The 115,343-nt window shown below is 70.2% G+C and carries 91 protein-coding genes and 1 tRNA gene (2 of these 92 cut by a window edge); 37 read left to right on the top strand and 55 right to left on the bottom strand.

Annotated elements, in window-relative coordinates; genetic code table 11:
- A protein-coding gene (locus FHT38_RS24765; protein ID WP_183493540.1) for a M13 family metallopeptidase crosses the window boundary here: on the top strand, positions 1–649 show its 3' portion. 1,373 nt of this gene lie to the left of the window's left edge; only the last 649 of its 2,022 coding nucleotides appear in the window; its start codon lies beyond the left edge, outside the window; it ends in the stop codon at positions 647–649.
- 201 nt (positions 650–850) lie between these two features.
- Here FHT38_RS24765 and glk read toward each other — a convergent pair whose 3' ends face one another.
- The 6 genes from glk to FHT38_RS24735 all read right to left on the bottom strand — a co-directional run bounded on the left by glk (position 851) and on the right by FHT38_RS24735 (position 9,225).
- Complete coding sequence (gene glk, locus FHT38_RS24760) at positions 851–1,846, bottom strand: glucokinase (RefSeq protein ID WP_183493539.1); 996 nt, start codon at positions 1,844–1,846, stop codon at positions 851–853.
- A 146-nt stretch (positions 1,847–1,992) separates the two neighbouring features.
- Entirely contained in the window at positions 1,993–3,369 is a 1,377-nt protein-coding gene (locus tag FHT38_RS24755) for a GH1 family beta-glucosidase (RefSeq protein ID WP_183493538.1), read from the bottom strand.
- A gap of 144 nt (positions 3,370–3,513) precedes the next feature.
- On the bottom strand, positions 3,514–4,392 hold the full coding sequence (locus tag FHT38_RS24750) for a carbohydrate ABC transporter permease (protein WP_255488916.1): 879 nt from the start codon (positions 4,390–4,392) through the stop codon (positions 3,514–3,516).
- Entirely contained in the window at positions 4,379–5,368 is a 990-nt protein-coding gene (locus FHT38_RS24745) for a carbohydrate ABC transporter permease (protein WP_183493537.1), read from the bottom strand. The genes FHT38_RS24750 and FHT38_RS24745 overlap by 14 nt, the downstream gene beginning before the upstream one ends.
- Before the next feature lie 10 nt (positions 5,369–5,378).
- Positions 5,379–6,710, bottom strand: coding sequence for an ABC transporter substrate-binding protein (locus FHT38_RS24740; RefSeq protein WP_221213886.1), 1,332 nt, complete (start codon positions 6,708–6,710; stop codon positions 5,379–5,381).
- A 70-nt stretch (positions 6,711–6,780) separates the two neighbouring features.
- Entirely contained in the window at positions 6,781–9,225 is a 2,445-nt protein-coding gene (locus tag FHT38_RS24735; RefSeq protein ID WP_183493536.1) for a TonB-dependent receptor, read from the bottom strand.
- Positions 9,226–9,453: 228 nt separating this feature from the next.
- Between FHT38_RS24735 and FHT38_RS24730 the strand changes: the two genes are divergently transcribed.
- Positions 9,454–11,007, top strand: coding sequence for a tryptophan halogenase family protein (locus FHT38_RS24730; protein ID WP_183493535.1), 1,554 nt, complete (start codon positions 9,454–9,456; stop codon positions 11,005–11,007).
- A 24-nt stretch (positions 11,008–11,031) separates the two neighbouring features.
- Here the strand turns inward: FHT38_RS24730 and FHT38_RS24725 are convergent, their stop codons facing one another.
- From FHT38_RS24725 to FHT38_RS24700, 6 genes are all read right to left on the bottom strand, one after another.
- Positions 11,032–12,099, bottom strand: a complete 1,068-nt coding sequence (locus tag FHT38_RS24725) for a LacI family DNA-binding transcriptional regulator (RefSeq protein ID WP_183493534.1) — start codon at positions 12,097–12,099, stop codon at positions 11,032–11,034.
- Positions 12,100–12,348: 249 nt separating this feature from the next.
- Positions 12,349–12,433, bottom strand: a tRNA-Leu gene (locus FHT38_RS24720).
- A gap of 79 nt (positions 12,434–12,512) precedes the next feature.
- Entirely contained in the window at positions 12,513–13,970 is a 1,458-nt protein-coding gene (locus FHT38_RS24715) for an FAD-binding oxidoreductase (RefSeq protein WP_183493533.1), read from the bottom strand.
- On the bottom strand, positions 13,964–14,932 hold the full coding sequence (locus tag FHT38_RS24710) for a 2-oxoadipate dioxygenase/decarboxylase family protein (RefSeq protein ID WP_404935749.1): 969 nt from the start codon (positions 14,930–14,932) through the stop codon (positions 13,964–13,966). The genes FHT38_RS24715 and FHT38_RS24710 overlap by 7 nt, the downstream gene beginning before the upstream one ends.
- A 127-nt stretch (positions 14,933–15,059) precedes the next feature.
- Positions 15,060–16,562, bottom strand: coding sequence for an aldehyde dehydrogenase family protein (locus FHT38_RS24705; protein WP_183493531.1), 1,503 nt, complete (start codon positions 16,560–16,562; stop codon positions 15,060–15,062).
- A gap of 14 nt (positions 16,563–16,576) precedes the next feature.
- Positions 16,577–17,671, bottom strand: coding sequence for a saccharopine dehydrogenase family protein (locus FHT38_RS24700; RefSeq protein WP_183493530.1), 1,095 nt, complete (start codon positions 17,669–17,671; stop codon positions 16,577–16,579).
- A gap of 213 nt (positions 17,672–17,884) precedes the next feature.
- Between FHT38_RS24700 and FHT38_RS24695 the strand changes: the two genes are divergently transcribed.
- From FHT38_RS24695 to FHT38_RS24685, 4 genes are all read left to right on the top strand, one after another.
- Entirely contained in the window at positions 17,885–18,370 is a 486-nt protein-coding gene (locus tag FHT38_RS24695) for an Lrp/AsnC family transcriptional regulator (protein WP_147239856.1), read from the top strand.
- A gap of 194 nt (positions 18,371–18,564) precedes the next feature.
- Entirely contained in the window at positions 18,565–18,699 is a 135-nt protein-coding gene (locus tag FHT38_RS25510) for a hypothetical protein (protein WP_255488915.1), read from the top strand.
- 31 nt (positions 18,700–18,730) lie between these two features.
- Positions 18,731–18,964, top strand: coding sequence for a hypothetical protein (locus tag FHT38_RS24690; RefSeq protein WP_183493529.1), 234 nt, complete (start codon positions 18,731–18,733; stop codon positions 18,962–18,964).
- 67 nt (positions 18,965–19,031) lie between these two features.
- The gene (locus FHT38_RS24685) at positions 19,032–19,610 is read left to right on the top strand and encodes an NnrU family protein (protein WP_183493528.1); all 579 of its coding nucleotides are present in this window, start codon (positions 19,032–19,034) and stop codon (positions 19,608–19,610) included.
- Between the two features lie 51 nt (positions 19,611–19,661).
- On the opposite strand, the gene FHT38_RS24680 is transcribed toward FHT38_RS24685, so the two are convergent.
- The 9 genes from FHT38_RS24680 to FHT38_RS24640 all read right to left on the bottom strand — a co-directional run bounded on the left by FHT38_RS24680 (position 19,662) and on the right by FHT38_RS24640 (position 27,682).
- On the bottom strand, positions 19,662–20,561 hold the full coding sequence (locus tag FHT38_RS24680; RefSeq protein WP_183493527.1) for a hypothetical protein: 900 nt from the start codon (positions 20,559–20,561) through the stop codon (positions 19,662–19,664).
- 27 nt (positions 20,562–20,588) lie between these two features.
- On the bottom strand, positions 20,589–21,470 hold the full coding sequence (locus tag FHT38_RS24675; RefSeq protein ID WP_183493526.1) for an ABC transporter ATP-binding protein: 882 nt from the start codon (positions 21,468–21,470) through the stop codon (positions 20,589–20,591).
- Complete coding sequence (locus FHT38_RS24670; protein WP_091731914.1) at positions 21,467–21,817, bottom strand: GntR family transcriptional regulator; 351 nt, start codon at positions 21,815–21,817, stop codon at positions 21,467–21,469. Before FHT38_RS24670 ends, FHT38_RS24675 begins: the two co-directional genes overlap by 4 nt.
- A 252-nt stretch (positions 21,818–22,069) precedes the next feature.
- Complete coding sequence (locus FHT38_RS24665; RefSeq protein WP_183493525.1) at positions 22,070–22,621, bottom strand: toxin-activating lysine-acyltransferase; 552 nt, start codon at positions 22,619–22,621, stop codon at positions 22,070–22,072.
- A 34-nt stretch (positions 22,622–22,655) separates the two neighbouring features.
- Positions 22,656–24,179 (bottom strand): hypothetical protein, encoded by a 1,524-nt coding sequence (locus FHT38_RS24660; protein WP_183493524.1) that lies wholly within the window; start codon positions 24,177–24,179, stop codon positions 22,656–22,658.
- A 59-nt stretch (positions 24,180–24,238) separates the two neighbouring features.
- Complete coding sequence (locus FHT38_RS24655; protein ID WP_183493523.1) at positions 24,239–25,078, bottom strand: CPBP family intramembrane glutamic endopeptidase; 840 nt, start codon at positions 25,076–25,078, stop codon at positions 24,239–24,241.
- A gap of 270 nt (positions 25,079–25,348) precedes the next feature.
- Positions 25,349–25,642 carry a hypothetical protein gene (locus tag FHT38_RS24650; protein ID WP_183493522.1) on the bottom strand — a complete coding sequence of 98 codons (294 nt, stop codon included), beginning with the start codon at positions 25,640–25,642 and terminating at the stop codon, positions 25,349–25,351.
- 416 nt (positions 25,643–26,058) lie between these two features.
- Positions 26,059–26,649 carry a hypothetical protein gene (locus FHT38_RS24645; RefSeq protein WP_183493521.1) on the bottom strand — a complete coding sequence of 197 codons (591 nt, stop codon included), beginning with the start codon at positions 26,647–26,649 and terminating at the stop codon, positions 26,059–26,061.
- Positions 26,650–26,929: 280 nt separating this feature from the next.
- On the bottom strand, positions 26,930–27,682 hold the full coding sequence (locus tag FHT38_RS24640; RefSeq protein ID WP_183493520.1) for a hypothetical protein: 753 nt from the start codon (positions 27,680–27,682) through the stop codon (positions 26,930–26,932).
- A gap of 243 nt (positions 27,683–27,925) precedes the next feature.
- On the opposite strand from FHT38_RS24640, the gene FHT38_RS24635 reads away from it, so the two are divergent.
- On the top strand, positions 27,926–28,930 hold the full coding sequence (locus FHT38_RS24635) for a PAS domain-containing protein (RefSeq protein ID WP_183493519.1): 1,005 nt from the start codon (positions 27,926–27,928) through the stop codon (positions 28,928–28,930).
- Positions 28,931–28,967: 37 nt separating this feature from the next.
- On the opposite strand, the gene FHT38_RS24630 is transcribed toward FHT38_RS24635, so the two are convergent.
- A complete protein-coding gene (locus tag FHT38_RS24630) occupies positions 28,968–32,078 on the bottom strand; it encodes a sensor histidine kinase (RefSeq protein WP_183493518.1) in 3,111 nt (1,036 codons plus the stop codon).
- 227 nt (positions 32,079–32,305) lie between these two features.
- Here FHT38_RS24630 and FHT38_RS24625 point away from each other — a divergent pair, with 227 nt between their 5' ends.
- Entirely contained in the window at positions 32,306–32,908 is a 603-nt protein-coding gene (locus FHT38_RS24625) for a response regulator transcription factor (RefSeq protein WP_183493659.1), read from the top strand.
- Between the two features lie 163 nt (positions 32,909–33,071).
- Here the strand turns inward: FHT38_RS24625 and FHT38_RS24620 are convergent, their stop codons facing one another.
- The 4 genes from FHT38_RS24620 to FHT38_RS24605 all read right to left on the bottom strand — a co-directional run bounded on the left by FHT38_RS24620 (position 33,072) and on the right by FHT38_RS24605 (position 36,694).
- A complete protein-coding gene (locus FHT38_RS24620) occupies positions 33,072–34,163 on the bottom strand; it encodes a hypothetical protein (RefSeq protein WP_183493517.1) in 1,092 nt (363 codons plus the stop codon).
- A 152-nt stretch (positions 34,164–34,315) separates the two neighbouring features.
- Positions 34,316–34,738: an organic hydroperoxide resistance protein gene (locus FHT38_RS24615; RefSeq protein WP_183493516.1), complete on the bottom strand. Its 423-nt coding sequence runs from the start codon at positions 34,736–34,738 to the stop codon at positions 34,316–34,318.
- A gap of 70 nt (positions 34,739–34,808) precedes the next feature.
- Positions 34,809–35,834 carry an alpha/beta fold hydrolase gene (locus FHT38_RS24610; RefSeq protein ID WP_091731088.1) on the bottom strand — a complete coding sequence of 342 codons (1,026 nt, stop codon included), beginning with the start codon at positions 35,832–35,834 and terminating at the stop codon, positions 34,809–34,811.
- A gap of 20 nt (positions 35,835–35,854) precedes the next feature.
- A complete protein-coding gene (locus FHT38_RS24605) occupies positions 35,855–36,694 on the bottom strand; it encodes an alpha/beta fold hydrolase (protein WP_183493515.1) in 840 nt (279 codons plus the stop codon).
- A 230-nt stretch (positions 36,695–36,924) separates the two neighbouring features.
- On the opposite strand from FHT38_RS24605, the gene FHT38_RS24600 reads away from it, so the two are divergent.
- The 5 genes from FHT38_RS24600 to FHT38_RS24580 all read left to right on the top strand — a co-directional run bounded on the left by FHT38_RS24600 (position 36,925) and on the right by FHT38_RS24580 (position 43,443).
- Positions 36,925–37,611: a TetR family transcriptional regulator gene (locus FHT38_RS24600; protein ID WP_183493514.1), complete on the top strand. Its 687-nt coding sequence runs from the start codon at positions 36,925–36,927 to the stop codon at positions 37,609–37,611.
- Positions 37,612–37,857: 246 nt separating this feature from the next.
- Positions 37,858–38,715: a xanthine dehydrogenase family protein subunit M gene (locus FHT38_RS24595; protein WP_183493513.1), complete on the top strand. Its 858-nt coding sequence runs from the start codon at positions 37,858–37,860 to the stop codon at positions 38,713–38,715.
- 37 nt (positions 38,716–38,752) lie between these two features.
- Positions 38,753–41,530: a molybdopterin cofactor-binding domain-containing protein gene (locus FHT38_RS24590; RefSeq protein WP_255488914.1), complete on the top strand. Its 2,778-nt coding sequence runs from the start codon at positions 38,753–38,755 to the stop codon at positions 41,528–41,530.
- An 87-nt stretch (positions 41,531–41,617) separates the two neighbouring features.
- The gene (locus tag FHT38_RS24585; protein WP_183493511.1) at positions 41,618–41,959 is read left to right on the top strand and encodes a DUF3311 domain-containing protein; all 342 of its coding nucleotides are present in this window, start codon (positions 41,618–41,620) and stop codon (positions 41,957–41,959) included.
- Positions 41,956–43,443 carry a sodium:solute symporter gene (locus FHT38_RS24580; protein WP_183493510.1) on the top strand — a complete coding sequence of 496 codons (1,488 nt, stop codon included), beginning with the start codon at positions 41,956–41,958 and terminating at the stop codon, positions 43,441–43,443. The genes FHT38_RS24585 and FHT38_RS24580 overlap by 4 nt, the downstream gene beginning before the upstream one ends.
- On the opposite strand, the gene FHT38_RS24575 is transcribed toward FHT38_RS24580, so the two are convergent.
- The 8 genes from FHT38_RS24575 to glnE all read right to left on the bottom strand — a co-directional run bounded on the left by FHT38_RS24575 (position 43,373) and on the right by glnE (position 56,312).
- Positions 43,373–43,771 carry a response regulator transcription factor gene (locus tag FHT38_RS24575; protein WP_183493509.1) on the bottom strand — a complete coding sequence of 133 codons (399 nt, stop codon included), beginning with the start codon at positions 43,769–43,771 and terminating at the stop codon, positions 43,373–43,375. The genes FHT38_RS24580 and FHT38_RS24575 overlap by 71 nt on opposite strands.
- Positions 43,771–44,457 carry a response regulator transcription factor gene (locus FHT38_RS24570; protein WP_147241992.1) on the bottom strand — a complete coding sequence of 229 codons (687 nt, stop codon included), beginning with the start codon at positions 44,455–44,457 and terminating at the stop codon, positions 43,771–43,773. The genes FHT38_RS24575 and FHT38_RS24570 overlap by 1 nt, the downstream gene beginning before the upstream one ends.
- Positions 44,458–44,553: 96 nt before the next feature.
- Positions 44,554–45,729 carry a thioredoxin family protein gene (locus FHT38_RS24565; RefSeq protein ID WP_183493508.1) on the bottom strand — a complete coding sequence of 392 codons (1,176 nt, stop codon included), beginning with the start codon at positions 45,727–45,729 and terminating at the stop codon, positions 44,554–44,556.
- Between the two features lie 5 nt (positions 45,730–45,734).
- Entirely contained in the window at positions 45,735–46,385 is a 651-nt protein-coding gene (locus FHT38_RS24560; protein WP_175538429.1) for a DUF4148 domain-containing protein, read from the bottom strand.
- 335 nt (positions 46,386–46,720) lie between these two features.
- Positions 46,721–51,847, bottom strand: a complete 5,127-nt coding sequence (locus FHT38_RS24555) for an ATP-binding sensor histidine kinase (protein WP_183493507.1) — start codon at positions 51,845–51,847, stop codon at positions 46,721–46,723.
- A 175-nt stretch (positions 51,848–52,022) separates the two neighbouring features.
- Positions 52,023–52,907 carry a DMT family transporter gene (locus FHT38_RS24550; protein ID WP_183493506.1) on the bottom strand — a complete coding sequence of 295 codons (885 nt, stop codon included), beginning with the start codon at positions 52,905–52,907 and terminating at the stop codon, positions 52,023–52,025.
- Between the two features lie 9 nt (positions 52,908–52,916).
- Positions 52,917–53,519, bottom strand: a complete 603-nt coding sequence (locus FHT38_RS24545) for a rhomboid family intramembrane serine protease (RefSeq protein WP_183493505.1) — start codon at positions 53,517–53,519, stop codon at positions 52,917–52,919.
- Between the two features lie 21 nt (positions 53,520–53,540).
- The gene (gene glnE / locus FHT38_RS24540; protein WP_183493504.1) at positions 53,541–56,312 is read right to left on the bottom strand and encodes a bifunctional [glutamate--ammonia ligase]-adenylyl-L-tyrosine phosphorylase/[glutamate--ammonia-ligase] adenylyltransferase; all 2,772 of its coding nucleotides are present in this window, start codon (positions 56,310–56,312) and stop codon (positions 53,541–53,543) included.
- Between the two features lie 74 nt (positions 56,313–56,386).
- Here glnE and FHT38_RS24535 point away from each other — a divergent pair, with 74 nt between their 5' ends.
- The 9 genes from FHT38_RS24535 to FHT38_RS24495 all read left to right on the top strand — a co-directional run bounded on the left by FHT38_RS24535 (position 56,387) and on the right by FHT38_RS24495 (position 70,538).
- A complete protein-coding gene (locus FHT38_RS24535) occupies positions 56,387–60,574 on the top strand; it encodes a YhdP family protein (RefSeq protein WP_183493503.1) in 4,188 nt (1,395 codons plus the stop codon).
- The gene (locus FHT38_RS24530) at positions 60,571–61,446 is read left to right on the top strand and encodes a carbon-nitrogen hydrolase family protein (protein WP_183493502.1); all 876 of its coding nucleotides are present in this window, start codon (positions 60,571–60,573) and stop codon (positions 61,444–61,446) included. The genes FHT38_RS24535 and FHT38_RS24530 overlap by 4 nt, the downstream gene beginning before the upstream one ends.
- Positions 61,447–61,588: 142 nt before the next feature.
- Positions 61,589–62,173: a hypothetical protein gene (locus tag FHT38_RS24525; RefSeq protein ID WP_175538427.1), complete on the top strand. Its 585-nt coding sequence runs from the start codon at positions 61,589–61,591 to the stop codon at positions 62,171–62,173.
- A gap of 191 nt (positions 62,174–62,364) precedes the next feature.
- A complete protein-coding gene (locus FHT38_RS24520; protein WP_183493501.1) occupies positions 62,365–63,372 on the top strand; it encodes a methionine ABC transporter ATP-binding protein in 1,008 nt (335 codons plus the stop codon).
- Positions 63,369–64,052: a methionine ABC transporter permease gene (locus FHT38_RS24515; protein WP_183493500.1), complete on the top strand. Its 684-nt coding sequence runs from the start codon at positions 63,369–63,371 to the stop codon at positions 64,050–64,052. The genes FHT38_RS24520 and FHT38_RS24515 overlap by 4 nt, the downstream gene beginning before the upstream one ends.
- 95 nt (positions 64,053–64,147) lie before the next feature.
- Positions 64,148–64,930, top strand: coding sequence for a MetQ/NlpA family ABC transporter substrate-binding protein (locus FHT38_RS24510; protein WP_091731006.1), 783 nt, complete (start codon positions 64,148–64,150; stop codon positions 64,928–64,930).
- Positions 64,931–65,107: 177 nt separating this feature from the next.
- Positions 65,108–68,194 carry an MHYT domain-containing protein gene (locus tag FHT38_RS24505; RefSeq protein ID WP_310737424.1) on the top strand — a complete coding sequence of 1,029 codons (3,087 nt, stop codon included), beginning with the start codon at positions 65,108–65,110 and terminating at the stop codon, positions 68,192–68,194.
- The gene (locus tag FHT38_RS24500) at positions 68,191–69,183 is read left to right on the top strand and encodes an HD-GYP domain-containing protein (RefSeq protein ID WP_091730997.1); all 993 of its coding nucleotides are present in this window, start codon (positions 68,191–68,193) and stop codon (positions 69,181–69,183) included. The genes FHT38_RS24505 and FHT38_RS24500 overlap by 4 nt, the downstream gene beginning before the upstream one ends.
- 107 nt (positions 69,184–69,290) lie before the next feature.
- Positions 69,291–70,538 (top strand): nucleoside recognition domain-containing protein, encoded by a 1,248-nt coding sequence (locus FHT38_RS24495; protein WP_183493499.1) that lies wholly within the window; start codon positions 69,291–69,293, stop codon positions 70,536–70,538.
- 19 nt (positions 70,539–70,557) lie between these two features.
- On the opposite strand, the gene FHT38_RS24490 is transcribed toward FHT38_RS24495, so the two are convergent.
- The 3 genes from FHT38_RS24490 to FHT38_RS24480 all read right to left on the bottom strand — a co-directional run bounded on the left by FHT38_RS24490 (position 70,558) and on the right by FHT38_RS24480 (position 73,768).
- The gene (locus FHT38_RS24490; protein ID WP_183493498.1) at positions 70,558–71,691 is read right to left on the bottom strand and encodes a GGDEF domain-containing protein; all 1,134 of its coding nucleotides are present in this window, start codon (positions 71,689–71,691) and stop codon (positions 70,558–70,560) included.
- A 78-nt stretch (positions 71,692–71,769) separates the two neighbouring features.
- Entirely contained in the window at positions 71,770–72,555 is a 786-nt protein-coding gene (locus FHT38_RS24485; protein WP_183484032.1) for a LytTR family DNA-binding domain-containing protein, read from the bottom strand.
- Positions 72,556–72,628: 73 nt separating this feature from the next.
- Positions 72,629–73,768 carry a sensor histidine kinase gene (locus tag FHT38_RS24480; RefSeq protein ID WP_183493497.1) on the bottom strand — a complete coding sequence of 380 codons (1,140 nt, stop codon included), beginning with the start codon at positions 73,766–73,768 and terminating at the stop codon, positions 72,629–72,631.
- A 208-nt stretch (positions 73,769–73,976) separates the two neighbouring features.
- Here FHT38_RS24480 and FHT38_RS24475 point away from each other — a divergent pair, with 208 nt between their 5' ends.
- The 3 genes from FHT38_RS24475 to FHT38_RS24465 all read left to right on the top strand — a co-directional run bounded on the left by FHT38_RS24475 (position 73,977) and on the right by FHT38_RS24465 (position 76,371).
- Positions 73,977–74,342 (top strand): YciI family protein, encoded by a 366-nt coding sequence (locus tag FHT38_RS24475; protein WP_183493496.1) that lies wholly within the window; start codon positions 73,977–73,979, stop codon positions 74,340–74,342.
- A gap of 193 nt (positions 74,343–74,535) precedes the next feature.
- Positions 74,536–74,946 (top strand): VOC family protein, encoded by a 411-nt coding sequence (locus FHT38_RS24470; protein ID WP_091730975.1) that lies wholly within the window; start codon positions 74,536–74,538, stop codon positions 74,944–74,946.
- Positions 74,947–75,066: 120 nt separating this feature from the next.
- Positions 75,067–76,371, top strand: a complete 1,305-nt coding sequence (locus FHT38_RS24465; protein ID WP_183493495.1) for an RNA polymerase sigma factor — start codon at positions 75,067–75,069, stop codon at positions 76,369–76,371.
- Positions 76,372–76,383: 12 nt separating this feature from the next.
- Here FHT38_RS24465 and FHT38_RS24460 read toward each other — a convergent pair whose 3' ends face one another.
- The 4 genes from FHT38_RS24460 to FHT38_RS24445 form a co-directional block, all read right to left on the bottom strand.
- Positions 76,384–76,806 carry a PIN domain-containing protein gene (locus tag FHT38_RS24460; RefSeq protein WP_147240850.1) on the bottom strand — a complete coding sequence of 141 codons (423 nt, stop codon included), beginning with the start codon at positions 76,804–76,806 and terminating at the stop codon, positions 76,384–76,386.
- Complete coding sequence (locus tag FHT38_RS24455; RefSeq protein ID WP_141225407.1) at positions 76,787–77,092, bottom strand: hypothetical protein; 306 nt, start codon at positions 77,090–77,092, stop codon at positions 76,787–76,789. Before FHT38_RS24455 ends, FHT38_RS24460 begins: the two co-directional genes overlap by 20 nt.
- Before the next feature lie 170 nt (positions 77,093–77,262).
- A complete protein-coding gene (locus FHT38_RS24450; protein ID WP_091730962.1) occupies positions 77,263–78,885 on the bottom strand; it encodes a GGDEF domain-containing protein in 1,623 nt (540 codons plus the stop codon).
- A gap of 6 nt (positions 78,886–78,891) precedes the next feature.
- Positions 78,892–79,863, bottom strand: coding sequence for a LysR family transcriptional regulator (locus tag FHT38_RS24445; protein WP_183493494.1), 972 nt, complete (start codon positions 79,861–79,863; stop codon positions 78,892–78,894).
- Between the two features lie 107 nt (positions 79,864–79,970).
- Here FHT38_RS24445 and FHT38_RS24440 point away from each other — a divergent pair, with 107 nt between their 5' ends.
- Positions 79,971–80,768 (top strand): SDR family NAD(P)-dependent oxidoreductase, encoded by a 798-nt coding sequence (locus tag FHT38_RS24440; protein WP_183493493.1) that lies wholly within the window; start codon positions 79,971–79,973, stop codon positions 80,766–80,768.
- A gap of 6 nt (positions 80,769–80,774) precedes the next feature.
- Here FHT38_RS24440 and FHT38_RS24435 read toward each other — a convergent pair whose 3' ends face one another.
- The 5 genes from FHT38_RS24435 to FHT38_RS24415 all read right to left on the bottom strand — a co-directional run bounded on the left by FHT38_RS24435 (position 80,775) and on the right by FHT38_RS24415 (position 86,868).
- A complete protein-coding gene (locus FHT38_RS24435) occupies positions 80,775–81,842 on the bottom strand; it encodes a histidine kinase (protein WP_183493492.1) in 1,068 nt (355 codons plus the stop codon).
- A gap of 179 nt (positions 81,843–82,021) precedes the next feature.
- Positions 82,022–82,744, bottom strand: a complete 723-nt coding sequence (locus FHT38_RS24430; protein WP_183493491.1) for an ABC transporter ATP-binding protein — start codon at positions 82,742–82,744, stop codon at positions 82,022–82,024.
- 18 nt (positions 82,745–82,762) lie between these two features.
- Positions 82,763–84,694, bottom strand: a complete 1,932-nt coding sequence (locus FHT38_RS24425) for an ABC transporter permease subunit (protein ID WP_183493490.1) — start codon at positions 84,692–84,694, stop codon at positions 82,763–82,765.
- Between the two features lie 6 nt (positions 84,695–84,700).
- Positions 84,701–85,576 carry a branched-chain amino acid ABC transporter permease gene (locus FHT38_RS24420; protein ID WP_091730939.1) on the bottom strand — a complete coding sequence of 292 codons (876 nt, stop codon included), beginning with the start codon at positions 85,574–85,576 and terminating at the stop codon, positions 84,701–84,703.
- 59 nt (positions 85,577–85,635) lie between these two features.
- On the bottom strand, positions 85,636–86,868 hold the full coding sequence (locus tag FHT38_RS24415) for an ABC transporter substrate-binding protein (RefSeq protein ID WP_091730935.1): 1,233 nt from the start codon (positions 86,866–86,868) through the stop codon (positions 85,636–85,638).
- A 299-nt stretch (positions 86,869–87,167) separates the two neighbouring features.
- On the opposite strand from FHT38_RS24415, the gene FHT38_RS24410 reads away from it, so the two are divergent.
- Positions 87,168–88,802, top strand: coding sequence for an ATP-binding protein (locus tag FHT38_RS24410; RefSeq protein WP_183493489.1), 1,635 nt, complete (start codon positions 87,168–87,170; stop codon positions 88,800–88,802).
- Positions 88,803–88,956: 154 nt separating this feature from the next.
- On the opposite strand, the gene FHT38_RS24405 is transcribed toward FHT38_RS24410, so the two are convergent.
- From FHT38_RS24405 to FHT38_RS24395, 3 genes are all read right to left on the bottom strand, one after another.
- Positions 88,957–90,216, bottom strand: a complete 1,260-nt coding sequence (locus FHT38_RS24405) for an MFS transporter (RefSeq protein WP_183493488.1) — start codon at positions 90,214–90,216, stop codon at positions 88,957–88,959.
- 25 nt (positions 90,217–90,241) lie between these two features.
- Positions 90,242–91,519: an FAD-dependent monooxygenase gene (locus FHT38_RS24400; RefSeq protein WP_091730927.1), complete on the bottom strand. Its 1,278-nt coding sequence runs from the start codon at positions 91,517–91,519 to the stop codon at positions 90,242–90,244.
- Positions 91,520–91,674: 155 nt separating this feature from the next.
- On the bottom strand, positions 91,675–93,465 hold the full coding sequence (locus FHT38_RS24395) for an alkaline phosphatase (protein ID WP_183493487.1): 1,791 nt from the start codon (positions 93,463–93,465) through the stop codon (positions 91,675–91,677).
- A 124-nt stretch (positions 93,466–93,589) separates the two neighbouring features.
- Between FHT38_RS24395 and FHT38_RS24390 the strand changes: the two genes are divergently transcribed.
- The 4 genes from FHT38_RS24390 (at position 93,590) to FHT38_RS24375 (ending at position 100,721) form a co-directional block, all read left to right on the top strand.
- A complete protein-coding gene (locus tag FHT38_RS24390; RefSeq protein ID WP_091730919.1) occupies positions 93,590–94,570 on the top strand; it encodes an aldo/keto reductase in 981 nt (326 codons plus the stop codon).
- A 153-nt stretch (positions 94,571–94,723) separates the two neighbouring features.
- Entirely contained in the window at positions 94,724–98,092 is a 3,369-nt protein-coding gene (locus FHT38_RS24385; RefSeq protein WP_183493486.1) for a ligand-binding sensor domain-containing diguanylate cyclase, read from the top strand.
- A gap of 254 nt (positions 98,093–98,346) precedes the next feature.
- Positions 98,347–99,588 (top strand): cation:proton antiporter, encoded by a 1,242-nt coding sequence (locus FHT38_RS24380; RefSeq protein WP_255488912.1) that lies wholly within the window; start codon positions 98,347–98,349, stop codon positions 99,586–99,588.
- Entirely contained in the window at positions 99,585–100,721 is a 1,137-nt protein-coding gene (locus FHT38_RS24375) for a YbdK family carboxylate-amine ligase (protein ID WP_183493484.1), read from the top strand. The genes FHT38_RS24380 and FHT38_RS24375 overlap by 4 nt, the downstream gene beginning before the upstream one ends.
- A 73-nt stretch (positions 100,722–100,794) precedes the next feature.
- On the opposite strand, the gene FHT38_RS24370 is transcribed toward FHT38_RS24375, so the two are convergent.
- Positions 100,795–101,307: a YcxB family protein gene (locus FHT38_RS24370; protein WP_183493483.1), complete on the bottom strand. Its 513-nt coding sequence runs from the start codon at positions 101,305–101,307 to the stop codon at positions 100,795–100,797.
- Entirely contained in the window at positions 101,297–101,977 is a 681-nt protein-coding gene (locus tag FHT38_RS24365) for a nucleotidyltransferase family protein (RefSeq protein WP_255488910.1), read from the bottom strand. The genes FHT38_RS24370 and FHT38_RS24365 overlap by 11 nt, the downstream gene beginning before the upstream one ends.
- 216 nt (positions 101,978–102,193) lie before the next feature.
- Here FHT38_RS24365 and tkt point away from each other — a divergent pair, with 216 nt between their 5' ends.
- The 4 genes from tkt (at position 102,194) to FHT38_RS24345 (ending at position 108,763) form a co-directional block, all read left to right on the top strand.
- Positions 102,194–104,257: a transketolase gene (gene tkt, locus FHT38_RS24360; protein WP_183493482.1), complete on the top strand. Its 2,064-nt coding sequence runs from the start codon at positions 102,194–102,196 to the stop codon at positions 104,255–104,257.
- Between the two features lie 218 nt (positions 104,258–104,475).
- Complete coding sequence (locus FHT38_RS24355; RefSeq protein WP_183493481.1) at positions 104,476–105,534, top strand: hypothetical protein; 1,059 nt, start codon at positions 104,476–104,478, stop codon at positions 105,532–105,534.
- Positions 105,535–105,751: 217 nt separating this feature from the next.
- Positions 105,752–106,750 (top strand): type I glyceraldehyde-3-phosphate dehydrogenase, encoded by a 999-nt coding sequence (gap, locus tag FHT38_RS24350; RefSeq protein WP_091730889.1) that lies wholly within the window; start codon positions 105,752–105,754, stop codon positions 106,748–106,750.
- Between the two features lie 225 nt (positions 106,751–106,975).
- Positions 106,976–108,763, top strand: a complete 1,788-nt coding sequence (locus FHT38_RS24345) for a S8 family peptidase (RefSeq protein ID WP_183493480.1) — start codon at positions 106,976–106,978, stop codon at positions 108,761–108,763.
- 23 nt (positions 108,764–108,786) lie between these two features.
- Here FHT38_RS24345 and FHT38_RS24340 read toward each other — a convergent pair whose 3' ends face one another.
- The 3 genes from FHT38_RS24340 to FHT38_RS24330 form a co-directional block, all read right to left on the bottom strand.
- A complete protein-coding gene (locus tag FHT38_RS24340; RefSeq protein ID WP_183493479.1) occupies positions 108,787–109,503 on the bottom strand; it encodes a hypothetical protein in 717 nt (238 codons plus the stop codon).
- A 6-nt stretch (positions 109,504–109,509) separates the two neighbouring features.
- Positions 109,510–110,385, bottom strand: a complete 876-nt coding sequence (locus FHT38_RS24335; RefSeq protein WP_091730879.1) for a biotin--[acetyl-CoA-carboxylase] ligase — start codon at positions 110,383–110,385, stop codon at positions 109,510–109,512.
- Between the two features lie 205 nt (positions 110,386–110,590).
- Positions 110,591–111,028, bottom strand: coding sequence for an SET domain-containing protein (locus FHT38_RS24330; protein WP_254783533.1), 438 nt, complete (start codon positions 111,026–111,028; stop codon positions 110,591–110,593).
- A 358-nt stretch (positions 111,029–111,386) separates the two neighbouring features.
- Between FHT38_RS24330 and FHT38_RS24325 the strand changes: the two genes are divergently transcribed.
- A complete protein-coding gene (locus tag FHT38_RS24325) occupies positions 111,387–114,017 on the top strand; it encodes a DNA topoisomerase III (RefSeq protein ID WP_183493477.1) in 2,631 nt (876 codons plus the stop codon).
- 143 nt (positions 114,018–114,160) lie between these two features.
- Here FHT38_RS24325 and FHT38_RS24320 read toward each other — a convergent pair whose 3' ends face one another.
- Positions 114,161–115,069 carry a LysR substrate-binding domain-containing protein gene (locus tag FHT38_RS24320; protein ID WP_183493476.1) on the bottom strand — a complete coding sequence of 303 codons (909 nt, stop codon included), beginning with the start codon at positions 115,067–115,069 and terminating at the stop codon, positions 114,161–114,163.
- Positions 115,070–115,251: 182 nt separating this feature from the next.
- On the opposite strand from FHT38_RS24320, the gene FHT38_RS24315 reads away from it, so the two are divergent.
- Positions 115,252–115,343, top strand: partial view of a glutathione S-transferase family protein gene (locus FHT38_RS24315; protein WP_183493475.1) — the start only. Its footprint extends 547 nt past the window's final position; only the first 92 of its 639 coding nucleotides appear in the window; its start codon is at positions 115,252–115,254; the stop codon falls past the right edge of the window.

Here is a 115,343-nt window from a genome sequence, read left to right as displayed (position 1 = left end):
CCGCGAGTGGCTGATGACGCCGCAGACGGTCAACGCCTACTACAACCCGACCCTCAACGAGATCGTCTTCCCCGCCGCCATCCTGCAGCCGCCCTTCTACAACACGAAGGCCGACGACGCGGTGAACTACGGCGCGATCGGCGCGGTCATCGGGCATGAGATCAGCCACGGCTTCGACGACCAGGGCAGCCAGTTCGATGGCGACGGCAAGCTGCGCAACTGGTGGACCGACGACGACCGCAAGGCCTTCGACGCCATCGGCGCCAAGCTGGTCGCGCAGTACGAGGGTTACGAGCCGATCCCGGGCAAGCACCTCAACGGCAAGCTGACGCTGGGCGAGAACATCGCCGACCTCTCGGGCCTGCAGATCGCCTACAAGGCCTACCTGCGCTCACTGGGCGGCAAGCCGGCGCCGGTGATCGACGGCTACACCGGCGAGCAGCGCTTCTTCATGGGCTGGTCGCAGGCCTGGCGAGAGAAGGCGCGCGAAGAGCGCAAGCTGCAGCTGCTGACCATCGACCCGCACTCGCCGCCGGAGTTCCGGGCCAACGGCGCCGCCGTCAACCACGACGGCTTCCACGAGGCCTTCAAGACCAAGCCGGGCGACAAGATGTTCAAGCCCAGCGAGGACCGCATCCGGATCTGGTAACCCGGACCTCCCGACAAAGCGGCCATCCCGGCCGCTTTTTTCGTTTCAGAGCCCAGCCCCCCGCCCGCCACCGCCCCAGCGCAGTGAGCCGGTGATCGGGGACGGCAGGGCGCGGGGTTCCGGCGCTTGCCGCGGGAATCCTGCGCCCTGGCGGCCAACGCGCTGGTCGGCGCAGGTAGGCGGTCTCAGCGCCAGCTGACCTCAGTGCGTCAGCACATCCCGATCCAGCGCCCGACTGGCCCCGAGCAACGGCGCCTGATCCGCCTCCTGCACGACGTAGGTCGGGATCGCCCGCAGGTAGGACGTCAGCCTGCCGCAGGACTCGAAGCGCGCCCTGAACGGGCTGCGGTCGAACCAGTCGCCCAGTCGCGGCACGATGCCGCCGCCGATGTAGAGCCCGCCGCGCGCGCCCAGCGTGAGCGCGACATGCCCCGCGATGTCGCCCAGCAACGCGCAGAACATGGTGACGACCTCGCTGCTGAAGGGCTCGCCCGCCAGCGCCGCCGCCGTGATTGCCGGCGCGGCGCGGCCTTCGCCGGGAGCGAGCTTGAGCCCGCGCAGCTCGGCCAGCGCCATGTAGAGGTTTTCCAGGCCGGGCCCCGACACCGCCCGCTCCGCCGACACATGCCCGAAACGCCGGTGCAGCAGGTCGAGCACGGCCCGCTCCTCGGGCTCGTAGGACGACAGCGTGGCGTGCCCGCCCTCCCCGCCGACCGCGACCTGCGTGTTGCCGTCGTCGGACCGCAGCAGCCCCGACACCCCCAGCCCGGTCCCGGGCCCGACCAGTCCCTTGGCCGCGCCGGCCACCGGCTCGCCGCCGCCGACCTTGCGCATCGACTGCGGTCCCAGCACCGGCAGCGCCAGCGCCAGCGCGGTGAAGTCGTTGATCACCAGGACCCGCTCCGCGCCCAGCGCCGATTGCAGCGCCCGCGTGGAGAAGCTCCAGTGGTGGTTGGTCATGCGGACATGGTCGCCGGTGACGGCGGTGGCGATGCCGATCGCGCAGCTGCGTGGCCGGGGCAGGCCCTCGCGATGCAGGTGATAGAAGATCGCGTCCGCGAGCGTGTCGAAGTCGCGGCACACGTAGCGCGCGACGTGTTGCAGCGGCTCCGCCGCACCGCCCTGGCTGGCGAAGCGCACATGCGTCGCGCCCACGTCCGCCAGCAACCGCATTGGCGCCGTTCCGCCCTGACTCATGCCTTCTGCTCCTTCACCGATGCCTCCGTTCCGCGACGCGGCAGGCGCCGTGCCCGCCCCGTGCGCGAAAGCCCCGGATGCTGCCACAGTCCGCCCCGGCGTCGGGCCGGACGGTGACGCCGCGCCCGAGGTTCAGTCCCTGGCGCTCAACGCCCGGCCTTGAAGGCGGCGATCGCGTCGCGGTACCAGTGGGCGCTGTCCTTGGCCAGGCGCTGCTGCGACGCGTAGTCGACGTGGAACAGGCCGAAGCGCTTCTGGTAGCCCGAGTTCCATTCGAAGTTGTCGAGCAGGCTCCAGTAGAAGTAGCCCCGCACGTCCGCGCCCAGCGCCACCGCCTGGGCCAGCGCCTCGAGGTGGCCGCGCAGGTAGGCGATGCGCGCTGCGTCGGGCACGCGGCCGTCGACGATGCTGTCGGCATTGGCCATGCCGTTCTCGGTGATGACCAGCGGCGGCGGCGTGTACTCGCGGGTGATGCGCAGCAGGTGCTGGGTCAGCGCCTGCGGATAGATCTCCCAGCCCATGTCGGTGAAGCCCAGTTCCCCGGGCGGCGTCACGAACTGCTGGCGGCCGTTGAGCACGCTGCGGGTGTAGAAGTTGATCCCCAGGAAGTCCAGCGGCTGCTGGATCAGCGCCAGGTCGCCGTCCTGCACGCGCGGCGCGTCGGCGCCGAGGTACTCGACGATGTCGGCCGGGTACTGGCCGCGGAACACCGGGTCCATGTACCAGCGCACGTTGGTGCCGTCGTCGATGCGCGCGGCGCGGCGGTCCTCCTCGCTGAGCGGGTCGGCCGGGAAGGACGGCGTGTGGTTGAGCACGATGCCCAGCTGCGCTTTCGAGCCTACCGCGCGCATGGCCTGCATCGCCGCGCCATGCATCATCAGCAGGTGGTGCGAGACCTGGTAGGCCTCCGCGCGGCTGGTGTGGCCGGGCGCGAACTGCGCGGTCTCGTAGCCCAGCGTCGCCGAGCACCACGGCTCGTTCAGCGTGGCGATCGTCGCCAGCCGGTCGCCGAAGCGGCGCGCGATCTCGCCGGCGTAGTCGGCGAACAGCGGCACCACCTCGCGCGACAGCAGCCCGCCGATCGAATCGTCCAGCGCCTGCGGCAGATCCCAGTGGTACAGGGTCGCGTTGGGCTTGATGCCGGCCTGGAGCAGTTCGTCGATCAGGCGGTCGTAGAAATCGAATCCGGCCTCGTTCCAGGCGCCGCGGCCCAGCGGCTGCACCCGCGGCCAGGAGAACGAGAAGCGGTAGGCGTCCAGGCCCAGCCATCGCATCAGCTTCACGTCCTCCGGATAGCGGCGGTAGTGGTCGCAGGCGACGTCGATGTTGGAGCCGTCCTTGATGCGGCCCGGCTGGGCGCAGAAGCGGTCCCAGATGGACTCGCCCTTGCCGTCCTCGCGGCCGGCGCCCTCGATCTGCGCGGCGCTGGTCGCGGAGCCCCACTGGAAGTCCGCGGGCAGCGACTGGATCAGGGAGCGGAAGGTGGCGGTGTCGGCGGCGGGGGTGGCGTCGTTCGCGTTCATGGTGTTCAGCGTCGTGGTCGTGGGAATCGTGGAAGGAGGGGCGCCGCGAGGGTCCCCGGACGGCGGGAGCGCCGGGGGCGTCGCGGGTCCGGTGGGTGTCGGGGCGGTGGTCATGGCGAGGGGGTCACTGGGCGGCGAGGCCGGTCAGCCGCGCACGGCGCCGGAGGTCAGCCCGGCGACCAGCCGCCGGGCGCTGAAGAGGTAGGCCACCAGCAGCGGCAGCATCGCGATGGCGCTGCCCATCATGAGCGCACCCCATTCGGTGTTGTTGGGGGCCTGCATCGAGCGCAGCGCCAGCGGCAGCGTGTAGTGCTCGGCCGAGCGCATCACGACCAGCGGCGCGACGAAGTTGTTCCAGCTCGCGATGAAGGTGATCAGGCCCAGCGTGCCCAGCGCGGGCGTGAGCAGCGGCAGCACGATGGACCAGAAGATGCGGAACTCGCCGCAGCCGTCGATGCGCGCGGCGTCGATCAGGTCCGGCGGGATGGCCGAGCCGATGTACTGCCGCATCAGGAAGATGCCCAGCGCGCTGGCGGCCGCCGGCACGTAGAGCGCGCGCGGCTCGTCGATCCAACCGAGCGCGTCCATGACCATGAAGCTCGGGATCATGTGCAGGAAGGCCGGCAGCATCATCGAGCCCAGCACGATCGCGAAGAGCGCGCGCTTGAAGCGGAACTCGTAGATCGCGAAGGCGTAGCCGGCCAGCGAGCACAGCAGCAGGTTCAGCGCCGTCGTCATCGACGCGACGTACAGGCTCATGCCCAGGTTGCGCCAGAACGGCAGCCGCTCCTGCAGCAGCCGCAGGTTGGACCCTGCCGCGTCGCCGAACCACAGCGGCGGCGGCGTGTCGAAGATGGCCGCGCGGTCCTGCGTCGCGAAGACGAAGGTGAAGTACAGCGGCGAGACCAGCACCAGCGCGCCCGCGATCACCAGGCCCCAGGCGAGCCAGGGCCGGCCCGCGCGCGTCGCGCGGCCGTCGCGGGTCGGGGCGGGCCGCATCGGCAGGCCGTCAGCGCGCGCCATGGCGGCCCCCCGGATCGCGGCCGAACAGCTTCGCGTTGAGCCAGGTCAGCGCGGCGATCAGCACGAACATCAGCCACGACATCGCCGAGGCGGTGCCGAAGTCGCCGTCGGAGAAGGCGGTGCGGTACATGAAGATCGCCGTCGTCATCACCGACGAGGCCACGCCCTTCTCGCCGTCCACGAGGATGAAGGGCTCCTCGAACAGCTGCAGGTTGCCGATGATCGTCAGCGTCACCGCGAAGAACATCATCGGCTTGAGCAGCGGCAGCGTGACATGGCGGAACTGCTGCCACTCGCTCGCGCCGTCCAGCGTCGCGGCCTCGTAGAGGTCCTTGTCGATGACCTGCAGCGCCGACAGGTAGAGCACCAGGTTCCAGCCCAGGTAGCGCCAGAACACGACGAAGGCGACGGCGGGGCGGGTGACGTCGGCGTCGCCGAGCCAGTCGATGCCGCCCTCCCGCAGCGCGGTCAACGAGGCCAGCGGGCTGCCGATGAACGGGATGCGCGTCAGCTCCGCCAGCGCCGCGTTGATCAGGCCGTAGTCCTTCGAATACAGCGTCGTGAAGATCAGCGCGATCGCGACGCTGGAGGTGATGTACGGGACGAAATAGGCGCCGACGACCAGGTCGCGGCCGCGCTTGAAGCGGCGGTGGATGAAGAAGGCCAGCGGCACCGCCACCAGGTGCTGCGGCAGCCCCGACACCAGCGCGAACCAGGCGGTGTTGTAGAGCGCATCCCAGAACCACGGGTCGGTGAGCGCGTAGCCGTAGTTCTCGAGTCCGACCCAGTGCATCGTGTGCAGGCCCTCGGCGGGGTTCCACTGCTGCAGCGACAGGTAGATCGAGAACAGCAGCGGGAACAGGCCGAACACCAGGAACAGCGCGAAGAACGGCGCGATGAACAGGTAGGGCGCGATCCGGCGCGAGCGCAGCCCCGGCAGGCGGCGCGGGCGGGAGTCGCGTGGTGGCGCGGACATGTGCGGCTCCTCAGCGGCGGCGCGCGCGGCGCTCGATCAGGCGGCGGGCGTCGGCCAGCGCCTCGGGAATCGCCTTGCCACGGGCGATGACGCGTTCGAACTCGTCGCGGATCACCGTCGTCGCGAGCGCGTCGAAGCGGTTGACCGGGATCGCGGGAATGCGCACCGCGGTCTCGCGCCACAGCTGGCGCGCGCGCTGCCCACCGAGGAACGCGATCGGCTCGTCCATCACCGGGTCGTCCAGCACCGCCCGCATCGCCGGGAAGCTGTCGAGCGCCTTCAGGCTCTCGCGCTGCACCTCGGCATCGGCCGTCATCAGCCGGATGAAGTCCCACGCGGCCGCCTTGTTGGCCGCCTTCTTCGGGATCGCATAGAAGGAGCCGCCGTAGGCCGCGCGCACGCCGCCGGGCAGCGGCGCCGAGCGCCACAGGCCCGAGGTCGCGGGCGCGATCCAGTTGCGCAGCTGGCCGACGAGCCAGGCGCCGATCATCTGGGTGGCGATGCGCCCCTGCTTGAAGCCCGCCGCCCAGTCGTTGGTCCAGGCGATCGCGCGGGCATCGAGGCCGGCGCGGCGCGCGGCGCGGCCGAGCTCGAAGGCCTGGCGGAAGCGCGCCGACTCGACCAGCACGCGGCCGTCGGCGTCGAAGTACAGGCCCTCGCTATCGCGCAGGCCCTGGCGCAGCGCGATGTCGCGCAGGTCGGCGGCGTCGGCCATCAGGTAGGCGCCGGTGGCCTTGCGCAGGCGCTCGCCGGCGGACAGGTAGGCGGACCAGTCGCGGGTGATCTCGGCCTCGCTGACGCCGGCGCGGTCGAGCAGGTCCTTGCGGTAGATCAGCGTGCCGGGGCCGATGTCGGCCGGAATCGCCACCTGCGTGCCGCCGGGTCCGGCGCCCTGCGCCATCGCGAAGCGGACGTAGTCATCCGCATGCGACGCGGCCAGGTACGGCGCCTGGTTGAGATCGACGAAACCACCCGAGCCGGCGAACTTGCCGATGTAGCGCAGGTCGATCGCCATCACGTCGGGCAGGCCGGAGCCGGTCGCCAGCGCCGTCGTCATCGACAGGTGGTGATCGGCGTACTGCATCGACAGCAGCTTGAGCTCGACCTCCGGATGGCGCGCGCGCCAACGCGGCGCCGCGGCGATCGCGGCCCGGTCGAGGTCGGGAAAGGTGGCGACGCGCAGCACCGAGGCCGGTGCGCGCGTCGCGGGGCTCTGCGCCGCCGCCGGCATGGCGGCGGACAGCCCGGCGGCCAGCAGCGCGCCGGCCGCCGAGCGCCGGGTCAGCGTGCCCGCCGGTCCCTCGGCCCTCGCGCGATCGTCGGTGGCATCGGGAGTGACCATCGACGGGACCTGCGCGGGAGACTCGGTGCGGCGGACGGCGCGGCGGACGGAAACAACCGGGCCCGAGGGCTCAGAAGTTGTAGCCCGCGTTCAGGCCGAAGGTGCGCGGTGCGGCGTACTGCGCGGTCCAGATCGGATTGGCGAAGCTGCCCGAGCTGCCGGCGCTGGTCTTGATCTTCTCGTCCGAGACGTTGCGCACGAAGGCGTCGACGTACCAGTTCTTCTTCGACGAGTAGCGCACCGCGATGTCGGCGGTCGAGTAGGCCTTCTGGCGATCGCCGTCGCCGAGGTTGAAGACCGACAGCCAGTTCGCCGATTGGTAGTGGTAGCTGATGCGCGGCGCGACCTGATCGCCATTGGCGAGCGGGAACACATGCTCGTACATCAGCTGGATCGCCACCTTGGGCGCATGCGGCAGCTCGTTGCCGGTGACGTTCAGGCAGTTGCCGGTCAGGTTCGGCTCGGTGCAGACCGGCAGCTGGTAGTCGTTGGACGCCGCCACCAGCTGGCCCAGCTTGGTCTTGGTGTACGAGGCCGACAGCTGCAGCTTGTCGTCGTTGGTGATCATCCAGGCGGTCTCGATCTCCAGGCCGGAGACCTTGGCGCCCTCGGCGTTGGAGTAGGCGAACTGGCGGTTGCCGTTGACGATCACCGGCGCGCTGAACTGGAAGTCCTTGAACTTCATGTGGTACGCGCTGATGTTGAAGGTCATGCGACCGTCCAGCAGCGAGGTCTTGTAGCCGACCTCGTAGTTGGTCAGCGTCTCCGGCCCGTAGGGCAGGCCGCCGTCGCCGGTGCCGCCCGACTTGTAGCCGGTCGACACGCTGGCGTAGGCCATCGCGTCCTTGCTCAGGTCGTAGGTCGCGCGCGCCAGCCAGGTGGTCTTGCTGCCCTTGTAATGGGCATCGTTGATGTTGCCGGCGCTGTAGCCGTTGGCCGGATCGGTCGGGTCGATCGTCGGATTCAGCGGGATCTGCGGCGCGGCGGCGTTGCCGGCCCAGAACCAGCCGCGACCGCCGATGTTCTTGCGGTCGTCATGCGTGTAGCGCAGGCCGCCGGTGAGGTGCAGCGCATCGGTCAGGTTCCAGGTCGCCTGGCCGAAGGCGGCCTTGGAATCGACGGTCTCCTTGGGCTGGATGAACGAGCCCTGCCAGTTGACGGTGCCCTGCTGGGTGCCGTTCATGATCGGGATGTCGAAGCGGATGCCGTTGTCCTCGGCCGCGTAGTACAGGCCCAGCACCCAGTCGATGGTCTGCTTCTGCGTGCTCTGCAGCGTCACTTCATGGCTCTGGCTGCGGTAGCGCGTCCAGACGGTGTTGTCTTCCTGGTGCGTCGCGCCGGTGGTGAAGCTGGTCGGCATGTTCACGCCGAAGTCCTGGTCGTAGGTGCCCGAGCCCTTGAAGCTGGTGTAGCCCGCGACGTAGGCCAGCGCCATGCCGCCCATGTCGTATTCCATGCGGCTGCGGATCGAGGTGGAGTCCCGCTTGAGCGAGGGCGCGGTGTCGATCAGCGCGGACCACAGCTTCTCGCCGGCGCGCGGCGTCTGCATCAGGCTCATCGCCGGCGTGCCGCGGTCGGCGAACTGCTCCAGCGACAGGTCCCAGCGGAAGGTCTTGATCGGCTGCCAGAGGAAGCTCAGGCGCGCGGCGGTCTGGTCCTGGGCGTTGTACTTCGGGCCGCCGGTGACGAACAGGTTGTAGTTGATCGGCTGGAAGGCCGGGAAGTTGCCGGCCGTGTTGCCCGCGTTGTAGGCCGCCTGCTGCTGCGCCAGCGTGTACTGGGTGGGCTTCTGGTAGTCGACGTAGCCGTCGTGCTGCTCGTGGATGAAGGCCACGCGCGCCGCGAGCGTGTCGCTCAGCGGGATGTTGACGGCGCCCTTGGCGCCCAGGCGGTTGTAGCTGCCCGTGCCGACCTCCAGGTAGCCGGAGCTGTCCTTCAGCACCGGCTTGGCCGTCTTCATGTTGATGGTGCCGACGGTGGAGTTGCGGCCCCACAGCGTGCCCTGCGGACCGCGCAGGACCTCGATGCCGTCGAGGTCGAACAGCATCGTGGCGGCGCCTTCGGGGCGCGGCGCGAAGACGCCGTCGACGAACAGCGCCACTTCGGGGTCGGCGTACTCGGTCTTGGCCGAGTCGTTGCCGATGCCGCGCAGCGTGATGCTGACGATGCCGTGGTCGCCCTGCCCGGTGCCCTGCATGCTGGGCACGAGGTTGAACACGTCGAGCATGCTCTTGACGTGGTTGTCCTCGATCGTCGAGGCGCTGATCGCTGTCACTGCAATCGGGGTCTTCTGCAGCGAGGTCGAGCGCTTGGTCGCGGTCACCACGACCTGCGGCAGCGCCTTGCTGTCCTTGCCGTCGGCGGACGCGGTCGCGGCGGTGGAAGAGGTCTCGGCCTGCGGCGCGGGCGCCTCGGCGGACTGGGCGTGCGCAGCGCTGGCGAGCAGGGCCAGCACGGCGATCTGAATGGGCGAAGCCAGGCCAAGGCGCGGCCGGCGGATGAGGCGGTCGGTCATGTTGTTGTCTCCAGTGGACTCTCGAGGTGAAGCTCTGATCCGGGGTTGTTCTTGTAGTTTCGATACATCGTAGGAGCGCCATGACAACGTTGTCAACGGGTCGGTTGACATCGTTGTCATCTTCGACCCTATCATTTACCCGTAGTCCGCCTACGAAGACCCGCGACGCCCAGGACCCCCATGGATACGGGGTTGTCGTCCACACGCCACAACGACCCGGAGACCTTCATGACCCCGATCCAGGACATCCTCATCGTCGGCGGCGGCACGGCCGGCTGGCTGACCGCCGCCTTCCTCGCGCGGCAGTTGGGCACCGCGCAGGGCGGGGTGCGCATCACGCTGGTCGAGTCCAGCGACATCGGCATCATCGGTGTCGGCGAGGGGACCTTCCCGTCGATCCGCGGGACGCTGTCGGCGATCGGCATCGGCGAGGCGGAGTTCCTCGACGCCTGCTCCGCCACCTACAAGCAGGGCATCCGCTTCGACCACTGGGTCCGGCCGCCCGGCACGCCCGGCGCCGATCACTACTTCCATCCGTTCAGCCAGCCCAGCCAGCGTCCCGGCGCGCCGGAGCTGCTGCCCTACTGGCTCGCCGGCGAGGCCGGTCCGACGCGTGCGTTCGCCGAGGCGGTGACGCTGCAGAAGGCCGTCGCCGACGCGCGGCATGGGCCGAAGCGGGCCGCCGACGGCGACTACCTCGGGCCGCTGAACCATGCGTATCACTTCGACGCGGGCCGCTTCGCGACCTTGCTCGCCACGCACGGCCAGGCCCTGAGCGTGCGGCGCGTGATCGCGACGGTGGATCGCGTCGACCTCGATGAACAGGGGGCGATCGCCGCGGTGCACACCCGCGAGGCCGGCACGCTGACAGCCGGGCTCTACATCGATTGCAGCGGCTTCCGCGCCCGGCTCATCGGCGAGGCGCTGGGCTCGCCGTTCCGCTCGATGCGCGACGTGCTCTTCGTCGACCGTGCGCTGGCGATGCAGGTGCCGTATGCGCGGCCCGAGGCGCCAATCGCCTCGTACACGATCGCGAGCGCTCAGGAGAGCGGCTGGATCTGGGACATCGGCCTGCAGGAGCGCCGCGGCATCGGGCATGTCTACAGCAGCCGCCATTGCGACGACGCCGATGCCGAGCGGGTGCTGCGCCGCTACATCGGCCCGGCGTCCGACGGACTGACGCCGCGGCGGCTCACGCTGGACATCGGTTATCGCGAGACGCACTGGGTGAAGAACTGCGTGGCGGTGGGCCTGGCGGGCGGGTTCCTGGAGCCGCTGGAATCGTCCGGCATCGGGCTGATCGAGACCGCCGCCTACCTGATCGGCCAGCTGTTCCCGTTCAACGGCGACACCGCGCCGGTCGCGCGCCACTTCAACGCCTTCATGAAGGCGCGGTATGAGCGCATCGTCGACTTCATCAAGCTGCATTACGGCCTGACGCAGCGCACCGATACCGCGTTCTGGCGCGACAACGCGGATCCGGCCTCGTTCACCGATTCGCTGAAGGAGAAGCTGGCGATGTGGCGCTGCCGGCCGCCGCAGCGGCTGGACTTCATCACCGACGTCGAGATGTACCTGCCGGCGAGCTGGCAGTACGTGCTCTACGGCATGGAATTCAAGACCCAGCCCGGCGCCTGGATGGCGCCGCTCCATCGCGGCGAGGAGGCGCGGCGGGAATTCGCGGCGATCGCGCAGCTGGGGGCGCATGCGCTCCGGGACCTGCCGCCGCATCGGACCTTGATCGAGCAGATCCTCGCTCGCGCCGATCGGCGAGCCGCCTGATCGGGCGGCGGGTCGTCCGGGCGCTCAGCCGGACTTCTTCGCGCGCGGCGCCGCCTTGGCGCCCAGCACGGCGGTGGAGTCGCGCACGACCAGCTCATGCGGCAGCACGTGGTGCTTGAGCTTGGCGGGCGTCGCGGCATCGGCGTCGCGCGGCGCGCCGATCAGCAGGTCGACCGCGGCGCGCGCCATGTCGTCCATCGGCTGGCGCACCGTGGTCAGCGGCGGCCAGACGCGCGCCGCCGCCGGCGTGTCGTCGAAGCCCGCGATCGAGAGGTCGCCCGGCACCGACAGGCCCAGCCGCTGCGCCGCGGCCAGCACGCCCAGCGCCATGTCGTCGTTGCTCGCGAACACGGCCGTCGGGCGCTGGCGGCGGCTCAGCAACTGGTAGGCGGCTTCGACGCCCGCGTCGAAGGTGAAGTCGCCCTGCACCACCAGGTCCTTGTCCAGCGCGATCCGGTGCGCCTTCAGCGCCGCCAGGTAGCCCTGGTAGCGGCGCTTGGACGCGACCTGGTCCTTCGCGCCCTTGATGATCGCGATCCGCGTGTGGCCGAGGCTGATCAGCAGGTTGGTGATCTCCTCGGCCGCGTGCACGTCGTCCATGCGGACGCTGGGATGGTCGGGCTCGTCGGCCGCGGGCGAGATCAGCACGCATGGCGTGTGGCTCTCGCGCAGCGCGGACAGCACCTGCGGGTTGTCGCACAGCGGCGGGGTCAGGATCATCCCGTCCGGCCGCAGCGCCGACACCATGCGGTCGACCTGCATCGCCAGGTCGGGGGCATCGTTGTGGAGGGATTCGACCACGAGGTGGTAGCCAGCCTCGCGGCAGCGCAGCGTCGCGCCCTGCTGAACACCGCCGACGAAGGCCGCCGAGGGGTCGTAGTACAACAGGCCGATCAGGAAGGAGCGCCCGCCCGCCAGGCTGCGGGCGGATTGCTTGGGACGGTACTTGAGGTCGGCCACGACCTTGAGCACCGCCTCGCGGGTTTCGGAGTGGACACCCGGCTCCTGGTTCAGCACCCGGGAAACCGTCTTGATGGAAACGCCAGCTTCGCGAGCGACGTCGATGATGGTGGCGGGTTTCGGTGGCGGCATGGCGGTGGGGAAAACTCGCCTGACTGTGCCATATCGGAGCGGACGCGGCGGGAAGGGTCAGCCCGCGATCCTGGGGGCCCGCATTCGGGCACGAGCAGCGCTCATCGCGGAGAGGACTCGGTCACGCTTCGCGCGACCCCGGTTTGGACCAACGGTCCAAACCATTCGAGTCCTCCCGTGATGTCCACCGGACATCACTTCCTGGGCGGAAGAATGAGAAAAGCCGGCTCGAGGCCGGCTTTTCAGATTTGGTGCCCAGGAGAGGACTCGAACCTCCACGGAGTTACCCGCTAGTACCTGAAACTAGTGCGTCTACCAATTCCGCCACCTGGGCTTTCAGGATTTGTCTTCGCGTCAACTGCGTTGCAACGAAGAATTGGACTGTAGCACGGTTTCGGAATCTGACAAGCAGTTCATCCGCCCCAATCCACTTTTCCCATTCGAGCGTGCGGATCCCACAACATCTGTACGCGCCGCGCCCAATCCAGCACACCGGGTTCCACCCGCATCCAATGCGCCCGGTACGCCGCCTGCAGCTGCGGCCCCACCCCGTGCTCCGCGCTGATCGAGCCCCCCAGCTCCGCCACCAGCGCATACAGCCCATCGCGCAGGGCCAGCTCTTGTTCAGCCGTCCACTCGCCAGCGTCCATCGGCCACACCATGTTGAAGTGCATGCCGCCGTCGCCCAGGTGACCGAAGTCCGCCAGGCGCAGCTGCGGGAAGCGCCGCGCCAGCCACTCCGCCCCACGCGCGCGAAAGCGCATGAAGTGCCGTCGCGGCAGCGAGAGATCCAGGCCGATCACCTTGCCCTGCGCGCGCAGTCCTTCACTGATGCGATGACGCAGGGCCCAGATCGCCTCGTCGGCGTCGAGCACGGCATCGCGCACCCGCCCGGTCTCGAACTCCTGCTCGAGCCAGCCCTGCAGCAACCCGCCCAGCGCGAGTTGCTCGGCCGGCAATTCGCTGCTGAGCTCGATCAGCATCGCGTAGTCCGGCAATTGGCCGTCGAACCAGCGCGCCACGTCCTGGCCGTGCAGGCCGGCCTCGAGCGCCGCGCGGCTGATGCCTTCGAAGGCCGATACCAGCCCGCCCCAGCGCTGCATGACCTCGGCGTACAGCGGGAACACCTCGTCGAGCGATGACGGGGCCACCAGCGCCACCGCGCGCTGACGCGGCAGCGGCGACAGCTTGATCGTGACCTCGCTCACCAGCCCCAGGCTGCCCGAGGACCCGATGAACAGCTGCCCCAGCGCGAGCGCCGAGTTGTCCTTCTGCAGGCCCTGTCCGAAGCGCACGACCTGCCCCGCCGGCTCCGCCAGCACCACCTCCAGCGCGAGCGTGTTCGCGCGCACGTCGCCGTAGCGCAGCATGCGCGTGCCGCCGGTGTTGTGCGCGACCATGCCGCCGATCGAGGGATCGGCGCTGAGGTCCACCGGGAACCACAACCCGTGCGGCTCCAGGCGCTCGTTGATCTCCGACAGCCGATACCCCGACGACACCCGCAGCGTGCGGTCCAGCAGGTCGAGCTCGAAGACCTCGCGCAGCCGCTCGGTGCTGAGCAGCACCTCGCCCTGCGCGTCATCCGGCGTGCCCGCGCGGACCAGGCCGGTATGCGCGCCCTGCACCACCACCCGCAGCCCGCAGGCCGCCGCCAGCGCGAGCACGCGCGCCGCCTCGTCCCGGTGGCCCGGGCGCACCAGCGCCGCCGCCTGCCCCGCCGCATAACGCGCCGGCTGCAGGTAGCGCGGCTCGATCGCCGCGCCGTCCTGCACGAAGGCCTCGCCGCAAACGGCGCGGGCTTCCGCGAGGAAGCCCGCCAGCTGGCCGCAGGCCCCGGCGGCTTGCGGCGAGTCCGGCGTTCCGCTCAGCACGAAGCCGCCTCGCCCGCGGTGTCCGCGTCGGTCGCCGCGCCGGCCGTCATCTTGAAGATGCCGGTCGCGTTGCCCGCGTCGAAGGCCAGGTCCAGCGCGCCGGACTCGTCCAGCGGCGCGCGCTGGATGAATTCATGGAAGCTGCCCGGCACCTCGAGCATCACGCGCTGCCCGCGGTCGAGGAACTCACGCATCACCCGCGCCGCCTTGAACGCGGTCTGGCGCACGCGCCCGGTCGCGGAGGTCTCGATCGTGTCCTTCACCGGTCGCTCCAGCGCACGCTGCGCCGCGACGACGGCGTCAATGTCGGTCACGCGATCGGTCGCATGGTTGAACGCGTTGCCCTCGGTCGCGATCCAGGCCATCTCGGCGGACTCGGCCAGCAGCGCCTGATAGTCGTCCGCCTCGAACAGCCCATGCTGGCGCGCGAAGCAGCCCACCAGCCGGGGCAGCAGCGCGCTCGCCGCCGCCATCGGCAGGTCGCCGTCACGCGCCAGTTGCTCCAGCGCCGCCAGGTCGGCGGGCGTCAAGGGATCCCGGGAGGTCGACAGCACGCGCGTCACCGCGCCCTGGAAGCTGCCGGAGAAGCGCTCCGGATGCAGCTCCGAGACGAAGAATTGCGCGATGTCCTCGGGGAAGTCGGCATGGCGCCAGGCGCGGCCGGTCATCTTCAGCCGCGGCAGCGGATAGGTCGCCGCCATCGTGAAGCCCAGCGGACGCAGCACGCGCGTGATGGCGGCCTCGCCGGGCGGCAGCGCGCCGCTCGGCCACGCCACTGTGCGCAGCGCGCCGTGGTCGAACACCAGTTGCTGCCCATCGCGCTGCAGGTCGGCGACATAGGCCGCCGCCATCGGCACGCGCCGGGTGACGTCGAGGAACAGCGCCATGTTCAGCGCCTGCGCCAGTTCCGCGCGGGAGACGCGCTCCCCTGCCGCCTTCAGCAGGCCCGGCACGACATGCAGCCGCTCGAAGGCGGCCTGCGCCGCGTCCAGGCCCAGCGCACCGCGCAGCAGCGCGAAGACGCCGCTGCCGGCGGCCTCGGCCACGCGCAGGCTCAGCGCGCTCTGCACCTTCAGTTCGCCTGCGCGCTCAGACATCGAACTTCACGCCCTGCGCCAGCGGCAGCTCGCGCGAGTAGTTGACGGTATTGGTGGTGCGGCGCATGTAGGCCTTCCACGCGTCCGAACCGGACTCGCGCCCGCCGCCGGTCTCCTTCTCGCCGCCGAAGGCGCCGCCGATCTCTGCGCCCGAGGTGCCGATGTTCACGTTGGCGATGCCGCAATCGGAGCCGCTAGCGCTGACGAAGGTCTCGGCCTCGCGGATGTCGTTCGTGAAGATGGCCGAGGACAGGCCCTGCGGCACGTCGTTCTGCAGCGCGATCGCTTCGTCCAGCGTCTTGTACTTCAGCGTGTACAGGATGGGCGCGAAGGTCTCGTGCTTGACGATGTCCGTCTGCGCCGGCATGCGGACCAGCGCCGGCACCGCGTAGAACGCCTCCGGGTACTGCGACGCCAGCGCGCGCTCGCCGCCGCTGACTTCGCCGCCCTGCTCGCGCGCGGCCTTCAGCGCGGACTGCATCGCGTCGAAGGCGCCCTGGTCGATCAGCGGGCCGATCAGGTTGCCGGGCTCGACCGGGCTGCCGATCTTGAGCTGCGCGCGGGCGCGGTCCAGGCGGGCGACGAGCTCGTCATGGATGGACTCGTGCGCGATGACGCGGCGCGTCGTCGTGCAGCGCTGGCCCGCCGTGCCGTAGGCGCCGAACAGGATGCCGCGCACGGCCAGGTCCAGGTCGGCGCTCGGGGTCACGATGATCGCGTTGTTGCCGCCCAGCTCGAGCAGGCAGCGGCCGAAGCGCGCCGCGACGCGCGGACCGACCGCGCGGCCCATGCGGGTCGAGCCGGTGGCGGAGACCAGCGCGACGCGCGTGTCGTCGACCAGCGCCTCGCCGACGGCCGCGCCGCCGATGAGGACCTGCGACAGATGCGCCGGCGCGCCCTGGTAGCGGGCGACGGCCTTCTCGAACAGCGCCTGCGTCGCGAGCGCCGTCAGCGGGGTCTTCTCGCTGGGCTTCCACACGCAGGTGTCGCCGCAGACCAGCGCGAGCGCCGAGTTCCACGCCCACACCGCGACCGGGAAGTTGAAGGCCGAGATGATGCCCACCACGCCCAGCGGCAGGTACTGCTCCATCATGCGGTGGCCGGGGCGCTCGCTGGCGATGGTCAGGCCATGCAGCTGGCGCGACAGGCCGACGGCGAAGTCGCAGATGTCGATCATCTCCTGCACTTCGCCTTCGCCCTCGCTGGTCACCTTGCCGGCTTCCAGCGACACCAGGCGGGCCAGCGCGGCCTTGTTGGCGCGCAGTTCCTCGCCGAACAGGCGGACCAGCTCGCCGCGCTTGGGCGCCGGCACGGTGCGCCAGGCCAGGAAAGCTTGCTGCGCGCGGGCGATCGCGGCGGTCATGTCGGCGGGCTTGGCCTCGTGGACCGCGCCGATCACCGCGCCGTCGATCGGGCTGCGGACGGTCATGGAGCCGCCGGTGAAGGCGGCGCTCGGCACGCCCAGGGCGGCCAGCAGGTCGGTGGTGGTAGTCATCGCGGGATTCTCCTTCAGCCGATCGATTCGACCTGGCGCGACTGCTGATAGGCCTTGCCGAAGCGGTTGGCGAGGAAGTCCGGCAGCGCGACCTCTTCCTGGCGGATGAATCCGGACTGCGGCAGCTTGCCTTCGCGGAACAGGTCGACCGCGGCGCAGATGCCGGCGGCGGTGGTGATCTGGATGGCCGACAGCGGCTGCTCGCTATCGCGCTCGGCAAAGATCTTGCGAGCGAAGACCTCCTGCATCAGCACGCCGTTCTTCATGCCCGAGACAGTCACGAACACCAGCACCACGTCCTGCATCGTGGCGGGCATGCTCTTGCGCATGATGTCCTTGAGCTTCTCCTGGTCGTTCTTCAGCGCCAGGTCGTCGAGCAGGAACATCATCAGGTCGCGGTGACCCGGATAGCGGACGGTCTTGTAGTCCAGGTTGCGGACCTTGTTCTCCCAGGTCTCGCACAGCGTGCCCAGGCCGCCGGAGGTGTTGAAGGCCTCGTACTCGACGCCGTCGAGCGAGAAGTGCTCCAGGCCCTCGAGCGGCAGCGCGGAGATCGCGGCGCCGTCGTGGATGGCCTCGCAGGGGTGGCAGTACTCGTTGATCAGGCCGTCGACCGACCAAGTCAGGTTGTACTTCAGCGCATTGGTCGGGAAGGCGGGCAGCGCGCCCACGCGCATCTTCACGTCCTGCAGCGAATCGAAGCGCTTGGCCAGGTGGTGCGCGACGATGCCGATGAAGCCGGGGGCGAGGCCGCATTGCGGCATGAAGGCGGTCTTGGCGCCTTGGGCGATGCGCTTGATCTCCTTGGTGGCGGCCACGTCCTCGGTCAGGTCGAAGTAGTGGCAGCCGGCTTCCAGCGCCATGTGCGCGGCGGTGATCGCCAGGTGGTACGGCAGCGCGTTGACGACGACGTCATGGCCGCGCAGCGCGGCGGCGAGCTGGCCTTTGTCCTCGGTGTCGACGGTCTTCGTCGACAGGCCCTGGCCGGCCAGGTGCTTGAGCGCGGCGGCGTTCTTGTCCATCACGGTGACCTGGTAGTCGCCGCTGCCCTGCAGCAGTCGCGCGATCGTCTGGCCGATGTGTCCGGCGCCCAGCAATGCCACTTTCATGTCGTGCTCCTTGTGATTCTGGAAGAAGAGGTCCCGGCGCGCGCAGCACGCCGGAGAGATGCGATGGCCGCAGTGTCGGAACCTCTGCTGACGAAAGAAAGCGCGACTTCGACGAAAAACGCCTCTATGCTGACGATTCGTCGGCAGGATCATTCATTCCGGCGAAAACAAGGGTTTATCCCGAGCACTCCATCACGATTCGCCGAGGCCCTCATGAACGCGAAGAAGAGCGCGCCCCAGCCCTCACCCGCCACGCCGGCGACGCTGCGCGACCAGACCGACCGCGAGCTGATCGCGCTGCTGCAGGCCAATGCCCGCGCGAGCACCGCCGACCTCGCCCGCCAATTGGGCGTGGCACGCACCACGGTGGTGGCGCGGCTGGCGCGGCTGGAGGCGGAGGGCCTGATCGCCGGCTACACCGTGCGGCTGGGCGGCGAGGCGGTGGAGCGCGGCGTGCAGGCCTTCGTGGGCATCACGGTGCAGCCACGCGCAGGCCGGGAAGTCGTGAAGCGGCTCTCCCGGCTGCCGGAGCTGCGCCAGCTGGCGTCCGTCAGCGGGGAGTTCGACTACATGGCGACGCTGCGCGCCGACAGCACGGCGCGGCTGGACGCGCTGCTGGACGAGATCGGCGAGATCGAAGGCGTGATCAAGACGCACACCTCCGTCCTGCTGGCGCTGCGCGTGGACCGGAGCGCCTGAGGGCCGACGCGGCCGCGGGACGGGCCACGTGACGGGCCACGTGAGGGGAGGTGACCACCGTGACGTCGATCACGGACGGGCATGTCCTGCTCGTCAAGCCCGCGTAACGCTGTGTTTTTGACGCATTCGACAGTCAACGGCGCAAGTTGGCACGCCGTTTGCACGATATGAGCTGACAGCTCCAGGAGCGCACCATGTCGAAGCCATCCGTCACCGCCAAGCATGTCCCGCCGATCTTCCTCGGCATGAAGGCCGTCGCGATCCTCGCGGTCGCCTGGGGCGCGGTCTACCCGGCGCTGCTGTGGGGCCTGGGCGCCGTGCTGCCCTGAGCCCGGCGGCAAGCCTCGCTGGAGTTCCGCCATGAAAGCCCCCGCCCGCCTCGGCGGCGCGCACGTGTCCGCGCCGCGCCCCGCGTCCGATCACCGCTGGCGCCGCGTCCTGCTGCGGGCGCTCGGCATCGCCGTCGCCCTGCTGGCGCTGCTGGCCGCGCTGGCCTGGCTCGACCATGCCGAAGGCGACCTGCGCCAGGTCCGAGCCTCGCCCACGGCCCCCGTCCCGCCCGCATTCGCCCCGTCACCGACAACGGTCTCTTGATCCGGACCGCACTGGTGAGCCGCTCCCGGCGCGGGCATAGTCCGCGCCGACAAGGAGCGACTTCACCATGTGGGCACTGATCCTCGGATTGATCCTGTTCCTCGGACCGCATTCGGTCCGCATCGTCGCGCCGGCTTGGCGCGACGCCCGCCTCGCCGCCTGGGGCGAGCGCCGCTGGAAGTTGAGCTACACCGCCGTTTCCCTCGTCGGCCTGCTGCTCATCCTCTGGGGTTATGGCCAGGCGCGACTCGATCCCCATCCACTCTGGGCGACGCCGCGCGGCATGAATCACCTGGCGGGGCTGCTGATGCTGGGGTCGTTGATCCTGCTGGCGGCCGCCTACGTGCCGCGCAACCACCTCAAGGCCAGGCTGGGGCACCCGATGGTGCTGGCGGTGAAGCTCTGGGCTTTGGGCCACCTGCTGGCCAACAACACCGTCGCGGACCTCGTGCTGTTCGGCGCCTTCCTGGTCTGGGCGGTCCTGGACTACCGCTCGGCGCGGCGTCGGCCCGAACCACGCCCGCCGGCCGGCACCGCGCGCGGGACCGCGATCGCGGTGGCGATCGGCGTCGTGGTCTGGATCGTATTCGTGGCTGGACTGCACCGCGCGCTCATCGGCGTCAGCCCGTTCCCGACCGTCGGATGAAGGAAGCCCCGCGCGCTGGCGGGGCCCCTCGAGCGCGCCCGGCGCCGCGGATCAGAGACTGCGCTTGCGCTGCAGCACCAGCAGCCAGAAGCACACGCCGGCCAGCGCCAGCCCGCCGAAGAACTGCGGATGCAGCGCCGCATGCAGGACCTGCGGCAGGCCGTCGCGGGCGAAGTCGGGGAAGCGGAACAGCATGTCGAAGAAGTCCTGCATGTCGAGCCGCCCGTCGCCGTTGGACTCGACGATCAGCCGGGTGCCGCTCTGCACCCAGGCGCTGGCGACGCCTTCCATCTGCGTCTTGAGCAGCTGCTTCAGCGTCTGGGCGACGGGCTCGTCCTTGTAGATCTTGAGGAAGGCGCCCACGCCGATCACCAGCAGCGGCGCCCCCCAGCGCCGGAGCCAGGCCGAGGCCGCCATCAGCGCCAGTGCGATCGGCGCGATCCACAGCGACGCCAGCACCACGCCGACGACCAGCCGCAGGCTCAGCCAGAGCGTGGCCTGGAACAGCGCGGCCCACTGCGTCTGCTGCAGCGCCGAGAGGCCGAACTCCTTGAACGCCATCGCCGAGCCGACGACCACGCCACCGGCGACGCCGAGCAGCACGGCGACCGCCGGCATCAGCACGCCGTGCGCGACGATCGGTGCGCCCAGGCTCGCCGCATGGCTGCCGGGCAGCGAGGACCAGAACTCGATCGAGCAGTCCTGCTGGTCGCGCCGGGCCAGGCCCAGCAGCTGGTAGCCGGAGACGGCCATGGCCAGGGTCAGCACCAGCGCGACCGTCAGCAGGCCGGCGATCAGCGCGACCGGCTCCGGGCTGGGCACGTCGATGCCGTCGACCTGGCTGAACGGCACCAGCGCCAGCAGCACCAGGATGGGCACCAGCACCAGGCCGAGCCAGGCGCGCTTGTATTGCAGCCACTCGCGCAGCAGCAGCGTGTTGAAGAGCGTCATGGGATGTCCTTGAGGAGGGGTCGCGGGTCAGGCCGATTCCGGCGTGCGCGCCTGGATCTCGGGCTTGCGGGTCAGGGCCATGAACAGGTCCACGAGGCTGGGGCGCACGCGCTGCCCCAGGTGAGCGACGGTGTCCGGCGCGACGCCGTCGAACAGCGCGGCCGGCCGGCCCTGCACGCGGTAGCGCAGCAGCGGGTGGTTGGCCGCGACGGCCTCGGCGGCCTCCGGATCGTGCGACAGCGCCACGAAGCGCTCGTCCATCTCCGCCAGCGAGATGTCCAGCACCAGCCGGCCCTCGTCCAGCATGATCACGTCCGACAGCAGCGACTCGACCTCCTCCACCTGATGGGTGGAGATCAGCACGGAGCGCTCGCCGTCGCACCACTCGTCGATGAGCATCTCGTAGAAGCTCTTGCGCGACATCACGTCCAGCCCGAGCGTGGGCTCGTCCAGGATCATGAGCTTCGCGTCGATGGCCGCGACCAGCGCCAGGTGCAGCTGGGTGACCATGCCCTTGGACAGGTGCTTGACCTTGTCGTTCTCGCCGACGGAGGTGCGGCGCAGCAGCTGGCGGGCGCGCTCCGTGGAGAAGCGCGGCTGCAGGCCGGCCATCAGGCGGATCAGCTCCGACACCCGCGCCCAGCTGGGCAGGACGGCGACGTCGGGGATGTAGCAGAGCGAGGTCAGCAGCCGGGCGCGGTCCGCATGCGGGTCCAGGCCCAGCACGCGGAGCTGGCCGGTGGGCTGCTTCAGGCCGACCAGCGTCTTCATCAGCGTGGTCTTGCCGGCGCCGTTGTGGCCGAGCAGGCCGACGACGCGGCCGGCGGGGATGGAGAAGGTCAGGTCCTGCAGGGCCGCCTTGCGGCCGTAGTGGAGGCTCAGGTGGCTGGCCTCGATGAGCGTCTTCATGCGTCCTCCCAATTCAGGTCCTGGGGGCGGAGGCCCAGGCGGCGAAGTTTCTCCCGCAGGCGGGGCCATTCCTCCTGGAGGAACTGCTCGCGCTCGCTGCGCAGCAGCCGGACGCGGGCGCCATCGCGGACATACATGCCCAGGCCGCGGCGGCTCTCGACCAGGCCCTCGTCCACGAGGGCCTGCAGCGCGCGGCTGACGGTCAACGGATTGATGAGGTACTGGCTGGCGAGCGCGCGCACGGATGGCAGCGCCTCGCCCTCGGGGGGATCGCCGTCCAGCAGCTGCGACGCGAGGCGGTCGGCGAGCTGCTGATAGATCGGCGCTTGATCGTTCCAGCTGTGCATGACGCGAGGCGCCGGGGCGCCGGTGTGTTGCTGATGTAGCACACCATATCAACCGCCCCCGGCCCGCCCCCAGCGGGGGGCGACAGACTGCAGAAATGGGGGGATGAAGCGGGGAACTGGGAGAACCCCGGCGCTCATAGGCGCCTTCTGGGGATTCGTTCCTCCGCCACGCCGGCGGCGTACGGGCAACTACCGCCGAAGCACGGTGAGCAGGTAGCGCAAGTCACCGGTTGGCGAGCGTCGCTGGCGAAACTATTTCCATATTCGCTTGCCTCGGGTTGGACAAGAGTGCGCAACCTCAAGTCCCTCCCTGCTGGGATCGCCGGCTGAAGACCAGAAAGCCGATTTGCTGTCACGGCCGGCTCTTTTGAAGACCAGTTCACCGTTCCGATTCCGGCCATAGCTCACTGTCCTGTAATCCTTAAAGAGTTCGTCCCGCATGTATTCCAGAGCCGGCCTAAGAGAGCCAGGCCTGATCAAAAAGTCGATGATCCAAAGACTGTCGCCTTCGTTCCATTCGAAGTCATGCAGTTCCAAGCGTTTGGTTCTTATAACTCGACGCTCCACATCGGGAACCAATAAGGCCCACACAACAAACCCCGTGCACTGCCCAAACCCGTTATAGAACACCTTCGTCTGACCCAGGCCATGCGCGAACGACAGCGCATGCGAAAAACGCGCCAAAGACGTTCCACCATGGCTGGGTCGAGCACCAGCGAACCGCACCATGGCACCTATATCTTCATTGGCGCGTCGATGATTGACATCGGCCTCGCCTTTCACGCCCGCTACGTCGTAGTACATTTCATCTGGAAAGAGCTTGACAGGACCAAGGATGTTAGTCAGAGAGGATATGAACGGCGTTTTTGATGATCGAATCTATAAAATCGCCGACCCCGGAAAGATCTTTCTCGAAATTTCGCAACCCATCGTAGATTGACTCGCGCACAAGAAAGCTGAGGGGCCCGTTCAATCTCAGACACCGTTGAAGTGCGGGAGTGCGTAGACTCCGCATATATTCGGCAGGTTGCTGCCCTCGGTAGGCGAAATACAGGGCATCCAGACAACGTGACAAGGTATCGGCCAGAACAGGATCGCCCAAACTTTCCCTTAAAGTTGTCGATCCGCCCAGCTCCCTCCCTGCATACGCGCGCAATGCTTCGTTGAGATCGTGCCAGCCTATCGATTGAAGCGGAGCTGCCGACGTATTGACGGTATCAAACCCTTCTTTCAATATATATCGTCGACTACCTCTCAATGCAATTTCCCGCATACACCGGTACGCATCATCAAGCAGCCTCCTCGGCATCAATAGAAGTGCATCCTCCGGAATCCCGGACAGCTTTGAGAACTCTATAGCCAAGCAAGCATCATGGTGACAGCGGAATTCCTGCAAGAGTTCCAGTGTCGGAACAATCTTGTAGTCTGATGGCCGGGGAAGATAGCGCTCCAGCTGCTGGCGCATGCTCAAGAGAATTCTTTCAATATATTCGCCCTGATTCCAAATATCAGCCCCGCTGGGCTTTGGCGCCCCGATGCGGCGCCGATAAGCCGGTACAGCCGTGCATGTGCCAAAGTCAAGGAAGCGGCCGTCCAGCGCGATGTTTGATGCACTCAGCCCTCCATGGAATATGCGCTTCGCGTGTGCTGCGGCAAGCTGCTTGGCAAAGCGTGCGGCGATGGCAAGCAGTCCTTCATTGATCTTGGTCCGCTCCACGCCGAGTTCGCGTTCAAAAATTTCCGGGAGCTTTTGCGCAGCAAATCGAACTCGAGCGCTATCGTTCGAGATTCCAAATTCCGGATGAGGGCGAAAATGTATGTTTCGCAGGAAGTGCGCAGGACGCCAGGCGAAACGGCGCAACAGGATGACGCGAGGTACTGATGGCGGACTTCCAGGTTTTGCAAAAGCGGCTCTGGCGAATGTTCCGGTGGACATTAGTGCCAGCGTCGGCACGGCGCCGTAGGGAAGCACCTCGCCACATATTGAACTCATTATGGCCTCGTGACCCGCATCCAGAAGATCGATGGTGCCGCCCGAATGCAATATCTCTGGTTCGCTACCCGGCCTTGCACCGTATAGCGGGGTCAACCCAACGCCCTTAATTTGGACGTCCGAACTCGTAGCGCAGCGGGCGCTTCCTCCGCAGAATCCGATGCCTTCGCCACCGTATCGATCGGAAAACAGCGAAACTGCGTCAGTTCTATGCGCGGCGTCTGGGAACTCCGGAATGACACAGCAATAGTCTTTCAGCTCAAGTTCCGTAAAATGATTTCCGCTCCACGTCCAATGCACCGTTGGTCGTGCACACCGCTCCAGCTTCACGGCGACGGAGAGAGGCGAATTTCCAAGAACAACCGTCATGAACTCATTCTGCTTGTGAGGCGATTCAACTGAAAAGTTGGGGACGCCAGGCTTTCACTTTATGTCAGCTTGCGCCCCGCCAAGCCTTTCCGATCCTGGAGGGATCGCAGCAGGAGTAGAACCGTCGCGACTACCGCAAACCGCTTCACCGCTGTGAAATAGTCAATTGTTTCATTGAATAGGAGCCCGGCGAACCATGAATCGCTGCCGCCGGTAAGCAGGCCGGACCAGATGTTTGACCACGAGTGAACTAAAACAGGAGCCCACAATACCTTGCTTGCCTGATAGACCAGCCCCAACAACAACCCCACGCAGAAGAATCCGAAGAAGTTCAACCACGACGCCCTTGCCGCTTCTCCATGAAACAGTGCAAACACGGCGGACTGAGAAATAAGACAGACCAGCGCCGGCGAATTCGAGTACTGCAACAGCATTCTCAACAGCATGCCCCTGAACAAAAACTCCTCTATCGCGGCGGCGACAATCACTATTGCCGCAGATATGGGAAGAAGCTCCCAGCGCATGATGCCGTTGATCGCGACGTCTTTCCGAGAGGCCCAGGCGAGCACGATTGAAATGACGGGGATTGCTATTACAGGAACAATTGCATGCATGAATCCCGATAGGCTGACTCCTCGCGAAAAGAAGAGGGCCTCCGTGCTCGACTTTGATATAAGAGGCGGGGCGCTTTTATATGCGAGGTAGATTGCGCCAGAGACAGCGAACTGCACGCCTAAAAAGAGAGAAGTCTTAAATAGGTAGCTCCCCTTCGCAGGCCCAACCATCCTCATGGAAGCGTCCGAAATGACGTGAGAGCACCCAACGACGAAAGTGACCGCAGCAAAAAAGACAATGATGCATGCGGCGATCCTCAATGCACTGGCAGCTATTATTTTCATGGCGAAATCATGAATAGTAGGTCGCTCATATCCAATGGTCGCCAAGAGCCAATCTCCGGGAAAGGCGGGGGCCGGAACTCTCGCCCTCCCAGACATTGGGCAGCGATCATGCGCATGACTTCGCTGGACGCGTCCAAACTTCCAACCAACAGTAAATATGGCCGCACTACGGCGGCCATATGAATGGCAACTTGTATTAAGCCGTCATTCAGAAAAGGCAAATCCAATGGGCTTCGATCCAATTGCTACCGTTAGCCCCGAGGCATCGAATCACGTCGTCGCGGCTGACAATTTCGCCGGTGTAGTGATAATTGTCACCCATGCCGGTTGCACCGACTTCACCACCGGAAATTGCATCAAATTCGGTCGCTTCAATAAGTCGCACAATAGTTTCCTCCAAAGAAATAGATCGAAAGCGGTCGATCCGTCCGAATCTTCGCGAGAAACAACCTCGCTCAGAATCTCTTTCCCTTCAAGGCCAACACCGGTTAGTGCATCCAAATTCATGCCAGTTGCCAGTTCCGTTTGTTTTCCGTAGGTGTGAACCCAGCCTCCCTTGCGCATGTGCCTTGTTAGTCCTTTTTCTTTCCACGCAAAAAAGTCTAAGAGAGGAGGGACAGGTTCAAATTCCCCCCAGAAGGAGGAGAAACTAGGCGAAAAGACGGATCCGTCAAAAAGCCCTTTTGTCTTTCGCTGAAGTTGTGGACCGTTCAGCGCGCTTGCTGTAGAGCCCGGACATTCACGAGCCGCGGTAGCGCTTCTTTCCTCACGCCCACGGCGTGTCTGCAAAGCGCTGGCCCACCTCGCCCTGTGCTGCGGACCATTGCTTTCTTGCCCGGTTTCTTGCTGCGCTTCCGAGCCAAGGGCTCGATGCCAACCGCGTGCGCACCCCCACAGCGCGCAACCCGAGCGGTTCCGGCAGCACCACGCGCACCGTTCGGGCGCCAGGATGCTGGAGCGGGTCTCCCAAGCCTCCCGGCTCAGTTCGCGCCACCCGCCTCCGTCCGCTCACGATGAATCCGAGCGCTCTGATGCTTCTCCGCCCGATTCACCGCGATCTGCTCGCCGCGCGCGATGTGCCCGTTGTGCGCCGCGACCGCTTCCTTGTGACTGACTTCCGCTTGTCCGCGCTCGAGCTGCCCCACCTCCCGGCGAGACAGTGAGCCGTCCTGCAGTCCCGACTCGATGCGGCGCTGCTGGTTGATGTTGTGCTGCACGTCGGCCTCCATGCGCTTGGCCGATCGGGAATTGGGAGAAGCCACCTGGCCATTGCTCTCGAGCCGGGTGATGTCGGCGCTGGCCCGGTTCTGCGCGGCTCGCAGGCGAGCGCGCTCCGCGTCCGACAGATGCCCATCCTTCAACTCCCGCGATTGCAGCTTGTCGATGCGGCCTTCCTCGCGTTCGAGCTTGCCGGCTTCCTGCACAGTCAACTCGCCGCTCTTCAATCCGTCTTCGATGCGGCGCTGTTGATTGACGTCGCGCTGCACGGTCGTGGCCGTGGACTGCGCGAAGCTGGCGCTGCACACCGCCATCAGCGCCGAGACCGCCAGCAGTCGAGCATTGAGCTTCATATCGATCCTTCCATTCCGATTCGTTGAGAAGAGAGGCCGATGGCCCCACGGCCAGTCAACGTCCCCTCCCGCGAACCAGCGGACAGGAATGCCGGTGGATACGGTCGCGAATGGGTAAAGAAGTCCGAAGTGATGAAGCCCGGGTCGACGAAGGATCAAGCGCGCGTGAAGACGCAATCGCAGCAGGCCAAGTCAGGCTCGCCACCAGCGGCGCCCGCGGCATGGCACCTGAGGCCTGGACTGCCCATTCGCCTCAGGTGCCGCCATCACGACGCCGCGCTCAGGGCTGCGCGGTGACAGCGTTCAGCGACGATTCCTCGACCACCTGGCCGGCGCTGTTGGTGTGCCGCACGCGGATCACGCCGAAGCCCTTCGCGAACCACAAGGTCGACGGACCGTCCTCGCCGGCCGCGGCGGCCTGGGTCTTGATCCGGCAGGTGTCGGCGAAGGTCTTGCCGGCCAGCGTCAGGGTTTCAAAGCCCTCGAAAGTCCAGGTTTCCTCCAGCGCTTCGGTGTCGGTCTGCCCGGCCTGCGGGCCGGTCAGCTGCTGCACCGTGTCGGTGTACTTCAGGACCGTCGATTGGCCGGCCTGCAAGGTCAGCGGCAGCAGGAAGGCCGCGGAATGGACGGTCCTGGCCTGCGCCGTGCCGGACTCGTCGTACTCGACGAGGCCCCAGAAGCGAATGCCGTTGGTCTCCGCTGACCAATAGCTCGCGGCGCTCCGGATGTCGGTGGCGCCCGCGAATTCCACGCTGCCACTGCGGGCGGCCCCGTCGAAGCTCTCGTTCACGACGAGGACCTTGCCGGAGGTGCTTCCCCCATCGGGGTCGGTCATGGTGTACGCCGTGCCGGGCGTCAGGTTGAAGCAAGCGGCCAAGGTCGGTCCGGCCGGTGCGACCGGGGCGTCCGGCACCGGCGGCGTGGCGGGAGAGGCGTCGTCATCGCCGCCGCCGCAGGCGGCCAGAACGGCGCAGAGGACGGTCGTGAGGAAAAGGTGCTTCGTGTGCGGGGCGTGGGAGCGTGCGGTCTGCATGGGCGTGCTTCGTTGAACGTGCGTTGGTACGGCGTGTTTCGGGGATGTCTGATGACGTCGCCCAGTTTGCGCAAGCGCCGCGCGGCCGTTCGAAAGGAACTCCAAAGCTTGAACAACCGATCCATCGCCCACTTCCAACCACGTCATCACCGAGTCACCACCCACGGCTCCAAGGCGACCTGAACGTGGCGACGGCGACAACGTTCGTTCGACAATCGCGCATCCCAACATCCGGCCACGTCCGTGAGCGGTGAGATCTTCGTCTTCGGACGCTGCGAGGTACGCGTGGCGCAGCGGCAAGTCCTGCTCGAGGGCCATCTCCGGCCGCTTGAGCCCTTGCCTTTCGACCTGCTGGTCTACCTGATTCGCCGGCGGCATCAAGTCGTCACGAAAGCCCGTCTGCTCGACGAGGTGTGGCGCAACCGGCACCTCGGCGAAGCCGTGATCTCGGTGGCGGTGCAGAAGGCGCGACTGGCGATCGGCGACAGCAGCAGGCGAGCGAGGCTGCTCGTCACCGTGCCACGACGAGGCTATCGCTTCGTCGGTGAGCCGGACGCGCCGCGGATGCTGGAGAACGTCCACCCGGGCACCGCGCCGCAGCAGCCTGCCTCCCTGCTCCTGGCCAATCGGCCACTGCTGCTTGCGCCGCAAGTCGACGGGTCGCTGATCGGATGGCTGGAGCGCCTGGCCCGCGCCGACGACGCCGCGGCGCTGACGGTCGCCACTCGACTGCTGGAGCAGGCGCATGCGGCGGGACTCGTCCCGATGGAAGCCGCGGTGCATCGCGTGCTGGCCCGCCTGCATGAGCGCCAGGGCGCCTCCTGCCTGGCGCGGCTGCACATCAACGAGGTCATGCGCCTGATGGCCTCCGAGGCACCGCCCTGGGAGGCTCGCGATGGTCGCCATCTCCTGTACCACGCCCTCGATCAATCGCCCGACCCGATCTTCATCAAGGACCAGGCGCATCGGTGGGTGTTCCTCAATCGGGCGTTCTGCCGCCTCATCGGCCATGCGCGCGAGGACCTCCTCGGCAAGTCCGACTACGACTTCTTCCCCGAGCGACAGGCCGACGTCTTCTGGCAGCAGGACGACGTGGTGCTGCGGTCCCGCGAGGAAAGCACCAACGAGGAAGTCATCACGCCCGCGCGGGGCGCGACCCACATCGCCACCACGACGAAGGCGATCCTGGTCGACGACAGCCGGGAGAGCTTCCTGATCGGCACGCTGCGGTGCCGGCAGCACGTGTAGGCGCTGGATCCCGAGGGCACGGGCGAGCGCGGCGATCTCACGCTCGATCGGCGTCTGCCTGTTCGTCCCCGTCAGCCGGTGAAGCCGGCGCCGCCTCATTGCCGTATGCCTTGGACGCCCGCATCACCAGCGCGACCACGGTCCCGCGGCCCGGCGCGCTCGTGATGCGCAGCCGCGCGCCCAGGCCCTTCGCCCGCTCGCGCATCGAGGCCAGCCCCAAGTGTCCGGGCCGTCCCTGCGCCGCCAGTGCGGGGAGCATGCCGGCGCCGTCGTCGCGCAGCGTCACCCGCAACCACCATCCGCCGAAGCGCCAGCTCATCGTGATGCGGTCCGCATGCGCATGCCGGAACGCGTTCAGCAGCGCCTCGCCGAGGATCAGCCGCAGCTCGTCCCTCACCTCCGGCCGCAGCGGTCGCTCCCGGCCCACCGTCACCAGATGGAACTCGCCGTCGTAGTCCCGCGCCAGTTGCGCGGCGATGTCCTCCAGCTCGCGCGGCAGGCTGCTCCCGGTCTCGCTGGCGCCGCGCAGCGCCATCACGCGGCGGCGGCTTTCGTCGAGCACCTCGTCGGCCATCACCAGGTCGGCGTCGATGGCCTCCCTCACCGGATGGGCCGTGGGCAGCTGCGCCGAGTGCGCCTCGACGCGCAGGATCAGCCCCTGCACGCCCTGCAGCAGCGTGTCGTGCAGTTCACGGGCGATGCGCTCGCGCTCGGCCATGCGGGTGCGCATCTGCTCGCGGGCGCGCCGTGCGGCCTGCCGCAGCCGCAGCCGGTGCAGCCCCCAGGCGAGCGCCGCCGCGGCCGCCACGCAGAGCGCGCGGAACCACAGGGTCTGGTGGAAGGCGGCGGGGATCTCGATCTCCTGCACCGCCTCCTCGCGCGCGGCCAGGCCGTCGTTGTTGAGCGCCAGCACGCGGAAGCGGTAACGCCCCGGGCTGAGGCTGGTGTAGACCGTCTCGCGCCGCCCGCCCGCTTCGCGCCAGCGCGCGTCCACGCCCTCGAGCCGATAACGGAAGCGCACCCGCTCGGGCACCGCCAGGCTCGCGGCGGAGAAGCGCAGCTCCATCATGTCCGTGAGCCGCGGTAGCACGAGCGGCGCGCCGACCGGGTACTCCGCGCCGCCCGCGCGCAGCCCGGTGATCCGCACCACCGGCGCCACCGTGTTGCGGCGTGGCTGCAGCGGGTCCAGCCAGGCGACGCCGGTCGTCCCGGCGAACCACAGGCGGCCGTCCCGGCCCTCGACCACGCTCGGCTGCGGCCAGAACGAGGTCGCGCTGCCGGGATAACCGTCGAGCGCGTCCAGCACCTCCAGCGCCAGCGGCTGACGCGGATCGGCGAGAAAGCGCTCGAGCGCCTCGCGGCGCACATGCACCGCGCCCTTGCGCGCGTTGAGCCACAGGTCGCCATTCGCCGTCTCGACGATGCCCGACACACCGGCCAGCGTCTCCTGCCCCTCGGCGACCAGCGGAATGAATCGATCGCCGCGCAGCAGGCTCACGCCGAAGTCCCCGGCGATCAACAAGCGCGTGCGCCCCGCGTGGACATGCCGCACGTCCCCGACGTCGACGCCCTCTTCCGGCCCGAAACGCCGGGCTTCGCCATCGCGCCAGCGCCACAGCTGGTTGCCCTGCAGGCCCAGCCAGAGCGTCCCGTCCGCGGAGGCGGCGACGGCCGCCTCGATCGGACCGGCCACGCCGGGCAACGTCAGCGGCGTCCAGCGGCCATCCTCCCAGCGCTGCACGCCGGCCCGCTGGAAAGCCACCAGCACCCCGTCCCCGCTCGGCACGATGCCGTTGATCCAGCGCTCCCCGAGCGCCGGCGGCCGCGGCACCTCCGTCCAGCGCGCGCCGTCGCGTCGCCACAGCCCGCTGGGCCCGCCCATCCACAGCCGCCCGGCGCAGTCGCGTCCCATCGCGGTGATCTGCCCCTGCGGCCCGGCGTCGCGCTGGCCCTCGCCCGCCGGGCCGGCCATGCGCCACAGCGTCGATGCCACCGGCGAATACGCCGACACCATCACCGCGCCGTCCGCCTCGGCCGACAACGCGTAGTTGCTGGTCGCGCGCGGCATCGGCGCCGGCACCAGCGGCGAGCGGCGGAAGCGGTCGAGCCCGCTCTTGGTCGCCACCCAGAGGCTACCCTCGGCGTCCTCCAGGATCATCATCCCGAAGTCGCCCGACAGCCCTTCCGGCGCGGCCATGCGCTCGGGCTCGCCGGTCAGCGGCACGCGGTCGCCCTCCAGCGGCCACGGCAGGCGACGGCGGCACAACCCGGCCGGGCAGTACACGGTCCACAGGTTGCCCTCGCGATCGGCGATGGTCGAGGACCCGCGCCGTGTCGCGAGCAAGGGATCGCGGGTGAGCGGCGCCTGCGACACGGCAGGTGCCTTGCGCATCTCCTGCGGGTGGACGAACCACATCTCGCCGCGGATCACCTGCAGGCTGACGGCGCCAGTGCAATCGCCGACCGGACGGAAGCGCGTCTCCCCCTGCGGCAGCGCCAGCAGCCGCTCGTCGTCGCACACCCACACCGTGCCGCGGCCATCGGCCACCACGCCATCGATCGCGCGCGTCGGCACGCCGTGCTCGGGGCCGATGCGGGTCCAGCTCGTCCCGTCGAAGCGGAACAAGCCGGTCGGGCTGCCCGCCCAGACCGTGCCGCCCGAGCCCTCGGCGATGAAGCGGATGCGCATTGCGGCGACGGCTTCGTCCTCCGGCACGCGCCACACCTGGCCGCCGCGAATCCGCACCAGGCCGCGCGGGAAGAAGGCCGCCCAGAGATCGCCGTTGGACATCGCCACCAGGCGCCCCACCGCCGCGGAGGGGAAGAGTTCCGGCGGGTTCGGCCGGAAGCGCTCGAAGCGCACGCCGTCGAAGGCGGTCAGCCCGTTCGGCCCGCCCATCCAGAGCAGGCCGTCGGGGGTCTGGGCCATCGCCCAGGTCTCCATCGGCACGCCGTCGGCGGCGGTCCAGGCGCGGTGATGGAACTGCTGCAGGTGCAGCGTGCGGTCCAGCGCCCAGGCCGGCCGGCCGGCAGCCAGCAACCAGGCCGCCAGCAGGGCGGGCAGCAGCCAGGCCATCCACGCCGGCACGGCACGCGCCGCACGCTCGGCGCGGCGGGTCGGAACGGGCTTCGGGCGGGGCGGCGTCATCGGGCCGGAACGCTATCAGAACTTGGCGGCGGCGCCGTCGGTCGGGTCCGGTCGGGCGATCAGCGCGCGTGACACCGGATCGCGCGCCGGGCGCTAACTCTTTCGAGGGAGGGCGCGGGACCTTGCGCAGGCGCGGGAGGGGCCGCTGCGGCTACGCTTCGGCCCTGACGCTTCCGACCCGAGCCCGCGTGATCGATCCCGCCCCCACTTCCCCGGCCATCACCGTGATGGCCGTCGATGACCATGCGCTGATGCGCAGCGGCATCGCGTCCGTCATCGATGCCGAGCCCGACATGCGCCTGGTGGCCGAGGCCTCGACCGGGCTGGAGGCGGTGGCGCGTTTCCGCCAGCACCAGCCCGACGTCACGCTGATGGACCTGCGCATGCGCGACATGGACGGCATCGAGGCGATGACGGCGATCCGCCGGGAGTTCCCGCAGGCGCGGGTGGTGATCCTGACCACCTTCCCGGGCGACTTCCAGGCGGTGCGGGCGATGAAGGCCGGCGCGAGCGGCTACCTGCTCAAGGGCCTGATGCGCACCGAGCTGATCGAGACCATCCGCGGCGTGCATGCGGGGCAGCTGATGGTGCCGGCGGTGATCGAGGCCGCCATCGCGGAGCACGCGGGCAGCCGCACACTCTCGCTGCGCGAGACGCAGGTGCTGCGCCTGGTGGCGCTGGGCCACGCCAACAAGGAAGTGGCCGAGAGCCTGTCGCTGACCGAGGAGACGGTGAAGGTCCACATGCGGACCATCCTCGGCAAGCTCTCCGCGAAGGACCGCACCCACGCGGTCACCATCGCGCTCAAGCGCGGGATCATCGAGCTCTGAATCAGAAGTACTTCACGCGGTTCAACAGATCGATCTCGATCCGGCGGTCGCGCGACGCCTCTTCAGCGGCTTGACTGACTCGCCCGGCCCGGAGCTGACCAGACGCAGAGGAGATGCCTCTGCCTGACCGCGCCCCCACTTCGCGAGCGACGCGCCCGGGGCTTCAGGTTGCAGCTCGGGGAACAACGGAATCTGTTGAGAGTCTTGATGCTTGCTCATGTCGAAGCTCGTTTCGAGAGGCGGCTGATGAACTCAGGCACATCAAGGTCCGGCGAGAAAACCCTCGGCCGTGCGCTTCATACAAGCCGCCGAAGGCCCGCGGGACGTCGTTCCAGCCGACGGCCAGGACGTTGCCATCGGCTGCGGTGATGGCGGCTCCGACCTGTCGGGAAAGACACGCGGAGTTCCTGGCTGCGGAGTGCGCCTCATACATCGCGCGTTCATTGGCCGACGGCGTGATGATCTTCACCCCCAGGAGCAGATCGAGATAGCGGCTCAGGCTGCCACGGATCTGATCGTCCGTGCCATCGCTGATCCGGAGGAAGAAATCCGCTTGGGGGAAGACGTCGCGCACGCTCTGTCCGTTGGCGAACTCTTCCCCGGAATCCCGGTCGATGAGCTTGAAGACCTCGCCCATGTCACCCAGCTTCTTCTGCAGGTGCTGCACCCGCGAGGCCAGCGGCGCGTGGACGCCGATCACATGAAGCAATCGCCCGTACACCGAGCGCAGGAGCTCCAGCTCATCGGTGTTCTTGATGGAGTCGATGATGTGGCAATGACGGACCACCGGCGTCGGCACCACCGCTGCCGGTGCGGGCTCCACGCCGCTCAAGGTCATCTGCGAGTGGTCGGGGGCTTCCTCCTGCCGCTTTCGAACCATCGCGATCTTCCGTATGGCCAACTGGGCAAGCACGGAGTTGCCGTACTTCAGCCGGAGGTCGTTGCCCGCGTCGATCAGGTTCTGGATCGAGCTGGCTGCGCCCAGCTGCGAACGCTCCTTGATGAAGTGACTGAGCCGGATCTCGTCGACCACCTTGTAGTCGTAGGACTTCTCGAGCAGCTCCTTCAACGTGGCTGACACCTGATGGAGCGGCGTCCCGAGCGGACCGCAGAGCGCGATCACCAGTTCGGGCGTGATCGCTTCGTCGATGCGTCGTTTGGCGTCGAAGCGCTTTCGGTCATGCCTGCTCGACGCCGACGCTGACGGCAGCAGCGACACATTGCTTCCCAATGCCATTTCGACCTCCTTGTCCAAGCGAAGAACTCTAGGAGGCCTTGGAGCCTTTCGGCCTTAGGCATCTGGGTATGCAATGAGCGCCGCACCCTCGATACAAGTCAGGCTCCGGCAGAACGCCGTCACGTTCGACCGGACTTGCAACCGTTGAGCCCCGACTGGGGCCCCGGCAATCACGCCACCGTGAACGTCACCTCGATGTTCCCCCGCGTCGCCAGCGAGTACGGGCAGATCTGATGCGCGCCGTCCACCAGCGCCCACTTCTGCGCCTCGTTCAGGCCGGGCAGCACCACGTGCAGCTTCGCCGCCAGCGCGAAGCCGCCGTCGGCGGTCGTGCCGAGCGAGATGTCGGCCTCGATGGAGGCGTCGTCGGGCACGCGGATCGGATCGGCCGTCTTCACGCGGCGCATCGCGCCCATGAAGCAGGCCGACCAGCCCACCGCCAGCAGCTGCTCGGGGTTGGTGCCCGGTCCGCCCGAGCCCGGCAGGCTCAGCCGGACATCGAGCGCGCCGTCGCTGGACTTGCCGGTCCCATCGCGGCCGCCGGTGGTCAGCGTGGAACCGGTGTAGAGGACCTTGTCGATCGTGCGGGTCATGGAGAAATCCTTCGAAGTCGGAAAGTGGAACGGAAAGCGGAGGCGTAGACGGCAGCGGCGGGCTCGGGGCTCACCACTGCGCCACGTCGATGACGGCCTTGGCGAAGTCGGCCGGCGCTTCCTGCGGCAGGTTGTGGCCGATGCCGCCGGTCAGCGCGCGGTGCTCGTACTTGCCGGTGAAGCGCGAACGGTAGGCGGCCGCCGGCGGGTGCGGCGCGCCGTTGGCATCGCCCTCCAGCGTGATCGTGGGCATCGCCACGGTCTTCACCTGCGCCAGGCGGATCTCGAGCGGCTCGTACTGCGGGTCGGTCTCGGCCGCGCCGATGCGCGAGCGGTAGTTGTGCACCACCAGCGCGACATGGTCCGGGTTCACCAGGTTCGCGGCGCTGCGCTCGAAGGTTGCGTCGTCGAAGTTCCACTTCGGCGAGGCCTGGTGCCAGATGAAGCGGGCGAAGGCCTTCAGGTTCTTCTCGTAGCCGATGCGGCCGCGCTCGGTGGCGAAGTAGTACTGGTACCACCACGTGAACTCGTCGGCCGGCGACAGCGGCGTCAGCGCGGTCGTCCGGTCCAGCACCAGGAAACCGCTCACCGACACCAGCGCCTGGCAACGCTCCGGCCACAGCGCGGCCATCACGCAGGCATTGCGCGCGCCCCAGTCGCAGCCGCCGAAGATGGCCTTGCGGATGCCCAGCGCGTCCATCAGCGCGATGCCGTCCGCCGCCAGCGCGGTCTGCTGCGCCGAGCGCATCGTGGCGTCCGAGAGGAAACGCGTCGTTCCATAGCCGCGCAGGTGCGGCACGATGACGCGGAAGCCCTGCGACGCCAGCATCGGCGCGACGTCCTCGTAGCCGTGGATGTCGTAGGGCCAGCCGTGGAACAGCATCACCGGCGTGCCGTTGCGCGGACCGAGGTCGATGTAGCCGATGTTCAGCGGGCCGGCGTCGATCTGGCGCACCGGGCCGAAGGCGGCGCGGCCGACGGCGGTCGGGGCGGCGGTGGCGGCGGTCGCCGGGCCGGTCAGCCCGCCGAGAGCCAGGCCGGCACCGGTCGCGGCGGCGAGCGACAGGAAGTCGCGTCGGTTCGTGTCTGCGGTCATGGGGGTCTCCTGTGGCCGGTTCAGTCGGCGGACTTCGCGGCGGTTTCGATCAGCGCGGCGACCTCGTGGGCATGGCTGACCATCGGCACGTGCGACGCGTTGGGGATCACGACGGTGCGGCGCGCATGCGCGCGCTCGGCCATCCAGGCCATCGCGGCGGGCGGGATGTTCTTGTCCGCGGCGCCGTAGACGAAATACACCGGGTGGTCCTTCCACGCGGTGCCCTGGCTGGGTTCCTTCAGCGCCGCCTCGGCCACCGGGCGCTGGCCGACGGCCATCAGGCGCGCGGCATCGGGCTTCACATCGGCGGCGAACTGGTTGCGGAACTTGTCCTGGTCGATGTACAGGTCCACGCCGCCCTCGGGCAGCGGCACCGGCGCGGCCAGCGCGTCGCCCAGCGTGCTGCCGGGAAACTTGCCGGCCAGCTCGACCACCGACTCGCCCTGCTCGGGCGCGAAGGCCGACACATACACCAGCGCCTTCACCCGGGCGTTGCCGGTGGCGGCATTGCTGATCACCGAGCCCCCGTAGGAGTGCCCGACCAGCACCACCGGCCCGGCGATCTTGTCGAGCAGGCTGGCGGTGTAGCGCGCGTCGCCGGAGACGCTGCGCAGCGGATTGGCGACCGCGACGACGGGATAGCCCTTGCCGCGCAGCTCGCCGGCCACGCCGTTCCAGCTGGAGGCGTCGGCGAAGGCGCCGTGGACCAGCACGATGGTGGGCTTGGCGGCGGCGGGCGCTGCGTCCTTGGCGAGCGCGGGGCCGGCGGCCGACAGCGCGACCGTGACGCCCAGCGCGGCGATGGCGCCCAGCGCGGCCGAAGCGCAGGAGCGGAGGGAACGGGACGAAGATGAAGACATGGTGGCTGCCTCTGCAGGATCGGGTGGAGGTCGGCGGAACCCCTGTCCCGCCGCTGTCCGCCATCAGAGCAGCGCCGCCCTGCGCGGCAAATTGAACCTGCGGGCGCGCCGCCCCCTACCTGCGTATGGTCCGCGGACCGTGGACAACCCGGTTGCCGCTGGCCGCCGCCCTGCGTATCATGAGGCGATTCATGTAGTGCCCGCTACATGAAATCGCATTCAGGACATTCATGGCTCAGAAGAAGCAGACCCAGGCGGTGCGCGGCACCGGCGTGCGCGAGGCCGCCGCGCAGGCCACCCGCGACAGCATCCTCAAGGCGGCGACCAAGGTGTTCGCGCGCTATGGTTACGACGGCGGCAGCATCGAGAAGATCTCCAGCTCGGCCAAGACGCACGACCGGATGATCTATTACTACTTCGGCAGCAAGGAGGGCCTGTTCATCGCGGTGCTCGAGGGCATCTACGACCGCATGGACCGCGCCGAGGCCACCTGCGCGCCGGACACCGCCGACCCGGTCGCGGCGCTGAAGACGGTGATCCGCTTCAAGATCGACTACTACCGCCGCCACCCCGAGTTCGTCACGCTGCTCAACACCGAGAACCTGCACAAGGGCAAGCATGTGGCCAAGTCGGAGAAGGCGGTGGAGTACTCGTCCACCGCGGTCGACCTGATCCGCGACATCCTCGATGCCGGCGCCGCGCAAGGCCTGTTCCGCGCCGACCTGCACCCGCGCGACGTCTACCTGCTGATCGTCTCGACGGCCTATTTCTTCACCTCCAACCGCCACACGCTGTCCGCCTTCCTGGGCGAATCGCTGGAGACGCCCGAGGCCGTCGCCGCCTGGGAGCGCTTCGTCACCGACAGCGTGCTGCGCGTCGTGCGCGCCGATGCGGCGTCGCTTCCGCTCACGGCCTGAACCGACGGCGCGATCGCGCCGCGCGTTCAGCGCAGCGCTCCATCGGCGTGGACGGGGATCGCGCTTTCCCGGATCGGGTACCCCGTTCGAGGTAGGGCGTCGCCGCTGCGGTGGACATCGATGCCGGCGGGCGTTCGCGAGGCGCATCGCGACTTGTAGGATGAATTCATCCGGTCCGGCACGTGGCCCGTGCCCCATGCGCGCGAGCGCCGCGCGTGCCAGGACGGGCCCCCGCCGACTGCCCCGATGACCTACTTCCGTCCCACCTCGCTGGAGGACGCGCTCGCCGCGCTGGCCGAGCCGCTGCCCTCGCCGCGCCGCGTCCTGTGCGGCGGCACCGATGCCTACGCCGATCCGGGCGCGCGGCCGCCCGCGGGCGGGTGGATCGACATCAGCCGACTGGACGCGCTGCACGGCATCGCGCCGCGCGACGGCGAGCTGCGCATCGGCGCCGCCACGAGCTGGGACGCGATCGAGCGCTGCGCGCTGCTGCCGGCCTCGCTGCGCGAAGCGGCGCACCAGGTGGGATCGCGCCAGATCCGCGTCGCGGGTAGCGTGGGCGGCAACCTCTGCCACGCGGCGCCGGCGGCGGATGGCGTGCCGCCGCTGCTGACGCTGGACGCCTGCGTCGAGCTGGCCAGCCTGCGCGGCGTGCGCCGCCTGCGGCTCGATGAATTCCTGCTCGGCCGCCGCCGCACCGCGCTCGCCGCCGACGAGCTGCTCACCGCCGTCCTCCTTCCCGCCGCCGCGACCACCGGCCGCACCGCCTTCCTGAAATGCGCCAACCGCGATGGCACCGCGCTGGCGGTGGTCTCGGCCGCGGTCCGCCTGCGCTGGTCCGGGCGCGGCGTCGTGGCGCAGGCTGCCGTGGCGGTCGGCGCGGCGTCCGAGGTGCCGGTCCGCCTGCGCGCGCTCGAGCAAGGCCTGGAAGGCGCCCGGCCCGAGTCCCTGTCGTCGCTGATCCGCGAGAGCCGGCTGCCCGAGCTCGCGCCGATCGACGACGTGCGGGGTTCCGCGAGCCTGCGCCGTCACCTGGCGCGCGTCGCCGTCGAACGCGCCTGCGCGCGCTGCCTGCAGGAGGCCATCGATGGCGCCCCCGCGTGATCCGACCTGCCCGCGTGCGGCGAGTCCGAGTCCGAGCTTGAGCGCGACGGCGCCGGGCTGGGTCGAGATCAACGGCCACCCACACCGCTTGCCGACCGATCTGTCGCGCACCGCGGTCGACTTCCTGCGCGAGGACCTGCGGCTGCGCGGGACCAAGGTCGGCTGCGGCCAGGGCGACTGCGGCAGCTGCACGATCGTCGTCGACGGCGAGCCGCGCTACGCCTGCGTGACGCCGGTCGCGCAGCTCGACGGCCGCCGCGTGACGACGGTCGAGGGCCTCGCCACGGCGAGCCCCTGCGGCGCGCGCCTGCAGCAGGCCTTCCTGGCGCACCAGGCGGTGCAATGCGGCTTCTGCATTCCCGGGATGCTGATGGCGGCCTCGGCGGCGATCGACGCCGGCGAGGTGCGCGACCGCGCCGGCGCCTGCGCCGCGATCGACGGCGTGCTGTGCCGCTGCACCGGCTATCGCAAGATCGTCGACGCGGTGACCGAGGTCGGCACCGGCGCGGCACCGCGCCCGCTCACGCCACCGCCCGGTGCCGGCGAGGGCGCGGCGGTCGGCCGTCCGCTGACGCGCCTGGACGGGCCCGAGAAGGTCGACGGCAGCCAATGCTTCGGCGCCGACGGCATTCCCGCCGACAGCCTCTACCTGCGCGCGGTGCGATGCCCCTTTCCGCGCGCGCGTTTCGTGCTCGGCGACCTCGACGCCTACCTGCGCGCCCACCCCGGCCTGCATCGCGTGCTGACGCATGCCGACGTGCCGGGCCGCAACCTGCATGGCATCGCGCCGGCGTATGCCGACCAGCCGGTGCTGCCCGCCAGCGAGGCGCGCCACCACCTCGAGGCGATCGCGCTGGTCGTCGGCGAGCGCGCGGCCGTCGCGGCGCTGGACCTCGCCGGCTTCCCGGTCGAGTGGGAGCCGCTGCCCGCCGTCTTCACCGTCGACGAGGCCGCCCGCCCCGACGCCCCGCTGCTGCATGCGAACCGCGCCGGCAACCTGCTGGTCGAGGGCCGCGTGCTGCGCGGCGACGCCGCCGCCGAGCTGCGCGAGGCCGCGCACGTGGTCACCGGCCGCTTCGCATCGAGCTTCGTCGAACACGCCTACCTCGAGCCCGAGGCCGGCTGGGCGCGCCGCGTCGGCGACACGATCGAACTGCATTCGCCGACGCAGGCGCCGCACCCGCACCGCGAGGACCTGGCCCGCGTGCTGGGCGTGCCGGAGCCGCGCGTGCGCGTCGTGCCGACCGCCGTGGGCGGCGGCTTCGGCGGCAAGCTGGACATGACGGTGCAGCCGCTGCTCGCGGTCGCCGCCTGGCACCTGGACCGGCCGGTCGCGATCGTGTTCAGCCGCGAGGAGTCGATGGCCTCGTCGACCAAGCGCCATCCGGCCCGCATCGTCTCGACGATGGCGGCCGGCAGCGATGGCCGGCTGCGGGCCGTCGAATTCGAGGGCGACTACAACACCGGCGCCTTCGCCTCCTGGGGCACGGCCGTCGCCAACCGCGTGCCGGTGCATGCGGGCGGTCCCTACCGCCTGCCGCATTACGCGGCCCGCGCGCGCGCCATCCACACGCATGTCACGCCGGCCGGTGCCTTCCGGGGTTTCGGTGTGCCGCAGACGACGATGTCGCAGGAACAGCTGATCGACGAACTGGCGCTGAAGGCCGGCTGGGATCCGCTCGAATTCCGCGCGCTCAACGCGCTGCGGCCCGGCGACACGCTGCCGACCGGTCAGCTGCTGGACGACAGCGTCGGTCTGGTCGAGTGCCTCGATGCGCTGCGACCGCGCTGGACCGAGGCGCTCGCGCGGATCGCCGCGCGCAACGCCGAGGCGCCGCCGCAGCGGCGTCATGGCGTCGGACTGGCCGCGTTCTTCTACGGCTGCGGCAACACCGGCACGCCCAATCCGTCGACGGTGCGCATCGGCGTGCGGCCCGACGGCACGCTGGTGCTGCACCAGGGCGCGGTCGACGCCGGCCAGGGCTCGAACACGGTGATCCCGCAGATCGCGGCCGACGCGCTCGGCGTGCCGGTGGGCCGGCTCCACATCATCGGGCCCGACACCCACCTGACGCCCGACTGTGGACGCACCTCGGCCTCGCGCCAGACCTTCGTGACCGGACGCGCGGCCTTCCTGGCCGGCACCGCGCTGCGGCGGCGCATCCGCGCGCTGCTGGACGCCGCCGAGGACGCGCCGGTCCACTTCGGCGAGGGCTGGGTCGGCGCGGGCGACGCCCGCCTGTCGCTGCGCGAGCTGCCGCTGGATGCCCATGGCTACGCGCTGTGCGCCGAGGAGCGCTTCGATCCGCCGACGCGCTCGCTGGACGCCACCGGCCAGGGCCGCCCCTATGCGACCTACGCCTTCGGCGCGCAGATGGCGGAGGTGGAGGTCGACCTCGAGACCGGACGCGTGCGGGTGCGCCGGGTGGTCGCGGCGCACGACGTCGGCCGGCGCGTCAACCCGACGCTGCTCGAGGGCCAGATCGAGGGCGCGGTGGCGCAGGGCGTCGGCCTGGCGCTGATGGAGCAGTACCTGCCCGGCCGCAACAACAACCTGCATGACTACCTGATCCCGACGGTGCACGACGTGCCCGAGGTCGAGGTGCTGTTCGTCGAGGCGCCGACGCCGATCGGGCCCTACGGCGCCAAGGGCATCGGCGAGCCGGCGCTGGTGCCGACCGCCGCCGCGATCCTGAACGCGATCCACCACGCCACCGGCGCGCGGGTGCGCGAGGCGCCGGCCACGCCGGACGTCGTGCTGCGCGCGCTGGCCGCCGCCGGCCGCGGCTTGCCGCTCGCTCCCGGTGCCCGGTGATGCGCTGCATGCTTCGATCTCCGTCGATCCGCCCCGCCTCGCGGGTGCCGGCGGCGATGCCCGCCTCCCGGAAGGAATGACCCGGTGATGTCCGACACCCACCTCGAGTCGCCGTCGCGGCGCCACCGTTGGCTGGCCCTGCTGCCGGTGCTGCACGCGCTGGCCGGCGTGACCGTCGCCAACCGCGTCCAGCCCTTCGTTCTGGGACTGCCGTTCTTCATGGCCTGGACCATCGCCGGCATGCTGCTGACCGCGCTGGTGATGGCGGCGATCTACCGCCTCGACCCCGCCAACCGCGGCGACGCGGAAGCGGCGCCAGACCTCGGCGACGACGTCAGCGGGAATATCGGCGGGAATATCAGCGAGCACATCGGCGAGCACCGCAGCGGCAATGGCAGCGCCAGCGCCCAAGCCGGGAGCGACGCATGAACGCGGCCACCGTCATCCTGCTGCTGACGCTGGCCTTCGCGCTCTGGACCGGCCTGCGCGCGCGGCGTGGCGTCACGATGGACCTGGCCCAGTGGAGCGTCGGCGGGCGCGGCTTCTCCGCGCTGCTCGTGTTCGTGCTGATGGCCGGCGAGCTCTACACCACCTTCACCTTCCTGGGCGCCAGCGGCTACGCCTACGGCCACGGCGGCGCGGCGCTCTACATCCTGGTCTACACCTGCCTGGCCTTCGTGATGTCGTACTGGCTGCTGCCGCCGATCTGGCGCTTCGCCAAGCGGCATGGCGCGATGACGCAGCCCGAGGTCTTCGCGCGGCTCTACGACAGTCCGGCGCTGGGCCTGCTGGTCGCCGTGGTCGCGCTGCTGGCGCTGGTGCCCTACCTGGTGGTGCAGATGAAGGGCCTGGGCCTGATCGTCGAGCTGACCTCCTACGGCACGCTGTCGCCGGCGACCGCGGTCTGGATCGGCGCCAGCGTCATGACGGTCTACGTGATGCTGTCGGGCATCCACGGCTCGGCGCTGACCGCGGTGGTGAAGGACGTGCTGGTGCTGCTGGTCTGCGTGTTCCTGGGGCTCTACCTGCCCTACCACCACCATGGCGGCCTCGGCCCGATGTTCGAGCGCATCGAAGCGGCGCGGCCCGGCTTCCTCGCGCTGCCCGCCGAGGGCCGCAACGCCGTGTGGTTCAGCTCGACCGTGGCGCTGTCGGCGCTGGGCATGTACCTCTGGCCGCATGCGTTCAGCGCCGTGTTCACCGCAAAGTCCGAGCGCAGTTTCCGCAAGAACGCGGTCGTCATGCCGCTGTATGCGCTGGTGATGCTGTTCTCGATGTTCGCCGGCTTCGCGGCGGTGCTGGAGGTGCCGGGCCTGAGCGGCGGCCAGATCGACCTGGCGCTGCTGAAGCTGTCGCTGAAGACCTTCGACCCCTGGTTCGTCGGCGCGATCGGCGCGGCCGGCATGCTCACCGCGCTGGTGCCGGGCTCGATCATGCTGATCTCGGCCTCGACGCTGCTGGCGCGCAACCTCTACCGGCCGCTGTTCCCGCGCAGCGACGATGCGCGGCTGGCCACGGTCTCGCGGCTGGCCGCGCCGCTGCTGACCCTGATCGCGGTGCTGCTGACGCTGGGCGGCGGATCCAGCATCGTCGCGCTGCTGCTGATGGGCTTCGGCATCGTCACGCAGCTGGCGCCCGCGCTGCTGGCGGCGCTGGTGGCACCGCGGCTCGCCAGCCGGCACGGCGCGATCGCGGGCCTGCTGGTCGGCGTCGGATTCGTCGCCTTCACCGTCGTCACCGGCGCGACCACGCGCACGCTGCTGCCCGCCGCGCCCGGCTGGGTGCACGACCTCAACATCGGCATCGTCGGGCTCGCGCTCAACCTGGTGGTGATGCTGGGCGTCAGCCGGCTGGCGCCAGCGCGCGGCGCACCCAGTCCTCGAGTTCCCCTGCGTCGACCGGTTTCTCGATGACGCACAGCGCGCCCTGCCCCATCGCGCGCTCGCGCACCGACGGCGAGGTCAGCGCGGTGATGAACACGGTGGGCACGGCCAGGCCGTCGCGCCGCAGCCGCGCCAGCAGCCCGATGCCATCGAGGCGGGTCATGTGGATGTCGCAGACCAGGCAGCCGACCCGCGGCGCCACCTCGTCCTCCAGGAACTCGATCGCCGACGCGTAGCTGCGCGCCTCCCAGCCGACCGCGCGCACCAGGCTGCTGGTGGCGGCGCGGACGAAGGGATCGTCGTCGACGATGGCCACGAGCGCGCGCGGCGGCGCCGACGGGTGGCCGATGCCGGGCATCAGGCGGCCTCGCGGATCACGCCGATGGCCTGCATCTTGCGCACCAGCTCCGCCACCGAGCGCGAGCGCATCTTGCGCATCGCCTGCCCGCGGTGGATCTTGGCGGTGATCTCGGCGATGCCCATCTCGCCGGCGATCTGCTTGTTCATGCGCCCCGAGGCGACATGCCCCAGCACCTCGCGCTCGCGCGGCGTGAGCGAGGCCCAGCAGCCGCGCACGTCGTCGAGCGCGCGCTCCACCGCCAGCCGGCGCGCATCCGCGTCCAGCGCGGCGACGACCGCATCGATCATGTCCTGGTCGCGGAACGGCTTCTCGAGGAAGTCGCGCGCGCCCGCCTTCATCGCCCGCACCGTCATCGACACGTCGCCGTGGCCGGTCATGAAGATCACCGGCATCGGCCCGAGCCCGCGGCCCGCCATCGACTGCTGGAAGGCCAGGCCGCTCTCGCCGCGCAGGCGCACGTCCAGCACCAGGCAGCCGGGCCCGGTGCCCTTGGGCGCGGCGAGGAAGGCGGCGGTGGTCGGGAAGTCGCGCACCTCCAGGCCCATCGAGCGCAGCAGGCTGGCGAGCGAGCCGCGGATCAGGTCCTCGTCATCGACGATGTAGACGGTGCGGCGGGCGGCCGCGTCCGCGGTCGCCACGGCGGGAGGGCCGGGTCGAATGGACGATGGGATCAGGGACTGCATGACGGACACCTCGATGCGCAGGCGCGCAAGGTAGCAGAAGCAATGGCGCCAGGGACGCCCGCGAGGGCGTCCCTATACGCATGTATGAGCGGGCGCTCAGCCGAAGGTGAAGGCATAGGCGCGCACGCCGGGGTCCAGGAAGCGGATCTCGAGGCGCCGGTCGCGCACCGCGCCGCGCTGGCGCACCAGCTGGTAGAGCCGGCTGGCGTTCACGCGCCCGCGACCCTGCGCGTCCACGTCCAGGCCGTGTTCCTCGCCGGGCGGCTGGCCGTCGATCGTCAGCACGAAACGCGCGCCGTCGGGTGGCCCGGCCATCACCAGGTGCAGGTCCCGCGCATGGAAGCGGATCGCGATCGCGCCGGCACCGCCAGCGCCGGCAGGGCCGCTCGCATCGGTGCCGGCCGTCATGCCGCCCAGCTGCGCGAACTCCGGCCCCACGGTCCAGATCCCCGACAGCGCCCATTCGTTCAGGCCCAGGCGGCCCGCCGAGTAGCGCCGCGGCTGGTCGCGCAGCAGCGGCTCCGGCGACGCCATCGCGTTGGCCTGCGCATACCCGAGGTAGCTTTCCGGCGAGCGCAGGTTGTCGAGGTCCGCGGGCATGCCGACGCCGCTCAGGTCGGTGCCGGCGCGCGCGGCCGATGGCGCGGTGGCCGCCGGCATGGCCTCGCGCAGCAGCGCCTGGATCACCTGCTCGGTGGCGTCCGCGCCGTCCTCGCCGAACTGGTGATGGCGCAGTCGCCCCTGCGCGTCGACCAGGTAGATCGCCGGCCAGAAGCGGTTGCGGTACGCGCGCCAGATCCGGTAGCCGTCGTCCAGCGCGATCGGGTAGTCGAGCTTCAGGTCCTTGGCCGCGCGCGCCACGTTGGCCGGGTCCTTCTCGAAGGCGAATTCCGGCGAGTGCACGCCGACCACCACCAGCCCCTGCCCGGCGTAGCGCTGCGCCCAGGCGCGGACGTGGGGCAGCGTGCGCAGACAGTTGATGCAGGAGTAGGTCCAGAAGCTGACGACAACGACCTTGCCGCGCAGCGCCTCGAGCGCCAGCGGCGGCGAGTTGAGCCAGCCGGTGGCGCCGGCGAAGCCGGGCGCGACGCCCTCGACGGGCGGCGCCGCGACCGGGCGGCCTTGTGCGACGGCGGGCACGCCGGTCGACAGGCCGGCGGCCATCGCGACCGCCGCGAACAGGCGCCGCGGCGGCGCGACGGCGCAGGCGCCGGCCGCGAGTCCGAGCGCCAGCGCGCAGGCGCCAACGGCGATCAGTGCCAGCGTCTCCATGGCCGTCAGCCCTGGCGGCTCAGCGCCGTCACCAGCGTCTGGTAGCGGCCATCGCGCTTGAGCGCCTCGTAGCGCGCGCGGGCGGCGGCGTAGGCGGCGGTGTTGGCGGACGGCTCGCCCTCGCTGCGATCGAACGCGGCCAGGCCGGATTCGCGGTAGACCTGCAGGTCGGCCAGCACCTCGGCGCGACTGAGCGGGCGCTCCATCATGTCCATCATCGTCAGCTCGTCGTAGCGCTCCCGCGCGGCCAGCAGCGCGGCGGAGGTGTTGGACTCCTCACCGTCGCGGCGCTCCGCGTCGGCCAAGCCGGAGTCACGGTAGGCCTTCAGGTCCTTGAGGACATCGGCGCGGCTCAGCGCCTGCATGCGGGACACCGGCAGGCCGCGCAGCGCCAGGTAGCGCCGGCGCGCCTCCCGCCAGGCCGCGGTGCCGACCTGCGACTGCGAGTCGTCGCGCTCCAGCGCGGCCAGGCCGGACTGCTGGTAGGCGGCCAGGTCCTGCTCCACCTGCGCGCGGGTCACCGGCGCGGCGGCGGCGGGTTCGCCGGCGAAGGCGACCGACATCAGACCGGCCAGCAAGGCGCCGCCGAAGGTGAGGGCCAGCACCAGGCGTTGCGGCTGGAAGCGCGGACGGAAAGTCATTGGGGACGGATTCATCTGGAACTCCTTGGATCGGGGTTGCCCGGCGGCACGGGCCCGCCACCCTGTGCGGCGGACCGCCGACGGGACGGCGGATCGCGGTGCGCCGGGTCCGGGGACACCGTCTCCGCGATGGGATCGATCGGACCAGAGCGCGGCCCGCCGGCCTATCCGACCGAGCGGCGGTCCTTCCCATACCTGGGTTTCATCCCTCCCCTTCCCAGGGCGACGCGTCCGAGACCCGCGCTCCGCCCTCCTCATCCCTTCGCACAGGATGTCCCGGCGCCGCGCCTGACCGGCCGCGCAGGCGCGGATCCGACCGCCCCGCCCATCGACGCGAGCCGAGGCCACGGTCAGGCGTCCGCCATCGCCGCGACGCCGGCGGGATGCGGCGCCGTCGGCGTGCTCCGTGCGCCGGCACTCGGCAGCTGCAAGGTGACCAGCGTGCCGCCCTCGCGGCCCGGCTCGAAGGCCAGCGTGCCGGCATGGGCGTCGACGATGGACTTGCAGATCGCCAGCCCCATCCCCATGCCGTGGGACTTGGTCGTGAAGAAGGGCTCGGTCAGCTGCGCCGCCGCATCGGGCGGGATGCCGGTGCCGCGATCCTCGATCTCGACGCGGATCAGGTCCGGCAGCGCCGCGCCCCAGCGCATCGTCAGGCGACGCTGTCCCTCGGGCACGTCGGCCATCGCCTCCGCGCCGTTCATCAGCAGGTTGATGGCGACCTGCTGCAGCTGCACCCGGTCGCCGCGCACGCGGCAGGGTTGCGCCGGGCCGAGCACCGAGAGCGTCACCCCGAGCTCCGCCATCGAGCCGGCCACCAGCGACACGCACTCGCGCAGCGCGTCGCACAGGTCGATGTCGGCGAACTGCGGCTCGGCCTTGCGCGCCATCGCGCGCAGGCCCTGGATGATGCTCTTGGCGCGCTTGGCGCTGAGCCGGACATGCGAGACCATCGCCAGCGCCTCGCCGATGTCGGGCTCGTCGCGCTCCAGCCAGCGCGAAGCGGCGCTGGCCGAGGTGTCGATGGCGCTCAGCGGCTGGCCGATCTCGTGGACGATGGAGGCCACCAGCTCGCCCATCGCCTTGAGCCGGCTCGCGCGGCCGAGCTCGGCCAGCGCCGCGCGCAGCCGCTCCTCGGCCTCGGCGCGCTGGCGGTTCTGGTCGACGAGCTCCTCGTACAGCCGCGTGTTCTCAAGCGAGAAGGCCGCCTGCGAGGCGATCACCTCCAGCAGCTCCGCCTTGGCCGGCGTGAACACGCGCGGCGCCAGGCTGTTCTCCAGGTACAGCACGCCGATCAGGCGCGCGTAGCGCATCATCGGCACGCACAGCAGCGAGCGCGGCCGCGCGCGCTTCACGTAGTCGTCCTGCGCCAGCGCCAGGGCTTCGCGCGCGTCGTCGTACTGGGTCGCATGCTGCGTGCGCGCGACCGCATGGGCGATGGTCACCGGCAGCTGCTCCGCGCTGAAGGCCGCCGGCGTCTGCGTCACCGCGATCTGCCCCGCGACCATGCGCGCGCTGGCCCGCACCGTCCATTCGCCGTCGCGCCACAACGCGAGCGCGCCGTAGTCGGCGCCCGCCGATTCGAGCGCGGTGCGCATGGTCGTCTCGACGATGCGCTCGGGCACGATGTCGCTGGCCAGCGCATGGGTGATGCGCAGCACGGCCTGGACATCGAGCTCGTGCAGGCGGCTGGTCGGCCCCGGCGCGTCGGCCTCCTGCAGCTCCGGATGGCGCTGCTGCAGCTGGCGCGCCTTGGCCGCCGCGCCCCAGCGCTGCCAGGCGGCCAGCGCATGGCGCAGGTAGGCGCGGCGCTCGATCTCGCGACCGAGGCCGGCGTGGAAGGCCGCGGCCAGCTCCGCCGCCAGCGCCTCCACCTGGGTGAAGCCGTGGCGCCGCGCCTGCGTCACCGCGGTGGAGAAGAGGTCCGCCGCCTCGGCCAGATGGCCCAGCGCGCGCGCCTGCTCGGCCAGCACCAGCGCGCGGCGCGCGCCGAAGTTCTCCGGACATTCCGCGGCCCAGCCGTCCAGCGACGCGAGGTGGTGGCGCAGCGCCGCCTCCTGCGTCTCGTCGCGCTCACGCAGCTGCAGCAGCGCGAGCGCGCCGTAGAAGGCCAGGTCGCCGCATTCGGCGAAGTTGCGGGCGACGGCCACGCAGGCCTGCGCGCGCCGGCGCGACTCGAGCGCCTCGGCCAGGTCGCCGAAGAGCAGCCCCGCCTGCAGCCGGTAGGTCCAGTAGGCCAGGTCCACCAGCGTGACCGGCGCGCCCTCGACCGGCTCGGCCATGCGCTCGCCGCGCGGCTCGCCGTCCTGCAGCACGCTCAGCAGCGTGCGCTGCGCCAGCACCGCGTCGACGACCAGCCGGAAGTTGGCGTCCTTGGCCCGCGCCAGCGCGGCCTCGACGGTCTGGCGCACGTCCTCGAGGAACTCGCCCGCGAAAAGCATGCCGGTGGCCTGGTTGCGGCCGCAGTACAGCGCGAAGGTGTGGTCGCCCTCGCGGGTGGCGATCTCGAAGGCGCGGCCGAAGACCTCCCGCGCGCCGCGCGCCGGCTGGGTCCAGGGCACGACGAAGGTCGCATAGGTGTGCAGCACGCGCGCCTGGTAGCGGCGCAGGCCGCGCTCGCCGATCAGGTGCAGCGCGAGCTCGCCGAAGGCACGCGAGCTGGCGAAGTCGCCATAACGCGCGCCGAGCACCTGGATCAGGCAGACGTAGGCGTTGGCGGAGGCGTCGCAATGGCCATGCGCGATCGCCAACCGGACCACGCGCAGCAGCATCAGGTCGACCAGCTGCTGGTCCGAATACATCGCCGGCGGGACCAGGTCGGCGAAGACGTTGACCAGCGCCCGGCGGCGCGGGTCCGGATCGACCGGCCAGTCGCGCAGCGCGTCGACGCCGTGTTCATCGAACCAGGCGCGCAGCGGCGCGTATTCCGCGTCGACCTGCGCCGGCGTCGGATGGCGCGGCAGCACGATGCCCGCCGCGCTGGCCAGGAAGGCCAGGCCGATGTCCAGCGCCAGGTCGTAGCGGCCCAGCGTCGTGTACAGGGCCACCCGCAGCCGGGCCACCTCGGCGCTGAACAGTCCGTCGCCGGCCAGGCCCTGCAGCGCCGCCAGGCGCATCTCGGCGGCCTCGAGCGCACCGGTCATGAACTCGGCCTCGCCGCAGAGCAGGCTGGCCTCCAGCGCCTCGGGACTGGTCTGCTCGTCGCCCAGCCAGGTCAGCGTCCAGCCGAAGAAATCCAGCGCCGCGTGATGCGCGGTGGCCGCCTTGGCGCGCTTGCCCGCTTCCAGGTTGATCAGCGCGAAGGCGCGATGCTCGATCGGATGCACCACCGCCGGCCGCGCGAGGTTGGCCTGCGTGGCGATCAGGAAGGCGGGGATGCGTTCGTCGTTGGCGGCGCGCAGCCGGCGCGTGATCGCCAGGTGCAGCGCGGCCCGCTCGGCCGGCGCGATCGCGCCGAGGACCGCCTCGCGGACATGGTCATGGGTGAAGGTCCAGTCGCCGCGGTCGAGCACGACAAAGCCCGCCTGCAGCGCGGGCGCCATCGCGGCCGCGAGCGGGCCCTCGGTGCTGTCGACGGCCACCGCGAGCAGCGCCGGCGCCGCGCGGTCGCCCAGGCTGGCCATCGCGCGCAGCAGGGCGAGCGCGGCATCGGGCAGCTCGTCGAGCTCGCGCGCGAGCAGCTCGCCGACGTCGTGGATGACCGGGCTGGCCGCGGTGCGCTCGGCATGCCAGGCCCAGCGCGTGGTCGCGGGGTCGTAGGCGAGCAGGCCCTTCGCGACCAGGCGACCCAGCAGACGGCGGATGAAGAAGGGGTTGTGGCCGGTCAGGTGCTGGACCAGGTCCAGCAGCGGCCCCAGCGCCGAGACGTCCTGGTGCAGCACCTGCGCGACCAGGGCCCGCACGGCGTCGTCGTCCAGCGGCCGCAGCGCCAGGTGGCAGGCGCCAGCGCGGCTGAACAGCGGCGCCGCGCGCAGCGGATGCGGCGCGTGCGTCTCGCCCGACCGCATGGAGCCCGCCAGCAGCAGCGGCGCATCGGCGTGGTCGATCAGCAGGCGCTCCAGCATCTTGAGCGTGTCGACATCCGCCCACTGCAGGTCGTCGATCAGCAGCACCAGCGGACGCTCCGGCCGCGCGAAGGCGGCGAACAGCCGGGCCATGGCGCGCAGGACGATCTCGCGCTCGAAGACCAGCGCCGCGTCGCCCGGCACCGGCGCGGCCGGCCCCTCCTGCGGACCGAGCACGGCGGCCAGGCCCGGCACCCAGCCGGCGAGCGTCGCGCCGACCGGTTGCGCGGCGCGGCGCAGGCGGTCCCGCCAGGTCTCGAAGTCGGCCTCGGCGCTGCCAAGCACGCCCTGCAGCAAGGGCTCCAGCGCCCGCGCCAGCGCGTCGAAGGGCACGCCGCTGCGCGCGGCGTCGCACTTGCCGGCGGCCACCAGCGGCGCGACGGGCTGCCGCATCCGCGCGACCGCTTCGCGCAGCAGCGCCGACTTGCCGATGCCCGGTCCGCCCCAGACCCAGGCGGTGCGGGCGCCTTCGCCCTCGGCCACCGCGCGATAGAGCGCGGCGAGCTGGGCGAGCTCGTCGTCGCGGCCGACCACCGGGCCGGGTTCGTGCGCGCCGGCCAGCGCGGCGCCGGCATCGAGCACGAAGTCGGGGATGGTGCCGTGGCGGCGCAGCAGTTCGTCGCAGCTGCGCAGGTCGGCCAGCAGCGCGCCGGCGTCGGCATAGCGGCGGTCCGGCGACTTCTGCAGCAGGCGCAGCACCAGGCGCGAGAGCTGCGCCGGGACCTCCGGCCGCAGCGCGTGCACCGGCGACGGCAGGCGGGTCGCATGGGCGTGGATGCGGGCGGCGGCGTTGTCGCCATCGAAGGGCGGCGCGCCGGTCAGCAGTTCGTGGAACAGGCAGCCCAGGGCGTAGAGATCGGCGCGCGCGTCGACCTCCACATTCATCCGCCCGCCCAGCTCCGGCGCCATGTAGTCGAAGCGGGCATCGTCCCAGGCCAGCGCTTCCTCGCCGCGGGCCTGGGGCTCGCCCTGGCGCAGCGCGAAGCCGAAGCCGGTCAGCGTCGCCCTGCCGGCGGCCTCGTCGACCAGGATGCAATCCGGGCCGAGCGCGCGATGGACGATGCCGGCGGCGTGCATGCCGGCCACCGCGGACACGATGGCCCGCGCCAGGCGCAGGAAGGCCGCCGGCGCCATCGGCGGCCGGGCCGTCTCGCCGAGCAGCCGGCCGCCCGGGTCCTGGAGCAGCAGCACGACGCCCTCGCCACTGGGCTGCAGCGCCTGCGGCACCGCGGCCCAGTCCGGCCGGAGCGCGCCGCGCAGCGCGTATTCACGCTGCAGCAGCGCCAGCGCGGCCGGCGCCTGATGGCCGCGTCCGGCCACGAGGACGGACGGACCGCGTTGCGGACTGGCCCGGTGCAGGCGAGTCCCGCGCGGGGTCAACTCGAGGAAGGGAAGGCGGGCAAGGTCGTTCATCGCTGGCTTCAATGTAGGGAACACTACATGAAATTCGATGATATGGGCCGACCTCGGCGACCGCAAGGCGACACCCGCGCGACAACTCCCTCGAAAGAGTTAGTCCGAGGGTTTATCGGGGGTTGGCGGAGGGATTGCGCCGTGACGGCGCGCGGCGCGGGCGCGAAGCCGGCGCTCAGCGATTGACCATCACGATGCCGGCCGCGAGCCCGGCCAGCGCGAGCATCAGCCGCGGCGTGATCGGCTCGCCGAGCAGCATCGCGCCCGCGAGCAGCCCGAACAGCGGCGTGCTCAGCGTGAAGCTGGACAGCCGGGTCGCCGGGTAATGGCGGATCAGCCAGAACCACAGCAGGTAGCTGGCGAAGGAGACGATCACCGCCTGGAAGCCGAAGAGCCCGACCAGCCGCCAGGACCAGGCCAGCGGCAGCACCTCGCCGGTGGCGAGCGCGCCCGCCGCCAGGGCCAGCGCCGACACGCCGAGCTGGTACAGCAGCGTCTTCTCCGCGCTCGCCGACGACAGCCGCGTCGCACGGATCGCCAGCGTCGTGCCACCCCACAGCAGCGCGGCCAGCACGCCCAGCGCGTCGCCGAGCCATTGCATCGCCTGCCCGGTGCCCTGCAGGCCCTCGCCGAACGCGAACGCCACCGCGCCGAAGGCGATCAGCAGGCCCACCGTCTGGCGCATCGTCAATCGCTCGGCGGGCGAGATCAGCGGCATGCCCAGCGCGACGACGAAGGGCGACAGGTAGAGGAACACCACCATCCGCGACGCCGTCGTGTACTGCAGCCCGACGAAGATGCAGGCGAACTCGGCCGCGAACAGCAGGCCGGCGAGCAGGCCGCCGGGCAGGCTGCCGTCAGGGCGGAAGAGCGCGATGCCGCGCGCCGCGGCGAAGCCCCACACCAGCAGGCCGGCCAAGCCCGAGCGCAGCGCGGCCTGCCACAGCGGGCCGATCTCCGCCAGCGCGGCCTTGGCCGCGACCTGGTTCAGGCCCCACAGCACGCAACATCCCAGCAGGATGACCACCGCCGCGCCGTCGAGTCGCTGTTTGCGTTCCATGGCGCCGGATCATGCCCGGCGGCGTGTCCAGGCCCGCGCGGCCAACGCACACAGCAGCGCCGCCGCGGTGCCCGCGACCAGGCCGGTGAAATGCGACAGCGGCGCGATCGCGATGTTCCAGCCGTCCCAATGCCGCAGCGGCGGGCCGGCCAAGGGGCGCTCCGCCGCGACCTTCGCGATCAGTCCCAGCCCGATCAGCAGGCCGATGACGCGCTCGCGCCCATGCGAGGCGCGCATCCGCATCATCCCGATCGCGGCGACGGCGACCCCCGCATGCAGCACGCCGGAGGCGCCGCCGAAGCGCTCGAGCGACGGTTCGATCAGCAGCCCAAGCTGCGTCAGCGGCCAAGCCAGCAACCAGGCGACCGCGTCCCGTGGCCCCAGGCGCGCGGCGACGCCCAGCAGGCCCACGACGGCACAGCCGGCGAGGTTGGCGATCAGGTGCTGGGGACTCCAATGCAGCCACGCGGCGCTGACCGCGCGCCACGGCTCGTTGGCGGCGAACCCCGGCCGCCACTCAAGCGCGGCCTGCACCGGCGCGGGCTGGACCCAGGCGACCAGCGAGCCGATTGCGAGCGCCATCGCCACCAGCAGCCACGCGCGTCCCGGCATCGGGGCCTCGTCCGCGACGCGTCAGCCGAAGACGGCCCGCCAGAGCGCCAGCACCGCGTCGCGCTGCGGCGCGAGCGCCTCGGCGGCCTCGCCGTCGAGCGCGGTGGACTGCTCGTTGAGCCGCGCCCGGTGCTGCACGCGGCGCAGCTCGCGATAGGCATCGGCGGCGTCGCGGCCGACGTTGGCGGGCAGCAGCCCGGCGGACTCGGCACGCTGCAGCAGCGCGATGTTGCCGGCATTGGCCAGCAGCTCAGGGTGTCGCGCCGAGTGCGCCAGGATCAGGTACTGCAGCGCGAATTCAGCGTCCACCATGCCACCCGGGCTGTGCTTCACGTCGAAGAAACCGGTCCGCACCGAGCGCGCGGCGCGCAGCTTCTCGCGCATCGCGACCACCTCGTCGCGCAGCGCCGCCGGATCGCGCGGCGCGGTCAGCACCGCGCGGCGGGTGGCCTCGAAGCGCTCGGCCAGCGATGCGTCGCCGGCGCAGAAGCGCGCCCGCGTGATCGCCTGGTGCTCCCAGGTCCACGCGGTGTTGCTGCCGCGGCCGCCCTGGTAGTTCTCGAACGAGGTGATCGAGGTCACCAGCAGCCCCGAGTTGCCGTTGGGGCGCAGCGCGGTGTCGATGTCGAAGAGCTCGCCCGCGGCGGTGCGGATCGTCAGCCAGGTGATCAGCTTGCGGATGAAAGCGCCGTAGATCTCGGCGGCGTTGTCGTCCTCGTCGTCGAAGAGGAAGACCAGGTCCAGGTCGCTGCCGTAGCCCAGTTCCTTGCCGCCGAGCTTGCCGTAGGCAATCACCGCCAGCCGCGGCGAGGGCCGGTGCTTCTGCTTGAGCCGGTCCCAGGCCCAGTCCAGCACGCATTGCACCGTCGCGTCGGCGAGCAGCGACAGCTCGTCCGCCACCTGCTCGACGCTGATCTGCCCTTCCACGTCGCGCACCAGCGTGCGGAAGACCTCGGCGTGATGCGCGCGGCGCACGCTGTCCAGCAGCGCGTCCTCGCTGGCCTCGCCATGCTCGGCCCAGGCGTCATGGCGCGCCTGCAGGTCCTGGATGAAGGCCGCGCCATCGAAGCGCTCGTGCAGCAGCCGTGCATCGGCGAGCTCGTCGATGACGCCGGGATGCTGCATCAGGTAGCGCATCGGCCAGCGCGCCAGACCCAGCAGCCGCAGCAGCCGGCCCTGCACCGCCGGCCGCTCGACCAGCAGCGCCAGGTAGCTCTCGCGGCGCAGCAGCGGCTCGATCCAGTCGACGAAGCGCTGCGCGGCGTCCAGCGTGCATTCGCCCTGGCGCACCGCCAGCGCCGCGCGCCCGACCAGCTTGGCCAGCCGCAGCCGGGAGTCCTCGCGCAGGTTCTGCACCCGCGCCTGCTGCGCCCAGCGCCGCACGTTGGCGGCCAACTCGGGCTGCAGCTTGTCGAGGAACTCCTCGCTGTCGATCGGCAGCGGCGGGCCGCCGCACATGCCGTTCTTGCAGTTGCCCTTGCCCGGCGCGACGCCGTCGTGCAGCAAGGCGTCGAACTCGGTCGCCACCAGCTCGCGCACCTCCATCAGCCGGTCCAGCAGCGGGCAGGCGTGGCTGTTGCAGCTCAGGCAGAGGCTGCGCGCGATCCAGCTGATGTCCTCGTCCGAGGCCGGCAGGCAGTGGGTCTGCTGGTCGTCCAGGTACTGGATGCGGTGCTCGACGCGACGCAGGAAGTCGTAGCCCTTGGCCAGCGCGGTGGCGGTCTCGGGCTTCATCAGGCCGCGCGCCGCCAGGCGCGTCAGCGCCTTCAGCGTCGAGCGGGTGCGGATCTCCGGGAACTGTCCGCCGCGCACCACCTGCAGCAGCTGGACGATGAACTCGATCTCGCGGATGCCGCCGCGCGAGAGCTTCACGTCGTTGGCGCGCTCGGGCCGGCCGGCGGCGCGGCGCTGGGCCTCGTCGCGGATCTTGCGATGCAGTTGCCTCAGGCCCTCGAAGACGCCGTAATCCAGATAGCGCCGATAGACGAAGGGCGTGACCAGGCTGCGCAGCTGCATCGCGCGACCGCTCTTGACGCTGGCGCGCGGCGCCACGACGCGGCTCTTCAGCCAGGCGAAGCGCTCCCACTCGCGGCCCTGGACGAGGAAGTACTCCTCCAGCATCGCCATGCTCACCGCGGGCGGACCGGAGTTGCCGTTGGGGCGCAGCGCGAGGTCGACGCGGAAGACCTGGCCGTCCTCGGTCACGTCGCCGATCAGCGTCGACAGCCGGCGCGAGAGCTGCGCGAAATATTCGTGCGCGGAGATCCGCTGGCGGCCCGTGCCGCTGTCCGGGCCCTCGGTCTGGCCGTCGTCCTCGTAGACGTAGATCAGGTCGATGTCGGACGAGACATTCAGCTCCCGCCCGCCGAGCTTGCCCATGCCCACGACCCAGAAGTCGATGTCCTGGCCGACCGCGTCGCGCGGCGGGCCGTACAGCGCGTCGAGTTCCGCGCGGCAGTGCGCGACGCCGATGTCCAGCGCCACCTCGGCCAGATGGGTCATCGCCTGCGTGACGTCGGTCATCGGCGCGCCCTGCTCGACGTCGAGCACCGCCAGCCGTTCCATCACCAGCTGGCGCATCACGCGCAGCGCGGCGGGCAGCGCACGACCGCCTTCGCACAGGCGGTCGACGACGGCGCGCATGACCGCGTCATCCGGCAGGCCGGGCGGCAGCAGGGGCAATTCGGCCGCGTAACGGCGGCGGATGCGCTGAACGAATCGGCTGTGGTCCGCGCTCGCGGCCGGCGTCGAAACGCCTGCCGGATCGGCGGTTGCCGGGGCAACTGAATCCATCGGTAAAGAAAGCTCTCGCTGGCTCATGGCCGGAAATGGCTGTGCTAGATTCGGCGACCGCCGTCCCCTCTTACATGTCTTCGTCCGCCGTCACCAGTTCTGACTCCGGTTCCGCGGTCGCGAAGCGACGCTGGTGGGCACGCTGCGCCCTCTGGCTCGGTCTGGCTTCGCTGGGCCTGTTCTCCCTGCTGATCGCGGCCTGGCTGGCATTGCACTGGGCGATTCTGCCGCACATCGACGACTGGCGGCCCCAGCTCGAAAAGCAAGCCACCCAGGCATTGGGGGTACCCGTGAAGATCGGCGCCATCAGCGCCCGATCGTCGGGCTGGATCCCCACGCTGGACCTGCGCGACGTGCGCATCGTCGAGGCCTCCGGCCGCGAAGCGCTGCACCTGCCCCGCGTCAGCGCCGCGCTGTCGCCGCGCTCGCTGCTGGCCTTCGAACTGCGCTTCTCCCAACTGCTGCTGGACAGCCCCGAGCTGCTGCTGCGCCGCGACGCGCAGGGCCGGGTCTTCGTGGCCGGCCTCAGCGTCGACGGCCCCTCGGACACGCAGGCCTCCGAAGCGGCCACCGACTGGTTCTTCGAGCAGCACGAGTTCGTCATCCTCCATGGCCGCATCCGCTGGGTCGACGACCTGCGCGCCGCGCCACCGCTGGAGCTCTTCGACCTCAACCTGGTGCTGCGCAACGGCCTGCGCCGCCACCGGCTGCGGCTGGACGCCACGCCGCCGGCCGGCTGGGGCGAGCGCTTCACGCTGCGCGGCGAGTTCACCCAGTCGCTGCTGGACCGGCCCGGCGCGGTGCAGCGCTGGAGCGGCCAGCTCTTCGCCCACCTGCCGCGCACCGACGTCAGCGAGCTGCGCCGCTACGTGGACCTGCCCTTCGAGCTCAACGAGGGCGACGGCGCCCTGCGCGCCTGGCTGGACGTGGACCGCGGCGAGCCGCGCAGCCTGACGCTGGACATGGGCCTGCGCGCGGTGAAGCTGCGCGTCGCGCCCGGCCTGCCGGAGCTGGCGCTGGCGCGGATCGGCGGGCGGCTGGTGCTGAAGCAGACGCCGCAATCGCTCTCGCTGGAAGCGAAGCAGCTGGGCTTCCAGGCGGGGGACGGGCTGGACTGGCCGCGCTCGGACTGGGCGCTCGAGGTCAAGCGCGACGCGCGGACCGGCACCATCACCGGCGGCGACTTCCAGGCGCAGCAGCTGAACCTGGCGCTGGGCGCGCAGATCCTGGCCCGACTGCCGCTCGCCGAGGCCCAGCGCCAGTTGATCGCCGACATGAAACCGGGCGGCCTGCTCAATGCGCTGCAGCTGCACTGGGACGGCCCGCTCGAAGCGCCGCGCAGCTATCGCGCCAAGGGCCGGTTGCAGGGCCTGCAGCTGGCGGCCGCGACGCCGGAGCCACCGTCGGATCCCGCCTCCTCGCCGCCGACCGGCCGACCCGGCGTGCGCGGCGCCGACCTGCAGTTCGAGGCCACCGACCAGGGCGGCAGCGCGACCCTGGCCGTGACCGACGGCGAGGTGACGCTGCCCGGCGTCTTCGAGGAAGCGGCGGTTCCGCTGAAGCAGGCGCAGGCCAGCGTGCAGTGGCGCGCGCAGCGCCCGGTGGCGCTCGGCGGCGCCAAGCGCGCGCCGGCGCCCAGTCCTTTGTCCCTCCCGGCGACGCGTCCGCTGGCCGCGGCCTCGGCGGTCGCCACCACCGCGTCGGCGCCGACCGAGCCCGCCACGCGCTGGACGGTGCAGTTCAACGACGTGCGCTTCAGCAACGACGACCTGCACGCCGAAGTCGACGGCAGCTGGCAGAGCGGCGACGGCAAGCGTCCGCATGACCACGGCCGGCTGGACCTGACCGGCCGCATCGACGAGATCCGCGCACCACGCGTGCTGCGTTACCTGCCGGCCTCGATGGGCCACGACGCACGGCGCTACGTGCGCGACGCCATCCGCGACGGCACGGTGCACCGCATCCAGGTGCGCCTGCAGGGCGACCTGATCGACTTCCCCTTCGACGCGCCGCGCAGCAAGGGGCAGTTCCGCGTGTCGGGGCAGGTCCGCGGCCTGACGCTGGCCTACGTGCCCAGCCATCCGGCCGAGGGCGAACTGCCCGCCTTCCAGTCGCCGTGGCCGGCGATGGAGCAGCTCGACGCCGAGTTGGTCTTCGACCGCGCCGCGATGAGCATCCGCAACGCCAAGGCCCGGCTGATGGGCGTGGACCTGGTCAACGTGCAAGGGTCCATCGCCGACCTGTACCACCACGCGCCGGTGCTGGAGATCGACGGCCAGGCGCGCGGGGCGCTCGCCGACGCGCTGCGCTACGTGAAGGCCTCGCCGGTGGCGGCGCTCACCAGCCACGTGCTGGACACGACCACCGCGACCGGTCCGATGGCGCTGAAGCTCAATCTGCGGCTGCCGCTGATGCATGTCGACGACACGACGGTCAAGGGCCTGGTCACCTTGACCGGCAATGACGTCCGCATCCGGCCCGACACGCCGCTGCTGGGCCAGGCCCGCGCACAGGTCAGCTTCGACCAGAAGGGCCTGCAGATCCGCGGCGGCCAGGCGCGCGTGCTAGGCGGCGACGCCAGCTTCGACGGCGGCAGCCTGCCCGACGGCACGATGCGTTTCGCCGCGCAGGGCACGGTCACGGCCGAGGCGCTGCGCAATGCGCCGGAGCTGGGGCTGCAGCAAGCGGCGTCGGTGATGACCGGCCAGGCCGCAGTGCGCTTCGAGCTGGGCGTGCTCAAGAACGGGCAGACCGAGGTCGCGGTGACGAGTCCGCTGCAGGGCATCGCGGTCAACCTGCCGGCGCCGATGCACAAGGCGGCCGAGGAGGCCTGGCCGATGCGCATCGCCACCAAGGCGCTGGCGCCTGCCGGCGCGGCCTTGCGCGATGAATTGCGCGTCGAGGCCGGCCCGCTGCTGGCGCTGTACCAGCGCGACGTGACCCACGAGGCCAAGGTGCTGCGCGGCGCCATCGCGGTGCGCGAGCGCGCGCCCGAGCTGCCGGCGCAGGGCGTGACGGCGCGCGCCAGCTTCGACCAGTTCAATGCCGACGCCTGGCAGACCGCCTTGCCGAGCCTGACCGGCGCGAAGGCCGGCGCGGAGCTCGAGGGCGCGACCGAGGGCGGCTACGCGCCGACGCAGCTGACGCTGAAGGCGCAGACGCTGCAGGTGGCGGGCCGCACGCTCAACGGCGTGACGGCGGGCATCTCCCACGACGCCGGCGCGGGCTGGCGCGTGTCGGTCGACGCGCAGCAGCTCAGCGGCCTGATCGAGGTCCGCGCGGCCAGGCCGGACCAGCCGGGCCGGGTCTTCGCCCGGCTCTCGCGGCTCTCGGTGCCCAAGAGCGATGCCGATTCCGTCGAGCAGCTGCTCGACAAGCAGCCGCGCTCGGTGCCGGCGCTGGACATCGTCGTCGAGGACTTCGAGCTGCGCGGCAAGCGCCTGGGCCGGCTCGAGATCGATGCCCAGCAGCAGAGCGAGGCCCGCGACTGGAAGCTCAACCGGCTGGTGCTCAAGAGCCCGGACGCGACGCTGAGCGCTTCCGGCAAGTGGGCGCCCGAGCCCGGCCAGGCGCTGCGCCGCACCGAACTCGACTGGAAGATGGACGTCGCCGACGCCGGCAAGCTGCTGGAGCGGCTCGGCCAGGGCCAGGTGCTGCGCGGCGGCAAGGGCGTGCTCACCGGCCAGGTCGCGTGGCAGGGCTCGCCGATGTCGCCGGACTACGCCAGCATGAGCGGCCAGCTCAATGTCTCGATGGAATCGGGGCAGTTCCTCAAGGCCGAGCCCGGCGTGGGCCGGCTGCTGGGCGTGCTCAGCCTGCAATCCATCCCGCGGCGCCTGATGCTGGACTTCCGCGACGTGTTCTCAGAAGGTTTCGCCTTCGACAACGTCACCGGCGACATCCGCATCGCCAAGGGCGTCGCGCGCAGCGACAACCTGCGCATGAAGGGCCTGCAGGCGGCGGTGCTGATGGAAGGCAGCGCCGACCTGGCCGCCGAGACGCAGGACCTGCATGTCCTGGTACTGCCCGAGATCAATGCCGGCGGCGCGGCACTCGCCTACGCGGCGGTGAATCCGGCCATCGGCCTGGGCGCCTTCCTGGCCCAGTGGCTGCTGCGCAAGCCGCTGGCGGCGGCCAACTCCGAGGAATTCCGCGTCACCGGCACCTGGTCCGATCCGCGCATCGAGCAGCTGCCGCGCCGCGCGCAGCCGCAGGGCAGCTACAACAACGCCACCACCGCGCAAGGAGAGTCCGTCCAATGAGCACCTCGACCCCGCAGGCGGCGCAGCCGATCACGATCGCCGCGATCCAGATGGTCTCCGGCCCGCGGCTGGAGGAGAACCTCGAGCGCGCCGCCCACTGGATCGGCGAGGCGGCGCGCCAGGGCGCGCGGCTGGTGTCGCTGCCCGAGTACTTCTGCCTCATGGGCCACAAGGACACCGACAAGCTGCCCTACGCCGAGCGGCCCGGCGACTTCGACGCGCCCATCCAGGGCGCGCTGCGCCGGGCGGCGCGCGCGCATGGCGTGTGGATCCTCGGCGGCACCTTGCCGATGGCGATCGACGGCGCGGCCCTGCCCGCCGAGCGGGTGCGCAACACCACCTGCGTGTTCGCGCCGGACGGCACGATGGCCGCGCGCTACGACAAGCTGCATCTCTTCTGCTACGACAACGGCCGCGAGCGCTACGACGAGGCCCGCGTGCTCCAGGCCGGCGAGGCGCCGGTGAGCTTCGACGCGCCGATCGGCGGCGGCCCCACGCTGCGCGTCGGCCTGTCCATCTGCTACGACCTGCGCTTCCCGGAGCTCTTCCGCGCGATGAGCTTCGGCGGCCCGCGGCCGCTGGACCTCATCAGCGTGCCGGCGGCCTTCACGTACACCACCGGCCAGGCGCATTGGGAGCTGCTGCTGCGGGCCCGCGCGGTCGAGAACCAGGCCTACGTCATCGCCTCGGCCCAGGGGGGCACGCACGAGAACGGGCGCCGCACCTGGGGCCACAGCCTCATCGTCGATCCCTGGGGCGAAGTGCTGGCCTGCCTGCCCGAGGGCGAGGGCCTGGCGATCGCCCGCCTCGATCCGGCGCGCATCGCACAGGTGCGCGAGCAGCTGCCGGCGCTGCAGCACCGTCGGCTCTGAGACGCGGCGGCGGCCGCGTTCCGTGAGCCGGTCCGCGAGCGCATCCGCGTTCCGGCCCTGCGATCCGGTCCTGCGATCCGGCGCCGGAATCCGGTTCAGATCGGGCGATCGGCGCCCGCTCCCTGGAGGCAAGATGCCCGGCATGATCGACCGCCGCCCTGCCCGTCCTCTTCGCTCCATGCCGGCGCTGCTGGCCGCCATGGCCTGCGCGCTGCTGGCGGGCTGCGGCACGCCGGCGCGGCCGCTGGAGTCCTCGCTGACCGACATGGAATCGCTGCAGCTGCGCTCCTGGCTGAGCCCGCAGTTGCGGCGCAACATCGACCTGCTGCCGGTGAGCGGCGGCCAGGAGACCTCGCGCTGGTGGGGCAGCCGCATCAACGCGATGACGCTGAACCAGACCTACCAGGAATCGCTGCGGCGCCTGGGTTTGATGCCGGACGTGCCGGACACCGGCCGCTACCAGCTGCAGGTCGAGGTGCTGGCGCTGGCGCAGCCGAATGTGCCGGTGCTGCCGGAGGTGGCGATCTCGGTCCGCTACACGCTGACGGAGCGCGCCGCCGGCGGCGGCAAGGTGCTGTACCAGCGCACGCTGCGCACGACGCAGAAGGCGGGCGTCGACGACAGCCTGAACCCCTCGGAGCAGTTGCGCATCGCCACCGAGGCCGCGCTGCGCAACAACATCGCAGACCTGATCCGCGACCTCGCGTCCCTTTCGCTCCCCGTCTGAGCAACCGGAAACCCCGCCTTCCCGATATAAGAATTCAGCGGAATTCCCACCCCGGCATATGCATATAAGCATTGATTGCTTGCCAACTGCCGGGTTATCCCTAAGCATCACGGCTTTCCGCCCCAAAAAGGCGCATGCCGGCAAAAGGTCCCGAACGGCGGCCAGCTGGCGCGAGCGTCCGTCTTTCGTCCGTGATCGAACTCCAACAGCTGCACAAATCCTATGAGGTCGAGGGTCGCCGCGTGCCGGCGCTCCAGGGCATCGACCTGCGAGTGGAACCGGGGGAAGTGTTCGGGATCATCGGCGCCTCGGGCGCCGGCAAGAGCACGCTGCTGCGGGTGATCAACCTGCTGGAGCGCCCGGACAGCGGTCGCGTGGTCGTGGCCGGGCAGCACCTGCAGGCGCTGGACGCGGCCGGCCTGCGCGCCGCCCGCCAGAAGATCGCGATGATCTTCCAGCACTTCAACCTGCTGAGCTCGCGCACCGTTGCGCAGAACGTCGCCTGGCCGCTGCGCATCGCCGGCTGGGAGGCCGCGCGCATCGCGCCGCGCGTGCAGCAGCTGCTCGCCCGCGTCGGCTTGTCCGACCAGGCGGACAAGTATCCGGCCCAGCTCTCCGGCGGCCAGAAGCAGCGCGTCGGCATCGCCCGCGCGCTGGCGCTGGACCCGCAGGTGCTGCTCTGCGACGAGGCCACCAGCGCCCTCGACCCCGAAACCACCCGCTCCATCCTGGACCTGCTCGCCGAGCTCAACGAGGAGCTGAAGCTGAGCATCGTGCTGATCACCCACGAGATGGACGTGGTGCGCCGCGTCTGCGACCGCGTCGCGGTGCTGGAAGGTGGCCGCATCGTCGAGCTCGGCCCCGTGGCGCAGGTCTTCCTGCATCCGCGCTCGGACACGGCGCGGCGTTTCGTGCTGGCGGCCGAGCATGTCGACGAAGGCGAGCAGCGCGACGACTACGCGCATGTCGCCGGTAGCCTGTGGCGCCTGACCTTCTTCGGCGAGCGCACCTACGAGCCGCTGCTGGGCGAGGTCGCCCGCCGCGCGAACCTGGATTTCGGCATCCTGGCCGGCCGCATCGACCGCATCAAGCGGCAGCCCTACGGCCAGCTGACCATCGCCGTCAGCGGCGGCGATCGCCAGGCCGCCCGCCAGCTGCTGGCCGAGCGCGGCGTGCAGGTCGAGGAGCTGCGCGCATGAGCCTCACGCCCTCCCTGATCGAGACCCTGCGGACCATCGACTGGCCCGAGATCGCCACCGCCGGCGGCGACACGCTGCTGATGCTGGGCGGTTCGCTGCTCTTCACCGCGCTGCTGGGCCTGCCGCTGGGCATCGCCCTGTACCTGTTCGACCGCGGCCGGCTGGTGTCCTCGCCCCGGCTGTACGCGCTGCTGTCGCTGGTGGTGAACGTGCTGCGCTCGCTGCCGTTCGTGATCCTGCTGATCGTGCTGATCCCGTTCACGCTGCTGGTGACCGGCACCTCGCTGGGCGTGGCCGGCGCGATCCCGCCGCTGGTCGTGGGCGCGACGCCCTTCCTGGCGCGGCTGGTGGAAACCGCGCTGCGCGGCGTCGACCGCGGCATCGTCGAGGCCGGCCTGGCCATGGGCGCCAGCCCCCGCCAGATCGTCGTCCAGGCGCTGCTGCCCGAGGCGCTGCCCGGCATCGTCTCGGCGCTCACCGTCACCGCGATCACGCTGGTCGGCTACACGGCCATGTCGGGCGTCATCGGCGGCGGCGGCCTGGGCGACCTGGCGATCCGCTTCGGCTATCAGCGATTCCAGACCGAGGTCATGGTCGTGACCGTGGTGCTGCTGCTGGTGCTGGTGCAACTGCTGCAGATGCTGGGCGACTGGCTGGTGACCCGCGTGTCGCACCGCTGAGCCCGTCCGGCATCGACCAGACCCCGCCTCCCCCCTTTCAGCGCCGATCGCCCCAAGCAGGCGAGCGGCATCGTTCCTCAGAGGAGTTTGCAAGCATGAAGAAGCTGTTCGCCGCCACCGTCGCGGCCCTGTCGCTGGTCACCGCCGGCACCGCCTCCGCCGAGAAGCTGAGCGTCGCCGCCACCGCGGTGCCGCACGCCGAGATCCTGAACCTGGTCAAGCCGGAGCTGGCCAAGCAGGGCGTGGAGCTCGAGGTCAAGGTCTTCACCGACTACGTCCAGCCCAACGTGCAGGTGGCCGAGAAGCGCCTGGACGCCAATTTCTTCCAGCACAAGCCCTACCTGAACGAGTTCAACAAGGGCAAGGGCACGCGGCTGGTGGCCGTCGCGGCGGTGCATGTGGAGCCGTTCGGCGCGTATTCGACCAAGCACAAGACGCTGGCCGCGCTGCCCGAGGGCGGCACCGTCGCGATCCCCAACGATCCGACCAACGGCGGCCGCGCGCTGCTGCTGCTGGACAAGGCCGGCGTGATCAAGCTCAAGGACAAGGCCAACATCCTGGCGACGACCAAGGACATCGCCGACAACCCCAAGAAGCTGAAGTTCCGTGAGATCGAGGCCGCCACGCTGCCGCGCATCCTGCCGCAGGTGGACCTGGCGCTGATCAACACGAACTACGCGCTGGAGGCGAAGCTGAACCCGGCCAAGGACGCGCTGGCGATCGAGGGCGGCGAGTCGCCCTACGCCAACTGGCTGGTCACCCGCGACGACAACCAGAACGCCCCCGCGGTGAAGAAGCTGGCCGCCGCGCTGCAGAGCGAGGCCGTCAAGCGCTTCATCCAGACGCAATACAAAGGGGCGGTGGTGCCCGCCTTCTGACGACGGCTGCGGCCAGGCTTGATTCCGTACAGCGCCCCGCGATCGCGGGGCGCTTTCATTTGGGCGCTGGATATCGAGGATTTGTGCCGGGCCGCCTTCCCGGCTTCTTGGCACCATGGCGGCCTCCTCCCTTGTCCCTCGGAATGGCGCCGCCAGGATGCCGCTCCTCGCCCGTCCGTGTCCGAACTCTCCGCGGCGCTGCCGCAGTTCTTCCTGCTTCGCGATGGCGCCCCGACGCTGCTGCTCACCGGCCATTACGACGGGGCCCTGGTGCTGCTGTCGCTGGCCGTCGCCTCGCTGACCTCGGCGCTGGCGCTGCAGGTCGCCGGCATGGCCAAGCCGGCCACGGGATGGCGTCGCCAGTCCATCCTGGCCACGGGCGCGCTGGCGCTGGGCGGCGGCATCTGGTCGATGCACTTCATCGGCATGCTGGCCTTCCAGCTGTGCGCGCAGATCGCCTTCAACGCCCATGTCACCGCCGCCTCCATGGTCCCGGCGCTGATCGCCTCCTGGGTCGCGCTGGCCCTGCTCTCGCGCCGCGAACTCGACCGCTGGCGCCTGGTCGCCGGCGGCGTGCTGGTCGGCGCCGGCATCGGCGCGATGCACTACACCGGCATGGCGGCGATGGAGATGTCCGCCGCGCTGCGCTACGACCCCGCCTGGTTCGGCGCCTCCATCGTGGTCGCGGTCCTGCTGGCGATGCTCGCGCTGTGGATCCGCTTCGGCCTGGCCGGCCGCCTCAGCCGGCCCTGGGCGATCGCGCTGGGCGGCGTGGTGATGGGCGGCGCCATCGCCGGCATGCATTACACGGCGATGGGCGCCGCGCGCTTCGTCGGCCTGGCCGACGGCCCCTGCAACACCTCGATCGAGAACGCCGGCTGGCTCGCCCTGGCCGTGACCGTGATGGCGCTGGCCATCAGCGCCATCACCGCCGGCGCCAACGGCCTGCTGGTGCTGCGCCGGCTCAACACCGAGCTGGTCGAGGAACGCGGCCGCATGCTGGTGATGGAGACCGCGCTGCGCGACAGCGAGACCAAGTACCGCACCGTGATCGCCAACAGCCCGGGCGTGACCTTCCGCTGCCGCCTGGACGAGAACTGGTCGATGCTGCTGATCAACGACGCCGTCGAGGACCTGACCGGCTGGACCGCCCGCGACTTCCTGGAAGGCCGCCAGCACTTCGCCGCGCTGATCCATCGCCACGACCAGGCGCGGGTGAACGCGGCCGTGGAAACCGCCGTCGCCGCCGACACGCCCTATGCGCTCGAGTACCGCGTCCACACCCGCGACGCCGGCGAGCGCTGGGTCTCCGAGCGCGGCCGCGCGGTGCGCGACGCGCAGGGCGCGCCGCAGTGGATCGACGGCGTGATCCTCGACATCACCGAGCCCAAGCGGCTGCAGCGCCAGCTCGAGGAAGCCAAGGAGCGCGCCGAGTCCGCCGCCGCGGCCAAGAGCGCCTTCCTGGCCAACATGAGCCACGAGATCCGCACGCCGATGAACGCCATCCTCGGTTTCACCGAGCTGCTGCTGGACACCACGCTGACCGAGGCCCAGCGCCGCCACCTGACGACGGTGCGCGGCTCGGCGCGCTCGCTGCTGGCGCTGCTCAACGACATCCTGGACACCGCCAAGCTCGACAAGGGCGCGATGGAGCTGGAGTCGGTCGACTTCTCGCTGCGCACCGTCTGCGAGCAGGCGCTGAACTCGCTGCGGCTGCTGGCGCAGCGCAAGAACCTGGTGCTGCACCTCGACTACCCGTCCGCCGCGCCGCGCTTCTTCCAGGGCGATCCGCTGCGGGTGCAGCAGGTGCTGCTGAACCTGGTCGGCAATGCGATCAAGTTCACCGAGCGCGGCGTGGTCACGCTGCGCATGCGGCACGAAGGCGGCCAGGTCCACCTGGCCGTCGTCGACACCGGCATCGGCATCGCGCCCGACCGGCTGGACCGCATCTTCGACGCCTTCGCGCAGGCCGACGCGTCGACGACGCGCCGCTTCGGCGGCACCGGCCTGGGCACCACCATCTCGCGGCAGCTGGTCGAGCGCATGGGCGGCCGCATCACCGTCGAGAGCGAACTCGGCCAGGGCAGCACCTTCCACGTCTGGCTGCCGCTGCCGGCCGGCAATGCGGCGCTCGCCGAGGCCCAGGCGAGCGAAGCGGCCGTCGCCCTCCCGCCGCTGCGGCTGCTGGTGGCCGACGACGTCGCGCAGAACGGCGAGCTGCTGCAGCTGATCCTGGGCCGCGAGGGGCATCAGGTCACGCTCGCCGCCGACGGGCTGCAGGCGCTGAAGGCCTTCTCCGACGAGCGCTTCGACGCGGTGCTGATGGACGTGCACATGCCGGGGTTGGACGGCCTTGGCGCGACGCGGCGGATCCGCAACTTCGAGCATGCGCAGGGCCGCGGCCACACGCCGGTGGTCGCGCTGACGGCCAGCGTGCTGGAGGAAGACCGGCAGGCGGCGCTGGCCGCCGGCATGGACGGCTTCGCGGTCAAGCCGGTGGAGCCGGCCCGGCTGTTCGCCGAACTCGCTCGGGTGCTGGGCCTGTCGCCGGGCCGCGGCGCCGGGGAGGCCGGGCCGGCGCCGTCGACACGCCATGCGGCGGGCCTGGGCTCAGCGGGCCCCGGCACCGAGCCGCTCGACTGGCAGCAGGGACTGCGGCTGTGGGGCAGCGTCACCGCGTGGCAACGCGGGCTGCGCCGCTTCGCCGAGGAACAGCGCGAAGGCGTCGCGCGGCTGCACCAGCTGACGCAGGCGCGGCAGTGGATCGAACTGCGCGGGCTGGTGCACCGCTGGCGCGGCGTGGCCGGCAGCCTGGCGATGCCGCGGCTGCTCGCCCACGCGCAGCCGGTCGAGACCGCCCTGCGCCTGGGGCGCGAAGAGGATCTGATGGCGCTGGTCGACACGCTGGCGCTGACGCTGCAGGACACGCTGGACGCGGTCGCGGAGCTGGATGGCCGGCCCTCGGGCTTCGCGGCCAGCGCGCCGATGCCGATGTCGGCCGATCGGCCCGCCGATCCGTCGGCCGAGGCGGCCGCGCGCGACCTGCGCGCCTCGAAGCAGCTGGTGGACCGCCTGGCGGCCGCGCTCAAGCGCAGCGAACTCGACGACGAGTCGCTGAGCGCGCTGCGGCTGGCGCTCGGCGCCGAGGCGCTGGGGCCCTTGACGCGCGCGCTGGACGACTTCGACTTCGCCGCCGCCCTGCTGCTGCTGCAGTCGCTGCGCACCCGGCTGAGCACGCCGAATGCCCCGCAAGGCCTGTCGTGAACGCCGATCACCGTCCCAAGCTGCTGCTCGTCGACGACGAGCCCGCCAACCTGCAGGTCCTGCGGCATGTGCTGCAGGACGACTACCGGCTGCTGTTCGCCCGCGACGGCCAGAAGGCCCTGGAGCTCGCGAAGAGCGAGGCGCCGCAGCTGATCCTGCTGGACATCATGATGCCGGGGCTCTCCGGGCTGGATGTCTGCCGCGTGCTCAAGTCGCAGCCGGCGACGCGGCGCACGCCGGTGATCTTCGTCACCGCGCTGGCCGACACCAGCGACGAGACCGAGGGCTTCGAGGCCGGCGCGGTCGACTACATCACCAAGCCGGTCAGCCCGCCGGTGGTGCGGGCGCGGGTGCGGACCCACCTGTCGCTGGTGCGCGCGGACGAACTGCGCGAGACCCGGCTGCAGATCGTGCAGCGCCTGGGCCGCGCCGCCGAGTACAAGGACAACGAGACCGGCTGGCACGTCGTGCGGATGAGCCACTACGCCCAGCTGCTGGCGCTGGCAGCCGGCTGGACCGACCAGGACGCCGACGACCTGCTGCATGCCGCGCCCATGCATGACGTCGGCAAGCTCGGCATCCCGGACGCGATCCTGCAAAAGCCTGGCCCGCTGACCGAGGCGGAATGGATGGTGATGCGCCGCCATCCGGCCATCGGTGCCGAGATCCTGGGCGATCAGGCGACCGGCCTGCTCGGCATGGCGCGGCGCATCGCGCTGGCCCATCACGAGAAGTGGGACGGCAGCGGTTATCCCGAGGGCCTGGCCGGGGAGTCCATCCCGCAGGACGCCCGCATCGTCGCGATCGCCGACGTCTTCGACGCGCTGACCAGCATCCGCCCCTACAAGCCGGCCTGGCCGGTGGAGCAGGCGGTGGCGCACCTGCGCGCGCAGGCCGGCCGCCACTTCGATCCGGCGCTGGTGGAGCTGTTCATCGGCGTGCTGCCGCAGGTGCTGGAGGTGCGGGACCGCTTCCTGGAGGAAGGCTAGGCCCCGCGGCCGGTTATGGCCGCCCGCCAGATCGTGATGCTCGCATTCCCGCAACACCGGGCGTGCGCAGCGCCCGGCATCGCCGCGGCCCGGAATAATCCGCGCCCATGGTGCTGAACTTCATCTGGATCGGGTTCTTCCTGATCGGCTTCGCGGTCGCGCTGGCGCGGCTGTTCCAGGGCGACCTGACCATCTTCACGCAGGTGCTGACCGGCATCTTCGACACCGCCAAGACCGGCTTCGACATCTCGCTCGGCCTGGTCGGCGTGATGAGCCTGTGGCTGGGCCTGATGAAGGTCGGCGAGACCGCCGGCGTGATCCAGCTCTTCGCCCGCGCGATGGGACCGTTCTTCGCGAGGATCTTCCCCGAGGTGCCGCGCGGCCATCCGGCCGGCGGCTCGATGGTGATGAACTTCTCGGCCAACATGCTCGGCCTGGACAACGCCGCCACGCCGCTGGGGCTCAAGGCGATGAAGGAGCTGCAGGAGCTGAATCCGCGGAAGGACACCGCGTCGAACGCGATGATCATGTTCCTGGTGCTGAACACCGCCGGCATCACGCTGATCCCGACCTCGGTGATCGCGATCCGCCAGGCGATGGCGGTGGACCAGGGCCTGGTCGGCTTCAACGCCGCGGACATCTTCCTGCCCACGCTGATCGCGACCTTCATCTCTTTCATGTCGGGGCTGGTTGCGGTGGCCTGGGTGCAGCGCATCAACCTGTTCAGCGCGCCGGTGCTGGTGTTCGTCGGCGGCTTCATCGCGATCATGGCCGCCGTCTTCGGCTGGCTGCACAGCTATCCGCCGGAGGTAATGTCGCAGTACATCGGGCTGCTGGGCAGCGGCGTGATCCTGAGCATCATCGTGATGTTCATCGCGGTCGGCGCCTGGCGCCGCATCAACGTCTACGAGGCTTTCGTCGAGGGCGCCAAGGAAGGTTTCGGCGTCGCGGTCCAGATCATTCCCTACCTGATCGCGATCCTGGTGGCGATCTCGGTATTCCGCACGACGGGCTGCATGGACTTCGTCGTCCAGGGCATCGCCGCGGGCGTGGCGGCACTGGGCCTGCCCACCGACTTCGTGCCGGCGCTGCCGGTCGGGCTGATGAAGACGCTGTCGGGCAGCGGCGCGCGCGGCCTGATGGTGGACGTGCTCAAGACCTATGGCGTGGACAGCTTCGAGGGCAAGCTCGCCGCGATCATCCAGGGCTCGACCGAGACGACCTTCTACGTGCTGGCTGTCTACTTCGGCAGCGTCAACATCAAGAAGACGCGTTATGCGCTGAGCTGCGGCCTGCTCGCGGACGCGGTGGGCCTGGTCGGCGCGATCCTGGTGGGCTACTGGTTCTTCAAGTGAGCCGCGCGAGCTCCGCGCCTCACTCCACCCGGTTGCGCCCGTTGGCCTTGGCGCGATAGAGCGCCGCGTCGGCGCGCGCGAGCAGCGCGTCCAGGCTGGTGTCCCCGGGCTGCGCCCAGGCCACGCCCAGGCTGGCCGAGCACGGCGGGATGCCGGGCTCCGGCGCATGCGCGGCCAGCGCCGCGCGCACGCGCTCGGCCGAGGCGCGCGCCGCCTCGGCGTCGGTGGACGGCAGCAGGATCACGAACTCCTCGCCGCCATAACGACCCAGCCGGTCGTTCACCCGCAGTTCCCCGCGCATCGCCGCCACCGCGCCGCTCAGCACCCGGTCGCCGGCCTGGTGGCCGTGTCGGTCGTTGACCTGCTTGAAGTGGTCGATGTCCAGCAGCACCAGCGACAGCGGCTGGCCGTAGCGACGCCAGCGGTCGAATTCCTCGCCGCCGGCCTGCAGCACCGCGCGGCGCGTCAGCGCGCCGGTCAGCGCGTCGCGGGTGGCGAGCAGCTCGAATTCCTCGCGCACCCGCTCGCTGGCCATCAGCAGGACGCCCACGCTCAGCAGCAGCACGCTGAAGCAGTAGCTGGCGATGTAGGCGGTCTGCACCGTCGTCATCGCGAAGCGCGAGGACTGCGCCCCGTCCACCCAGAAGCTCGCCAGACCGCGGCCGACCAGCACGGCCGCCTGCAGCAGCAGCGTGCCCGCGATCAGGCGCGCCGCGAAGCCGCGGCCGTCCCGCAGGACCAGCCGCGCGTGCGCCAGCACGCAGGCCGTCATCGTCCCGGTGAACACGACCATGCGCACGCGGTAGTCGGGCCGGATCAGGAACCAGGTCAGCACCGCCAGGCTCAGCAGCGCGATCGCGCCCCACAGCCGCCAGGTCACCGGCCGGCCGAAGAAGCGCTGCGAGCCGAAATAGAAGAGCCCGCAGCCCGTCAGCAGCAGCGCGTTGCCGGTCTGCGCGACGACGAATTCGGGCCACAGCCCCTGCAGCGCGTAGACGCCGGCGGCGAAGGCGCAGGTCATCGGCGCCATCGCCCAGGGCAGCAGCCCGTGGATCGTCGACGGATAGTTGCGCCGCACCCCGAGCAGCACCAGCCCCAGGACCGCCGCCATCAGCGCGGTCATGACGGTGATCGAGCGGGGATCGAGCTGCATGAGGCCGGCAGTGTAGGCGGCGCCGATGACAGGCGGGCCGCCGCCGGCCGGTCGCGGGCGCGGTGCGCGCCCCGCCGTTCACATCGACCGGAAGAGGTGGACGTAGGCGCGGCTGACCGGCAGCTCGCTCGCATGCCCGCGCACGCGGACGAACAGCCGGCTCAGTTCGTCGCGCCGCGTGCCGGCCACATGGTCCAGGTTGACGATGGTCGAGCGATGCACCTGCCAGAAGCGCTCGCCGTCCAGCTGCGCGACCAGCTCGTGGATCGGCGTGCGGATCAGGTATTCGGCCTCGGCGGTCTGGACACAGGTGTACTTGTCGTCGGCGCGGAAGAACAGCACGTCGTCGACGCAGACCTGGTGCATCAGGTCGCCCTGCGTCGCGCGGACCCAGCGCAGCGGGCCGGCGGGCCGGGCACCGCCGCCCGCGGGCGCGTGCAGCGTGCGCAGCGCCGCCAGCAGCCGGGCGTCGAGCGCCGCGTCGCCGTCGGCCTCCGGCTTCGCGAGCGCGCGCCGGATGCGCTCGACCGTGCGGCCCAGCCGCTCCGGCTCCACCGGCTTGAGCACGTAGTCGATCGCTTCCTGCTCGAAGGCCTGCACCGCGTACTGGTCATAGGCGGTGACGAAGACGACGCGGGTCGCGCCCTCGATGCCCTCGGCGACTTCCAGGCCGGTCAGGCCCGGCATCTGGATGTCGAGGAAGGCCAGGTCCGGCCGCAGCGCGGCGATCCGCTCGGCCGCCTCCGAGCCGTTGCGGGCGACGTGGACGACATTCAGCTCGGGCCAGACGGCGGCCAGCTGCGCGGCGAGCGCGCGGGCCAGGTGGGGTTCGTCGTCGGCGATCAGGGCGGTGGGTGCGGTCATGGTCGGAGAGGCGAATGGAAGGGAGCGAAGAACGCAGCGAATGAGGGCGGCAGGGCAGTGGCGGTGGCGACGTTCAGCCGTCCAGCGGCACGCGCAGCGTGACGAGGCATCCCGGCTCGGCGGCCACCAGGTCCAGCGACGCACGGTCGCCGTAATGCGTCATCAAGCGCTCGCGCAGGTTGGACAGGGCGATGCCATTGCCCGCGCGGCGCGACGCGCCCGGCCCCACGCCGTCGTCCCGGACCTCGACGACCAGGAAGCCGGCGCGCAGCGTCGCATCGACCTGGACCGTCCCGCCGTCGATCTTCGGCTCCAGGCCGTGGTGCACCGCGTTCTCCACCAGCGGCTGCAGCAGCATCGGCGGCAGCATCACCGCGCGGGCCTCGGGGGTGGCACGGACCTCGAAGCGAAGCCGGTCCTCCATGCGCGTGCGCAGCACCGTCAGGTAGGCCTCGGCCAGCGCGAGCTCGTCCTCCAGCGGGCCGGTCTCGCGCCGCAGGCCGCCGAGCGAGGCCCGCAGGTAGGCGGTGAAGGCGCCCAGCATGTCCTTGGCCTTGGCCGCGTCGTAATCGATCAGCGAGTGGACGTTGGCCAGCGTGTTGAACAGGAAATGCGGCTCGATCTGGCCCTGCAGCAGACGCAGCTGGGCCTCGGTGGCGCGGCGCTCGGCCTTGAGCTGCCGGTTCTTCGACGCGAACCAGTGATGCAGCACGAAGGTGATGCCCAGCGACAGCACCGAGGTGATGCCGATGACCTTGCCGCCCTGCGCCCAGTCCAGCCGGACCCAGGAGGTGAGCCCCGCGAGCCACATGCCGGGCAGCCAGCCGATCACGGTGCCGAGGATGGGCACGCCGGAGAAGAACAGCGTGCGGCGCCAGTCGCTCCATTGGCGGATGCGGGCGCGACCGCCCAGGCGCGGCGTCAGGGTCGCGAAGAGCACCTGGATGACCACGCCGATGGTGAGGCACACCGTCAGGTTCTTCCCGTACCACCATCCCCAGAGGCGCAGGTCGAACCAGTCCACCACCCGGAAGTTCATGACGAACCCCAGCACGGTGAAGCCGGCCGAGAGCGCGGCGCAGAAGACCAGGGTCCAGATCCATTGCATCCAGGCGGGGCCGCTGGGCTGGACATCGTTGCTGATCCAGGCATGCCAGGAGGCACGCAGGCGACGGGCATCGCGCCAGAGCGGTCGGGACGGGGCGGGAGTCATGCGGTGCAGTGTAGGAAGCGGTCGATCGCCGGCCGCCCGGGGAAACGACGGATCGACAGTCCGCTGGATGGATCAACGGCCGGTGGCGCGGACGCCCGCCCCGGCGCCGCCGATGCCCCTGACCTTCGGCTGGACATCCGGTCCATGGTGTCCAATAGCCCGCTGATCCGCCTCCCCGGCATTTCGCCCGCATCCCACGGAGACCCGCATGAGCTACATCCTGCTGATCAACGAACCTGTCGGCCAACGCGAGGCGCGCACGCCGGAAGAGGGCCGCGAGGCCTATGCGCGCATGACCGCCTTCGCCGGCCAATTGCAGGCGCAAGGCCTGCTGCAGGCGGCGCAGTCGCTGCAGTCGGTCAACGGCTCGACCCGCGTCGCCAGGCGCGACGGCCGCATGACGACGATCGACGGCCCCTTCGCCGAGGCCAAGGAAATGGTCGGCGGCTTCTTCTGGCTGAACGTGAAGACCCGCGAGGAAGCGCTGGCGATCGCCCGCGAATGCCCGGCCGCCGAATGGTGCACGGTGGAAGTGCGCTCGCTGGTGCCCTGCTACGAGGAATCGAAGGCTTGAGGGCGCTCCGGGACAGCTCGTCCCGGTTTTTCTCGCTGATCGTGTCGAGACCTGTCGAAACCGGCGGGCCTGGGCCGTCGTGCCAGTGTGGACGCCCCGGAAGGACCGGGGCGCCGCCCGCCGGAGGGCACGATGCGACCGCTTCTTCACCCGCTCGGGCTCGACCCCCTCACCCCGCTTCAGGACAAGCACCATGCGCCACAAGCAAATCTTCGTGAACCTGCCCGTCAAGGACGTCGAGCGCAGCAAGCGCTTCTACAGCGCGATGGGTTACGAATTCAACCCGCAGTTCTCCAACGAGCAGGCGCTGTCGATGGTCATCTCGGACGACATCTACGCGATGCTGCTGGTCGAGGAGTTCTTCCAGACCTTCACGCCGCGCAAGATCTCGGACGCGCACACCACGACCGAAGTGCTGACCTGCCTGTCCTGCGAGAGCAAGGCGCAGGTGGACGAGCTGATCGCCAAGGCCCGGGCCGCCGGCGGCACCGTGCCGCGCGAGCCGCAGGACATGGGCTTCATGTACTCCCAGGCCTATGCGGACCCGGACGGGCACATCTGGGAGCTGATGTACATGGACATCACGCAGTTCCCCGGCGCCTGAACCCTGGCGGGCCCGCCCGGGCGGCGACGCCGCTGGCGCCGGTGCCCGCGGTCCGGCGCCCGACCCCACGCGCGGCATGCGGAGCGGCATCCCCGCCGCCCAGGCCGTACGATCGCGCGCATGACCGACGAGACCCATCGCGCGATCACCACCGTCTGGCGGCAGGAGTCCGCCAAGATCATCGGTGCCCTGTCACGGCTGACCCGCGACGTGTCGCTGGCGGAGGAGCTGGCGCAGGACGCGCTGGTGGCCGCGCTGGAGACCTGGCCGAGGCAGGGCCTGCCCGACAAGCCGGCGGCCTGGCTGATGACCACCGCCAAACACCGGGCGCTGGACCGGCTGCGCCATGTGAAGCTCAGCGGCGACAAGCTCGAGCAGCTGGGGCATGAGCTCGATGCGCGCGAGGCGATGATCGTGCCGGACTTCGTCGACGACCTGGACGACGAGCGCGCCGCGCGGGAGATCGGCGACGACGTGCTGCGGCTGATGTTCTGCGCCTGCCACCCGGTGCTGGGGCTGGAGGCGCGGGTGGCGCTGACCCTGAAGATGGTGGCCGGCCTGACGACCGGCGAGATCGCCCGCGCCTACCTGCAGTCGGAGCCGACGGTGGCGCAGCGGCTGGTCCGCGCCAAACGCACGCTGGGCGAGGCGAACGTGCCCTTCGAGCTGCCGCGCGGTGAGGCCCTGACCGGCCGCCTGGCGGCGGTGCTGGAGGTGCTCTACCTGATCTTCAACGAGGGCTACGCCGCCACCAGCGGCGAGCGCTGGATCCGTCAGGACCTGTGCGACGAGGCGCTGCGGCTGGCGCGGATGCTGGTGCGGCTGGCGCCGCGCGAGGGCGAGGTCCACGGGCTGCTGGCGCTGATGGAACTGCAGGCCTCGCGGGCCTCGGCGCGCGTCGATGCGCAGGGGCAGCCGGTGCTGCTGCTGGAGCAGGACCGGTCGACCTGGGATCAGGGATCGATCGAGCGGGGGCTGGCGGCGCTGGCCACCGCCGAGCGGCTGGCCGCCGAGCCCGGGGACGACGCGGGTGCCGGCGAGGGTCCGGGGCCGTACGCGCTGCAGGCGGCGATCGCGGCCTGCCACGCGCGGGCACGGCGCGCCGAGGACACCGACTGGCCGCGCATCGCGGCCCTCTACGAGGTGCTGGCGATCCGGCAGCCTTCGCCGGTGGTGGAGCTGAACCGCGCGGTGGCGCTGTCGATGGCCTTCGGGCCGGCGGTCGGTCTGGAGATCGTCGACCAGCTGATGGAGGAGCCGGCGTTGAAACAGTACCCCTGGCTGCCGAGCGTGCGTGCGGACCTGTTCGCCAGGCTGGGACGCAATGCCGAGGCGAAAGAGGAATTCGAGCGCGCCGCCGCGATGACCGCCAATGCGCGGGAACGGGAGCTGCTGCTCAGGCGGGCGAGGGAGCAGGGGCACTGAGGGCCCCGCAGCTCAGAACACGCGCACACCGACACGCTCCGCCGCGGCGATCAAGCCCCGATCCTTGGTCGCGATCGACGCACCCGTGGCCAGCGCCAGGTCCAGATACAGCAGGTCAAAGCCTTGCACATGGCGCTTGACCGCGGCGTCCACATGCTCGAGCAAGGGCGTGATCTCGGGATGCAGGACCACGCGATAGGACTCGATCATGGCCGCGTAGTCCTGGACGGTCCCCGGCGGCCAGCCCCCTGATCGACTCCGCTTGAGCAGCGAGTGAGCGCATTCGGCGTGGAACACATACGGCGCGATGAGATAGGCCTCGTCGTTCGCAAGCGCTCGGCCGAGCTTGGCGGCGTAGTCATGCAGGTCCGGCCCTTGGTCCAGCGCTTCGATCCAGCCCAGCGCGACGTTCGCGTCAACAACCACCGCAACCATGGCGCATCTCCATCAGCGCAGCCTGCAGCTCACCCGCACGCGGCGGATAGTTCAGGACATCGGGATTGCGGGCGTAGATCGCGATCAATCGTTCGGGCAGGTCGAACGGTCGGGCATCCTCCCCTGGCGCGACGACCCGCTTCCGGGAGCGGCAGTCGATCAGCGATTGAACGTAGTCGAGTCGTCGTCGACCGGCATCGGTCAACGGACCCGGAATGGAAGGAAACCTCGGATCTCCCATCGGGGCGATCCGTCCCGACGATCCGGCAGCATGGGCATCAGTCATGAAACCTCCTGGCAGGCAAGGTGCGAAAGAGGTTTCCATTCTTGGCACCGATCGAACCGGTCGACCTTCACCCACGGCGCGTTTTCGGCGAAACCGCCACGCAGGTTCTTGTGTATTTGCGCCGACGCCGTCGCCCGACGGCCCCGATGAACACGGTCCTTCCGGCTGATTCAATCCGGCGCGTCGCCCTCGCCTTCGCTCTCGTCGGTGAGGCGCACGCCGGCGCCCTGGCGCTCGCGCTTGGCGGCGTACATCGCGGCATCGCTGCGCGCCATCAGCGTCTCCAGCGTGTCGCCCTCCTGCCGCTGCGCGGCCCCGATGCTGATGCTCACGCGCAGGCCGTCCGACACCGCGTTCCAGTCGTGCCGGCGCACCGCCTCGTCCAGCCGGCGACAGGCCTGCTGCGCGACTTCCTCGGTCGCGCCACGCAGCAGCAGCACGAACTCGTCGCCGGCCAGGCGCGCCGCGACGTCGTGCTCCCGCACATGCTGGCGCATCAGCCGCGCGATCTGGCTCAGCACCTGGTCCCCGACCAGGTGCGAGTGCTGGTCGTTCACCTGCTTGAAGTGGTCGACGTCGATCAAGGCCAGGCTCACCACCCCGCCGGCCGCGAGCTGCGCCCGCGCGTGATCCTCGAAGCTGCGGCGATTGGCGAGCTCCGTCAGCGGATCCTCCATCGACAGCTTCTCCAGCCGCTGTGCCTCGCTGGCGAGTTGCACGCGGTCGCGCTCGCTGCGGCGCGCATCGAGCTGCCATTGCACCGTCGACTCGCGGCTCGCGAGGCTGGCGATCCGCACCCGCGCCTCGCGCTCGCGCAGCGCGCGCAGGCGCTGCAGCGCGCGCTGCGGCTGCCCCTGCTGCTCCTCGATCTGGCTGGCGATCAGCTCGCCCAGCTGCGCCAGGGGCTCGTGCTGGACCAGGTCGGCCTCGGTCACCAGTTGCGCCGCGGCCCGACGCGCCTGCGGCCACAGCCGCCGCGCCCAGGCCAGCTCGGCCTGCACCCAGCCCGCCAGTGAGGCGAGCCAATGCCGCTCCTGCGCCGGCAACTGTGCCAAGGCCAGTTGCAGTTCCGGCTGCGCGAACGCCGAGGCGCCCTTCCAGATCTGCGCCATCGTCTGCATCAGCGTCCACCAGCACTGCGCTTCGGCATCGCCTTCGGCCAGCAGGTGGCGCGCGTTGATCAGGTGGCCTTCGAGCGGCCCCAGCGGCGGCAGCTGCCCCCGCTGTTCCCGCTCGCCGGCGTAGGCCAGCAGCGAGCCCATCGCCAGCCACAGGCAGGCCGTCAGCGGACTGCGCCTGGGCTTGCTGGCGTTGGCGGCGTCGGCCGCCTGGCGCAGCACCTCGGCCGCCTTGTCGAAGTTGCGCGCCCACACGTGGCAGGCCCCGAGGTCCTCCAGCGCCAGCACCAGCGCCGCGCCGTCGCCGCGCAGCTGCGCGAGCCGCAGCCCCAGCAGCGCCGCCTCGATCGCCTCCTCGTGATGCCCGGCCAGCGACGCGCTGTGCGCCAGCACCGACAGGGCCCCGGCCTCGCCGGACGCGTCACCCTGCTGGCGGAACAGCCGGGCCGCCAGTTCGCTGCGCCCACGGGCCTCGCCCGGTCGATGCAGCGCGCGATCGCAGCGCGCCAGGTGCAGCAGCGCCTGGGCCTGCTGCGCCTCGTCCGCCTGCTCGAGCGCCAGCAGCAGCCACTCCTCGCCGAGCGGTTGCGCCGCGGCGACATCGCCGGCGGCGAGCACGGCGCGGGCTTGCTGGGACAGCGCGGACGGCGGGTCCAGGACGGGATCGGAACGCAAGGCGGTTCAGGAGGTGGGTACCGAGGAGGCAGAGGATAGCGGCAACAGCCGCGGCGCCAGCAGCTCGGCCAGCCATTGCATGAAGGCCTGCACCCGCCGCGGCAACTGGCGCCGGTGCGCGTAGAGCAGGTGCACCGGCATCGGCGCGGGCCGGAAGCGGGGCAGCACCTCCACCAGACGGCCGTCCAGCACCTCCGCCTCGATCCCGTGGCGCGGCACCTGCGTGAGGCCCAGCCCGGCCAGGCAGGCCGCCGCGTAGGAGCCGGAATCGCTCACCGTCAGCGCACCGGTCATCGGCACGAAGTGCGTCGCGCCGGCGTCGTCGCACCATTCGAAGCCGGGGCAGCGCTGACCCAGCGTCGTCACGTACTGGACCAGCCGATGGCGCGCCAGGTCCTCGAGGGACTCGGGCATGCCGAACTCGGCGATGTAGGCGGCGCTGGCCAGGTTGGCCATCGCCAGCCCGCCCAGCGGCCGGGCGACCAGGGTGGAATCGCCGAGCGGCCCCACGCGCAGCACGCAGTCGAAACCCTCGCGCACGAGGTCGACGCGGCGGTCGGTGCTGCTGAGCTCGACCTCCAGCCCCGGATGCGCCGCGAGGAACTCCGGCAGTCGCGGGACGACGAGGTCCTGGGCGATCCGCATCGGCATGTCCACCCGCAGCCGGCCGCGCAGGCCGCTGGCGGCCGGCTGGAACATGGTCTGCATGTCGTCGAGGTCGGCCAGCAGGTCTTTGCAGCGCTCGTAGCAGGCCTGCCCGTCCTGCGTCAGCTGCACGCGCCGCGTCGTGCGGTGGAAGAGCCGCGTGCCCAGGCTGGCCTCGAGCCGCTGCACGGCCGTGGACGCGCTGGCCTTGGGCAGGCCCAGACTCTGCGCGGCCTGGGTGAAGCTGGCCAGTTCCGCGACCCGGACGAAGACCTGGAGCGTCTCGATCGAGGGCGGCGGGGAGGCCGGCAAGCGGAGGGGAGCGTCGCTCATTTGTTCGTCTCGCGTGAACGGTCAAATCGGTTCAGGACGATTTATACGCCAGCCATCGATCAATAAAGTTCCTGCATCCGATTCACCGACCCCAGCAGGAGCTCACCATGACGACGACCACCGCTTCCACTTCCGCTTCCACCTCCACCCCGACCCGCATCGCGCTGATCACCGGCGGCAGCCGCGGACTGGGCCGCAACGCCGCCGTGCATCTCGCCCGCCGCGGCATCGACAGCATCGTGACCTACCGCAGCCAGCAGGCCGAGGCGCAGGCCGTCATCGACGAGATCCGCCAGCTGGGCGGCCGCGCGGCGGCCTTGCCGCTCGACGTGGGCGACAGCGGCAGCTTCCCGGCCTTCGCCCAGGCGCTGAAGCAGACGCTGCAGCAGCACTGGCAGCGCGAGCGCTTCGACCACCTGGTCAACAACGCGGGCATGGGCGTGCATGCGCCGCTGGCCGACACCACCGAGGCCCAGTTCGACGAACTGATGCGCGTGCACCTGAAGGGCCCGTTCTTCCTGACGCAGGCGCTGCTGCCGCTGATGAACGACGGCGGCAGCGTGCTGAACGTGTCCAGCGGCCTGGCGCGCTTCGCGATGCCTGGTTATGGCGCGTACGCGACGATGAAGGGCGGCGTCGAGGTGATGACGCGCTACATGGCCAAGGAGTTCGGCGCGCGTGGCATCCGCGTGAACACGCTCGCGCCCGGCGCGATCGAGACCGACTTCGGCGGCGGCACGGTGCGCGACAACGCGCAGGTCAACGCCCTTGTCGCGTCGGTCACGGCGCTGGGCCGCGTCGGCTTGCCGGATGACATCGGGCCGGTCGTCGCCTCGCTGCTGTCGGACGACAACCGCTGGGTCAACGCGCAGCGCGTGGAAGCGTCGGGCGGCATGTTCGTCTGATCGGTCTCACCGGGCGCGCGCGTAGGGAGCCCGCGGCTCCTGCGCGCGCTGCACCACCTCTCCGAGGCAGTCGGGATAGCGACGCTGCAGATGTTTCAGTCCCGCCTGCCGACTGGCCTTGTAATCCAGGGTTTCCTGGAGGAACTGCAGGCGGGCCCGGTTCTCATCGATCAACTGCGCCCAAGTCACGACGTGGACGGAATAGTTGAACGGGCTGCGCAAATGCAGCTCTTCCTGCAGCCTCGCGCGGTTCTGCGAGCCTTCTTCGATGTCCCGCCCCACCAGCCAGAACGACCACTTGACTTTCACAGACAGGAATCGTTCGTCGCCCGTGACGTCCAGCGCGTAGTCGGAGATCTGGTTGATCTCCCTGCGCCCGATCGCGACACGCGGCGCCTTCAACTCGACGACGAGGTGCTCCAGCGTCGAGGGCTGGTGCCGCCTGGTCGCACGGGAGAACATGAGGTCGATGATCGAGCGCTTGTCGCCGACCGCCTCGATGGGCTCATCGATCGCGACATCGCGTCCCAGCAGTTCCCGGTGCTTGCGCAGCACCTCCGTCAATGATCGGTTGTCCACGGAAAGCGCGAACTCGTCGCCGAACAGCCAGGGGTTGCGCGCGACGATGCGGTGCAGTTCCCCACGCTCCTTGACGTGCGGTCGCAGCACTTCATCGAACAGGAGCGTCTCCAGCCCGTCGAGCAGCTGAAGGCGCTGGGTCACCACATGGGATTCGCGGATCACCGAGGACAAGGACACGTCCTTCAGCAGTTCCGCCATCCTCTGGCGGTCCTCCGCCGGCAGGTTGAGCACCTCGGTCAACAGCGCCTGGAGTTCCTCGGGACCACATTCGACGGCCTGCCGGAGCACCCGGAACTGCAGGGCCACCGCCTCCGGCGCCAGGGTGCGAAACACCGGATGAAAGCGCGACAGGTGCCACGCAACCTGGTCGAACAGCTGTCGTTCCAACAGTTCGACTGGCGTCTCCGGATCGCGGGAGAACGGATAGAGGCCCTGCGCCTGCCAGGCCTCGACCGGCGGTCGATCGGGCTCGCGCTGGGGAGCGTTCGTCATGACTGCACCTCGCTGGAGGAGAAGCCCCGGAGCGGGGCGAGGCAGTCACTCTAGGCAGCGCGTCGACGCGCGGCACTCCTGCATTCGCGATGGACATCGCAGCGATTCCAACTGCTTGGAGGCGCGCGATGCCCGATCGGAGTCGTCGCCGCGGGTCGGGCGGGCGCCTGGGCCCGGCGTCAGTGCCCGCCGCCCAGATAGGCCGCCTTCACCGCCGGGTCGGTGCGCAGCTTCTCCGCCGGACCGTGCAGCGAGATGCGGCCGTTCTCCAGCACGTAGCCGTAGTCCGCCACCGCCAGCGCGGCCGCGGCGAACTGCTCCACCAGCAGCATCGTCACGCCCTGCCCCTTCAGCCGCTCGATGATGCGGAACACCTCGTCCACCAGGATCGGCGCCAGCCCCATCGAGGGCTCGTCCAGCAGCACGACCTCGGGGTTGAGCATGGTCGCGCGGGCCATTGCCAGCATCTGCTGCTCGCCGCCCGAGAGCGTGCCCGCGAGCTGCTGGCGCCGCTCCTTCAGGCGCGGGAAGAGCTCCATCGCCTTCTCCAGGTCGGCGTCGACATCGCCCTTGGGCCGCGCGCCCGTGTAGCGCGGGAACGCGCCCAGGCGCAGGTTGTCGGTGACGCTCATCGTGGCGAACACGCGCCGTCCCTCCGGCGAATGCGCCAGCCCCAGCCGCGCGATGTAGTACGACTCCAGGCCGTCGATGCGCTTGCCGTTGAGCGTGATCTGCCCGGCACTGGGGGCGATCATCCCGGACACCGCCCGCATCGTCGTCGTCTTGCCGGCCCCGTTGGAGCCGATCAGCGTCACCACCCGTCCCTTGGGCACCTCCACCGAGATGCCGTGCAGCACTTCGACCTTGCCGTAGCCGGCATGCAGTTGATCGATCTTGAGCATGTCTGTTCCGCTCCGCGCTCAGGCCGGCTGGCCGCCGAGGTAGGCCTCGATCACCTTGGGATCGGCCTGCACCTGCGCCGGCCTGCCCTCGGCGATCTTCTGGCCGAAGTCCAGCACCGACACCACGTCGCAGATGCCCATCACCACGTCCATGTGGTGCTCGATCAGGATCACCGTGATGCCGTGGTCGCGGATCTTGCCGATGATGCGCATCAGCTCCTTGATGTCCGGCGCCGTCAGGCCGGCCGCGGGTTCGTCCAGCAGCAGGAGCTTCGGGTCCAGCGCCAGCGCCCGCGCGATCTCCAGCAGCCGCTGCTTGCCGTAGGGCAGGTTGCGGGCCTCCTCGAAGGCCAGCTCGCCCAGTCCGACGAACTCCAGCAGGCCCAGCGCCCGGGCCCGGGCCTGCGCGTCCTCCGCGTTGTAGCGCGGCGAGTGCAGCGCCACCTGCACCAGGTTGCTGCCGAAGCTGTGATGCAGCGCCACCATCACGTTGTGCAGCGCGCTCATCTCGCCGAACAGCTGCACGTTCTGGAAGGTCCGCGCGATGCCCGACAGCGCGATGTCGGCCGAGGTGCGCCCCACCAGCGAGCGGTCGACGAAGCGCAGCTCGCCCGCCGTCGGCACGTAGATGCCGGTCAGCACATTCATCATCGTGCTCTTGCCCGAGCCGTTCGGGCCGATCAGGCCGTGGATCGTGCCGCGGCGCACCTGCAGGTCGACGTTGTTGAGCGCCTTCAGGCCGCCGAACTGCATCAGCACGCCCCGCGCGTCGATCAGCAGCTCGTCCGCGCCGCCGGCCCGCGCGATGGCGTCCGCGGGTTTCTCGGCCACCGGGCCGCCCTCGCCCACCGGCCTGGCCTTGATGTGCAGCGCGCCGCGCACGAAGCCGACGATGCCGTCCTGCAGGTAGTAGACGACGAACAGCGTGATGAGCCCGAAGATCGACAGGCGCCAGTCGGTCATCGTCTCCAGCACGAAGGACAGCCCCGCCAGCGCGATGCTGCCCACCACCGGCACCGCCGCCTGCACGCCGCCGACCTTGCCGCGGCGCAGCGCCACGACGGTCACCGCCACCACCAGCAGCGCAAAGGCCACCGACACGTAGCGGAACAGCTGCAGGTCGTCGAGCAGCTTGGGCAGCAGCACGATGATCGCGGCGCCCAGCAGCGCGCCGGTGCGGGTCTTGCGGCCGCCCATGATGATGGCCAGCAGAAACATCACCGTCAGTTCGAAGTTGTAGGTGTTGGGCGAGATGTACTGCTCGGAGTAGGCGTACAGCGCGCCGGCCAGGCCCGCCAGCCCGGCGCTGACCACGAAGGCGTAGACCTTGTAGCGGTAGACCGAGACGCCCATGCAGTCCGACGCCACCGGACTGCCGCGCAGCGCCTCGAACGCGCGGCCCAGGTGCGAGCGCAGCACGCGATGCACGAACACGAGCGATGCGAGCAGCATCACGGCGACCAGCCAGTAGAACTCCGTCTCGTCGAGCTGGTGGCCCAGCAGCTTGGGCTTGGTGAGCGTGATGCCCATGGGCCCGTTGGTCAGGAAGTCCATCTCGTTGATCAGGATCTGGATGATGGTGCCGAAGGCCAGGGTCACCATCGCCAGGTAGGGCCCGGTCACGCGCAGCGCCGGCAGCGCCAGCAGCGCGCCGAAGGCGGCCGTCACGCCGACCGCCAGCGGCAGCGTCACCAGGATCCAGAGCCCGAACTTGGTGATCAGCACGCCGGCGGTGTAGGCGCCGATGCCGAACAGCCCGGCATGGCCCAGCGAGACCTGCCCGGTGTAGCCGACCACGATGTCCAGGCCGAACAGCACGATCGCGTAGATCATGATGGTCTCGACCAGGTGGATGTAGTACGGGTTGCCCGACACCAGCGGGAACGCGAACAGCGCCACGATGGCCACGGCGCCCGCGACGAATTTCTTCGGATTGATCTTGGTCGTCATGGGGGCTCAGACCTTCTTGATCGCGGTCTTGCCGAACAGGCCGGCCGGCTTGAGCGCCAGCACGATCAGCAGCAGCACCAGGCCCGGCACGTCCTTGTAGCCGGTGGACAGGTAGAAGCCGGTGGTCGTCTCGGCGATGCCCAGGATGATCCCACCGACGATGATGCCCATGCCCGAGGTCAGCCCGCCGATGATCGCCACCGCGAAGGCCTTCAGGCCGAGCACCGCGCCCATCGTGGCGCCCGTCAGCGTGAGCGGCGCGATCAGCACCCCGGCGAAGGCCGCCGTCAGCGACGACAGCGCGTACGAGAAGGTGATCACCAGACCCGTGTTGATGCCCATCAGCTTGGCGGCGTCGCGGTCGTTGAAGGTCGCCACGACCGCGCGGCCGTAGATCGAGCGCCGGTTGAAGAGCTCGACCGCCAGCATCATCAGCAGCGCGCCCACCACGACCAGGATCTCCATCGGCAGCACGTTGGCGCCGAGCAGCTTGATCGGCGCCTCCGGCAGCGGCGACGGGAACTTCAGGTCGTCGCGGCCCCAGACGTTCTCGGCCACGTTCTTGAAGATGATGCCCAGCGCGATGGTGGACATGATCCAGCCGAACTCCGACTTGATCTTGATGGCCGGCCGCACGCCGATGCGCTCGACGAAGGCGCCCTGCAGCGCGCCGAACAGGCACACCAGCGGGATCATCAGCCAGTAGTTCACGCCGTGCCCGACCAGCGTCAGGCCCACGAGCGCGCCCAGCATCAGCGCGTCCCCCTGGCCGAAGTTGAGGGTGTCGGAGGTGGAGAAGGTCAGCTGGTAGCCGAAGGCGATGACCGCGTAGATCATGCCGAGCGCGATGCCGCTGAACACCAGTTGGGTCAGGATCTGCATACGGAGTCCGGGACGTCAGGGAAGAAAAAACGGCCGCACCGGGCGGCCGTTTCGTGGGGTCACTTCTTCTGGGTCAAGGCGCCCTTGGCGTTGACGTCCTTGACCTTGACCTCGGAGGCCGCCTTGAAGTCGGCCTCGTAGGCATAGACCACGCGCTGGCCCTTCACCTCGCCGAACACCGGGATGTTGGCGGTGATGGCCTCGTGGTCGGTCTTGGTGAAGGGCTTGTTGTAGGTCGTGACGACGCCCTCGACGGGGGCCTTCAGGTCCTCGAGCGCGGCCTTGACCTTGGGCCCTTCGGTGCTGCCGGCCTGCTTGATCGCCGCGGCCAGCAGATAGATCGAGTCGTAGCCCTGCGCGGCCGAGACCGGCGAGTCGATGCGGCTGTTCTTCGGGTTGAACGTCTTGAGGTAGTTGACGATGAAGGACTGGCGCTTGGGCGTGGTCGGTTCCTGGATGAAGGTCTGCGGCATGCGCGCGCCTTCGCCGCCGGGGCCGGCGTTGTCGATGTAGTTGGCCATCGACAGCGTCCAGCTGCCCACCATCGGCACCTTCCAGCCGAGCTTGGTCATGCCGTTGGCGATCTGCGCCAGCTCGGGGCCGATGCCGTAGGTCAGGATGGCCTCGGCGCCGGCCTCCTTGGCCTTGAGCAGCTGGGCCGTCATGTCGACGTCCTTGATGTTGAACTTCTCGACGGCGACGGGCTTGATGCCCTTGAGCTCGAGCGCCTTCTCCAGGTCGGCGCGGCCGAGCTGGCCGTAGTTGGTGGAGTCGGCCAGGATGGCGACCTTCTTGAAGCCGCGGCGGGTGATGGCCTCCTCGACGATCATCGGCGCCTGGATCGAGTCGTGGGCGGCGTTGCGGAAGACGTAGTTCTCGGGCTGGTCCTTGAACTGCTGGGTGATCACCGAGCCGGTGGCCACGTTGTTCATCACCGGGATCTTGGCGTCCTGGTAGAAGCGCTGCGCGGCGAGCGCGACACCGGTGTTGATGAAGCCGACGGTGGCGACGACCTTCTCGCGGTTGATGAGTTCCTGGGCGATCTGGACGCCGCGTTCGTTCTTGGCCTCGTCGTCGCGCTCGACGAGCTGGATCTGACGGCCCAAGACCCCGCCGTTCTTGTTGATTTCCTGGGCTGCCAATCGCACACCGTCGCGCATGCTGACGCCCATCGACGACGAACCGCCGGTGAAGGGGCCGGAGACGCCGATCTTGATCGGGTCGGCCGCGAGGGCGGCGAAGCTGGCGGCGGCCAGGGCGGTAGCGGTGATCCAACGCGCGCTGAACATCATGTTTGTCTCCGAATGGTCTGGTCCATGAGGGGTCGGAACGCCAACCCTCGAGCGCCGGTACAACAAACAGCCGGACGCACGGCGTCAGCCTTCTCGGAACATGGTGCATCAAGCGTGTCGGATTGCACGCATGCGATTACGTACTCGCAAACCCGGAGCGGGGCGTTCAGCGTGGTGTCAGGTCCGTGGACGTGCGTCAACGGCACGGCACGCGGGCCATGGGGTGGCGGCGATAGACTGCCTTGACCGCCTACCGCTGTCTGCGACCCGGGCGTATTCATCGATGCCCGGAGGCCGGATTGACCCTGGAAGGACAAGAGCTGGACCGCAAGTCGCTGCGAATGGTCGTAGGAAAGACGGCGGACTGGAATGAGTTGGCGAAAGATTGCGTCGCCTTTGCGAACGCAAAGGGCGGAATGCTGTTGATCGGCATCGAGGATGGCGCATCGCACCCGCCGCCTGATCAAGTCATTCCCGAGGAATTGCCCGACGCCATACGCAAGCGCATCGGCGAGCTCACGGTCAATGTCGCGGTGCATCCGTCGATCCGCGTCGGCGACGGTGAAGGACAGGTGCTGGAGGTCAAGGTTCCGCGGTCCTCGGCAGTCGCCTCCACGACTGACGGTCGATACTTCCTGCGTATCGGAGACTGCAGCACACCCGTCACCGGCGACGAGGTCCTGAGGCTGGCCTCAGACCGGAGCGCAGTCTCCTGGGAGACGCACCGCTCATTGGACGTGCCGGTCGGCCTGGGGGATCCGCGAAAGCTCAACGCCCTCTTGGTCGCATTGCGCAGCTCGGACCGGGTCAAGCCCTCCGTGAAGGAGAAATCCGACGACGAGCTGCTCGTCCATTACTGCCTCGCCCACGAGGGCCGATTGACCAACCTTGGCGTCCTGTGCCTCGGCCTTCCGCTGCACCGCGCGCAGTTGGGCACATCGCCAGTCATTCAAGCCATCAAGTTCGACGAGCGCGACCAGAAAATCAACAAGCTGGTCTGGGACGACCACACGTTGAATCCAATTGAGTTGGTGGAGGCGGTCTGGGCGGAAATTCCGGACTTCCGTGAAAGCTACGAGTTGCCGGACGGCCTCTACCGCCAGCAGGTTCCGGCCTACGACGAGATCGTGATCCGGGAACTGCTGGTCAATGCCCTCGTCCATCGCCCCTATACGCAGCGCGGGGACATCTTCATCAACCTGCGTCCGGGACAGATGGACATCGTCAATCCTGGTTCGTTGCCCATCGGGGTGACGCCCCGGAATGTCCTGCACACGACGGTCCGCCGCAACGAGCAAATGGCTCGCCTGTTCCATGATCTGCAACTGATGGAGCGCGAGGGGAGCGGTTTCGACAAGATCTTCGAGATTCTTCTCTCGCAGGGGCGACCGGCACCGGCGCTGCTCGAAACGCACGATCGTGTTCAAGTCTGCATCTCGCGGCGGATCGCCCGGCCTGAGGTCATCGACTTCATCGCGAAAGCGGACCAGGCGTTCCAACTTTCCCAACGGGAACGCATTGCGTTGGCCCTCCTCGCGCAGAGCGACGGCATGACGGCGCGTGAGCTCATGCGAGCGCTCGAACTCGATGCCGTCGATGCCTTGCAAGCCTGGATCAAGCGACTGATGAACATCGAGCTGGTGCGAAGCGCTGGGAAAACGCAGGCTACCCGCTACTTCGTCGACCCCTCCATGCTGAAGAGCCTGGACTTCGTCGGTACCACGACGCTTCAGCGCATCGAGCCCCACCGTCTGATGGCACTGCTGATGGAGGACATCAAGCGATATCCCGCATCCGCCATCGGTGACATCCATGAGCGGGTCGGCCTCGAGATACCGAGGTCCCGAATCCGGCGCAGCATGCAGCAGTTGGTGCAGGAAGGTCGGATCGTCGCCGCCGGTCAACGAAAGGGCACTCGCTACAGCCTGGCCTGATTTGGTTCAAGTGCGGACATATCCGATACGACTAATCAAAATGATGACTCCCCGGATCGTTGGTCGTCGCGCTAAGTCGTTGTTTTACCGAGCAATTCGTTTGGCTCAAACTGCGCCCTATCCAGAGGGCGTCATCGGCGGCTGAACCAAAAGCTCATGAGGCAGGAAGCGGGGCGCGCGCCGACTGCCTCGACTTGAGCATCCACGCGGCTATCGCCGCCACCACCGACACCGCCAGCGCATAGCCCGTCAACACCGGCCAGCCGCCGTGGTCCCAGAACCACCCGCCCATCGCGCCGAGCGTGCTGGAGCCGAGGTAGTACGCGAGCAGGTAGAGCGAAGCCGCATGGCCCTTGCTGCGTCCGCCGAGCGCGCCGACCCAGGCGCTGCTCACCGAGTGCGCGACGAAGAATCCGATCGTCAGCAGCACGATGCCCAGGATCACCGCCGGCAGCCAGGCCAGCAGCGTGAGCCCCACGCCCGCCGTCGCCAGCGCGATGCCCGACAGCAGCGCCGGCGCCCGCCCGAAGCGGTCGGACAGACTGCCCGCCGTCGCCGACGCGGCAATGCCGAAGAGGTAGGCGCAGAAGATCAGCCCGATCGCGCTCTGGCTCAGCGAGAACGGCGGCCTCATCAGCCGGAAGCCGGCGTAGTTGTAGACCGCGACGAACATGCCCATCATCAGGAAGCCCATCGCGAACAGCAGCGGCAGCATCGGATGCGTGAGATGCGCCCGCCACGTGGCCACGTGCTCCGACAGCGTCACGCCGCGGCGGCGCACGAAGTGCTTCGATGGCGGCAGCAGCAGCCAGAAGCCGATCGCCGCCAGCAGCCCCAGCACGCTGACGATGAACAGCGCCGGCCGCCATCCGAAGGCATCGCTCAGCAGGCTCACCCCGACCCGGCCCATCATCCCGCCGAAGGCCGTGCCGCCGACGTACTGGCCCATCGCCCGGCCCAGGCCCTTCGGATGGATCTCCTCGGCCAGGTAGGCCATCGCCACCGCCGGGACGCCGCCCAGCACCAGGCCCTCCAGCGCCCGCGCCACCAGCATCCCGTGCCAGCCCGGCACCACCGAGGCGATCAGGTTCAGCAGCGCCGCCATCGCCATCGACGCGAACATCAGCCGCTTGCGGTCCATGCTCTCCGACAGCGCCCCGGCGCAGAGGATCGCGAACGCGAGCGCACCGGTCGCCAGCGACAGCGACAGCGCGCTTGTCGCCGCGCCGACCTGGAATTCCGCCGCGAACAGCGGCAGCAGCGGCTGCACGCTGTACAGCAGCGAGAAGGTGGTGAAGCCGGCCAGGAACAGCGCGAACGCGATGCGGCGGTAGGCGCGCGTGCCGGGCTCGGCGTGCTCGCCGTGCTCGGCGTGCGGGGCAGCGGCGGGCGCCGGGCCCGGGGAACTGCTCATCGGGAGGTGGGCAGGCGGTGGCCGCTCAGCGGCGGCCGAACATCATCTGCCCGGCCAGCGCCCGCTTGAGCGGCGGCATCGCCTGCAGCGCCGCCAGGCCGAGCCCGCGCGCCGCCGGCAGTCCGGGCCAGCGCCAGGCGAAGGTGCGGGCGAGGAAATCGGTGGTCAGGATCGTCGCCCAGCGGTCCGGCGCGCGCTGCCACTCGACGCGCCGCAGCGCCTGGTCGACCTGCGGATCGCGCCGCAGCGCCTCGACCAGCGCGAAGGCGTCGCGCAGTCCCAGGTTCAGGCCCTGCCCCGCCACCGGATGCAGGGTCTGCGCCGCGTTGCCGATGCGGATGCGGCGGCCCTCCACCAGCGTGCGTTCGGCATTCAGGCCGAGCGGGAAACACTTCAGCGGACTGATGCCCAGCAGGCGGCCGACGCGATCCGGCAACTGCTGCTGGATCACCGCCAGCCGCTGCGCGTCGCTCAGGCCCTCGACCTCGTCCTCGTCCTGCGGCTGGCACCAGACCAGCGCGGCGCGGCGCTGGCCGTCGCGGTCGGGCAGCGGCAGCAGCGCCAGCGGCCCGCGCCGCGTGAAACGCTCATAGGCCACGCCCACCGGGCTGTCCGGCGCCAGCGTCACCGTGCCCACCCAGGCGTTCTGCCGGTAGTCGCGCGTCAGCGACTTGCGGGCCTGCTCGGAGAACACGCCGCCCTCGGCCACCACCGCCAGGTCGAAGCGCTCGGCGATGCCGGCATCGATCTCGATCTCGTCCGGCCGGTCCTGCTTGAGGCCGTCCACCGCCTGGCCGAAGCGGCTGACCAGCCGCCGCGGCTCCAGCGCGCTGGCCTGCTGCCAGGCGGCCTGCAGCGGCGCGACCAGCTGGCCGTAGGCCAGCACCGCGCCCAGTTGCGGCACCGCCTGCTCGGCGGCGCTGATGCGGACCTCGGGCTCGCCCGACGGACCGAACCAGGGGCTGGAGAGCGTCGGCGGCGCCTGGCTCACATGGACTTCGCGGATCGGCTGCGCCTGCGCCGCCGGCCACACGCGCAGGCGCTGCAGCAGCTGCATGCTGCCCAGCGACAGCGCCAGCGTGCGCGGATCGCCGGAGACATCGCGCTCCAGCGGCCGGGCGTCGAAGAGGCTCACCTGCGCCTGCGGCAGGTAACGCGCGGCCAGCAGCGCGAGCGCGAGCCCGGCCGGTCCGGCGCCGATCACGGCCAGACGCAGCGGCGGGGCCTGGCCGTCGAAGGCGGCGTCGAAGGCATCGGGCGCCGTCGAGGCGGCATGAGCGGCGGAGTCTGGAGCTTGGGACATGACGTCGACCCGGGAAAACTGGTGCCGGCCGCGTCAGGCGGCCGGCTGCGGACGACTATAGCGCCGGCCCTTTCGCCGTGGCTCGGCGGGATCGCAGCGGCTTGCGCCAGCGCGCATCGGCGCGCGAAGGCCCGCGACCGGGCGACGGCCGCCGGTCACACCGCGACCAGCCTGCGCTGTCCCGCGCCCGGCAAGGTGCGCAGCGACTGCGCCAGCGACGCGGTGTAGTCGCGGCTCAGGATGGTGTTGACGAAGATCCAGTCGCAGCGGCACTCGGCCGCCGTGGCGGTGACCACCATGTAGCCGCGCCGCGAGGTGTCCGCGTAGACCAGCGGTCCGATCAGCTGCGTCAGCGCGCCGGCGAGCTGCTGCGGGTCCTCGTTGGGCAGGTACTCCTCGAAGCCCGGCGAGGTCACCGAGGAAGTCGCGAACTCGACCCCGACCTGGCGGTTCGCCCCGTCCAGCAGGTCGTTGGCCCAGGCGTTGTGGGTGTCGCCCGCCAGCACGACCAGGTTCTTGTCGAGCTGGCGCGCCGCGGCCAGCAGCGTCTCGCGGGCGACCGGGTAGCCGTCCCACGCATCGAGGTTGTAGGGGAGGCTCGGCGCGTTCAGCACCGCCTGCTCCTGCGGCGTCAGGCTGGCCGGGTCGTTCCGCGCCTTGGCGACGATGGCCGCGTACTGCGACACGGTCACGCCGGTGCCGGGCGCGTTGGCCTCGAAGAGGATCGGCGACGGGATGTCCATCCGGCCCATCAGCACCTGCTGCCCCAGTACCTGCCAGGTCGCCGTCGACGCCTGCAGGCGCGCCTGCAGCCACTGGTCCTGCGTCGCGCCCAGCAGCGTGCGGTCGGCGCGGGCCATGTCGGCCTGGAACCGGCCGCTTTCCAGGCCCGAGGCGCCGAGGTAGTCCGCGTAGTCCAGCTGCTCGCTGCGCGCGATCACCCGCGTGTCCAGCATGTGCAGCGACATCAGCGAGCCGAAGTCGAAGCCGCGGTAGGTCGTCAGCGGATCGGCGCCATCGCGCACCGGCAGCCACTCGTGCCAGGCCTGCACCGCGGCGGCCCGGCGCGCGGCGAAGTCGCCCTCGGTCGCCGGCTGGTGGTTCTGCGCGCCGCCCAGCCAGGCGTCGTTCGCGATCTCGTGGTCGTCCCACACGGCGACCATCGGCAGCAGCGCGTGCAGCCGCTGCAGGTCGGCGTCCGAGCGGTACTGCGCGTAGCGGCGTCGGTAGTCCGCCAGGGCCACGATCTCCTGCTGCGGCTCGACCACCCGGCCCAGCGCCTGGGCGTTGCCGCTCGCGTACTGGCCGGGGCCGTATTCGTAGAGGTAGTCGCCCAGGTGGACGGCGAAGTCGTAGCCATCGGCCTCGGCGCGCTTGGCGGCCTCGGCATAGACGTTGAAGTAGCCGGTCGGATAGTTGGCGCAGGAGAACACCGCCAGCTTCGCCTGCGCGACGTCGCCGGTGGGCAGCGTCTTCGCGCGGCCCACGGTCGACACCGCCTGGTAGGCCTTGAAGCGGTACCAGTAGCGCGTGCCCGGCTGCAGGCCGGTGGCATCGACCTTGACGCAGAAGTCGCCGGCCGCGCGCGCGGTCGCGCTGCCGCTGGCCACCAGAGTGCCGAAGGCGGCGTCGCTGGCCACCTCCCAGGTGACCGGCACGTCGCGCATGTCCGCGGCGTCCTGCGCCAGCACGCGGGTCCAGAGGATGACCCGGTCGCCCAGGGGATCGCCGCTGGCCACGCCGTGGCTGAACACGACCGCGACGCGCGGGCCGCCGTCGTCCCCGCCATCGCCGCCGCCGCCGCCGCAACCGGCCAGCGGCAGCCCGGCCAGCGCGCCGGCGGCCAGCGCGCCGCGCACCAGGTGGCGGCGGGCGTGGTCGACGGTCTCCGCCGGCGCGGCGGCCTCGTCCTTCTTGATCCAGTTGAGCAGGGGTGTCTTGGTCATGGTCGAAGCCGCCTCTCGCACAAGCCGTCCCCGCCCTCCGGGGCATTCGGCATGCCGCGCCGCCAGCCCGCGGTGCGTCCGCTACCCTTGCGCCCCGACCCGAACCACACACGAGGAAAAGCGCATGCAATACCGTCGACTCGGCCGCAGCGGCCTGCAGGTGTCCGAACTGTCCCTGGGCTCCTGGGTGACGTATCACAACCAGGTCGACACCGGCTCGGCCGTCGAGATGCTGGCCGCCGCGCGCGACGCCGGCATCAACTTCTTCGACAACGCCGAGGCCTACGCGCTGGGCAAGAGCGAGGAGATCATGGGCCAGGCCTTGCGCCAGCTGGGCTGGGGCCGCCACACCTACGTCGTCTCGACCAAGTTCTACTGGGGCATCGACAAGTCGGGCACGACCGTCAACTACAAGGACACGCTGAACCGCAAATACCTGATGCAGGCCATCGATGGCTCGCTCAAGCGCTTCGGCCTGGATGAGATCGACCTGGTCTACTGCCACCGCCCCGATCCGCACACGCCCATCGAGGAGACGGTGCGCGCGATGAGCGACATGATCACGCAGGGCAAGGCGCTGTACTGGGGCACCAGCGAATGGAGCGCCGACGAGATCCGCGCCGCCTGGGAGATCGCCGAGCGCCACCACCTGCACAAGCCGGTGATGGAGCAGCCCCAGTACCACCTGTTCCACCGCCAGCGCGTCGAGAAGGAATACGCCCGCCTGTACGAGGACATCGGCCTGGGCCTGACGACCTGGAGCCCGCTGGCGTCCGGCCTGCTGACCGGCAAGTACCGCGACGGCATCCCGGCGGGCAGCCGCGGCGCGATGGAGAGCATGTCCTGGCTGCGCGAGCAGCTGCAGGAGCCGCAGCGCAATGCCGCCGTCGGCGAGTTGGCCACGATCGCGCAGGAACTCGGCTGCACGCTGGCGCAGCTGGCCATCGCCTGGATCAACCGCAACCCGCGGGTCTCCACGGTGATCCTGGGCGCGAGCCGGCTCTCGCAACTGCAGGACAACCTCGGCGCGCTGGCCGTCACGCCGCGGCTCACGCCGGAGATCCTCGCGCGCATCGACGCCATCACGCTCCCGCTGGCGAAGTAGGCCCGGGCCGCCTCGCCAGGCGTGCCCGCCGCGCCGCGGCGCGCCGTCGTCGGGGTTTATCCGCACACCGCCCGCCAAGCCCCCCATTGACGGGGCTCGTCTGTCGCGCCGCTGCCGCAACCGCGGAGAAGGGCGCCGCTAGCATCCCCGGCGATGCTGCGACGACGTGCCCTGCCCCTGCTGCCGAGCCTGTGCGCCGCCGTCGCGCTGGCCCTGGCCGTCGCGCCGGGCGGCGTCGCGGCGCTGCCGGACAGCCCCCAGCCGGAGCGGGCCGCGCCGGCGGCGGTGCCGCTGCTGGCCGAGCCGCGCTTCGAGACCGTCGGCATCGACGCCCCGGTGCCACTCAACGTGATCTCCGCGCTGGCGCAGGACCGCGCCGGCTTCCTGTGGATCGGCACCGGCGCCGGCCTGGTGCGCTTCGACGGCTACCACTTCCGCCAGCCCGGCGCGCCGCTGGAGAACGGCGTGCGGTCCGCCCGCAGCCTCGGCTTCATCCGCTGCCTGCTGGTGGCGCGCGACGGCCGCCTGTGGATCGGCACCGAGGCCGACGGCCTGGCCGCCTACGACCCGCAGAGCGAGAAGCTGTCGCTGTTCCGCTCCGACGCCAGCCCGCAGCAGCCGCATGGCGCGGTGTCGGCCGGCACGATCCGCGCGCTGGCCGAAGACCGCGACGGGCAGCTGTGGATCGGCACGATCGGCCACGGCCTGGACCGTTACGACCCGGTCGAGGGCCGCTTCCAGCACTTCCGCCACCAGCCCCGGCAGGCCGGCAGCCTGCCCGACGACCGGGTCCAGTCACTGGCGATCGACCGCGAGGGCTCCTTGTGGGTCGGCACCTGGCGCGGCCTGGCGCGCAAGCGCGCCGGCGCCGACGCCTTCGAGCCGGTGTTCTCGACGCCGGGCCGTCCCGGCCTGGCCGGCAAGATCGTGCTCAGCCTGTTCGAGGCGCCCGACGGCCGGCTCTGGGCCGGCACCCAGCAGGGCGACCTCGCGCTGATCGATCCGAAGACCGGCGAGGGCCGGATGCTCGAGCGCGCCGAGGACGCCGTCCACGGCTCGGTCAACAGCTTCGTCGCGGTGGATGAACGGCATGTCTGGCTGGGCCGCAACGGCGGGCTGGAGTTGCGCGCGACAGCCGACGGCGCACTGCTGCGGGTGATGAAGCACGATCCGCTCAATCGCGACAGCCTGGGCGGCAACGAGGTCCGCGCGCTGATGCGCGACCGCGCCGGCTGGATCTGGACCGGCGGCTACGGCGGCGGCCTGCAGCGCCACAACCCGGCCAACACCAGCACGTGGGTGCGCGGCCGCGACCCGGGCCAGCTGCCGCAGTTGGTCGACCCGAGCACGCGCGCGATGGTGCAGCTCGACACCGGCGAGATCTGGCTGGGCAGCAACGAAAGCGGCGTGACGGTGCTCGACGAGCAGCTGCGCTCGATCGCGACGCTGCGACCCGCGCCCGGCCAGCGCGGCGGGTTGTCGGGCGGACGCATCTCCAGCCTGGTCCAGATGAAGGACGGCAGCGTCTGGCTGGGCAGCGACGGCGGCCTGCACCAGTACACCCGCGACCGCCAGCTGCTGCGCGTCATCCAGGCCGGCACCGGTCGCGCACGGCGGCTTCTGGCGGGCCGCGACGGCACGCTCTGGATCGGCACGCAGGACGGGCTCTATCGGCTGCCGCCGGACGCCGGCCCGCAGGCCGCGCCGGAGCGCCTGCGCCAGGACGGCGGCCAGCCGCTGACGGGCGACGTCAACGCCCTGTCCGAGACCGCCGACGGCGGCCTGTGGGTCGGCACCGAGAAGGGGCTGTACCGGTTCGCGCCGGGCGCCAGGGAACTGATCGCGGTACGCGCCCAGCCGGGGCGCGACCTGAGCCATCACTCCATCGTCGGCCTGCTGGTCGATTCGCGGCAGCGCCTGTGGGTGGACACCGCGTCCGGCCTGCACCTGCTGGCGCGCTGGGACGGCCGCGAGGCGGCGTTCGAGCGCATCAGCGAGAAACACGGCGTGATCGGCCGGGCCTTCGGCGCCAACCTGCTCGAGGACCGCGACGGCCGCATCTGGACGCAGAGCTTCGTCTACGACCCGGCCAAGGACAGCTACTACGAGCTGACCAACGCGGATGGCGTCGACATCGGCACCGGCTGGTTCCGCGCCTACCTGAAGACGCGCGACGGGCGCCTGCTCTTCGGGGGCAGCAAGGGCGTGCTGGTGGTGACGCCGGAGCGCTTCGAGGCCTGGACCTACCAGCCGGCGCTGGTCGCGACCGAGTTGCGGGTCGACGGTCAGCGCCTGGGCGCGGGCCGTCTGCCGGAGGAAGGACTGACCCTGACCGCGAGCAACCGCAGCTTCAGCGTCGAATTCGCCGCGCTCGACTTCAGCGAGCCGCAGCGCAACCGCTACGCCTACCAGCTCGAAGGCTTCGATCCGGAATGGATCAGCACCGGCGCCGACCTGCGCGTGGCGGTCTACACCAACCTCGATCCCGGCCGCTACCGGCTGCGGGTGCGCGGCACCAACCGCAACGGCGTCTGGAGCCCGCTGGAGCTCAGCATCCCGGTGCGCGTGCTGCCGGACTGGTGGCAGACCTGGTGGGCCCGCACGCTCGGTGGCGCGGCGCTGATCGCGCTGGTCTATGCGCTGGTGGCGCTGCGCACGGCCTACCTGCGGCGCTCGCAGCTGGCGCTGGAGATCAAGGTGAAGGCCCGCACCGCGGAGCTGGAGCGGCTCTCCGCCGACCTGCAGGCCAAGAGCGTGGCGCTGGAAGAGTCCAGTCTGTCGGATCCGCTCACCGGCCTGCGCAACCGGCGTTTCCTGACGCAGCACATCGAGGCCGACGTGGCGCTCGCGGTGCGTCGTCACGAGCAGGCGCGCGACGACGGCTATGCGCCGCCCGACGATGGCGACCTGATCTTCTTCCTGCTCGACCTCGACTTCTTCAAGGCGCTCAACGACCGCCTCGGCCACGCGGCGGGCGACGCGGTCCTGCAGCAGATGCGCGGCCGCCTGACCGCCGTGTTCCGCGAGGCCGACTACCTGGTCCGCTGGGGCGGCGAGGAGTTCCTGATCGTGGCGCGTGGCACCTCCCGCCGGCATGCGGCCGAGCTCGCGGAGCGCGCGCGGCTGCAGGTCTGCGGCGCGCCCTTCGAGCTCGGCGAGGGCCGGCAGGTGGACGTCACCTGCTCGGTGGGCTTCGCGGCCTTCCCACTGTCGCCGGCGCTGCCGCGCGCGCTGGACTGGGCCGCGACGGTGGCCCTGGCCGACGAGGCGCTGTATACGGTCAAGCGGGCCGGGCGCAACGGCTGGGAAGGCGTGACCGGCATCGCCGGGGCCGTTCATGGCGTCGACGTCGCGACGAGCTTCGCGGGGGACGTGACGGAGCTCGAGGGCGCATTGCGCCAGCGTTCGCGCGGATCGATGGCAGACTGGCTGGCCAGCGGCGACCTGAAGGTCGTGCGCTCTTCGCCGCCGGCCGATGCCGGAGCCGCCGTCGCGCGGCCGATCGAGGCCGGCAAGTCCTGACCCTGGACGCTCGGCCGCGCTGGTCCCCCCAGGGGCGGACCCGCCAATTGCCGAGCGCTGGATGAGAACGGCACGAGCGCGGCAAATGGCGCTCCCGCCGAGTGCCGATGACCGGCAATCGGTAAAGCCGACAAGTAAAGGCTGCCAGCGCCTGCCCCGGCTTCGCTCCATGGCGACCGGAATGGCCCGATGATCGGGGGCTTCCCCCGGCCGGATTGGCCGCCGTCCACGAATCGAGGAGAACCTTCGTTTTGATGAACGACCTTGCGAACTTCCTGCAGTTCAGCGCCTGGCCGCCGCGCCCGGACTGGCTGTTCTGGGCCTCGCTGACCATGGTGGCCGCCGGCGTGCTCGGCGAATTCGTGAACCGCCGCCTGGGCCTGCCGCGCGTCGTCGGCTACAGCGTCGTCGGCATGATCCTGGCGGCGCTGGGCCATGGCATCTTCGCCAACGGCGCGCTGGACGCGCGCTTGCGGCTCGTCGTCGACCTGGCGCTGGCGCTGCTGCTGTTCGAGATGGGCTCGCGCGTGAACCTGCGCTGGCTGCGCAACAACAAGGCGCTGCTCGGCGCCAGCGCGGCCGAGGCCGCGGTCAGCTTCGTCGTCGTCGGCTACGGCCTGACGCTGCTGGGCGTGAGCCCGCTGGTGTCCATCAGCTGCGCGGTGCTGACGATGGCCTCGAGCGCCGCGGTCGTCGGCCGCGTTGGCGCCGAGCTGCGCGCGGCCGGTCAGGTCAGCGAACGCATGCTGGCGCTGACCTCGCTGAACACGATCTACGGCGTGCTCGCGCACAAGCTGCTGCTGGGCTGGCTGGCGCTGGACCAGAAGGGCGACTGGCTGGAGGCCGTCGCGCAGCCGCTGTATGCCTTCGTCGGTTCGGTGATCGTCGCGGCGCTGCTGGCGCGATTGACGGCCGGCCTGATGCGGCGGCTGGACCTGCGCAACGAGAACTCGGTGCTGATGCTGCTGGGCCTGGTGCTGGTGGCGCTGAGCGTGGCGCGGGTGCTGAACCTGTCCACGCTGCTGGTGCCGCTGCTGGCCGGCATGATCCTGCGCAACACCACCGAGCGGCCCTGGGTCTGGCCGCGCCACTTCGGCACGGCGGGCGGCGTGCTGGTGCTGATGCTGTTCGTGGCGGTCGGTTCCGCCTGGACGCTGCAGGCGCTGGCCGCGGGCGCGGTGCTGGCGCTGGCCCTGCTGCTGCTGCGCCTGGTGGCCAAGGCGATCGCCCTGACCGGCATGGCGCGGCTGAGCGGCATCGACACCCGCCAGGGTGTCGCGCTGGCGGTGTGCCTGAGCCCGGTGTCGGGCACGATGCTGGTGCTGTTCAGCGAGGTGCAGCTGCATCACCCGCAGACCGCCGCGCTGCTGGCGCCGGTCATCCTGTCGACGATCGCGCTCATGGAGCTGGTCGGACCGATCGCCGTGCAATGGGGCCTGCGCCTGGCCGGCGAGCATCACCCTGAAACCCCTGTGAAGGAGGCTGCGAAGCGATGAGCCTCGAACCATTCGCCACATCCAAGCCCTTGACGATGGGCGTGGAGCTGGAGCTCCAGATCGTCAACCGTCATGACTACGACCTGATGCCGGGGTCCAAGGACCTGCTGCGCGTGATGAAGGGCGAGACCCTGCCCGGCGATGTCACGCCGGAGATCACCGACTCGATGATCGAGCTCTGCACCAACGTCTGCACGAACTACGAGCAGGTGCTGGAGCAGCTGACGATCACCCGCGACGCGCTGGTGCGCAGCGCCGACAAGCTCAACCTCGGCCTGTCGGGCGGCGGCACGCATCCCTACCAGCACTGGAGCAAGCAGCGCATCTTCGACAAGCCGCGCTTCCAGGAGATCTCCTCGCTCTACGGCTACCTGAGCAAGCAGTTCACCGTCTTCGGCCAGCACGTGCACATCGGCTGCGAGGGGCCCGACCACGCGCTGCGGCTGCTGCACGGGCTGTCGCGCTTCATCCCCCACCTGATCGCGCTGTCGGCCTCCTCGCCCTACGTGCAGGGCAACGACACCGGCTTCCATTCGGCGCGGCTGAACTCCGTGTTCGCGTTCCCGCTGTCGGGGCGCGCGCCCTTCGTGCTGACCTGGGACGACTTCCTGGTGTTCTTCGAGAAGATGACGCACACCGGCGTCGTGAAGAGCATGAAGGACTTCTACTGGGACATCCGGCCCAAGCCCGAGTACGGGACGATCGAGGTGCGGGTGCTCGACACGCCGCTGACGATCGAGAAGGCCTCGGCGCTGGCGGCGCTGATCCAGTGTCTGGCGCGGTGGATCTCTCATGACCAGCCGTTCGCGCTGCACGAGGACGACTACCTGCCCTACACCTTCAACCGCTTCCAGGCCTGCCGCTTCGGACTGGACGGCACCTTCGTCGACCCGAAGAGCGGCGAGCACCGCAGCCTGCGCGAGGACCTGAACGTCACGCTGCATGCGCTGGAGCCGCACGCGGTGGCGCTGAAGGCCGAGCCGGCGCTGCGCTACGTGCGCGAGGAGATGCGCTGGCAGGGCAACGACGCGACCTGGGCGCGCGGCGTGGTGGAGAAGGAGCAGCTGCTCAACGAGCTGGTGCGCCAGCAGTGCGAGCGCTGGGCCGGTCGGCCGGTGGCGAACGCGCGCTGAGCGCCGGCCCTCACTTCACCTCGGTGAGGGCCGCGTGTTCCTGAATGCCTGGGGACCGCCGTGGCGGGGCGGATCAGCGAGCTGTCGTCGCGTTCGCGTGTCGCTTCACCACGGCCTGAAGCGCTTTCCACGAAGTCTCATCGGCGAAAAAGCTTCGCGGGAGAAAGTACGCGCACAGCGGCGCGTAATAAAGCAGGACCAGTTGATCATCGATCTTGTATCCCGTGATCTTGGTCCACGGCAGCTCGGCGGTCACAAACTCGTTCTTCAATCGCAGGCCGGCGGTACCGACCTCTCCGCTGGTCCGGCCTTGCAGCTTGATGTGGGACTTCCACTGCCAACGCTCGACCGCCTTGATCGCCCAGGCGGCGATCAGCAGCAACAGTCCCATAGGCAAGAGCTGGAATACGAATTCGCCTGGATCGTTGCGGGCAGCGTCGATGTCGATGTTCCAGAACATCAGGACCGGAAGCGCGATCGTCCAGATGAATGCTGGCCGGCCCCACCACGGCAACAGGCGGCGCCGGACATGGCGATATTCGGGCCAAGTGATTTCGCCTTCGAAGCGAACGGACTCATTTCCCATTGAGTTCTTCCAACTGATCCGGCGAACCCACGTTCGCCCAGGGCCCGGTGTAGAGCTCCGCGGTCACCGCGCGCGCCTGGATCGCGCGGTCCAGGCTGACGCGGATGCGCTGGTGCTCCCCCGGCTGCACACCATCGAAGAAGGCGCGCTTGTAGAGGCCGATGTTGCTGTAGACCTCGAGGTTGCCGTCGATCGTCGCGAAGCCGGCCGCGTCGATGCCAAAGTCGCCGGTCGGATGGCGCGGCTGCTTCGGCACGAACCACAGGTGTGCCAGCAGCGGGCTCGCGGCGAAGGCTGCGGCCTGGGCCGGATCGAAGACGAAGTCTGGGATGAAGATGTCGGCCGAGACTGCCCAGAAGGCCTCGTCGCCGTCGGCGCACAGCAGGTCCAGCGCCGTCGCGATGCCGCCGCCGGTCTCGAGTGCGCGGCCGTAGCGCGCGCCTTCATGGCTGTAATGCAGCCGCAGGCCCCAGCGCGCGCCGTTGCCGAGCGTCGCCTCGAACTGCTCGTGCAGCCAGGCGGTGTTGATGACGATGTCGCGGATGCCGGCGCGGGCGAAGGCCTCGATGTGCCATTCGATCAACGGCTTGCCGCGCACTTTCAGCAGCGGCTTGGGCGTGTGGTCGGTCAACGGCCGCATGCGCTCGCCGCGCCCGGCCGCGAGGATCATGGCTCGCATCGATTCACCAGAAAAATTAGCCGGCGAGTTTAAAGCGCTCCCCTCTAGTGACCCGCCGCGGAGTCGCTTTGGGATGCTCCGCTAGGCGCGAACCGGAGCCATAGCGCGGCTATGGCGAGGATTCGCAACAACGCGGAGCGCCCAAAGCGGCTTCGCGGCGGGTCACTAGAATGCCGGGTTTGCCCTTCACCCCGCCGAGACCCCACTATGGCCGACACCGCCGCAGCTGCCGCTTCCACCCCGAACACCACCCAGATGGCCAACGCCATCCGTGCCCTGGCGATGGACGCTGTCCAGCAGGCCAACTCCGGTCACCCGGGCGCCCCGATGGGCATGGCCGAGATCGCTGTCGCGCTGTGGAAGCGCCACCTGCGCCACAACCCGGCCAACCCGCTGTGGCCGGACCGCGACCGCTTCGTGCTGTCCAACGGCCACGGCTCGATGCTGATCTACGCGCTGCTGCACCTGACCGGCTACGACCTGCCGATCGCGGAACTCAAGGCCTTCCGCCAGATGCACTCCAAGACGCCGGGCCACCCGGAAGTGGGCATCACCCCGGGGGTGGAGACCACCACCGGCCCCCTCGGCCAGGGCATCACCAACGCCGTCGGCCTGGCGCTCGCGGAAAAGCAGCTGGCCAAGGAATTCAACCGCGACGGCCACGCCATCGTCGACCACCACACCTACGCGTTCCTGGGCGACGGCTGCCTGATGGAAGGCATCAGCCATGAAGCCTGCTCGCTGGCCGGCTCGTGGAAGCTGAACAAGCTGATCGCGATCTACGACGACAACGGCATCTCCATCGACGGCCAGGTCGGCCCCTGGTTCGGCGACGACACCGCCAAGCGCTTCGAGGCCTATGGCTGGAACGTCGTCGGCCCCGTCGACGGCCACGATGTCGACGCGGTCGACGCCGCCATCGCGCTGGCCAAGACCAGCAAGGACAAGCCCTCGCTGATCATCGCCAAGACCCACATCGGCAAGGGCAGCCCGAACCGGGCCAACACCTCCAAGGCCCACGGCGAGCCGCTCGGCGCCGAGGAAATCAAGCTGACCCGCGAGGCGCTGGGCTGGTCGCACGAGCCCTTCGTGCTGCCCGCCGAGGTCTACGCCGACTGGGACGCCAAGGCCGCCGGCAACGCGGTGGAAACCGCCTGGGACGACAAGTTCGAGGCCTATGCCACCGCCTTCCCCGAGCTGGCCGCCGAGTTCTCGCGCCGCATCGCCGGCGTGCTGCCGCCCAACTTCGCCGACGTCGCGGCGCAGGCCGTCATCGGCGCGCACGACAAGGCCGAGACCGTCGCCTCCCGCAAGGCCAGCCAGCTGGCGCTGGAAGCCTTCACCGCCGCGCTGCCCGAGCTGCTGGGCGGCTCGGCCGACCTGACCGGCTCCAACCTGACCAACACCAAGAGCACGCCCGCCTTCCGCCTGGAAGCCGACGGCAGCTCCAACGGCGGCCGCCACATCAACTACGGCGTGCGCGAGTTCGGCATGGCCGCGATCATGAACGGCGTCGCGCTGCATGGCGGCTTCATCCCCTACGGCGGCACCTTCCTGACCTTCAGCGACTACAGCCGCAACGCCATCCGCATGGCCGCGCTGATGAAGCAGCGCGTGATCCACGTCTTCACGCACGACTCCATCGGCCTGGGCGAGGACGGCCCGACGCACCAGTCGGTCGAGCACGTGTCCAGCCTGCGCCTGATCCCCGGCCTGGACGTCTGGCGTCCGGCCGACACGGCGGAAACGGCCGTCGCCTGGACCATGGCCCTGGCCAACGCCCAGCGCCCGAGCGTGCTGGCGCTGAGCCGCCAGAACCTGGTCTACCTGAAGAAGTCGGGCGAGGCCGTCGACGCGATCACCAGCGGCGGCTACGTGCTGAGCGAACCGGCCGACATCGGCCTGAAGAAGAAGGCGCAGGCGGTGCTGATCGCCACCGGCTCGGAAGTGCAGCTGGCCATCGCGGCGCAGCAGCAGCTGGCCGTGGCCGGCATCCCGGTGCGTGTGGTCTCGATGCCTTGCACCAGCCTCTTCGACCGCCAGGACGCCAAGTACAAGCAGAGCGTGCTCCCCGACGGCCTGCCGCGCGTGGCCATCGAGGCCGGCGTCACCGACCTGTGGTGGAAGTACGGCGTCTCGGCCGTGGTCGGCCTGGACACCTACGGCGAATCGGCCCCGGCCAACGTGCTGTTCAAGCACTTCGGCTTCACGCCGGAGAACGTCGCCGACACCGTCAAGGTGGTGCTCGGCAAGGCCCGGCTGAAGGGCTGATCGGCGCCCCGGGCCTGATGGGCCCGATGGGCCCCGTCGTCTCCCTCGAAGGGGTGCCTCTGGCACCCCTTTGTCGTTTCCGCCCATCGGAGGCCGCCGAGTCCCCTGTTTCCTGACGGCCGCTTCACGCGGCCGCGCCTAGACTGCCCGCGCCCGCCAGCGACCCGCCCCACGAGCCGGCGCGCGGGCCCAGGGACAGGACAACACGGAGGACTCCCATGACTCGACCTCGTCTGGCCGCCACGGCCCTGCTCGGCCTGCTCGCCGCCTTGATCGCGCACGGCCCGGCATCGGCCCAGCAGAACGACATCTCGCCGCTTCCCGTCGACCCGGCCACCAGCCCGCTGCGCTGCCTGCAGCAGCCCGAGGCCCCGCTCGAGTACCCCGCCGAGGCGCGCCGTCTGCAGCTGGACGGTACCGTGCGCGTCGGCCTGGCGTTCACGGCGCCAGACCGGCCGCCGGAGGTCGAGGTCCTCGCGCGCTTCGCCGACGAGCGCTTCGTCAACGCGGTGCGCGAGCGCGTCGCCGCCTACCGCCTGCCCTGCCAGGCCGCCGCCCGCGGCACGGTGCGCGCGGTGCAGACCTTCATCTTCCGCCTGCGGGAGCCGGTGCCGGTGCGCTGGTCCCAGCCGGTCGAGCTCCAGGACACCGACCGCGCCCGCGCCATGCGCGCCTGCCTGCGCACGCCGGACGACCAGCTGCAGGTCAATGCCTCGCGCTTCGACCAGAAGACCATCGGCAACGTGATGGTCCGCATGACCTTCACCGCCCCGGACCAGCCGCCCGAGGTCCAGGCCCTGTACGCCTCCACCAGCGGCAACACGCAGGACGCGATCCTCGACCGCGCCCGCAGCTACCGCCTGCCCTGCCTCTCGGCCGAGGACCGGCCGATGAGCTTCGTCCAGCACTTCATCTACCGCAAGCACGACGCCGGCCGCGCCAGCTTCAAGGACGAGGTCACGCTGGGCGAGTTCCTGTCCAACATCAAGGGCATCCGCCAGCAACAGGCCGAGTTCGACTTCAACACGATGAACTGCCCGTTCACCGTCGCCTGGACGCTGGGCAAGCCGGCGCTGGCCAACCGCGTCGGCGAGATCGGTACCGAGCGCGACCCCAACCGCGCCGAGTTCCTGGCCTGGCTGGCCGGCCTGGAGATGGACCTGACGCCGGATCGCTTCGAGCACCTGCTGGGCCGCATGGTCAAGATCAAGGTCGCCTGCGGCACGCTGCGCCTGCAGCCGGCCACGACAGCCGCCGCCGCGCCTCTGGCGCCGTGATGTAACCGCGCGGTTCCGCGCGGTGAAACCCGGTAACCCGTTCGAAACGAGTGGGCGCGCCGATCTGTTCAAATCGTGCGTTTCCGGCGCCCGTGCCCGGCCCTCGTGCCGGGCCTCGCGGATGCACCGACCGAACACCTCCGCGGCACGACGTCCACTGGCTGGGCGACGCGCCCATGACGTCATCGATTCATTTCACTCGCAGGAGACTTTCCTCATGACCATCAAGATCGGTATCAACGGCTTCGGTCGCATCGGCCGCATGGTGTTCCGCGCCGCCGTGGCGAACTTCAAGGACATCCAGATCGTCGGCATCAACGACCTGCTGGAGCCGGACTACCTGGCCTACATGCTGAAGTACGACAGCGTGCACGGCCGCTTCGACGGCGATGTGGCGGTCGACGGCAACACCCTGATCGTCAACGGCCAGCGCATCCGCCTGACCCAGGTCAAGGACCCCGCCGAGCTGAAGTGGAACGAGGTCGGCGCCGACATCGTCGTCGAGGCCACCGGCCTGTTCCTGACCAAGGAAACCGGCGAGAAGCACCTGGCCGCCGGCGCCAAGAAGGTCATCATGTCGGCCCCGTCCAAGGACGACACGCCGATGTTCGTCTACGGCGTCAACCACACGACCTACGCCGGCCAGGCCATCATCTCCAACGCCAGCTGCACCACCAACTGCCTGGCCCCGCTGGCCAAGGTGCTGAACGACAAGTGGGGCATCAAGCGCGGCCTGATGACCACCGTGCACGCCACCACCGCCACGCAGAAGACCGTCGACGGCCCGTCCAACAAGGACTGGCGCGGCGGCCGCGGCATCCTCGAGAACATCATCCCCAGCTCCACCGGCGCCGCCAAGGCCGTGGGCGTGGTGATCCCCGAGCTCAACAAGAAGCTGACCGGCATGTCCTTCCGCGTGCCGACCTCCGACGTCTCGGTCGTCGACCTGACCGTCGAGCTCAACAACGAGGCCTCCTACAAGGAGATCTGCGCCGAGATGAAGGCCCAGAGCGAAGGCGCCCTCAAGGGCGTGCTGGGCTACACCGAGGACAAGGTGGTCGCCACCGACTTCCGCGGCGACCCGCGCACCTCGATCTTCGACGCCGAGGCCGGCATCGCCCTGGACGGCACCTTCGTCAAGCTGGTGTCCTGGTACGACAACGAGTGGGGCTACTCGAACAAGGTGCTGGAGATGGTCAAGGTCGTCGCCAAGTAAGCGATCCTGGCTTTGCCCCGAAGCCCCGCCCCGGCGGGGCTTTTCATTTGTGCGCGTACCGTTGGCGTCCCGGATACGGCCCGTCACAACCGCCGCGGGGCGCCGAGTCGATCGGTGTGAGAAATCCCTCATCGCTATTGCTCTACTGCAAATGTGTCAGGGGATTAGTGATTTCTCGGTGATGGCCACCCTAAACTGGTTAGCCCAGTTTTGTGGAGCCGTCGCATGTCCGTGCTGTCTTTGCCCAAGCGCCTGGCCGCTGCCGTGGCCGTGTTCGGGTTGTTCGGAGCTGGCGGCGCCAGCGCGGTGACCGGGACGGCGGTCCGCCCCGACCAGCAGCCCGATTTCGCCCGGGTGATCGTGCGCTTCAAGGCCCAGGCCGATGCGGTGAAAGCGCGCCCGCTGGCGACGCGGGTGACGGCCTCCGAGGCCCGGGACATCGCCCAGGTCCGCGGCACGACGCTGGGGCTGCGCCATGCCGCGTCCCTGCATGCCCGCCTCAGCCTGGACAGCCGCACCCACGTCTACACCGCCAGCGGCATGAGCTCGGCCGAGCTGGCGCGCCGGCTGGCCCAGGACACCGAGGTCGAGTCGGTCGAGGTCGACCGCTGGTGGCGGCATTTCTCGGTGCCCAACGATCCGCTGTACGCCACCGCCGCCTCGGCGGGCGTCACCGCCGGCCAGTGGTACCTGAAGGCGCCGGACGCGACGGTGGTCTCCTCGATCAACGCGCCGGCGGCCTGGGACCGGGCGACCGGCACCGGCGTCGTCGTCGCGGTGCTGGACACCGGCGTGCGCTTCGATCATCCCGACCTGAGCGGCCAGTTCGTCGGCGGCTATGACCTGGTGGGCTACAACCAGGGCGGCACGGCGACCTCCACCCAGATCGCCGCCGCCAACGACGGCAACGGCGCCGACAGCGATGCGAGCGATCCCGGCGACTGGGTCAGCCAGGCCGACATCGACTCGGGCGCGCTGGGCAGCACCTGCACGTCCGACGACATCGGCAACAGTTCCTGGCACGGCACGCGGGTATCGGGCCTGATCGCGGCGCTCACCAACAACGGCCAGGGCATGGCCGGCCTGGCCTACAACGCGAAGATCCTGCCGGTGCGGGTGCTGGGCAAGTGCGGCGGCTGGGCCTCCGATATCGCCGCGGGCATGCGGTGGGCGGCTGGCGTGGACGTGCCGGGCCTGCCGACGAATCCCAACAAGGCCAAGGTGATCAACCTGAGCCTGGGCGGCGACGGCAGCTGTGGCTCGACCTACCAGGACGCGATCAACGCCGCCTACAACGCGGGCGCGACGGTCGTGGTGGCGGCGGGCAACGGCGTCGAGAACGACGACCCGACCAAGGAAGGCGGCATCGCCGTCGGCACGCCGGCCAACTGCAACAACGTCATCGCGGTGGCCGGCCTGCGGCATGTGGGCACCAAGGTCGGGTTCTCCAACCTCGGACCGCAGGTGACGATCAGCGCGCCCGGCGGCAACTGCGTCAACACCACCGCCGGCAGCACCTGCCTGTATCCCATCCTGTCGACCAGCAACGCCGGCACGACGACGCCGGTGGCGGGCAGCGGCGCGTTCAACTACAGCGGCACGGGCACCAGCTTCTCGACGCCGCTGGTCAGCGCGACCATCGCACTGATGCTGTCGAGCAATCCGGCGCTGACGCCGGCGCAGATCAAGGCGGCGCTGCAGAGCTCGGCCCGCGCGTTCCCGACGGCAAGCGGCGTCGCGCAATGCGTGGCCGGCAACAGCGCGCAGCCGCAGCTCGAGTGCAACTGCACGACCAGCACCTGCGGCGCCGGCATGCTGGACGCGAATGCCGCGGTCGCCGCGGTCGCGCCGACGACCAATACGCCCACGACGCCCACGACGCCGACCGAACCCTCGTCGGGCGGTGGTGGCGGCGGTGGCGCGATGAGCGCCTTCTGGCTGGCCGCGCTGGTGCTGGCGATCGTGGCGCTGCGCTGGCCGAGGGCTGGCGTCAAAGGGCCCTCAACGCCCTAAAAGCCCTAAAGGTCCTGAGGGCCTCAACGCGCGGCGGCGCCCGAACCGGCTCCGTTGGTGGCGCTGGCGCCTGACCCGGCGGCGCTGGCCTCGGAGGCCGCCGTCGGCGCCTCGGCGGCGCAGTCCTTGCGCTTCTCGCCCCAGGGCGGGTTGGACAGCGCGTTCAGCTTGCCGATCTGCACGCCATCCAGGCGCGCCAGGCGCAGCGTGGTCTGCCGCAGCGGCTCCTGCAGCCGCAGCACGCGCAGGCCCTTGTAGTTGCGACGGGTCATCGCGTCGAGCGCCGCCTGCGCCGCCGCCTCGCTGTCGTGCTTGCTCAGCACCAGCGTCGGCTGCTCGTCGGGGAAGCCCTGCAGCGGCTCGAAGGCGATCCGGGCATTGCGGTAGGTCTCTTCCTTGCGCTCGCGGAAGTCCTTGCTGGGCATCTTGATCGTGGCCAGCGCCCACACGCCGCCGGTGTCGACCACGCGCGACTCGATCGCCGCGCCAGGCACGCCGGCCGAGGCCAGCGTCGCATTCGCGCGCTTGAGCAGCTCGTCGCCGATCAGCGGTCCGAGCTCGACACAGCTGCGCGTGGCCAGCTGCGTCACCGCCTGCTGGTTGAGCAGCGACAGGCGCTGCGGATTGACCTGCTGCTCCAGCCGCGGCGCGGTGGCGGCCGCCCCGCCGACCCAGCCCTTGTTCCACGCGAACACCAGCACATTGGCGACGAACAGCAGGACGACCGCGGCGCGCAGCATCGCGGCTTACCCCTGCGCGCCGGCGGACGCGCCGCCGAGTCGCACGCTCACCTCGCCGCCGCTGACCGTCTGGCGGCCCTGGGCGGTGTCGATCAGCAGTTCACCGCGTTCGTTCACGCCGGCCCCGGTGCCTTCGAGCGCCCCGGCGGTGATCGCCTTGCCCTGCAGCAGGTCGCGCGCCGCGAAGCGCTCGCGCCAGGCGCCGAAGCCCTCGCGCGGGAAGGCCGCCAGCGCCTTCACCAGCACCGGCGCCAGCCGCGCCAGCGCCTGCGGCGGGGTGATGTCGGGCAGCAGTTCCTGCAGGCAGGCGAAGCCGGTATTGAGCTGCGACTCGGCCACCTTGGCGCGGTCCGACACGTTCAGCCCCACGCCGATCACCGCCATGCGCGACGACCCGGCGGGCACGGTCTCGATCAGGATGCCGCCGAGCTTGCGCTCGTCCAGCCACAGGTCGTTGGGCCACTTCAGGCCGAGCCGGCGGCCGTCGGGATCGAGCGCCTCGGCGATGGCCGCGCCGACCACCAGGGACAGACCCGACCAGTCCGCGATCTCCAGCGGCAGCGACAGCGAGAAGGTCAGCGACGCGCCGGCCGTGCTGTGCCAGCTGCGGCCCTGGCGACCGCGGCCATGGGTCTGGTGCTCGGCGATCAGCAGGCAGGGATGCAGGTCGTGCTGGCGGCGTCCGTAGGGACGATCGCCCGCCCGGCCGCCACCACCGCCGCCGCCGCCGCTGGCCGCGGCGCCTTCATCGCGCCGTACGCGCTCGACCAGGGTGGCGTTGGTCGATTCGACCCGCGCCAGCACCTCGATGCTGAGCCCCGGCAGCAGCGGCTCCAGGTCTTGCCAAAGGGCTTCGGCGCCCCAGTTCTGATGTTCTTGCATCGCCGCGAATGTGATCCTGCGATTCCCGTCTTGGTCTTCCCGGGCCGGTCGGTCCGGTGGTCGTGGATGGGCGGAGTCTAGAGGGAGACGCCCCCCTTCCGGGGGAGCGGCACCACGAATCGGTGGCTGTAGGACCTGACAGGGTCCCCCCGCCGCCCGTTCGGCGCCCGCTCGGCGCCTTCCCGGCCGGTGGACCGGTCCGCCCTCAGCGCCCCTTGGGCGCGAGCATCGTGCCGCGGCAGCCCGGCGTGCCGCAGCGGCACTCGAAACGCTTCTTCAGCTTGGGCGTATAGCGTTCCTCGATCACCAGACCATAGTCGTAGAACAGCTCCTCGCCCGGGTAAATGTCCGTCAATGCGTGGATGAACACCCGGCCCTTCTTCTCCCGCGCTTCGCAGTTGGGGGTGCAGGCGTGGTTGATCCAGCGCGCGCGGTTGCCGTCGACGGCGGCGTCGATGACCCCACCGGTCTCGAGGTGGAAGTAGAAGGTATGGTCCGGCTGCGACGGATCGTGGGGATGGCGGCGCAGCGCCTCGTCCCAGTCGATGCGCTCGCCCTTGTATTCGATGAGCTTCTCGCCCGCCTTCAGCGGCTCGACCGCGTAGACGCCGCGGCCATGCACGCCGGACGCCCGGACCTCGATCCGGGCGCTGCGCTTGCCCGGCTTGCCGGCCTTCCCGGACTTGTCCGCCTTGTCAGCCTTTTCTGCCTTGTCCGCCTTCTTCCCCTTGCCGGCCTTCTCCGCCTTCTCCGCCTTCCTGGCCTTCTTGCCCTTGCTGGCCTTGTCGGCCGGGACGGCGGCGGCGCCGGTCTCCGGAGCGGTGGGCGGGAGCTGCGAATCGGGACGCTGTTGCGGCATGGAGCGAGTCCGGTACATTGAATTCATGGGTGCGCGCGCGTGCACACACGTACGTAGGTGCGTGGGCGCGCGCGAGGCCGGATTGTAGGCAGGCGTTCACGAGGATTTCGGACGCCTGAACGAAGACGAAAGAAACAAGCGCATGAGCAAGGCATTGGTGATCGCGGAGAAGCCGTCGGTGGCGCAGGACATCGTCAAGGCGCTGACCCCGCTGTCGGGCAAGTTCGAGAAGCACGACGAATATTTCGAGAACGACGAGTACGTCGTCAGCTCGGCCGTCGGCCACCTGGTGGAGATCAAGGCGCCGGAGGAATTCGACGTCAAGCGCGGCAAGTGGAGCTTCGCCCACCTGCCGGTGATCCCGCCCCACTTCGACCTGAACCCGATCGACAAGAGCAAGGGCCGGCTCAACGCGCTGGTCAAGCTGATCAAGCGCAAGGACGTCACCTCGCTGATCAACGCCTGTGACGCGGGGCGCGAAGGGGAACTGATCTTCCGCCTGATCGTCCAGTACGCGGGCACCGCCAAGGCGCAGGTGACCAAGCCGGTGAGCCGGCTGTGGCTGCAGTCGATGACGCCGCAGGCGATCCGCGAGGGCTTCGAGCGCCTGCGCAGCGACCAGCAGATGCTGCCGCTGGCCGATGCCGCGCGCTGCCGTTCCGAGGCCGACTGGCTGGTGGGCATCAACGGCACGCGCGCGATGACCGCGTTCAACTCGCGCGATGGCGGCTTCTTCCTGACCACCGTGGGCCGCGTGCAGACGCCGACGCTGTCCATCGTCGTGGAGCGCGAGGAGAAGATCCGCAAGCACGTCTACCGCGATTACTGGGAGATCCGCGGCACCTTCGACGCCGAGGCCGGCCAGTACGAGGGCAAGTGGTTCGACCCCGCGTTCAAGAAGAACGCCGAGGACCCCGAGCAGCGCGCCGACCGCGTCTGGACGCAGGCCGAGGCCGATGCCATCGCGGCCGCCGCCAAGGGCCAGCCCGCCACGGTGACCGAGGAGTCCAAGCCCAGCACCACCGCCAGCCCCGGCCTGTACGACCTGACCACGCTGCAGCGCGAGGCCAACTCGCGCTTCGGCTTCTCGGCCAAGACGACGCTGGGCCTGGCGCAGGCGCTGTATGAGAAGCACAAGGTGCTGACCTATCCGCGGACGGACTCGCGCTACCTGCCGGAGGACTACCTGGGCGTGGCGAAGCAGACCGCCGAGATGATCGCCAGCGAGGACCTGCCCGGCCCGCTGCAGGCGCTCGCGCCGCACGCGCGCACGGCGCTGGACAAGGGCTACATCAAGCCGACGAAGAAGGTCTTCGACAACGCCAAGGTGTCGGACCACTTCGCCATCATCCCGACGCTGCAGCCCCCGCGCAGCCTGACCGAAGCCGAAGCCAAGCTCTACGACATGGTCGTCAAGCGCTTCCTGGCGGTGTTCTTCCCGCCGGCCGAGTTCCAGGTCACGACCCGCATCTCGACGGTGAAGACGGCGGCCAAGTCCTATGCGTTCCAGACCAACGGCAAGGTGCTGGTCAAGCCGGGCTGGCAGGCGGTCTACGGCAAGGAAGCCACCGACGAGAACGCCGAGCCGGGCACCAGCGGCGCGATGCTGGTGCCGGTGAAGACCGGCGAGGTGGTGCGCACCGAGGACACCGACGTCAAGGCGCTGGTGACCAAGCCGCCGGCGCGCTACACGGAAGCGACGCTGCTGTCGGCGATGGAAGGCGCGGGCAAGCTGGTCGACGACGACGAGCTGCGCGAGGCCATGGCCGAAAAGGGCCTGGGCACGCCGGCCACGCGCGCCGCGATCATCGAAGGCCTGCTGGCCGAGAAGTACATGCTGCGCGAGGGCCGCGAGCTGATCCCCACCGCCAAGGCCTTCCAGCTGATGACGCTGCTGCGCGGGCTGGGCGTGGAGGAACTGACCAAGCCCGAGCTGACCGGCAACTGGGAGTTCCAGCTGTCCGAGATGGAGAAGGGGCGGCTCAAGCGCGAGGCCTTCATGGCCGAGATCGCCGCGATGACCGAGAAGGTCGTGCGCAAGGCCAAGGAGTACGACCGCGACACCATCCCCGGCGACTACGCGACGCTGAAGACCCCCTGTCCGAAGTGCGGCGGCGTGGTCAAGGAGAACTACCGCCGCTTCACCTGCACCGGCAGGAGCGGTGACGGCGAGGGCTGCGGCTTCTCCATCCCCAAGATCCCGGGCGGCCGCAGCTTCGAGCTGCACGAGGTCGAGGCCTTCCTGCGCGACAAGAAGGTCGGACCGCTGGAGGGCTTCCGCTCCAAGGCGGGCTGGCCCTTCACGGCCGAGCTGGCGCTGGTCTTCGACGCCGAGATCGACAACTGGAAGCTGGAGTTCGACTTCGGCGAGGACGCGAAGAAGGCCGAGGAGAACGGCGAGCCGGTGGACTTCAGCGGGCAGACCTCGCTGGGCCATTGCCCCAAGTGCGGCGGCCGCGTCTTCGACTTCGGCAGCAACTACGTCTGCGAGCACGCGGTCGGCGACAAGGTCACCTGCGACTTCAAGAGCGGCAAGATCATCCTGCAGCAGCCGGTCGAGCCGGAGCAGGTCACCAAGCTCCTGGCCACCGGCAAGACGGACCTGCTGGAGAACTTCGTCTCCAACAAGACGCGCCGCAAGTTCAAGGCCTTCCTGGCCTACGACAAGAAGGAAGGCAAGGTGGTGTTCGAGTTCGAGCCGCGCGCCGCCAAGACCGGCGCCAAGCCGGCGGCCAAGAAGGTCGCCGCCAAGAAGGCAACTGCGAAGGGCTGATCGACGGTTCCGCCGCGGCGCCGTGGCGTCGCCGAACGACCCAGGGGCCCGATGGGCCCCTTGTTCATGGCGGCGCCCGGCGAGGCCCGTCGCGGCGGACCTTGCCGGGTGTCGCTCCGGCCTGGCGGCGCCCCGGCGGCGCCTCAGCGCAGGAAAGCTTCGCCGGCCAGCACGGGCTGATCGCGCAGCCGCGCGGCCATGTGGTCGATCAACAGCCGCAGCGGCGCCGGCACGCGCCGGCCGGCGGCGTGCACCAGGTGCACCGGCGCGGCGGGGATCTCGTGGTCCGCCAGCACGATGCGCAGCCGCCCCGCCCGCACCGCCTCCGCCGCCTGGTAGACCTGGCAGCGCGCCAGCCCCACGCCGGCCTCGGCCGCGGCGATGCCGGCCGCGCTGTCGTTGACCATCAGCGTCGGGGTCAGCGCCTGCGATCCCTCGCGGAAGCGCCAGGGCGTCATGCCCTGGCCGTCGAAGTAGCCGGCCACGATGCGATGCCCCACCAGCTCGCGCGGCGACCGCGGCTCGCCGGCCCGGGCGAGGTAGTCCGGCGACGCCACGATCACCCGCCGCATCGCGCCCACCGGCACCGCGGTCAGCCCCGAGTCCGGCAGGTGGGCGATCCGCACCGCCAGGTCCTGGGCCCCGTCCAGCAAGGACACGACGCGGTCGACCAGCAGCAGCTTCATCCGCATCCGCGGGTACTGCTGGAGGAACTCGGCCGCCAGCGGCGCGACATGCAGGCGCCCGAACATCGACGGCGCCGTCAGCGCCAGCAGCCCCGCCGGCTCGGCCTGCGCGCCGGTGACGGCCGCTTCCGACGCGTCGAGGTCGCCCAGGATGCGGCGGCAGTCGAGGAGGAAGCGCTCGCCGGCCTCGGTCAGCCGCACCGAGCGCGTGCTGCGCTGGAACAGCTGCGCGCCCAGGCGCTGCTCCAGCGCCGCGATCGCGCGGGTGGCGGCCGGTGCCGAGCAGCCCAGCCGGCGCGCCGCGCCGGCGAAGCTCTGCGTGTCGGCGACGGCGACGAAGCAGCGCAGGCGTTCCAGGTGGTCCATGGCGATTCGCCGTCCGGGCAGAACGGCGCTCATTATTTCGACAGCTGCAATTCTCAATGATCTCTTCCATCCATTCCGGTCACGCGCCGCAATGGATACGGTAGAGGCCTTGCTGATCCACGATGGAGCCTCGCTCGATGAACGCCTCTTCCCTCGCCGCAAGCTCTCGGGCTTCGACACCCATGGCCACGACCGCCGGCGCCGCGAGCGCCCCGGCCGCGCCGCTGCGCCTGCACCGCCTGGCCGCGTCGGGCCATTGCCACCGCGTCGAGCT

The organism is Mitsuaria sp. BK041, assembly GCF_014193085.1.
In the GTDB taxonomy this organism is placed as follows: Bacteria; Pseudomonadota; Gammaproteobacteria; order Burkholderiales; family Burkholderiaceae_C; genus Roseateles.
This window is presented reverse-complemented; position numbering and strand designations above follow the sequence as displayed.

Excerpts from the sequence above, each read along its gene's own strand:
- glk (WP_183493539.1), bottom strand. The coding sequence starts at position 1,846 with ATGAGTCAGGGCGGAACGGCGCCAATGCGGTTGCTGGCGGACGTGGGC.
- FHT38_RS24755 (WP_183493538.1), bottom strand. The coding sequence starts at position 3,369 with ATGAACGCGAACGACGCCACCCCCGCCGCCGACACCGCCACCTTCCGC.
- FHT38_RS24750 (WP_255488916.1), bottom strand. The coding sequence starts at position 4,392 with ATGGCGCGCGCTGACGGCCTGCCGATGCGGCCCGCCCCGACCCGCGAC.
- FHT38_RS24745 (WP_183493537.1), bottom strand. The coding sequence starts at position 5,368 with ATGTCCGCGCCACCACGCGACTCCCGCCCGCGCCGCCTGCCGGGGCTG.
- FHT38_RS24740 (WP_221213886.1), bottom strand. The coding sequence starts at position 6,710 with ATGGTCACTCCCGATGCCACCGACGATCGCGCGAGGGCCGAGGGACCG.
- FHT38_RS24735 (WP_183493536.1), bottom strand. The coding sequence starts at position 9,225 with ATGACCGACCGCCTCATCCGCCGGCCGCGCCTTGGCCTGGCTTCGCCC.
- FHT38_RS24730 (WP_183493535.1), top strand. The coding sequence starts at position 9,454 with ATGACCCCGATCCAGGACATCCTCATCGTCGGCGGCGGCACGGCCGGC.
- FHT38_RS24725 (WP_183493534.1), bottom strand. The coding sequence starts at position 12,099 with ATGCCGCCACCGAAACCCGCCACCATCATCGACGTCGCTCGCGAAGCT.
- FHT38_RS24705 (WP_183493531.1), bottom strand. The coding sequence starts at position 16,562 with ATGACTACCACCACCGACCTGCTGGCCGCCCTGGGCGTGCCGAGCGCC.
- FHT38_RS24700 (WP_183493530.1), bottom strand. The coding sequence starts at position 17,671 with ATGAAAGTGGCATTGCTGGGCGCCGGACACATCGGCCAGACGATCGCG.
- FHT38_RS24695 (WP_147239856.1), top strand. The coding sequence starts at position 17,885 with ATGAACGCGAAGAAGAGCGCGCCCCAGCCCTCACCCGCCACGCCGGCG.
- FHT38_RS25510 (WP_255488915.1), top strand. The coding sequence starts at position 18,565 with ATGTCGAAGCCATCCGTCACCGCCAAGCATGTCCCGCCGATCTTCCTC.
- FHT38_RS24690 (WP_183493529.1), top strand. The coding sequence starts at position 18,731 with ATGAAAGCCCCCGCCCGCCTCGGCGGCGCGCACGTGTCCGCGCCGCGC.
- FHT38_RS24685 (WP_183493528.1), top strand. The coding sequence starts at position 19,032 with ATGTGGGCACTGATCCTCGGATTGATCCTGTTCCTCGGACCGCATTCG.
- FHT38_RS24680 (WP_183493527.1), bottom strand. The coding sequence starts at position 20,561 with ATGACGCTCTTCAACACGCTGCTGCTGCGCGAGTGGCTGCAATACAAG.
- FHT38_RS24675 (WP_183493526.1), bottom strand. The coding sequence starts at position 21,470 with ATGAAGACGCTCATCGAGGCCAGCCACCTGAGCCTCCACTACGGCCGC.
- FHT38_RS24670 (WP_091731914.1), bottom strand. The coding sequence starts at position 21,817 with ATGCACAGCTGGAACGATCAAGCGCCGATCTATCAGCAGCTCGCCGAC.
- FHT38_RS24665 (WP_183493525.1), bottom strand. The coding sequence starts at position 22,621 with ATGTACTACGACGTAGCGGGCGTGAAAGGCGAGGCCGATGTCAATCAT.
- FHT38_RS24660 (WP_183493524.1), bottom strand. The coding sequence starts at position 24,179 with ATGACGGTTGTTCTTGGAAATTCGCCTCTCTCCGTCGCCGTGAAGCTG.
- FHT38_RS24655 (WP_183493523.1), bottom strand. The coding sequence starts at position 25,078 with ATGAAAATAATAGCTGCCAGTGCATTGAGGATCGCCGCATGCATCATT.
- FHT38_RS24650 (WP_183493522.1), bottom strand. The coding sequence starts at position 25,642 with ATGCGCAAGGGAGGCTGGGTTCACACCTACGGAAAACAAACGGAACTG.
- FHT38_RS24645 (WP_183493521.1), bottom strand. The coding sequence starts at position 26,649 with ATGAAGCTCAATGCTCGACTGCTGGCGGTCTCGGCGCTGATGGCGGTG.
- FHT38_RS24640 (WP_183493520.1), bottom strand. The coding sequence starts at position 27,682 with ATGCAGACCGCACGCTCCCACGCCCCGCACACGAAGCACCTTTTCCTC.
- FHT38_RS24630 (WP_183493518.1), bottom strand. The coding sequence starts at position 32,078 with ATGACGCCGCCCCGCCCGAAGCCCGTTCCGACCCGCCGCGCCGAGCGT.
- FHT38_RS24625 (WP_183493659.1), top strand. The coding sequence starts at position 32,306 with ATGGCCGTCGATGACCATGCGCTGATGCGCAGCGGCATCGCGTCCGTC.
- FHT38_RS24615 (WP_183493516.1), bottom strand. The coding sequence starts at position 34,738 with ATGACCCGCACGATCGACAAGGTCCTCTACACCGGTTCCACGCTGACC.
- FHT38_RS24610 (WP_091731088.1), bottom strand. The coding sequence starts at position 35,834 with ATGACCGCAGACACGAACCGACGCGACTTCCTGTCGCTCGCCGCCGCG.
- FHT38_RS24605 (WP_183493515.1), bottom strand. The coding sequence starts at position 36,694 with ATGTCTTCATCTTCGTCCCGTTCCCTCCGCTCCTGCGCTTCGGCCGCG.
- FHT38_RS24600 (WP_183493514.1), top strand. The coding sequence starts at position 36,925 with ATGGCTCAGAAGAAGCAGACCCAGGCGGTGCGCGGCACCGGCGTGCGC.
- FHT38_RS24595 (WP_183493513.1), top strand. The coding sequence starts at position 37,858 with ATGACCTACTTCCGTCCCACCTCGCTGGAGGACGCGCTCGCCGCGCTG.
- FHT38_RS24585 (WP_183493511.1), top strand. The coding sequence starts at position 41,618 with ATGTCCGACACCCACCTCGAGTCGCCGTCGCGGCGCCACCGTTGGCTG.
- FHT38_RS24580 (WP_183493510.1), top strand. The coding sequence starts at position 41,956 with ATGAACGCGGCCACCGTCATCCTGCTGCTGACGCTGGCCTTCGCGCTC.
- FHT38_RS24575 (WP_183493509.1), bottom strand. The coding sequence starts at position 43,771 with ATGCCCGGCATCGGCCACCCGTCGGCGCCGCCGCGCGCGCTCGTGGCC.
- FHT38_RS24570 (WP_147241992.1), bottom strand. The coding sequence starts at position 44,457 with ATGCAGTCCCTGATCCCATCGTCCATTCGACCCGGCCCTCCCGCCGTG.
- FHT38_RS24565 (WP_183493508.1), bottom strand. The coding sequence starts at position 45,729 with ATGGAGACGCTGGCACTGATCGCCGTTGGCGCCTGCGCGCTGGCGCTC.
- FHT38_RS24560 (WP_175538429.1), bottom strand. The coding sequence starts at position 46,385 with ATGAATCCGTCCCCAATGACTTTCCGTCCGCGCTTCCAGCCGCAACGC.
- FHT38_RS24555 (WP_183493507.1), bottom strand. The coding sequence starts at position 51,847 with ATGAACGACCTTGCCCGCCTTCCCTTCCTCGAGTTGACCCCGCGCGGG.
- FHT38_RS24550 (WP_183493506.1), bottom strand. The coding sequence starts at position 52,907 with ATGGAACGCAAACAGCGACTCGACGGCGCGGCGGTGGTCATCCTGCTG.
- FHT38_RS24545 (WP_183493505.1), bottom strand. The coding sequence starts at position 53,519 with ATGCCGGGACGCGCGTGGCTGCTGGTGGCGATGGCGCTCGCAATCGGC.
- glnE (WP_183493504.1), bottom strand. The coding sequence starts at position 56,312 with ATGGATTCAGTTGCCCCGGCAACCGCCGATCCGGCAGGCGTTTCGACG.
- FHT38_RS24535 (WP_183493503.1), top strand. The coding sequence starts at position 56,387 with ATGTCTTCGTCCGCCGTCACCAGTTCTGACTCCGGTTCCGCGGTCGCG.
- FHT38_RS24530 (WP_183493502.1), top strand. The coding sequence starts at position 60,571 with ATGAGCACCTCGACCCCGCAGGCGGCGCAGCCGATCACGATCGCCGCG.
- FHT38_RS24525 (WP_175538427.1), top strand. The coding sequence starts at position 61,589 with ATGATCGACCGCCGCCCTGCCCGTCCTCTTCGCTCCATGCCGGCGCTG.
- FHT38_RS24515 (WP_183493500.1), top strand. The coding sequence starts at position 63,369 with ATGAGCCTCACGCCCTCCCTGATCGAGACCCTGCGGACCATCGACTGG.
- FHT38_RS24510 (WP_091731006.1), top strand. The coding sequence starts at position 64,148 with ATGAAGAAGCTGTTCGCCGCCACCGTCGCGGCCCTGTCGCTGGTCACC.
- FHT38_RS24495 (WP_183493499.1), top strand. The coding sequence starts at position 69,291 with ATGGTGCTGAACTTCATCTGGATCGGGTTCTTCCTGATCGGCTTCGCG.
- FHT38_RS24490 (WP_183493498.1), bottom strand. The coding sequence starts at position 71,691 with ATGCAGCTCGATCCCCGCTCGATCACCGTCATGACCGCGCTGATGGCG.
- FHT38_RS24485 (WP_183484032.1), bottom strand. The coding sequence starts at position 72,555 with ATGACCGCACCCACCGCCCTGATCGCCGACGACGAACCCCACCTGGCC.
- FHT38_RS24480 (WP_183493497.1), bottom strand. The coding sequence starts at position 73,768 with ATGACTCCCGCCCCGTCCCGACCGCTCTGGCGCGATGCCCGTCGCCTG.
- FHT38_RS24475 (WP_183493496.1), top strand. The coding sequence starts at position 73,977 with ATGAGCTACATCCTGCTGATCAACGAACCTGTCGGCCAACGCGAGGCG.
- FHT38_RS24470 (WP_091730975.1), top strand. The coding sequence starts at position 74,536 with ATGCGCCACAAGCAAATCTTCGTGAACCTGCCCGTCAAGGACGTCGAG.
- FHT38_RS24465 (WP_183493495.1), top strand. The coding sequence starts at position 75,067 with ATGACCGACGAGACCCATCGCGCGATCACCACCGTCTGGCGGCAGGAG.
- FHT38_RS24460 (WP_147240850.1), bottom strand. The coding sequence starts at position 76,806 with ATGGTTGCGGTGGTTGTTGACGCGAACGTCGCGCTGGGCTGGATCGAA.
- FHT38_RS24455 (WP_141225407.1), bottom strand. The coding sequence starts at position 77,092 with ATGACTGATGCCCATGCTGCCGGATCGTCGGGACGGATCGCCCCGATG.
- FHT38_RS24445 (WP_183493494.1), bottom strand. The coding sequence starts at position 79,863 with ATGAGCGACGCTCCCCTCCGCTTGCCGGCCTCCCCGCCGCCCTCGATC.
- FHT38_RS24440 (WP_183493493.1), top strand. The coding sequence starts at position 79,971 with ATGACGACGACCACCGCTTCCACTTCCGCTTCCACCTCCACCCCGACC.
- FHT38_RS24435 (WP_183493492.1), bottom strand. The coding sequence starts at position 81,842 with ATGACGAACGCTCCCCAGCGCGAGCCCGATCGACCGCCGGTCGAGGCC.
- FHT38_RS24430 (WP_183493491.1), bottom strand. The coding sequence starts at position 82,744 with ATGCTCAAGATCGATCAACTGCATGCCGGCTACGGCAAGGTCGAAGTG.
- FHT38_RS24425 (WP_183493490.1), bottom strand. The coding sequence starts at position 84,694 with ATGACGACCAAGATCAATCCGAAGAAATTCGTCGCGGGCGCCGTGGCC.
- FHT38_RS24420 (WP_091730939.1), bottom strand. The coding sequence starts at position 85,576 with ATGCAGATCCTGACCCAACTGGTGTTCAGCGGCATCGCGCTCGGCATG.
- FHT38_RS24415 (WP_091730935.1), bottom strand. The coding sequence starts at position 86,868 with ATGATGTTCAGCGCGCGTTGGATCACCGCTACCGCCCTGGCCGCCGCC.
- FHT38_RS24405 (WP_183493488.1), bottom strand. The coding sequence starts at position 90,216 with ATGAGCAGTTCCCCGGGCCCGGCGCCCGCCGCTGCCCCGCACGCCGAG.
- FHT38_RS24400 (WP_091730927.1), bottom strand. The coding sequence starts at position 91,519 with ATGTCCCAAGCTCCAGACTCCGCCGCTCATGCCGCCTCGACGGCGCCC.
- FHT38_RS24395 (WP_183493487.1), bottom strand. The coding sequence starts at position 93,465 with ATGACCAAGACACCCCTGCTCAACTGGATCAAGAAGGACGAGGCCGCC.
- FHT38_RS24390 (WP_091730919.1), top strand. The coding sequence starts at position 93,590 with ATGCAATACCGTCGACTCGGCCGCAGCGGCCTGCAGGTGTCCGAACTG.
- FHT38_RS24385 (WP_183493486.1), top strand. The coding sequence starts at position 94,724 with ATGCTGCGACGACGTGCCCTGCCCCTGCTGCCGAGCCTGTGCGCCGCC.
- FHT38_RS24380 (WP_255488912.1), top strand. The coding sequence starts at position 98,347 with ATGAACGACCTTGCGAACTTCCTGCAGTTCAGCGCCTGGCCGCCGCGC.
- FHT38_RS24375 (WP_183493484.1), top strand. The coding sequence starts at position 99,585 with ATGAGCCTCGAACCATTCGCCACATCCAAGCCCTTGACGATGGGCGTG.
- FHT38_RS24370 (WP_183493483.1), bottom strand. The coding sequence starts at position 101,307 with ATGGGAAATGAGTCCGTTCGCTTCGAAGGCGAAATCACTTGGCCCGAA.
- FHT38_RS24365 (WP_255488910.1), bottom strand. The coding sequence starts at position 101,977 with ATGATCCTCGCGGCCGGGCGCGGCGAGCGCATGCGGCCGTTGACCGAC.
- tkt (WP_183493482.1), top strand. The coding sequence starts at position 102,194 with ATGGCCGACACCGCCGCAGCTGCCGCTTCCACCCCGAACACCACCCAG.
- FHT38_RS24355 (WP_183493481.1), top strand. The coding sequence starts at position 104,476 with ATGACTCGACCTCGTCTGGCCGCCACGGCCCTGCTCGGCCTGCTCGCC.
- gap (WP_091730889.1), top strand. The coding sequence starts at position 105,752 with ATGACCATCAAGATCGGTATCAACGGCTTCGGTCGCATCGGCCGCATG.
- FHT38_RS24345 (WP_183493480.1), top strand. The coding sequence starts at position 106,976 with ATGTCCGTGCTGTCTTTGCCCAAGCGCCTGGCCGCTGCCGTGGCCGTG.
- FHT38_RS24340 (WP_183493479.1), bottom strand. The coding sequence starts at position 109,503 with ATGCTGCGCGCCGCGGTCGTCCTGCTGTTCGTCGCCAATGTGCTGGTG.
- FHT38_RS24335 (WP_091730879.1), bottom strand. The coding sequence starts at position 110,385 with ATGCAAGAACATCAGAACTGGGGCGCCGAAGCCCTTTGGCAAGACCTG.
- FHT38_RS24325 (WP_183493477.1), top strand. The coding sequence starts at position 111,387 with ATGAGCAAGGCATTGGTGATCGCGGAGAAGCCGTCGGTGGCGCAGGAC.
- FHT38_RS24320 (WP_183493476.1), bottom strand. The coding sequence starts at position 115,069 with ATGGACCACCTGGAACGCCTGCGCTGCTTCGTCGCCGTCGCCGACACG.